Genomic DNA, 115343 nt, shown 5'->3' on the forward strand with positions numbered 1-115343 from the left:
AGTCGAATGACCAGATTGCGGTGACTGTGGAGATGACACGAACCGAAGGTTTGCGTCACGAACGACACCTGCAACAGCTTGCTATCACATACCCGATTTGCTGAAGCGCGCCGCAGGGCACGATTCGGTACCCGAATTTCTTGACGACCATAGAACATTGGAACCACCTGATCCCATCCCGAACTCAGCAGTGAAACGATGTATCGCCGATGGTAGTGTGGGGTTTCCCCATGTGAGAGTAGGTCATCGTCAAGATTAAATTCCAAAAACCCTCATCGCTTACGCGTTGAGGGTTTTTGTTTTTGTGGCGTTTGATATTTCACATCGCTTCCAGCATGACAGGACGGTCAGGTGCATGGTCGGTGGCAGTTGGGGCTACGCGGAGTTTCTCGCATCAATCACAAAGCTCAATGACCCCGAGCACCACAACATGCTCGACTGGTATGGCGATGATGTTGATTCGGCTTTCTTCGACCATACCCGCGTCAATTATCGGTTGTACGGAATGAAGGTCTGAATCACATACAAAAAAAGGCCGCATTCTCATGCGGCCTTCCGGTTACAACTGACAGTCTTTATGACGCTACTTCTGGAACCGCTGGCTTCACTTCATCGCGACGCTGAATGTACTTCCAGTCCGCCTCGTCGATGTAGATGCCATTAGGTCCGCTGCCGCCTTCCAGGTCGATAGCCACATGGGCCGATACCTGAGGCTTCACGCTCGCCAGAATCGGAACGAAGCCCAGCTGCAGGCTTGTTTCCAGCAGTGCAGCCTGATTCTTCTCGTCGATGTCGGCTGCCTCGTCCAGGTAGTAAGGCAGGCGAACCCGCCCAGCCTGATCACGATCCATCAAGTGCAGTAACAGATACATATTGGTCAGCGCCTTGATGGTCATGGTCGTGCCGTTGGAGGCCGCGCCGTCGATGTCGGTGTGGATAACCGGCTGGCCATTGACCTTGGTGATCTCGAACGCCAGCTCAAAAAGGTCCTTCAAGCCCAACTGGTTATGGTTGGCAGCCACCAGTCGTGCCAGGTACTCCTTGGCTTCTTCGTTCTTGTTATCCTGCTCGACGCTCTGGCTCAGGTCGAAGACCGACAGTGTTTCGCCTTCTTCGTACTGCCCGGCGCTGTGGATAATCTGGTCGATGTGCTTGAGCGCTTCCTTGTTCGGGGCGAGCACGATGCGGAAGCTTGCCAGGTTCGACACCTGACGCTTGTTGATCTCCCGGTTGAACAGCGCCAGTTGATGCTCAAGGCTGTCGTAGTCGCTGCGGATGTTGCGCAGCGTACGGGCGATGTCGGTCACCGCAGCGCGGCGAGCCTTGCCCAGTGTCAGCGCTTCCTCGGTGCGGTGGGCATAGGCGTTGATCAGCAGTTGCAGACGACGCTCCATGTCATCCTCGCTGTCGAACTTCGCTACGCCCTTGAGGCGAACCTGAGCATAAAGCGCCTCGATCTGCCCATCGCTACGCAGCAGGCCTTGCCAGCTGTCCTGATAATCGTTGAGCAACGGCAGCAGGTTATCCATCGAATCGTCAATCGGGTCCATGAATGGCGTACCGAACGGCAGGTCCGCTGGCAACAGCTGTCGGCGACGCAGTGCGTCATCCAGTGTGCGTTGCTTGGATTCCATATCGCCGATCTGACGCGCGATCAGTTGCAGCTTGGCCGACAACTGCTGGACGCGCTCGGTGAAGGCGTCGCTGGAGCGTTTCAGTTCGTCCTGAGCCGCCTCCATCTGCGCCAGCTCTTCCAGCTTGGCGGACTCTTCGGCACTCAGGGTCTGGCAGCGACGGAAGTCTTCCAGTGCTTTCTGGGCATCTAGCACCTGTTGATACAGCGCTTCGGTCTGCACCTTGCTCGCCGAGCGGTCGGCAGCCACAGCCTGCTGGGTTTTAAGCTGCTTGAGTTCTTTTTCCAGGCGTTCTTTCTGATCGCGCAGTGCCGCGCGATCAGCCAGCGCTTGCAGAGCGGGTGGCTCAATGCTCGACAGATTGATTGTCAGGCCCGGCACTGCAAACTGGTCGCCCTTGAAGCCATCCAGAATGGTTTCCAGCGATTTGACCCACGCATCGCCATCGTCCAGCGCGATGCCTTGTTCACCCAGTGGCAGGCTGAACAGGGCGCTGTTGAACAGGCGCATCAAGCGCTCTACATCCGGCTGAGAGAACTCTTCGCGCAGTCGGGCATAGCTGTTGTTGTCGGCGTGATCGAGCTGCTGCTTCACCGACTTGAGGCGTTTTTCCAGGTCTCGCAGGCGCTCGTCCAGGTCTTCGGCGCTGAACTGCCGAGACTGGGCCAGTGCACCGGCCAGTTCATCGTGTGCGTCTTTGGCCGCCAGCAGCTGTTGCTCCAGCACCTTGGCATTATCGACGAGTGCGAAACGATTCTTGAGCACTGACAGCTCGCCCACCCAGCGCTGAATACCGCTGATCTCACGCTCCAGGCGCATCAGCTCCTGCGTGCTGCTGCGCTGGTCGTTCTGCATTTCATCCTGCTGCGCGCGATAGTGCTCGGCCTGGATGACCAGTTCTTCCTTGCGCGCACCCGAGTAATCCGACCAGGTGCCCAGCAGCGAATCGAGCACCGGTGACAGACGATGCAGCTTGCCACGCAACAGGTCGCGTTGCTTGACACCGGCAGCCAGCGCCTCGACCAGCGGGCCAGCCAGCACCAGCGAGTTGTAATCCTGCTCCATGCGTCGCACGTCGCGGAAAGCTTCTTCGCAGGCCGCGATGTAGTCGACGCTGCCCGAGCGCAGGCTGTGCTCGAAAGCATCCAGAAACAGCTGTTTGAGTTTGGCCGCTGTGATTTCGCGCATGTGCAGCAGGTTGATGAACAGTGCGCGAAAGGTCTTCAGGCTCTGTTCGCTGGTGGAGCGCAGCGGGATCAGTGTCAGGTCCAGCGGAATGGAGGTATGACCGCCGACCAGCAAGCGGCGCAGCTCATCGGGCTTGAGTTCGTAGGCTTTGAGGCCCTGACTTTCCAGATTGCTGAACAGCTCTTTCTGACGCAGGCACGTGTCGTTCTTCTGGTAATGACCCAGATCCAGCTCACCGGCATAAGCGAAGAACTGATGGCCGAAACCGCCACCCGGACCGCGACCCACAACGCCAATCACATGCGGGCCGTGGGGCAGGGAAACTTCCACCAGGATGTAGCTGGTGTCGGAGGCAAAGTAGAAGCGTCGCGATTGCTCCAGGCTGTACTTACCGAAGCTCATGTCCGACATGCGCGCCAGAATCGGGAACTGCAGGGCGTTGATCGAGGCGCTTTTGCCCAGGTTGTTCGCGCCATACACCGACAGCGGGTTTTCCAGCGGGAACAGGCCGAGGCTGTAACCTGCGGTATTCAGCAGAGCAAAACGGCGGATGCCATAACGTTCCTGGCTCATGTGTCCATCTCCTGTCGTTGCTCATCGGCGATTGCCCGGGCCAGCGCGTCTTCCTCGGTTTCTTCAGCGAATTCAGCAAGGTCCAGCGGGTCATCGGTTTCCAGCAGTTTCTCGTCGCTGTCGTCATCGATGAGCACCGGCGTCGGCAGTGGCAGCGCGCTGTGCAGGCTGGCTGCCAGGTCGCGGTCCTGTTGCACCGACAGGCAGACGTCGAGAAAACGGTGCATGGGCGGCAGGAAACGGTAGATGCCGACTTCTTCGCTGGCAAAGCCCAGTTGCGTCATGCGGCGCATGATCTTCTCTTCCAGCTCTTCCTGGGTCTGCACCTCGGCCTGGAGAAACAGGTCGCGGTACTTTTCCAGCATCGAAGGCAGCTCGTCGCGGCCCAGGCTGCCGCCGTCCAGCACGGCCATCGGGTCGCGGCCCTGATCAGCCAAGTGCTCGACGAGGATGAAGGTGAACAGCGCCAGGCGCTGAGCGGTCTTGTTGACCTGGGCTGCAGCCAGTTCCGGCACGAAGTAATAGAAGCCGCGAGTGTCGCAGACCAGCTCGTAGCCCAGTGCCTTGAACAGCGTGCGGTATTGATCCTGGCAATTGGACAACTGGGCGTACAGCTCCGGGTCGCGGCGGCTGATGTGATAGCCCTTGAACAGCTCGCGAAAGATCGGCGCGAGCTGGGACATTTCGGATAGATCAAGATGCATGAACAGGGCTCTCGGAATTCTCTGGCTGCTCGTCTTGCGCAGCGAGCAGGGCAAAGGAGCGCAGGCTGACGCGGTGCTCCCGGGTAAAATATTCGCGGCGCTCGAGGCGTTCGCGGGCGAAGCGCTTGTCACGCGACAACCGCGAGAACCAGTACAACAGCTCGTCGGTTTCGCCGGTGGGCTCCTGTTCCAGCAACCAGACCATCAGGTCGGGCATTGGCAGGGCGTCTTCGCAGCGCTCGAGCATCTCTTTGACCGTGCGCGGTGCACGGGGCGCGTCGCCCTTGCGGGTGCCGCTGGCCTTGGGGAATTTCGCCGGTTTGGGTTCAAAGCGCGCCAAAGCATAGACATAAGCTTCAACCTGGCTCGCGCTGCCCAGAAAGGTACTTTGCGGACGGGTGAACATCGGCATGGCCGCTTGCGGCACCGCGTCCAGACCTTTGCGCCGGATAGCTGACAAAGCCAGCGCCGCGCCTCGGGTCACGGCATTATGACGGCGAGCCTCTTCGCGCAACGGCAACAGCAGCTCGCGCGCATGACGCAAAGTCAGCTGGGCACTGGTCTGCATTTCGAGGATGCGCGCATGGGTGCGCAGCAGCATGTCGTCGTCGACCAAGTGGCCAAGCCGCTGCTGCTCGCTCAGTAGGCGCAACAGAACGACTTCGACCTTGCGCACGCCCTGTTCGAAGGCGCCATCGGCGTTGACCAGTTGAATCATCGGCTCGACGTATTCATCCCACGTGGCCAGCACTTCTGCATAGCGCTGACGCAACGGGATCTGCCGGTCGCTGGTCTTGGCTCGATCAGCCACCGCGACCAGCGCCTGTTCGTCGTTGGCCAGCTTTTTGAGGACGTCGCGCACCCGCATGTCCAGCAGCCGCAGCTGTCTGGCCAGATCGTTGGCATCGCGAACATCGAAGGCGTCCTGAATGTAACCGGCCAGTCGCTCAAGGTGACGCAGATAAGCTTCGATCTCCAGGCACAGGCCCAGCCGGTGTTCGCGGCGCAGGTAGGACAGAAAGTCGTGGATCTGCGCATTGAGTTCAAAGCGGTTCGGGCTTTTCGCGACGGGGACCAGAATGTCCAGGCGGATCCACACGTCCAGCAGGTTGGTGATGTCCTGCGGGGTACTGTCCTGTTGCTGGGCCGCCAGTTGCAGGCGCAGCTCGCTCAGGCTCAAAGTACCCTGGTCGAAATGTTCGCATAAAGGCTCAAGTAACGCCCATTGCTCGGCAAGGGCGCGCAGGACGCGCTTGGGTTCGATCATCGTTAGGCCGGCTTGTTGGCAAGTGAAAAGCGGCAATTGTACTGCATCAGTCGCCTGATATTTCACCTCAAGGCGATATGCTGCAGCGCGAAAAGGCGAACAACGCTAGAATTGCGCGCTCAACTTATCCACAGGTGGCTGACCCTTGCTCAACGAGTCCCGTCGCCGCGCTTATTTGACCGCCATGCAGGTGGTCAACTGGCTGCCGCGCACAGAACTGCCATTCGCCGCACCGTCGCGTCCGGAGCTGCTTGCGCCGTTGCCACCGCCGGTCGAGGTGCAGAGCATTGCGCCTGCCTCAGCGCCGTCCGCACACGATGCACCTGCGCAAGCGGCGAACGTTGTGCCGATTGCACGCCAGCCCGAGCGACCGAAAATCGAAGTGCCGCGCCCGTCGCTGGCCAGCACGCGTACCGTTGCACCTGTAGAAGAAGCCGCGCCTGCGCCCCCCAAGGCCCCGGTCGTGCCGCCGCCACGCTTCGCTCTGCAACTGCTGCGCGCCGGGCGCTGCATGCTGTTGGTAGAGCTGACCACCGGCCAGCCGTTTCAGAGTCGCGACCCTTCTTACCTCTTGCTCAAGGACATGCTGCGCGCTGCCGGCCTGCCTGACAGCCCGCAGATTATCGGTGAGCCGGTGCGCTGGCCGTTGCTGGTGCGTGGCCAGATGGACCAGGGGCCAGAAGCGGCGCGGGATTTCGTGCAGGGTTTTGTCGGCGCACGGCTTGAGGACGAGCCCTGCACCTGCCTGTGGCTGATCGGCCTGCCGTCAGTCAAGTTCGCCGGCGAAGCGGATGCCCAATCCTACAACCGTGAACTTCAGGTCGAAGGCCTGGGCGCTGCCTGGGCGCTGCCAGGTCTTGAATTATTGATGGACGAGCCTGAGCGCAAGGCGGATGTCTGGAAAGCCATGCGTCGGCTGATGACGCGCTGGAAATCGATCGATGAGTGATGCCGTAACCTTCCGCCGCATGACCGAAGCCGACATGGACGCGGTGCTTAAAATCGAATACGCAGCGTTCACTCATCCGTGGACGCGCGGGATCTTTCTCGACGGGCTCAAATCCTACGAAATCTGGCTGATGTTCGAGGGCGCGCAGCAGGTCGGGCACGGCGTGATTCAGGTCATCATCGATGAAGCGCATCTGCTCAACATCACCGTCAAACCCGAGAATCAGGGGCGTGGTCTTGGCCTGTTGCTGCTGGAGCACCTGATGAAGCGTGCCTGGCAGCTCAACGGCCGGGAATGCTTTCTGGAGCTGCGCGACAGTAACCGGCCGGCTTATCGTCTGTATGAAAACTACGGTTTCAACGAGATAGGCCGGCGTCGTGATTACTATCCGGCACCCGACGGCGGCCGTGAAGACGCAGTGGTCATGGCCTGCACGCTGTTCGACTGACGCTGGCGGTCAGCGCTGAGTATTGCCGTCCAGCGGATCAACAACCGCCAGTTCCTCCTCGTCGAGCCCGTTGCCTGCGCCAATATCATCTTCATCGACTACGGTCAGGTCCAGGTCGGCAGGGTCGTCCTCGCCTTGTTCGGAGGCGGAGCGGGCACCGTCTTCGCGAATCAGGATTTCCGGAGACAGGTCGTCATCGGTCGAATGGTGGTCGTCCGTCGACGCGCCGGTCAGGCCCGCCTCACGCACACGCTGATCCGGAATTTCATGTTGCAGTTGGTCTTCAGGGATAAGATCGCCGATGCGGGCAGGATCTTCCTCATCGAAATCGAGTGTTTCCATAGAGCCCATGCGGTCTTCGTTGTCATCGATGGGTTCTGGCTCGGTGGCACCGAATGGACGGCGTGAATCGTTCATGACAAATCCTCATTTCAGGTGGTCGTAAAAAGTTGACCGGCCATGACTTTGAAGATTCCTTTTTGTTTAAGGGCAGTTGTTTGCGGGCAGTCGTCTACGGACAGTCGTCTGCCAGGCGTACGTTGCACGTAGTGGCACAACGACGTGACTTGAAGCGCTGGACACCAGTCCAAGTTTGGCATCAAGGCGTGACGTGAAGGATCGGACTACCAGTCCAGGGCTGGGCATCACTATCGAGGCGTCAAAGCATGAACGAGCTACAAGACCTGATTGATAACAATGCACGCTGGGCCGACGCGATCAATCAGGAAGATCCTGAATTCTTCGCCAAACTGGCCCGCCAGCAAACACCTGAGTTTCTGTGGATCGGCTGTTCGGACGCGCGCGTGCCGGCCAACGAGATCGTCGGCATGTTGCCTGGTGACCTGTTCGTGCACCGCAACGTGGCCAACGTCGTGCTGCACACGGATCTGAACTGCCTGTCAGTGATCCAGTACGCCGTGGACGTGTTGAAGGTCAAACACATCCTGGTGACCGGCCACTACGGCTGCGGCGGCGTACGCGCTTCCATGCAGGACCGTCAGTTCGGCCTGATCGACGGCTGGCTGCGCACGATTCGTGATCTGTACTACGAAAACCGCGATGTGCTGGCCAAGCTGCCGACCGAAGAAGAGCGTGTCGACCGTCTGTGCGAGCTGAACGTGATTCAGCAAGTGGCCAACGTTGGCCACACCAGCATTGTGCAGAACGCCTGGCATCGCGGGCAGAGCCTGTCCGTGCATGGTTGCATCTACGGCATCAAGGATGGCCGCTGGAAAAGCCTCGACGTGACCATCAGCGGTTTCGAGCAACTGCCGCCGCAGTACCGTTTGCGTCCGCAGGACTGACCGACCCGCGCATCAAAGCACAAACCGCTGAACCATCAGGTTCAGGTCCGTCGCCAGCATCGACAGTGCGTTGCTCGCGACGGTGGTTTGCTGTGCGCCTGAAGCCGTCTGACTGGAAAGATCGCGAATGCTGCTCAGGTTACGGTCCACTTCGCCCGCAACTTGCGCCTGCTGCTCGGCGGCGCTGGCGATCAACAGGTTGCGATCATTGATCGTGGCAGTCGCATTGATGATCACTGTCAACGCTGCGCCGGTCGATGCAGCCTGTTCGAGCGTCAGGTTTGCCTGGGTTGCCGTGTGGCGCAGTGAACTGGCAGTTTGCTGGGTACTTTGTTGCACGCCGCTGATCAACCCTTCGATTTCTGCGGTAGACGCACTGGTGCGTTGCGCCAGCGAGCGTACTTCATCGGCCACCACGGCAAACCCGCGCCCGGCTTCGCCTGCACGTGCGGCTTCAATCGCGGCATTCAGGGCGAGCAGATTGGTCTGGTTGGCAATCGCGCGAATCACATCGAGGATGCTGCTGATGCTTTGCGTGCGTTCGGCCAGCCCTTCGGCTTGATGCGAAGAGTCCAGCACGTTTTCGGTCAGCTCCTTGATCGAACTGATGGTTGCCGAGAGCTTGTTCTGACCCTGCGCCGCGGCCTGGGTCGAGGCCTCGGATTCAGTCACAGTATTGCTGGCATTGCCCGCCACCTCGACGGCCGCCTGGCTCATCTGGTTGACGGCGACCGCAGCCTGTTCGATTTCGGTGTTCTGTAATTGCAGATTGAGCGCGCTGACCTCGGCGATGGTGCCCATCTCCTGCACCGACTGCGACAACTGGGTGGCCGCCGCATAAATTTGTTCGATCGTACCGTGCAGGTTGGTCCGCATGCGCCCGAGGGTGATCAGTAATTGCGCGGTTTCGTCCTTGCCGTCGGCAATCTGGTGTTCAGTCAGGTCGCCATCGGCGATGGTGCTGGCGATGTGCAACGCCTGGCGCACTGGATGAATGATGCTGACGCTCAGGCGCCACGCCAGCAGCAGGGTTAGCGTCAATACGACGGCGATGGCGCTCAGGGCGATAATTCGCGCTTGTGCGTAACTGGCTCCGGCCGCGTCTACAGCGCTGGCGGCACTCTGCTTGTTCAGCTCTCGCAGCAACTGCACCTGCATATCCATCAGGTCGCCCTGCAGCGTGAGCATGGTGTTGGCCAGCATTCTGGCCTCATCCAGTTTGTTCTGTTCAATCAGCGCAATCTCCTCCTGCAAGCCCGGCATAAAGGCTTTATAAGCGTCCTGTAGCGCGATGATCGAATCATGTTCGGTGCCTGATTGCACACGTGCGAGGTATTCCGAGAAACCTTTCTCGACCTCGTTTCTGAGCTGTTCGACGTTTATCTTGCTGTTGATGACCGACCCCGGATCATCGGCGTTGGCGATCAGGCGGGTGGTTTCGCTGCGCAGTTTGACCAGGCCGATGGCGATGGCGTCGGCCATAGCAATACTCGGCAGCGCACCGCTTTCGACCGTTTCGCTCTGATTGCGGATTTCCTGCATCTGCAGCAGGCAAAATGCGCCCAGTGCGACCGTCAGCAGAGAGGTGATTCCAAAGCAGATCACCAGGCGCGGGGTGATCTTGAAGCGGCGCAACACGGTTGTTGTCGTTCGCCGACGTAGAAAACGAGGCAGAAACTTCTTCACGGCACACAACCCCTATAAACACACGGACCTTCTCGAAGAGCCGTTTATAGGGCAGTTATGTGATGTCTTTATGACATCCTGCGTTTAAGGTGAAAACCAGCAACCGCTCAGGGCCGGGACGCGTCGATTTCTTCCATCAATTCATCCAGAAAGCGTTTTAACCGGTCGTGCCTGACCTTCGCCATCTGCGTGCCTGTGCGGGTCTGAAAGCCGTCGGCAAGGTGCAGCAGCTTGGTATGAAAGTGATCGACGGCAAAGCGCTTGTCGTCATACGGGCGCTGGCTGGCATGCGGATCATTGGGCTCGTACAGGTATTTGCCCATCCGGCCGGAGACATAAAAGGTTCGCGCCACACCAATCATGCCCAGTGAATCCAGCCTGTCGGCGTCTTGCAGTATTTTTGCTTCCAGCGATACCGGGGTTATCGCCGCCGAGAAACTGTGCGCCTCGACAGCGTGGGCAACCGAGGCGATGCTTTCCTCATCCCAGCCCATGTCGCCCAGCAGTTCGCGGGCCCTTGCCGCCGCCAGTCGCGAGGCACCGGCGCGAAACGGCGAGTCTTTTTCGACCGATACGCAATCGTGCAGCAGCGTGGCGGCCATCAGCACACGTGCATCGCCGCCTTCACGGTCACGTATGGCGCAGACGTTCTTCCACACCCGCAGCAAATGTGAGACGTCGTGCGAGCCGTCGATCTTCTCGGCATGCGTGTAAGGGATCAGCAGGTTGGCGAGATCCTGAAACGGGGCGAAGCTTGCGGCAGCCATGCGGTTGTCCTTGAACAGTGCGCTGGCGCAAGCATTGCAGAAAACGCTTTGAAACACACCGTCTGTCGCCTCCTGTCACTGCGCAACAATTTGGCTGATCTGACCGGCAAGCAGCCCGGCGCCTTTGGCGTTGAGGTGGTTGAAGTCCTTGTAGTACGAGTTCATGTCGCCTATCAGGCACTGGCTGTCCTTGCAGAACGCTGCATCCGGTGTGATCAGCCCGATCTGCTTCGACTCGCTGGCCTGCCCGAACACTTCGCGCGTGAAGCGCTGCAAATGTTCATGCGTTGCGACCGGCACTGACAATTCGCTGATCCGCTGCAACTTCTGCGTCTGGCTGTCCGATGTGTCGCGAGCCAGCCGGTAATAAAGGTTTTCCGGGTTGATCAACTGCTGCGGCACCTGCGCAATGATGACCACTTCGCTGCCGATGTCGCGGTACGCCCGAACGGTGGCTTCGAGCGCCTGCTTGAACACGGCGCGTGAGGCTGCACGGCTTCTTTCCTGACTGTCGGCGGAAATCAGGAAATACTTGCTCATCGGTTTTTTACCGTAATCGCCGTCGGTATAAAGCGTCCAGCGCGCGACCAGCACCACTTTTGCAATGCGGTGCTTTTTCACGTACTCAAACTCGCGGCTGGCCAGCGCCTCGCAGACGCCGGGGCCGTAATTGCCGCTGGCGACGTCCACGCCCAACAACGGCAGACAGCCCCCCAGCCCAATATGAACAATGGTTTTGCCCTGATGGCGGGCGACGCTATCGAAGGTTGATAACAGGGCTTCCGAGTGGCTATCGCCAAATACCGACAAGGCCGGTGTGGCGTCTGGTCTGGCTGCGCCGAACAGGCAAAAGTCGACGGTGGTCTGAGTGCATTTGTCACGAATCTGCGGGTCGGCAAATTCCTCATAAATGGCCGGATCGACGTTGAAGCGTTGGCTGAAGCCGTTGTTGAGGTAACCGGTCAGCCCCAGCGCGATAAACAGCGCCGACGCGAAGCCTGCCGAGGTGAACACCTGTTGGCGATTGAATGCGCCCTGTTTGCGAAAAGGCTGCTCGACATAGCGCCAACTCAGCCAGGCCACTATCAGCGACAGCAGGGTCAGGCTCAGCATCAACGGCAGGCCGGGCTCATTGAGGCTGCGCTGACGAGCAAAGGCGAAAAGTGGCTGGTGCCACAGGTACGCGCTGTAGCTGATCATGCCGATGAGCACCAGCGCCGGTGAACTCAGCGCTCGACCAACCCAGGTCTTGCCGTGCGCAAAGACGATGATCAGCGCTGCACCGAGCACCGGCACCAGCGCATTGAGGCCAGGGAACGGCGTGCTGCCGTCGAACTGCACGACGGCGTAGCCAATCAATAACACGCCCAGCGCCGCAGCCGCCTGATCGAGAAGGCTGACGCTGGGCGCGTGGCGCGGTCGCCAGACACAGTAGAACGCGATAAACGAGCCGGTCAGTAATTCCCATGCGCGTGCGTGCAGCAGGTAAAAACTGCTGCTGGCGTCGTTACGTGCACCCAGTTGCGAAAGCGTCAGGCTGCCCAGCGCGATAAGGGTCAGCAATATCACCAGTCTAGTGCGGCCCATGCGCCAGCCGAGCATCAGCAGCAGCGGAAAGAACAGGTAGTACTGTTCCTCCACCGCAAGCGTCCAAGTGTGCAGCAGTGGTTTGAGTTCAGCCGTCGCATCGAAATAGCCGCTTTCGAGCCAGAACAGCACGTTTGACGAAAACATCGGCACGGCCACCAGGCTCTTGGCGAAGTACTTGAGGTCTGGTGGGTCAAGCGTCAACCAGGCGACCGGCACGCACACCAGCATGACCACGAACAGCGCTGGCAGGATGCGCCTTGCACGTCGCTCATAGAAATTGATCAGCGAGAACTTCCCGTTGATCTTTTCCACGAGAATGATTGAGGTGATCAGATAGCCCGAAATCACAAAAAAGATATCGACCCCGACGAATCCACCGCTGAACAGCGGCAGGCCGGCATGAAACAGAATGACGGGAACCACCGCCAACGCGCGCAGGCCGTCGATCTCGGGGCGATAGCCGAGCGCAGGGTTATGAGGAATGCCCATGAGGTGTGGTCTCTGGATACAAGAGGCAAATAAAGGCGGGGACTGCAATGGCTACCGCCAACGCGAGGCGCAGGGCGTGGTTATTCGAAGGGGGAAGAGATCAGCAGGATGCCTGTATTTTCTAGCTCAGGTATTGGCATCTGTCCAATCGTCGAGGCCGGCAGGGAGGGGTAAAAAACCGGTCTTTAACCTTAAACAGGAAAAGCCCTTTATAATTCATGGTTTTTACCCCCCTTGATGTGAGAACCATTGTGAGCTTACCGTCCTGCCCGAAATGCAATTCCGAATACACTTACGAAGACGGCAGCCTGCTGATCTGCCCGGAATGCGCCCACGAATGGTCCGCTGACGCCGGCAGCGCCGATGCTTCCGACGACGTGAAGGTCATCAAGGACTCCACGGGCAACGTGCTACAGGACGGCGATACCATCACTGTGATCAAGGACCTGAAAGTCAAAGGCTCATCGCTGGTGGTCAAGGTCGGCACCAAGGTCAAGAATATCCGTCTGGTCGATGGCGACCACGATATCGATTGCAAGATTGATGGCATCGGCGCCATGAAACTGAAGTCCGAGTTCGTCCGCAAAGTCTGATTCAGACGGGCGATCTCTTCAGCCCGCACGCCGCGCCGGTCACTCGACCGGCGCGGCGTTCGCGTTTTAAGGCAACGGCCTACCGGCGGTCACTTGTAAAGTCTCAGACGTATGGACGGGTTGTGATCCACTTGAGCGGTCCGTAGAATTCACATTCTGGCTGTATCCCCCATATTCACAATAATCCACTTTGCACACTGCGCTCGATCATGACTGTCGAGCGGAGCGTTTTCGCGTTGGTTTTTCGGTGGGGCGAGCCGTGGTTTTCGGTACAGGTGCCATGCGTGCTTTCAAGGCGTGGCGGTCGGCCATCAGGTCGGAACATTTTTAGAGAGCTGTAGATTCTTGATCACTTCACCTCCCAATGAACAAACCGGTGAGCACACCGGCAGCTGGCTGGGCGTTTTCGCGCTGGCCCTGGCGGCCTTCATTTTCAACACCACCGAATTTGTGCCGATCGGCTTGCTGAGCAACATCGGCCAGAGCTTCGACATGACGCCGGCACAAGTCGGTTTGATGCTGACGATCTACGCCTGGGTCGTCTCGCTGATGTCGCTGCCCATGATGCTGGCGACGCGCAACATTGAGCGCCGCAAACTGTTGATGTTTGTGTTCGGCCTGTTTGTGGTCAGCCACGTCATCTCTGCGATGGCGTCCAGCTTCGCGATTCTGCTGGTGAGCCGTGTCGGCATTGCGTTTGCGCATGCGGTGTTCTGGTCGGTCACGGCCTCCCTTGCCGTGCGCATCGCACCGCCGGGCAAGCAGGTTCAAGCCCTTGGTTTACTGGCGACCGGCACTTCGCTGGCGATGGTTCTGGGTATTCCGCTGGGACGTGTGCTGGGTGAAGCCCTGGGTTGGCGCACCACATTCCTCGGTATCGCCGGGGTCGCTGCGCTGGTGGTCTTTCTGCTGGCGCGCGCGCTGCCGTTGCTGCCGAGCCAGAACTCCGGCTCGCTGCGCAGCCTGCCTATCCTGTTCAAACGCCCGCGCCTGATGGCCATCTACCTGTTGACTGCCATCGTGGTGACTGCGCACTTCACCGCCTACAGCTACATCGAGCCGTTCACGCAAACTGTATCGCGCCTCAGCGGTGAAATGACCACCATCTTGCTGCTGGTCTTCGGCGGTGCCGGAATCATGGGCTCGATTGTGTTCAGCCTGTTCAGCGACCGGTTTCCAAACGGTCTGTTGATCACTGCCATTGGCACCCTGGCGGTCTGCCTGCTGATGCTGTTGCCACTGTCTGGCGACGCAACAATGCTCGGCACGCTGACCGTGGTCTGGGGGATGGCGATCATGTGCTTCGGGCTGTTGCTGCAGGCGCGCGTGCTGTCGCTGGCACCGGATGCGACCGACGTGGCGATGGCGCTGTTTTCCGGGATATTCAACATCGGCATTGGCGGCGGTGCCCTGCTGGGCAGCGTCGTCAGCAGCCACCTGGGCGTGGCGAATGTCGGCATTGTAGGCGGCCTGTTGGCCCTTGGCGGGTTGGGGCTGATTTGCTATACGACGTTTCTATTCGGCAAGACGCAGCCCCATGCAGAGATGCAGGCTGACGCTAAACACTGATCCGTACAACACTCGCTGACTGCGCAAGGCAGTCAGCGAGCAAGCAGGTCAAGGCTTTTGGTTCAGGCCTTGAGCCGGCCCAGCCATTCCAGCGACGTTCTCCAGATACAAATCCCCAGAAAATACGCCGACATCGCCAGCCACAAGCCCATGACGAGCGGGCCATTGTGCGGATGGTTGATGATCAGCAGCGCGCTGGCCAGCAGCCATACAGTGGTGACTGCGATGTTGAGCGGCATGAAACGACGCACGCGGAACGGGTGAAGAAACTTCATGCGGGTCATGGTCAGCAACGCCAGGGCGATGATGGTAATTAACGTCAGCCACGGTGCGGGTGACAGAATATAAAGGCACAGCGCAACGACGTTCCAGGCGGCGGGGAAGCCCTGAAAGTAGTTGTCCTTGCTCTTCATATCGACATTGCAGAAGCAAAACAGCGACGAAACCAGAATGACCGACACGCTCAACAGCAACGTGTAGTCCGGCACCGGAATGTAGCGGTAGATGAACAGGGCCGGGATGAACACGTAGGTCAGGTAGTCGATGACCAGGTCCAGTACCGAGCCATCAAAGTGCGGCAGTACCGAGGTCGTGTTGACCTTGCGAGCCAGCGAGCCGTCCACTCCGTCGACAATCAGAGCGGCACCGAGCCACAGCAGGCAGGCTTTGGGTTCATTATTGAACAGGGCAATAGTTGCCAGAAACGCAAGGACGACGCCGGTGGCGGTGAAGCCATGCGCGCCCCAGGCGTTGAGTCTGGCTATGCGTTGATTGGTAATCACGGGGGCGCTCTCCAGGAAATAATACTGCCAGGGCGTGCCGCAACCCTGACTGGTAGCAACTATCGACCCGGCAATCGCCGATAAGTTTAGCGGTGACTATCCCTTGTTTCCCGGTTGTTTTCCAGAAAACCGCGATCGTTACCGGACCGTTCGTCTCTGTATTCCTCCGGTTCGACGAAACGAGTGGGCGAGTCACCATTGGCATTGAGCTGGTTGATCCGTGTCGGCTGGCCTTGGTCATTGAAAAATACCTGACCGATACCTGCCGAATTCCATAAGCGTTCACCGGCCTTGCTGTGCTCGGGCGTGCGCGGGATGACCTTCATCAGGCGTCGCTTGGTGAACCAGTTCAATGGTGAGCGGGGTGAGTATAACCAGCGATTCAGCCGATCAAAAGTATCCAGCAAGCGTCGGGGGAATTCATTTTTGATACCGCTGCTGGTGATCTGCCAGATATGCGGGCTGCCGCTGCGGTGGCGAATCAGAATTTCGTAGACGAACGAGTAGTGCACATCGCCTGACAGAATCACGTAATTGCCCGGTGTTCTGGAGTGGCGAAAGATGTTCAGAATGACATTGGCTGCGCCGCGGTGGGCCATCCAGTTTTCTGCGTCCACCAGCAACGGGTAGCCACACCAGCTGAAAACCCGCTGAATCGCCTCGATCAGCTTGACGCCAAACACCGGGGCAGGCGACACGATAATCGCTGATTCATGATCGATCAGTTCCTGTTGCAGTTCGCAGAGTGCTTCCCAGTCCAGCAGGCCTGAGGGATGGTTGAAGTTCGATTCGCTGCGCCAGCGTCGGGTCCGGGTGTCCAGTACCACCAGCGCCGGGTGGGTCGGCAGCACGTAGTGCCACTGCTGAAATTTCAGCAACTGATCGATCAGGGTGTTCTGGGAAGTGCTGTCCAGCCAGTGATTGTTGCGCACAGCCTGGCCACTGAGGTCCTGCGCCCGCCCGACGAGCTCATTGAGCGCGTCAGGGTTGTTGCCCCAGCCCTGACAGAGCAAGTAGGCAAGCAAGGCGTTGCCGATGATGCGCTTCGAAAACGGGTGGCCGTAGGCCGTTTCTTCCCAGTTCGCCGAGAGGTTCCAGTCATCGGTGATGTCATGGTCATCGAAGATCATCATGCACGGCACATGCGCCATCGCCCGCGCCACGCCGCCCAGCCCGGCAACGAAACCATCGATCAGTTGCTGTTCGTTGGCGTAACGCTCCAGCTCCTCGGCGTCGAGTTGCGGCATGTCCGGCTCGATTAACGTCCAGGGCGTAGGCGACCAGACCAGCAGGTACATCGCCATGACTTCTGCCAGGGTCACCAAGTGATTGTCGGCGGTGCTGCTGGTGAACACCGGCTTGCTTGCGCCACCGAAGAAACGCTCGCGTAGCGTGTCGTTGCTTTTCAGCGCAGGCAGCAGGTCGGCACGCTGGTAATAACTGGCCGGATGCTGATAAAGGCTGGCGCTGTCATCGACCACCGCACCGTCGAGGTGCTCATCGAACAGCCCCAACCGTTCGATCAGCGCATGAATGGCGCGCAGCATCGGGCCTGCCACATCATCGGCGTAGATCTGGTCGCCGCTCATCATCAACAGGGCAGGGCGTTGCAGCGGGTCTTGGGTGTCGGCCAGCAAGCGGTCCACACAAAGCAGGCCCTCTGCGGCGCAATGGTGTGGCTTGCGGCAAGAGCCATGCAGCAGATGGTCGATGCTGCTGCGCACGACAAAGTCCGGATAAACGGCACCTTCGTACAGCAAGTGCGGCGCCCATTCTGCGATACCGCCCGGTTCGCCCTCGACCCGCAGGTCGTAATCGACCCATGCGTCCAGGGGCAGGTCGGCCTCCAGTTGCAGGTCGATCAGGTGAATGAACGCATGGCGTCCCACAGCAACGACCTGACATTGCTGGCCGGTAAGCGGGTAATCGATAAAGCCGCTTGATGCAGCATCAGCAGCGCCATGACGCAGACTCAACGTCAGGTTCAGTGGGCGCGAACCCACCAGCCACAGCACCAGACGGCCAGCTTCCTGACGGCGTAACAGTGGGCCTGCAAGGATGGACGGCAGTGACGCGCAGTGTTCGGCGGACGAAGAGGACATCCTGATTCAAGGCTCTGATGGACCGTAGGCACGGAATAGTAACGCAGCAGGCGTGGAAAGTTCTTGTTACACAGCTGGCTCGCCAGGCTCAGCCTGTTTCAAGGCATTGCAGCGAGGAAATATGAGCCGCGATCACTTAACCGGATGAAACGCATGGCTATGCGGCTTCAGTGATGCGTAGCGTTGCCGATAGACACTTTTACACAACGTTCGAAAATTGCCGGTATCCCCTGCAAGACCGCGCAGTCTCCGCCAATGCTAACGCGAGAATTCCGATTATGAACTGGTTTTACAACGCCAAGCTGTCTACCAAGCTGTTCATCTCATTCGCATTATGTGCGCTGATTACCCTCGGTGTGGGGATGGTTGCCAGTCGAGGTATTGCCGAACTGGCGAGCAATCTCAAACTCGTGTTCTCCAACAACCTGGTATCAGTGTCCAAAACCAACGAGACGATGACCAATGTGGTCGAACAGAATCGTGACCTGTACCGCCTCATCACGGTCGTGGCTGCCAATGCGTCGCAAGGTGCAAAGGATGATGTCATCGCCAGCCTGCAAAAAAACCGCGCCGAAGCAGAAAAGGCGTACTCGACCTATCGTGCTACCCCACTCGAAGATGACGAGCGCGCTGCGGGCGATCAGATGGACAAGGACTGGCCTGTGTATCAGGCGCTGGTCGATCGGGCGCTGGGCATCATAAGTTCCGGTGATATTGGGGCGGCAAGGGCGCTGGTCGATGGCGAGGTCCGCACGGCCTACCTCAAGGTCATGGACGAGCTGAGCATCATGGTGGGCTCCAACAATCGTCAGATCGGCGAAGGCGCTATCGCTGCCGGGAAGACAGAGTCGACAGCCAACCTCAATCTGTACATCGGTATCGGCGTGGCCTTCGTGGCCGCCTTTGTTCTGGCACTGTTTATCAGCCGCGTGATCAGTTCGCCCATCGCCTCCGCACTGTTCAGTGCGCAGCGTATTGCCGGTGGCGATCTGACTCAGCCGATTGTCAGCACTCACCGCGATGAAGCGGGCTTGATGCTCACAGCCCTTGGCGACATGCAGACCAGCCTCAAGAACACCATCGGGCAGATATCCAGTGCCGCCGACCAATTGGCCTCGGCTGCAGAAGAACTTAACGCCGTGACCGAAGAAAGCAGTCGTGGCCTGACGCGCCAGAATGATGAAATCCAGCAGGCCGCTACCGCCGTCAACGAGATGACCGCAGCGGTTGAAGAAGTGGCGCGCAACGCCATGTCCACCTCCGACGCGTCGAAGCAGACCAGCACTGAAGCGGCCACTGGCCGTGATCAGGCCCGTGATGCGGTAAATGCGATCAACACGGTCAGCGACGAGATCAGCAGTTCGACCACGATGGTTGAAGAACTCGCCGGACGTGTTCGCGAGATCGGCAAGGTGCTGGATGTGATTCGCGGTATTGCCGAGCAGACTAACCTGTTGGCGCTCAACGCGGCCATCGAGGCTGCCCGTGCGGGCGAGCAAGGGCGTGGTTTTGCCGTGGTAGCAGACGAAGTACGCGCCTTGGCGGCCCGCACTCAGGCGTCCACTGGCGAAATCGAAACCATGATTGGCAGCGTCCAGGCCAGCGCTGATCAGGCCGTACGCGCTATGGGCAACAGCCGCACGCTGGCGAGCAACACCCAGTCGCTGGCCCAGGCCACCGGCCAGTCGCTGGAGCGCATCGCCAAGAGCATTGCCGAGATCAACGATCGCAACATGCTGATTGCGACCGCATCCGAAGAACAATCCCATGTCGCTCGCGAGGTGGACCGCAATCTGGTCAACATCCAGGACCTCTCCACCCAGACCGCGGCTGGCGCTCACCAGACCAGCGCTTCAAGTCAGGAGTTGTCTCGCCTGGCAATTTCCTTCAACGACCTGGTAGGCCGATTCAAGGTCTGACGCAGTCCTCAGGACTGTTCGCCCTGCAGGCGCTTCTGGAAAAAGAAGCGCTTGCTGCCGGGCGGATAGTCATCGATCTGGCCGAACTCGGTGTAACCGTGACGGCGGTAGAAATCCGGTGCCTGGAAGTCGAAGGTGTCCAGCCAGATCCCGACACAGCCCTTCTCGACGGCCAGATCCTCGGCCATCTGCATCAGGCGTGAGCCCATGCCCTGGCCCCGGGTTTGTTGCGGCACGACCAGCAACTCGATAAACAACCACTGATAAAAAATGCGCGCGTGCAGGCCACCGAGAACTTCCCGGGTCTGATCATCGCGAATAAACATCGCCACCTTCTCTGACTTCCCGTCACCCGCCTGCTCGGCATTGAAACGCTTCAACGGCTCCAGAATCGCCAGACGATCTTCTTCCGTGGGGTTTGTATTGATGTCGATGTGCACGCTCATGCGGTGGCTCCCAGCCAAATGATTGCGCGTCGAGATTAAGGCCGGAGGAGGGCGGGGTAAAGGTGCCAGAAGGCATTATGGCTGGCAAAACACACAGTTGCGCCCGGCGTGCTTGGCGGCGTACAGCGCGTTATCGGCAGCGCTGATCAGCGTATCGTAAGTGATCAGCGGGGCAATCCCCGATGCAACGCCAAGACTGATTGTGACATGCGCGTCTTCGCCCAGCGCCGGGTGCGGCAGCTTGAGGGCGGCCACCGTGGCTTTCAGGGTCTCGGCCATCTTCGTGGCCTGGTCGGCATCGGCATTCATCAATACCAGTACCTCTTCACCACCGAACCGGAAGGCCACTGCACCGCCGTCATTTGCGCTTTGCTGGATTGCCTTGCAGAGCAACTTAAGGCAGACATCACCCTGTGGATGGCCGTAGTTGTCGTTGTAGGATTTGAAGTGGTCGATGTCCAGCAAAATGATCGCCACGTTTGCCTGCTTTTTACGGGCACGTTCCCAGACCGACGTCAGCACTTCATCCTGATAACGTCGATTGAACAGACGCGTCAGTGCATCGGTGCGTGCAAACTCCAGCAACTGCACTTGCAGCAAGCGTCCGCGCAGTGCAAACAGATAACTCAGACGGCTTGCCCGCTCCAGAAAATAGGAAGCCATCAACAGCAGCATGACCGTCGAGACGAACAGCAGGGCATTGGCCTGCCAGATGACGAAATCCGCGAAGTCTGCAATGTAGGTTGTCACCAGTTGAATGATCAGCATGCAGGACAACGCGGCGGCGGCATGGCGCAGCGGCAACTGCTGGATCATGGTGCAATAGACCATGATCAGCAGCATGCCCAACTGATAAAAGATCTGATACGGGCTCTCGCTGTAAGTCATCACCACCATTGGCATGAGCGAGCACAGCACCGTGGCGACCGCAGCAGTGGTCTCCATCGCCCGACGAGAAGCAAGGCGCCGAGCCAGGATCAGCATGATGATGAACATCGGCGTGATCAGGCACAGACGGCCTATCGCCACGTAGACAAAAACATCGCGCAGAATCAACCAGTCGGTGATCAGAAACAGGTTATAGATCAGGCTGCCGCCGATACCCATCGCAGTCAGAAACTCACGCCGTTGCAGTCGGGTTTCCGTTTGATAACGTCGCTCAAGGCCACGGCTGAAGCACAGCGCTCCGACCCCTGAAGTAATGGTTCGCTCGACCTCGGCAAGGGTTTGCGAATCTTCAGGGCTGGGACGATCAAGTGTTGAAGCGAGCATGTTGCACCGGGACTTTGACATCGAGAGACTTGGGACAGTACGCATGATGTCTTAGTGCCATCAAACTGCAGCATGCTAATTTCAAATAGCGACCGGCGGTCTGTGGGGGATTGGCTGAAAGAATTCAGGTGCGCGGCCGGGCCCGGATTTCTGATCGCCGCCGTCCAGTCTCAAGCGCAGGTTATTTGAAATTGACCGCTTGCACTTCAAGTTCCGGATCTATAGTGATCAGGTGCTTCGACTCAAGCTCTGTGGGTGCCTTCGAAGCGAGCGTGCTGCAATTCGTGATTGTATCGCGGCACAATTAACGTTAGCCGAGCCAGCCCCAGAACGGAATCCTATTATGAGTGCACCGCAAGAATCGGTAATTATCACTGGTATCACGGGCCAGGATGGCGCGTACCTTACTCAGTTGCTGCTGGAAAAGGGCTACAAGGTTTACGGGACGTTCCGTCGTACCAGCTCGGTCAACTTCTGGCGTCTTGAAGAACTCGGCGTCGCCAGACACCCGAATTTGCATCTGGTTGAGCATGATCTGACGGATTTGAGCGCCAGCATTCGCTTGTTGCAGAAAGCCGAACCCACTCAGATTTACAACCTGGCCGCATTGAGCTTTGTCGGTGTTTCCTTCGATCAGCCCATAACAACTGCTGAAATCACAGGGCTGGGCGCCGTCAACCTGCTTGAAGCGATACGGATCGTGAATCCGAAAATACGCTTTTATCAGGCCTCCACCTCTGAAATGTTCGGCAAGGTGCAGGAGGTTCCTCAGGTTGAAACGACTTCGTTCTATCCGCGTAGCCCATACGGTGTCGCCAAGTTGTATGCGCACTGGATGACCATCAATTATCGGGAGTCCTACGGTATTTTTGGCGCCAGCGGCATTCTGTTCAATCACGAGTCGCCTCTGCGCGGTAAAGAGTTTGTCACCCGCAAGATCACCGACGCAGCTGCTCGAATCTCACTGGGCCTGCCGCACGTTCTGGAGTTGGGTAATCTGGACGCACGGCGTGACTGGGGGTTTGCCAAAGAGTATGTCGAAGGTATGTGGCGCATGCTGCAAGCCGAAGAGCCCGACTCCTTCGTTCTGGCAACCAACCGATCCGAAACGGTTCGTGACTTTGTATCCATGGCTTTCAAGGCTGTCGACATTAACCTTGAGTGGGTGGGCAGCGCGGAAAATGAGCGGGGCATTGACGTGAGTACAGGCAAGTCCCTTGTGCAGATCAATCCGAAGTTCTATCGCCCCTCTGAAGTCGAGTTGCTGATCGGCAATCCTGAAAAAGCCAGAAACGTGCTCGGGTGGGAGGCCAAAACCGGCCTTGAGGAGCTTTGTCGATTGATGGTTGAGGCTGACCTGAGGCGCAACAAGAACGGCACCTCGTTCTGATTGGCGGTCGGCCTTCAACCTGAGGGGGTCGTCAGGGCGTCATCGATTATGACGCCCTCATTGAAAGCCCTGACTGATCAAACCGCCGAAATCACCTCGTGACGCCAGTAGTTCAACAACGCTTCGAGTGTATCGTCCAGCTTCGTCTTGGGCTTCCAGCCGGTGGCACAGCGCATGGCGGAGTTATTGCCGAAAGCGCTGGGTATGTCTGAAGGACGCATCCGGTCCGGATCGATTGTCACCTCGATGACGCTTGAACTCAGTGCCATCAGCTGCGTGAGTAGCGTCTGCAGGCTTGTCGGCTCACCGCGGCAGATGTTCAGGCACCCTGGGTAACGCTCCTGCTCGTCGGCGAGCTGCAACAGCGCGACGTAGGCATCGCACACATCGTGCACGTCGAGAAAGTCCCGCGCCGCCTGTAGATTGCCAACCTTCAACTGAGGGGCCTGTTTCCCGGCTTCAATCAAGGCGATCTGCCGGGCAAATGAAGCCGTCGCGAAGTCAGGTGATTGCCTGGCGCCGATATGATTGAAAGGGCGAACGACGATACCTTTCCGGCCCTGGCGGAAATACTCATTGAACGCTGCCTCGGCGGCAAGCTTGCTGGCTGCATAGGGATTCATGGGTTTGCAGGCACTGTCTTCGCCCAGCGCAGTACCTTGCTTGAAGGTCTCGCCGTACACCTCCGACGAACTCACAAACAGCACAAATGCCTCCGGGGCGCTTCGCTGCAGTGCTTGAAGCAGGTTTACGCTGCCCATGACGTTGGTTTGCCAGGTCAGGACAGGGTTGTTGAAGCTGGTGGGCACATGAGTTATCGCGGCCAGATGCACGACATGAGTGGGCGCGGCCCGACACAGTGCTTGCTCCAGGCCACTGGCATCGCGGATGTCACAACGCACTGATTCGTCAGCATGCGATGACAGAGCTGACTCGGCACCGACCAGCGCGATGACATGATGACCCGCCTGGCGCAGCATGCTGCACAGGATCTGACCCACAAAACCGTTTGCACCAGTGATCAGAATGCGTCGCATCGTCGGGCCTCTCATTGACTGTGTCAGGTAATGGAGCTTAACAGACGTGGCTGATCAGGCAGGCGGTGTGCGCTGTTTGTAAATCACGCTGGATCAGGCCGGGGTTTTCAGTTTGCAAGCCACACTCGTCAAGAAAAAATCCTCATGGAATTTTTCATGGTCAGACGAAATGCCTTAATCCGGTCTACGCTTGTGCCGATATCATCGTACAACCTCACAAACGGTGCAGCCATGTTCAATACTCGCTTGAAAAAGGAATTACAGGCACAACAGGCCGAGTTATCCATGTACCGGCAGATGCAGCAAGGAATGGACGCGCGAATGGTGTCGTTGAGTCTGGACGCCAGCAATCGTATTGCCCACGCCAATGACAACTTCCTCAGAGCGCTTGGCTACACAGCCGAGCAGTTGCTGGGGAGGGAGCTTGATCAGATGGTGCCGACCTACGTCAAACAGCTCGATTGCTACCGCAACCTCAAACTGGCGGTGCAGAAGGGCGAGTCGGTGATCGACAACTACCGTTTTCTGCATGCCGACGGCAGCCTGGTGTGGGTTCGCGCCATGTGGCAGCCGGTTCTGGATGAACAGGGCAAGCTGGTGACGCTGCAGTGTTACGGGTCGGACATCACCCAGACCGTCGAGACCGCCGCCGAGAACTCTGCCTTCATCCAGGCCTTGCTGCGCTCTACCGCCGTGATCGAGTTCGACCTTAGCGGCCACGTGTTGACGGCCAATGACCAGTTTCTGCGGGGCATGGGTTACAACCTGGCGCAGATCAAGGGCAAGCACCACAGCCTGTTCTGTGATCCGGCAGAAACCTCACTGGCACCGTACCGCGAGTTCTGGGCGATGCTCAACCGGGGCGAGTTCGTTGCCGGGCGCTTCAAGCGTATCGACAGCAGCGGGCGCGAGGTCTGGCTGGAGGCCACCTATAACCCGGTCCACGACGCTCAGGGCAAGCTCTACAAGATCGTCAAGTTCGCCACGCTGGTAACCGATCAGGTGGCTCGCGAAGACGAAGTCAGTCAGGCGGCCAGCGTGGCGTTCGAAATCTCCCAGCAGACCGACGTCAGTGCCCAGCGTGGTGCGGACGTGGTGCAGAACACCGTGCAGACCATGCGCAAGATCTCCGAAGAGATGCAGTCAGCGTCCTCAGGCATTGAAGCGCTGGGCAAGCAATCGTTGTTGATCAGCTCCATCGTGCAGACCATCGGTGGCATTGCCCAGCAGACCAACCTGCTGGCCCTCAACGCCGCCATCGAAGCCGCTCGTGCCGGTGAGCAGGGCAGAGGCTTTGCTGTGGTGGCTGACGAAGTTCGGCAACTGGCCGGTCGCACCAGCGCGGCAACCGAAGAAATCGTCAACGTTGTGCAGCAGAACAGGGCACTGGCCGACGAAGCCGTACGCGGCATGGCCAACAGCCGCACCCAGGCGGAACAGGGTCTGGCACTGGCCAACGAAGCCGGCGCGGTGATCGTCGAGATTCAGGAAGGCGCCAAACAGGTGGTCGGTGCGGTCGGGCGGTTTGCCAATCAACTGAAGTAGTGTTCTCTGCTTTCCGAGGTTTTGCTTTAGATATTGCGTATTGAATAGACGAAAAAGGCTTTTTCGCGATTAAGCGGAAAAGCCTTTTTTCGTTCAAAGTCGCGAATTTTCCTACAGTTATTTCGTTCAAAATGGCGCGCGTTTGTCTGAGAGGATGAACTCATGGCTTACAAAGCCAGACTGCTGGATGAGCCCAGGCTGACCAAAGCCACCACGTTGCCGGATCGCTTGTGATGTTACCTGCCCATGATCATTATCGCTCCAACGCTCCGCGTCACACCTCTGCGCGGTGTCGCGCAATCAAAAGCGGACGCAGAGCGTCAAGAACTGCATGCCCACGCGGAGCATGGGCACGATAGTGTTCTCCCGGACACCTATTGTTCCTCACGTGTGTCATCTGCTCACAATCATTATCGTTCCAACGCTCCGCGTCACACCTCTGCGCCGTGTCGCGCAATCAAAATCGGACGCAGAGCGTCAAGAACTGCATTCCTACGCTGGAGCGTTAGGAACGATAATCTCAACTGTCGTGCCGTGGATTCGACATGGCACATCCACCTCGAATCCCATTTAGCAACAGCCTCTACCGAGCGGTCAGTGCCGAATAGCTGTTCATCAGGTTGCGGTAGTTCGGGATGCGCTCGGAAAGCAGGTTACCCAAACCTTCGATGTCGTTGCGCCAGTCACCCTGCAGCTCACAGGCCACCGAGAACCAGTTCATCAGTTGTGCACCCGCCTGGGTCATGCGCGACCACGCGGCTTGTTGAACCGTGGTGTTGAAGGTGCCGGATGCATCGGTGACCACGAACACTTCAAACCCTTCAGCCAGTGCCGACAGGGTCGGAAAGGTCACGCACACATCGGTCACTACCCCGGCAATGATCAGTTGCTTGCGGCCGGTCGCCTTGATCGCCTTTACAAAGTCTTCGTTATCCCAGGCATTGATCTGACCCGGACGCGCAATGTACGGCGCATCGGGAAACATGGCCTTGAGTTCCGGAACCAGCGGGCCGTTGGGGCCTTGTTCGAAACTGGTGGTGAGGATGGTCGGCAGTTTGAAAAACCGCGCCAGGTCAGCCAGCGCCAGAACATTGTTCTTGAACTCGTTCGGCGAGAAGTCCTGCACCAGCGAGATCAGGCCTGTCTGGTGGTCGATCAGCAGAACGATCGCGTCATCTTTGTTCAGGCGGCTGTAGGGGGTGTTGGTCATGGTCAAGTCCTTTCGGTTGGGTAGGTGAGGTCTGGCGTGCAACATGGGCTCAGATTAGTAGTTCACCGGAAAGGGAAAAAGCGCCTGAGGCGGGTTTTACTGTCCCCCCACAGTGGACAATACTGTCCCAAGTCCTACCTATCCAAAGAATCACCTACACAGGAACGGCCCCGGTTTTGCCAGCCTCCACCGCAAATCGCTTGAGCGTCGACACGCTGGCAGCGGGGTCGAGCACATCCGACACCACCTGAAAGCGGGTCAGCATCTGTTGCTCGCTGAGGTCCACCGCCACATAGCCACGCTGGCGGCTGTCAAAAAACTTCACATGGGGGTTTAGACCGAGAATGCTGTTGAAGGCCTCGAATGGCGGTCCGCCGGATGTCACTGAGGTGCCGACGAATTCAGTGGCGACGACGGCTGAATCCGGATTGCCCGCATCGGCGTGCAGGTCGGTGGTCCAGAACGAATGGATGTCGCCACCCCAGAACACCGGGTTGCGGGTCTGGTGGCGTTGCAGGGATGCCAGCATGCGCTCGCGGGTCGCCGCGTAGCCGTCCCAGCCGTCGGTCCAGTGGCCCAGCGCCTGCGTTTTGAGATTGCGCTGTTCCAGCGGAGCGACCAGCAAGTCTTGGGCAATGACATTCCATTGTCCAGGTGACTCAGCGAAGCTGCGGTCCAGCCAGGCTTCCTGTTCCCAGCCCAGCATGGTGCGTTTCTGGTCACTCAGATCCGTGCAATCGCTGGGCGCTACGTAGCCTCGACGGCTACCGTTGGCCTGGATGCACGCCTGTTCGGAACGATACTGCCGACCGTCCAGCACATGAAAGCGTGCCAGGCGGCCATAGTCCAGGTTCCGGTAAATACGCATGTCGGGACCTTTGGGCAAACTGCTGGCGCGCAACGGCATGTGCTCGTAAAACGCCTGATAAGCGGCGGCTCTGCGACGCAGAAAGCTCTCTACCGGAACGCCCGGATCCTGGGACCACTGCGCGGCATAGTCATTCTGCACTTCGTGATCGTCCCAGGTGACAACGCTTGGCGCGCAGGCATGCAGGGCTTGTAGGTCCGGGTCGGTCTTGTATTGCGCGTATCGGTTGCGATAGCCAGCCAGATCCATCGGGTCTGATGTGGCGTGGCGGCGTGGGAACTGTGTATTCGCGGGAGAAACATTTGCTTCATAGATATAGTCACCGAGAAAGAACACCAGATCCGGTCGCTCCGCAGCCAGGTGCCGATAGGCGCTGAAATACCCGGCTTCCCAATGCGAGCACGATACAAAGCCGAACCTCGCCGCAGCCATGGCCGTCGCGGGCGGGGCCGTGCAGGCCTGCCCCACCGGGCTTTGTGCGCCCAGGCTTTCGAACTGATACCAATAGGGCCGCCCCGGTTGCAAGCCGCTCACTTCAACGTGCACCGAATGCGCAAAGCGTGACTGGGCGGTGGCTTGGCCCGCCCGCACGATGCGCGTCATGGCGGCGTCGCTGGCGATTTTCCAGCGCACCTCGACGGGTTTGCTCAAGCCGCCGTCGCCTGTCGGGGTGATTACCTGGGAGGCAAGACGTGTCCAGATCACGAAGCCGTCCGGCAACGGATCGCCTGACGACACGCCCAGTGTGAACGGATAATCGACACCTGCACTGCGGGCAAACGGGCTGAGGATCGACAGCAGTGTGGCCCCGGCCACGCCGGTAATGATGCGGCGGCGGTCCGGATTGAAATCGCTCATGACAGGGCCTCCGACGCTTCGTACTGCGCGCGCAACAGCCCGAACAGCGACATGTCCTTAAAGACGCCGTTTTTCAGAAATACCCCTTTCATGCAGCCCTCGTACAACAACCCGCACCTCTCCAGCACCCTGGCGCTGGCCAGGTTGTCGCTGAAGCACTGACCTGCGATGCGGTTGAAGTTCATGTGCGTGAAGCCATACGTCATCAATCCCCGCACCGCCTCACGGGTGTAGCCGTTGTTTCGGTAGTCAACACCCATCCAGTAGCCCAGGTTTGCGCGCTGATGCAATGTCGAAAAGCGGAACGAGACGACCCCGGCCAACTCCCCGGTTTCTGTGACGTGAACCCCAAGGCCCAGTGTCTGACCCGTAGCGAATTGCTCGTGGGCCTGGGCGATGAATGCCTGCGCATGCTCAAGCGTGTAGGGGCTGGGGAGCGCAGAGGTCATGGCCGCAATCGTGGGCTCGTCAGCCAGCCGCGACAAGGTTGATGCCTGTTCCGGCTGCAAGGCGGCAAGCAGAAGGCGTGAGGTTCGGATACGGGGCAGCTCGAGGCACATCGGTGTTTTCCGTCGAGATAAATGCTCAAACGCTGCCGCGTTGCGATGGCGTTTGCGTGACAGGTGCAAGAAACATTTAAGTGCCACGCAATATGCGAATAAAGGCCATGTAACAGTCATGTATCGTTCTTGTAAAACTAACCGATCAGTCATGTTCGGTTGCTAGATTCTCGGCCTCTAACAAGAGGGAGAAGCCGGCATGAGAACGTGGGATGAACCCAAGAAGCGTAAGGCGCACATCGAACTGATCCCGATGATCGACGTGATGATGTTCCTGTTGGTGTTTTTCGTGCTGGTCAGCCTGAACGTGATTCCGGCGCTGGGCATGAAGACCCAGTTACCCAGTGCCAGCAGTTCTCAGCAACTGAAGCCGCAGAACAAATCGATCCTGACCCTCGGGCTCAACGGCGAATTGCAGCTTGATGGCAAGGCAACCACCGTTGATGCGCTGGTGCCTGCCTTGAAGGCGCTGGAAAAACCTGACACCAAAACGACCATCATCGTGAACAGCGACAAGGGCGTTGAAGTTGCACGGCTGGTCGAGATCATGGACACGTTGCGTCTGGGTGGTTTCACGTCCGTTTCCATCGCAACGCGTAAATCCTGATGTATGCCCTGTTTCGGATGCGTCAGTGGCTGGGCGGCTTGCCTGCGCTGGTGGCGCTCATTGCAATTGTGATCGGCGTGCAAACCCGGCCTCTGAAAATGGAGCCGGTCTACGATGAGTCTGCCGTGGAATTGGCACTGGTCGAGCCCGAATCGCCTGCGCCACAGCCTTTGGCACAGCCCGAGCCGCCTCCGGTACAGCCCGAAGAGCCGCCGCCTGCGCCGCCCGTCATCGACAGCGAAGAGGCCGAGCCTGCGCCGCCGCCACCGCCTCCAAAGCCTGTTTCCAAGCCAGAACCCAAGCATGCGCCCAAACCAGAACCGCGCCCCAAACCGTTGCCCAAGCCGGCAGTGGCCAAACCCGTCGAACCGGTTCAGGCCGCCAGCAAGCCGATAGCCAGCGCCCCGGTTTCACCGCCGTCACCGCCGTCACCGCCTGCGCCGCCCGCGCCGCCGAAAGTGGACACTCAAGGTATCGAGGGCGGCTACCTCAAAGGGCTGCGCAACGATCTGGACGGTTACAAACAGTATCCCACCGGACGTCAGGCATCACTGGAGCGCCCGAGTGGCGAAGTGGTGGTGTGGTTGTTGGTCGATCGGCAGGGTCGCGTGCTGGATTCCGGCATTCAGACTCAGGCCTCCAGCATGCTGCTCAATCGGGCCGCGACCAACAGCCTGCGACGCATCAAGCAAGTCAAACCGTTTCCCGAGCAAGCCTTCGGCGGGCGCAACGAACAGCGCTTTACCGCCACCTTCAACTACAGCGTGCAATAGCACTGACAAGGAACAAAGTGATGAAGTTTTCCAGGATTCACCTTGCGTTGGTCGCCGCTGGCATGAGCCACGGCATGGTCATGGCTGACCAGAGTGTGAGTGATGTCGGCACCATTGGCGTGCAGGGCAAAGCGACTGTCGGTGGCGGTTACATGGTTCAGGAGGAAAGCATCAAGGCGCGTTCCACCGTGACCAAGGAGGCGCTCGACAAACAGGCTGCCACCGGTAACGCGATCGACAAGCTCAAGTACACCCCGGGCCTGAATATCTCCAGTGAAGACGCCACCGGTCTTTCGGGCTTCCGTTTTACCATGCGCGGGCTCAACTCCGATCAGGTCGGCATGTCGGTAGACGGCATGCCGATCAATGACTCCGGCAACTACGCGCTGTATTCCAACTTGTTGGGTGACCCGGAGAACATCGATCAGATATTCGTCACCCAAGGCTCTGCCGAAAGCGATGGCCCGCATATCGGTTCCAGCGGCGGCAACATCGGCATTGTGACCATTCGGCCCACCAAGGAAACCGGCGCGTTCGTCAAGCAGGTGGCGGGCAGCAACGGCACTTACAAGACCTTTGCACGGCTCAACACCGGCGAAATCAACGGGCTGAGCAACTGGCTGTCGATGTCCCACACCGAAGGCCAGAAATGGCGCGGTGATGGGGCGGTGCGCGCTGACAAGGTGGAATGGAACAGCTTTTTCGACATGGGTTCGGGCAATACGGCCAACCTGATTCTCAAGTATCACGAACAGGACAACAACAGTTACAGCCAGCTCACCAAGAGCCAGTTCCAGCAGGGCGGGCGCAAGTTTGACCCTTATCCTTCGACGCCTGCGCTGGGTAGCAACGGCAAGCTGTCCAGTTATTATGAGCTGGCACAGAATCCGTTCCAGACCTTTACCGGGGTGCTCAATACCCAATTCAAACTGGCCGACAATCTGGCCCTTTCCGTCGTCCCTTATTACTTCTGGGGTAACGGCAGCGGTGTCAACAGCTCTTCTTACGCGCTCAACCGTGGCTCGAATCAGAACGGCGTATTCGACCTGAGCAACCTGCCGACGGCCGCGGCCTACAACGCTGACGGTTCATCGACCACTGGCGTTTACTATCGGCCTTCCCGTACCCAGACTTGGCGTCCGGGCATCACCACCAAACTGAACTGGGATGTCAACGACGAGCACAGCGTGCAAGTCGGCTACTGGTATGAGCGTGCGCGCCAGTTGCAGACCCAGCCGTTCATCCGTCTGAAGAGCAACGGCAAGCCGCAAAGCATCTGGCCAGATTCCGATTACATGGTCGATGCCAACGGCAATGAGATCCAGGGTCGGGACCGCTATACCGTAACGCCCGCACAGAAAGTCTGGGCTCAGGACACCTGGTATTTCGCCCCGGACTGGACGTTGATTGGCGGCCTGGCTTACATGAATGTGAAGCGCGAAGGCACCAACCACGGCAGCCTGACCGAGCGCCCGGAAGAGCGTGACCAGACGTATAACAAGTTGCTGCCCAATGTAGGTCTGAAATACCAACTGGATGAACGTGATCAACTGTTCTACAGCCTGTCGCGCAACATGCGCGTGCCACAGAACTACGTACTGTATGACCAGGGTGCCGGTTCTATCAACAGCAAACCGGAAACCAGCTGGAACCACGAGCTGGGCTGGCGCTTTACCGACCAGGACACGACGCTGGCGGCCACCCTGTTCTATATGCAGTTCAAGGATCGCCAGGTCTCATCCCGCGATATCAACGGTGACTTTGCCGACATCAACGCCGGTGCAGTGGACAACAGCGGCCTGGAACTGGAGTGGAGCGGCCTGTTGCCCCACCATTTCAACTACTACACCTCGTACACCTACACCCGCGCCAAACAGAAAGATGACCTGACCGTCTTCAACAACGGCGCTGCCATCGAATTGCCGACCAGCGGCAAGCAGTTCGCCAACGTACCCAAGAACATGCTGGCGGCCAATATCGGTTACGACGACGGCAGTTATTACGGCACGTTTGGCGGCAAGGTCACCAGCAAGCTCTACGGCGACCTGACCAACGACGAAAGCATTCCGGGGCGCACCATTTTCAATCTGGGCGCGGGTATCTATTTGCCTGTGGACAAGAAAATCGTCAAGGACGCCACTTTGCGCCTGAACGTCGACAACCTGTTCGACAAGGACTACCTGGACGGCGTTTACACCACCAAGACCAACGCCGCCAGTTACAGCGGTTTCCGCGATGGCGACCCGGCCTACATCGTCGGCGTCGAGCGTACCGTCACGGTTTCCCTGGAAGCCAATTTCTAACCCTTCATTGACCAGAGGTCTGCGCCATGGACATGAATCAGCTCCACGACATCACCTTCTATGTGATGTACGCCGCCATCGCGATTGCGATCTTCGTCGCGATTGAACGCGGCATCTACTTTGCCTACGTGCGTCGCCAGTCGCGGGCACTGCAAACGGCACTCAGCGCGTCAGTGCACAGTGAAAAAGACCTGCCGGAGACGCTGACCCGCCGCACCAGCCTGCCGCTGGAAATGGTGTTGCCGGTACTGGCGCAGAAAAACGCTCACGGTTCACGCCGGGACCTGGATGACGTCATTGAAACCCAGTACCTGAGCACTCGCGCGCCGCTGTCCCGCAGCCTCTGGCTGATCGAAACCATCACCACCGCAGCGCCCTTGCTGGGGTTGCTGGGGACGATTCTGGGCATCATCGATACCTTCAAAGCCCTGGCCAGCGCCGGGGTGTCCGACCCCGGGCAGATTTCTGCCGGTATCGGTACGGCGTTGTTCGCGACAGGTCTGGGTATTGCGATTGCGTTGTTCTGCGTGGTCTTTCACAACTACTTTCAGGACAGCCTCGAGCGCATCAACAATCAACTCAAGATCCTCCTGATCCGTGCCGCCAGCGGCGCGCGGGTGCAGGGTGAAATGCCGCATCCGGTCGCCATTCCCCAGCCCGGTTTCCGGACGGCATGATCAACACATCGGCGCAGGTCTCTGACGTGTGCCGCTTTCGCCTGTTCTGGCCATGAGACTGCCATGCACTTCTCTATCTGGTTTCGCTCGACGTCCATACGCTACCGCAGCCTGATTGCCGCATTGCTGCTCAGCAGTCCGGTTGCCTATGCAGATTTCGCCATTCCCGGTTTCGAACTGGTGCACACCGTGCCCGTCGGGACCGACCTGCAAACCCCGGACCTGCGAGCGCCTGGCGATGTCTGGCGCGAGCTGTTCGATGGGGCTCGCGAGCGTATCGATATCGAACAGTTTTATGTGGCAGATCAGCCAGGCTCGGTGATGGGCAAGGTGCTTGAAAGCCTGACCGCAGCGGGGCAGCGCGGGGTAAACATCCGTTTTCTGCTGGAAGAGAAAGGCTTGAAGCTTTCCGATCCAGAAACCCTTGCACGGTTGCGGGCGATCCCCAACCTCACCTTGCGGGTGCTGCCTTACGCCAGGCTGACCGGCAGTGGCATCATCCACGCCAAGTTTTTCGTGGTGGATGGCAAGCAGGCATTTATCGGCAGTCAGAACTTCGATTGGCGTTCACTGGAACACATTCACGAAACCGGTTTGCGTATTGACGAGCCCACGGTCGTGCGCCAGACGCAGGCTGTGTTCGATCAGGACTGGCTTGCCCAGGCGGCCATTGCCGACGGCAAACCTGTGCCGCTTCCTGTTTCTGGTGCGCCGCCTGCCAGTGGCGCATCGCCCGGTGGCAATTATCTGGTCGCCAGCCCACAGCGCTATAACCCGTCGGGCGTGCGCGACTCCGAGACCGAACTGCCGCGTTTGCTGGCGCAAGCCAAAAGCGAGGTTCGTGTCCAGTTGCTGGACTACGCGCCGCTGTCCTATGGGCCTGATAAAACCCGGCCGTATTACGCGGTCATCGACAACGCCCTGCGCAGCGCCGCCGCCCGTGGCGTGTCGGTCAAACTCATGGTTTCAGACTGGAACACCGGCATGCCCGGGGTTGCCTATCTGAAAAGTCTGGCCCTTGTGCCCAACGTACAGGTGCGCATCGTGACGCTGCCAATGGCCGCTCAGGGCTTCATCCCCTATGCACGGGTGATCCACAGCAAAACCATGGCGATTGATGACCAGGTCGCCTGGGTCGGCACCAGCAACTGGCTCGGCGGCTACCTCGACAACTCGCGCAACCTGGAAGTGGTGATGCACGACAGCACGATGGCCAGGCGCATCGGCCAGTTGCATGCACAGCTCTGGGAGGGGCCGTATGCCAAGCCCATCGACATCAATCGCGACTACCCGCAACCGCATCCGGGAAGTTTGAATGCAGCTCCCCACTAGGCCCCCACGCCTCATTCCGCCACAATGACGCCCTTTACCCACCAGCCTGCTGCAGGCTGTAAACGGATTGGTGCTGTTGATGATGTTCTCCCTCAAACCGTGGTCGCGGGGCCTGGCGCTGGCTTTGCCATTGGCCGTTTTGCTGGCGGCGTGTGACAAGTCCGATAAACCGGTAACGCCACCGGCTGCGCCGCACACCACGTACACTCAGGCCTCTTGGGAAGCGCTGCCAGCGGTTTCCGATGCCGATTTGCAAGCCGGTTTCGCCGCATGGCGCAGCGCGTGTGTTCGTTTGAAGGCCGATGCGGTCTGGGGGCCGACGTGTGCGGCAGCGGCGAGCGTTGCGGCGGCGCCGGATGCGACGCAGATTCGTACGTTTTTGCAGGGCCAGTTGCAGATTTACAGCTTGCGTGCCGACGGTGGCAGTGCGGATGGCCTGATTACCGGCTATTACGAGCCTGTTTACCCTGGCAGCCTGACCCGGACAGAGACGGCCAATGTGCCGGTATATGGCATTCCCGATGACCTGATCGTGGTCAATCTGGACAGCATTTACCCTGAGCTTAAAGGCAAGCGTCTGCGCGGCCGGCTTGAGGGGCGGGTGCTCAAGCCTTACGACGATGCCGCGACCATCAACGCGCAAGGTTTGAATGCGCCGGTGATCGCCTGGCTGACCGATCCGATGGACGTGCAGTTCCTGCAGATTCAGGGCTCCGGGCGGGTCAGTCTGGAAGACGGCTCACAGTTGCGTCTGGGCTACGCCGATCAGAACGGTCGTCCTTATCGCGCCATCGGCCGTTGGCTGGTGGAGCAGGGCGAGTTGAAGAAGGAAGACGTGACGATGGGCAGCATCGCTGCCTGGGCCAAGGCGCATCCGGAGCGTATCAGCGAGTTGCTGGCCAGTAACCCCAGCTACGTGTTTTTCGGCCGTAACCCGGACAGCAACGAAGGCCCGCGTGGCTCGCTCAACGTGCCACTGACGCCGGGTTACAGCGTAGCCATCGACCGCAAGGTGATTCCGCTGGGCAGCCTGCTCTGGTTGTCTACCACGCGACCGGATGGCAGCAGCGTGGTGCGCCCGGTTGCTGCGCAGGACACTGGCGGTGCGATTGCGGGTGAAGTCCGCGCTGATCTGTTCTGGGGCACTGGCGATGAGGCCGAGAAGCTGGCAGGTGAAATGAAACAGAAAGGCAATATCTGGTTGCTGTGGCCCAAGGGTATGGCATTGCCGCAGACTGTCGATGCAGCACCTGCGCCCGCCAGCCACTGATTTAATTCAATCCTCCCCTTGAGCGGCTATATATCCGATCCATAGGATATATAGCCGCAAGTGCGTAAAACCCTCGAATCAGCCCCGTTTGCCCCCGATTATCTCCAGATCTACAATTTTGTAACGCCAATAAAATGTCGAAAAACGAGTAATTTACCGCTCATCGGTAAATTGTGGACGCCATATATCGGTTTCTTGACACTATCACAATGACATTACACATTAGTATTAATGCTTTTCCACTGGGGTTGTGCCTGGTGGCCCCAATTGAGGTCTTACAGAATGAGTCGTGCTGACGATGTGGCCAATCTGTTTCAACGTTTTGGCGCGAGCTCGGACGTTTATCTGGAGACGGACAACAGCCTGGATTATCAGGAATCTTCCGTTTCCAGCACCCCGTCTGTTGCACTGCAACGCGCGACCTCTCAGCCGTCTATCGAGCAACCATGCGCAGAGCAATCGGCGCAAAACAACGCGCCGGCACCTGATTCGATAACGCCCGATAAAACCAGGCGCATAGCCGCTGACACATTGGCGAAACTGCTCGCCGAGGCTGTTCAGGCGCGGCAGGCCGAGGCGCAGGCGCGTAACAACGAAGCATTGGCTCAGTCGATGGGCAAAGAGCAACTTTCCAGAACCCCGGCACACGTCATTGCGGTGGTGTCAGCCAAAGGCGGGGTGGGTAAAAGCACCTTGAGCGCGGCGCTGACCAGCCTGGTCAAAGTGCCTGGCGGGCAGACGCTGGCCATCGACCTCGACCCGCAGGACGCCTTGCAGCACCATCTCAACGCCAGCCCGGATGTGGCAGGCCTGGGGGGGGCCAGCCTCAGCGGCGAGAACTGGCGTGCCCTGTTGTTGAACGGGTCTGCCGACACGCAGTTGTTGGCGTATGGCTCGCTGCAGCTTGATGAGCGTCGTTCTCTGGAGCGTTTTCAGGAAAGTGACGCGCACTGGCTGGTCCGGCAGATTGCGCGAATGCAATTGAGTGCGCGCGACGTGGTGATTCTCGACGTGCCGTGCGGTGATTTACTCATGCTGGAACAGGCACTCAATGCCGCCAGCCAAGTGCTGGTCGTGCTCACCGCCGATGCGGCGTGCTACCTGACGCTGGACCAGATGCAGGGCTGGCTTGAGCCCGTGCTGGCCGGTCCGCAGCCGCCGGTCTGTCATTACGTCATCAATCAGTTCGATGCATCGCGCACGTTCAGTCGCGACATGCGCGATGTCATGGCAAAGCGTCTTGGCGGGCGTTTGCTGGGCATCGTGCACAAGGATAACGCGCTCGCAGAAGCGCTGGCTTACGGACACAACGCAGTAGAGGTTCCGAGCGCCTCCCCAGGCACTCAGGACCTGCGCGTGCTGAGTCACTTGCTGATCACCAAACTGCTGACTCAGGACGTAGAAGAGACCCGATTGTCATGACTAACCTGTCGCTCGACGCGTCCCCATCCCGGACGCGCTCATCGCTGTGGCTGAATGCTTTGTCGGAAAGGTTCGGCCAGCAGTCCAGAACCCTGCGCCGCGCACTGAAAACCGTGGCCATTGTTGTAGGCCTGCTGCTGATGGCACTGGTCGTCACGGTGCCTCTGGATCTCTACGCGCAGTGCTTTTTTGCCTTGGCATGTTTTGCCGCGATGCTGGTGATTCGCAAGATACCAGGGCGCATTTCGGTGCTGGCGCTGGTGACGCTGTCGTTGCTGGCGTCGTTGCGGTACATGTACTGGCGGCTGACCTCGACTCTGGATTTCGATAATTGGCTGGACAGCCTGCTGGGCTACGGGCTGATCGTCGCCGAGTTCTACACGCTGATCGTCATCGTGCTGGGTTACGTGCAGACGGCCTGGCCGCTGCACCGCAAGCCTGTGATCATGCCGAGCGATTCCAGCCAGTGGCCGACTGTGGATGTCTTTATCCCTTCGTACAACGAAGCGCTGAGTATCGTCAAACTGACCATTTTTGCTGCGCAGTCCATCGATTGGCCGCGAGACAAACTGCGTGTTTACGTGCTCGATGACGGCCGCCGGGAAGACTTTCGCGAGTTCTGCGAGCAGGTCGGTGTTGGCTACCTGACCCGTGAAAACAATTATCACGCCAAGGCCGGTAACCTGAACGAAGCGCTCAAGTCCACCGATGGCGAATACATTGCCATGTTCGATGCCGATCACGTGCCGACCCGCTCGTTTCTGCAGGTCGCCATGGGCTGGTTCCTCAAGGACTCAAAGCTTGCGATGTTGCAGACGCCGCACTTTTTTTTCTCGCCAGACCCGTTCGAAAAGAACCTCGACACCTTCCGCAGTGTGCCCAACGAAGGCGAGCTGTTTTACGGCCTGTTGCAGGACGGCAACGACCTGTGGAACGCAACCTTCTTCTGTGGCTCGTGTGCGGTGCTGCGGCGTTCGTCGCTGCTGGAAATCGGCGGCGTGGCCACCGAGACCGTGACCGAAGATGCGCACACCGCGCTGAAGCTCAACCGCGCCGGTTACAACACGGCGTACCTGGCGATTCCGCAAGCGGCGGGGCTGGCGACTGAAAGCCTGTCGCGTCATGTGGCCCAGCGCATTCGCTGGGCGCGTGGCATGGCGCAGATCTTTCGCACCGACAATCCGTTGCTGGGCAAGGGCCTGTCGATCGGCCAGCGGCTGTGCTACGCCAACTCCATGCTGCACTTCTTCTATGGCTTGCCGCGTCTGGTATTTCTCACTGCGCCACTGGCCTACCTGCTGTTCGGTGCCGAGGTCATGCACGCCTCGGCGCTGATGATCACCGCTTACGTATTGCCGCACCTGGCGCACGCCAGCCTGACCAACTCCAGGATTCAGGGGCGTTTCCGCCATTCGTTCTGGAACGAGGTCTACGAGGCCGTGCTGGCCTGGTACATCATGGGCCCGGTATTGATGGCCCTGATCAACCCGAAATTCGGGGGCTTCAACGTCACCGACAAAGGCGGCGTGGTCGAGGAGAAGTTCTTTGACTGGACGCTGGCGCGGCCCTATATCGTGCTGCTGACGCTCAATGCCGTGGTTTTCGCGCTCGGTATCTACAGCCTGTATCAACTGGGCTGGAACAACGATGCGATCACCCTGACCATCATCATCAATATGGCCTGGACGATCTACAACATCATCATCACCAGCGCCGCGATTGCGGTGGCCAGCGAGATCCGCCAGGTGCGCACTGAACCGCGGGTGCAGGCCAGACTGCCGATTCGCGTCACCCGCGCCGATGGCGTGGTGTTCAACGCTGTGACGCAGGACTTTTCGCAGACCGGCCTGGGGCTTGTCCTGCCTGCCGATGCCGGTATCGACAGTGGCGACAGCATCACGGTGTCACTGTATCGCGGCGCGCAGACCAGCCATTTTCCCGCCACGGTGATGTTCTGCCGTGATGGCTATCTGGGCACCCGTTTCGATGATCTGTCACTGCGCCAGCAGAGTGAACTGGTACGCCTGACGTTTGGGCGGGCCGACACCTGGGCATCGACCTGGGGGCATGGCAAACCGGATACACCGCTGGCCGCGCTGCGCGAAGTCAGCCATGTCGGCGTTCGTGGCGTTGTCGAGCTGCTCAAGGCCACCCGCAAGGATTTCGGCCGCCTGTTACCCACACGTAAAAAAACCTCCCCACCTCCCGCAAACTGATGGATTGAGTAGTCATGACTAAACGGTATTTTATCGGTGCCGAACGGTTCGCCGTTCGCCGCTCATGGGCTTTGTTGGCCTGTGCGTTGTCCGTGCTCTCTACGGGGGGTGTCGCAACTGCGGCCGAAACAGCCGCTGCAGACCAGGGTTACAGCGTGACGCTGAAACAGTTGGGGCGTAATTACCCCATGAGCCTGCGCGGCGTGGACGCCACAGACAGCGTCAACTTCAACGTGCGTGCCGATCAGGTGGTCACTGGCGCGAGCCTGACCTTGAGTTACAGCTACTCACCGGCTTTGCTGGCCGATCTGTCGCAGATCAACGTCATGATCAACGACGAAGTCGCAGCGACCCTGCCGTTGCCCAAAGAGGGCGCTGGCAAGCCGCAGGTTCAGGTAATCGAAATTCCGCCGCAGATGATCACCGAGTTCAACCGCCTGAACCTGCAGTTTATCGGCCACTACACAATGAGCTGCGAAGACCCCAAGCATTCCAGCCTGTGGGCGCGGATCAACAACGACACGCGTCTGGACATCCGCGTGACGCCGTTTGCGCTGCCCAACGATCTGGCCATTTTGCCGCTGCCGTTCTTCGACCGTCGCGATGACCGTGACGTAAACCTGCCGGTGGTGATGGGCGCGGCACCCGACAACGCCACGCTGGAAGCCGCCGGTGCGCTGGCGTCGTGGATCGGTGCGGCCAAGACCCGCTCGCGAATGGCCAGCTTCCCGGCGCACTTCAGCGAGCTGCCAGCCAAGGGCAACGCGCTGGTGTTGCTCAAGGGCGAAGGTCCGCTGCAACTGGGCGCTTTGACCATGCCTGCGCCAAAAGGCCCGACCCTGACGATGGTGACGCACCCCAACGACCCGAACGGCAAGTTGCTGGTGATCACGGGACGTAATTCCGCCGAGCTGAAAAAAGCGGTCAACGCGCTGGTGGTCGGCGGGCAGAGCCTGGTCGGCAGCAGTGCGCTGATCGAACGGGTCGACATGCTTGCGCCGCGTAAGCCGTATGACGCGCCGAACTGGCTGCCGAGTGATCGGCCGATCAAGCTTGGCGAGCTGATGCCTGCCAACAAACTGAATGTGTCCGGTTACGATCCGGGTGACATCACTGTGCCGCTGAACCTGCCGCCAGACCTGTTCAGCTGGCGCGAAGACGGTGTGCCGCTGAACCTCAAATACCGCTACACGCCGCAGGAGCGCTCCAACAATTCGTCGATCATGGTCAGCCTCAACGACACCCTGATCAAGGCCGAGCCACTGCCTTCGATCGATAACCTGAGCAATTCGATCCTGGCCCGGTTGACCGGCGGCAACGACACAGTCAGCCGTGAAGCGCACGTGTACCTGCCGCTCAATTCGGTGGCGCTGCAATCGCGTCTGCAACTGCGTTACATGTTCGATTACCTCAAGCAGGGCGAATGTGGCGACATCATCATCGACAACATGCGCGGCAGCATCGACCCGGAATCGACGCTGGATTTCAGCGGTTACGACCACTTTATGGCAATGCCCAACCTGGGCGTGTTCAAGGACTCGGGTTTCCCGTTCACGCGTCTGGCTGACCTGTCGCAAACGGCGGTGGTGCTGGCTGACAAGCCGAATACCGAAGACGTCAGCGCGTACCTGAACGTGCTGGGCCGTTTTGGTGAGTCCACCGGTTACCCGGCGACCGGCGTCACAGTGATGCAGGCCGCACAGATCGCCAGCGCCGCCGATAAAGACATTCTGGTCATGTCTTCGGGGCCCGATCAGCCGTTGCTCAACCTGTGGGCCAACCGCCTGCCGACCTCCGGCAACGGTCAGCAGCAGGGCTTCGAGCTTTCCGATCTGGCGTTCCGCCTGCGTGACTGGATGAGCCCGGACCCGGATGAAAACCTGCGTCGGGCGCGGGTGGCGATGGCGTTCTCCAGCGATGCGCGCAGCACCTTTCTGACCGGCTTCGAATCGCCGCTGCACAAAGGCCGCAGCGTGGTGCTGATCTCCAGTGGCCAACCCGGCGGCATGAGCGACGTGGCTCGTGCGCTGAGCAACAGCGACAAGGTGCAGGGCAGTCTGGTGGTGGTGCGCGGCGATTCCGTCGAAGCACTGGTTGCCGAACAGAATTACTACGTCGGTGATCTTGGGCCGATCAAATACGTGCAGTGGCTGATGTCGCGCAACGTGCTGTGGCTGTTGCTGGTGGTCGTCGTGGGTGTGGTGCTGGTCACCGGGGTGGCTTACCTGACCCTGCGTTCGCTTGCCAAACGCCGACTGGAGCATGAATAAGTCATGCCGACCATGGTAATCAATTTGCGCCGCGCTGTTGGCTGGATGACCGGTGTGCTGGCGTCGGCGACGCTGACCCCGGTTCTTGCGGCCAGCACCTGCGACGGCCCGGCCTGGCCGTTCTGGCAGGACTACGCCACACGCTACGTGCAGGCCGACGGGCGCATGCTCGAATCCAGCCTGAAAGCCAACCACAGCACCTCCGAAGGCCAGTCCTACGGCATGCTCTTCGCCTTGGTGGCCAATGATCGCGCGCGCTTCGACACGCTGTGGACGTGGACTGCCGAAAACATGACCGGCGCCGACCCCAGGACACGCCTGCCCGGCTGGTTGTGGGGGCAGGGCGAAGATGGCAGCTGGAAACTGCAGGACGCCAACTCTGCGTCCGACGCCGACCTGTGGATCATCTATGCGCTGCTGGAAGCCGCCCGCATCTGGCAGCACCCGGCGTATCGAAACGATGCGCTGGCACTGCTCAAGACCGTTGAAGCGCGGCTGGTGGTCAACCTGCCGGGGCTGGGCAAGATGCTCCTGCCCGGCCCGGAAGGTTTCGTGCAGCCCGACCACTTATGGCGTTTGAACGCCAGTTACCTGCCGGTGCCGCTGTTACGGCGTCTGGCCAGGGAAGAGCCGGCTGGGCCATGGAAGGAAATCGCCGACAACACGGCAAAACTGATCGACGCATCCAGCCCGAAAGGCTTTATCGCCGACTGGGTGGGTTATCGCGGCACATCACCGAAAACCGGGCTGTTCGTGGTCGATCCGGTCTCCGGCGAGCTGGGCAGCTATGACGCGATTCGCGTCTACCTCTGGGCGGGCATGACGCCTGCGTCCGACCCGTTGGCCGCACGCTTGCTGGCGCGTCTCGACGGCATGGCGGTCAGCACGGCCTCCAGCGGCATGCCCCCGGAAAAAGTCCAGGTGATGAGTGGCGCGAGCCAGGGCCAGGCGCCGTTTGGTTATTCGGCGGCGTTGCTGCCGTACTTCCGGGCCAAGGGCCAGACGTGGCTGGCTGAACAGCAGCAGCGCAGGGTCGAAGCCGGTGTCAGCACGGCGCTGGCCCGCGACCCGACAGACCGTACCGAACCTGCCTATTACAACCTCATGCTCAGCCTGTTTGCCTTGGGCTGGGTCGAAAAACGCTATCAGTTCCGTGAAGACGGGACCCTCAAGTTGTCATGGGAGACGTCATGCCCGCGCGCCGCCACACGTTAGTCATCGGGTTGGTTGCCGCGATTGCAGCCAGCGTTTCTCATGCCCAGGGCGCCACAGTGGAGGCGCAACTGATCGAGCAGGGCCAGTATTGGCAGGCGCGCTCGAACGCAGTGCGCGCTGCCGAAATCTGGCAGAAAGTCCTGTTGATCGACGCCAATCAGGTGCAAGCGCTGTATGGCATGGGCCTGATCGGCGTCAAACAGAACAAACCGCAACAGGCGCAGACCTACCTGACGCGCCTGCAAGCGCTGTCACCAGTGCCCTGGCAGGCGGTGCAGCTGGAGCAGGACATTGCCCTCGGCCAGCCGCAAAATCAGGCGCTGCTGGATGATGCCCGACGCCTGGCCGACGCCGGTGAGCGTGACAAGGCGACCGGGGTGTTTCGCCAGTTGTTCAACGGCCGTTTGCCTCAAGGCACTGTCGGCCGCGAGTACTACACCAACCTGGGCTTCAACAATGCGGACTGGCCCGAGGCGCGCAAGGGTTTTGAACGCCTGATGCGGCAGAACCCGGACGACTCGATTCTGGCGCTGTTCTTTGCCAAGCACCTGGCCCGCCGCGAAGACAGCCGCGCCGAAGGCATCGCCGCTCTGGCGCGCCTGAGCACTCATCCGGACATCGCCGGCGATGCCGATCAGAGCTGGCGCATGGCGCTGGTCTGGATCGGCCCGCCTGCGACTGCGCAAGTGCCACTGTTCGACGCGTTTCTCAAGGTTCATCCCGACGATCAGGAAATCCGCGACCAGTTGAACAAGGGGCGCCAGCAGCATGCCAGCGGTACTGCCTCAGGCTGGCAGCAAGACCCGCTGGTGGCGCGCGGCTTGAAGGCGCTGGAAAAAAATGATCATGCGGCGGCCGAAGAAGCCTTTGCCGCCCGCCTGAAAATCAAGGCGGACGATGCCGACGCGCTGGGCGGCTTGGGCGTGGTGCGTCAGCAGCAGAACCGGTTGCCTGAAGCCGAACAATTGCTGACCCGCGCCACGCGCCAGCCGGGCGGTGCGCGCTGGAAAAACGCGCTGGAAAACGTACAGCTCTGGACCTCGCTGCAAGAGGCCCGTGACCTGCAGGCCAAAGGGCAGACCAGCCAGGCTCAAGCGTTGCTGGCGCAGGCGCAGCGGCAAAACCCTGACAATATCGACGTGCGTTTGACCTTGGCCGACGTGCAGGTGCAGGCCGGGCAACTGGACGCCGCGCAAGCGGGCTATCGTCAGGTACTGGCGACCCAGCGCGGCAATCCGCAGGCAATACGCGGGCTGATCAACGTGCTGGCCCAGCGTGGTCAGGCTGATGAAGCGTTGCGCCTGCTCGACACATTGTCGCCAGGCGAACAGTCCAAACTGGGCGACAGCGGTCGCTTCAAGGCGCTGCGCTCCACCCAGGTGGCGCGGCTGGCCGAGCAGCGTGGCGATGTTCGCGCTGCCCAGGCGGCCTTGAAAGACGCGGTGAAGAACGACCCGGACAATGTCTGGACGCGTTTTGACCTGGCGCGCCTGTACCTCAAGACCGACGAAGCGCCCAAGGCCCGCGCGCTGATCGACGAGCTGCTCAAGGCTCAGCCCAACAATATCGATGCGCTCTACACCAGCGCGCTGCTGTCAGTGGAAATGGGCCAGTGGCAGGACGCGCAGACCACGTTTACGCGCATCCCGGTTGATCAGCGCACGCCGGACATGAAAGCGCTTGCTGACGAAGTCACCATGACGGTGCAGATCAATCTGGCCATCGGCATCGCCCGGCGCGGTCAGCGCCAGGAAGCGTTGGCGCTGCTCGATCGCTTGCAACCGGTCGCCAGCGGCAGCCCGGAGCGTCAACTCACGCTGGCCAGCGCTTACATCGATGCGGGCGAGCCCGCGCGCGGTCGGGAAATGGCCCGTGCGGCCATCGCTCAGGCCCCTTTGCCGTCGGCCGACCTGATGCTGCAATACGCCGGTCTGCTGCTCGCAGCGGGCGATGACGTGCAGGTCAATGCGATTTTGCGCAACGTGCAGGGTCAGCCGATGAGCGTGCAGACCCGCAAACGTTTTGATGACCTTTTGTACCGCTACCGCATTCGCCAGGCCGATCTGCTGCGTGAAGGCGGTGATCTGGCGGGCGCGTACGACACGCTGGCACCTGCTTTGGCGCAGCGCCCGGACGACATTCAGGCGGTGTCGGCCTTCGCCCGCATGTACACCGCCAATGGCGACAGCGCCCGAGCGTTCGAGCTGTACAAGCCTTTGTTGCAGCGTCAGCCCAATGACCCGCAAGTGTTGCTGGGCGCAGCCGATGCGGCGGTCAAAGCGCATGATTATGGCTTTGCCGAAAAAGCCCTGAGCCAGTTCCGCAAACTGGAGCGTAACGACCCGCAGACCCTGACGGAGGCCGCACGTATCTACCAAAGCATGGGGCAGACCGGCGCGGCCACCGAGTTGCTGCGCAAGGCCGTGGCCATCGAACAGAGTGAAAAGCAGCGCGCGATGGCTGTGCAGGCTGCGCCGACCAGCACCACATCGTCCAACCCGTTTGCGGCGGGCGGCTCACGTAGCCTGGCGGCTGCTTCGGCTATTCCGGCTCCGGCTCAGGTGTCGCTCAGCGGTGGGAGAGCACTTGAAGCAAACAGTGCGCCTGAAATATCTGCCCCGCGTGACACCGCTTACCCTGGCCAGATCGCCGCACCACAACCGCTGTCTGCCGCACGTACGCAAAGTGTGCGCGGCAATCCTTTCATGGCAGCCACCGACCGCGATCAGGCCAGCAGCGCACAGCAGGCGCTCAATCGCATTCTTGAGCAGCGCAGTGGCTTCGTCAGTCAGGGCCTGACCGTGCGCAGCAATAACAGCGAGTCGGGTCTGAGCAAACTGACCGTGGTCGAGACCCCGCTAGAGGTCAACTTGCCTGCCGGTGATAACCGGCTGGCCGTGCGCGTCACGCCGGTGTCGCTGAATGCTGGCAGCGTGAAGTCCGATGCAGGTGCCCGTTTTGGCGCTGGCACCAGCGGTGCTGCCGGTTCGCAGAGCGACAAGGGTGTCGGTCTGGCGGTGGCGTTCGAGCGCCCCGAAGAAGGCCTCAAGGCCGATATCGGCACCACGCCGATGGGTTTCAAATACACCACGGTTGCCGGCGGCGCGAGTGTCGACCGGCCGTTGGGTGACAACCCGGACCTGCGCTACGGCCTCAACGTGTCACGGCGTCCGGTGACGGACAGCGTGACTTCGTTTGCCGGTTCCACCGACGAGCGCAGCGGCCTGTCCTGGGGCGGCGTCACGGCCAACGGCGGGCGCGGTCAGCTCAGCTATGACGACCAGACCATCGGCGGTTATGGCTACGGCTCGTGGCACAAACTGGTTGGCAACAACGTGAAATCCAACACCCGAGGCGAAGTGGGTGGCGGCGTTTACTGGTACCTGCGCAATGCCGAGGACAGCAAACTGACCGCAGGCCTGAGCCTGATGGGCATGAGCTATGACAATGACCAGAGCTACTTCACGTATGGCCACGGTGGCTATTTCAGCCCGCAGAGCTTCTATGCCATCGGCGTGCCGGTGATGTGGGCACAGCGCACCGAGCGTTTCAGCTATCAGGTCAAGAGCTCGGTCGGGGTCCAGCACTTCAAGCAGGACGGCGCCGAATTCTTCCCCGACGACAGCACGCTACAGGCCGCTTCCGCCCAGCGCTACACAGGGCAAAGCAAAACCGGAATTGGCTACAACCTGAGCGCGGCAGGCGAGTACAAGCTCGATTCCAGCCTGTTCATGGGGGCCAGTCTGGGCCTGGACAATGCCCGGGACTATCGCCAGTTCAGCGGCGCGCTTTACCTGCGTTACATGTTCGAGGACATGACCGGCCCGATGGCACTGCCGGTCAGCCCTTACCGTTCACCTTATTCCAACTGATTTCTGGAGAATTCGATGCCTTCCGTTCTTGCCGGTATGACCCTTCTGGTCCTGGGAGAAAGCCACATGAGTCTGGCCGATCATCTGATGGAACCGCTGCATGACAACCTGACCAGACAGGGCGCTATCGTGCATTCGATCGGTGCCTGTGGCGCGAGTGCCGGTGACTGGCTGATCACTAAAAAGGTCGATTGCGGGGCCGAGCAAAAAGGCAACGGCAAGATCGTCATCAAGGGACGTGACGCCACGACCACGCCTATCGGCGAGCTGATCGCGGCCGACAAGCCTGATCTGGTGGTGATCGTGATCGGCGACACCATGGCTTCCTATGACAAGCCTTCGTTTCCCAAGGCCTGGGCATGGCAGAGCGTCACCGGCCTGACCAAGGCGATTGCGGCCACGGGCACCAAGTGCGCCTGGGTCGGGCCTGCGTGGGGCAAGGTGGGCGGCATGTACCAGAAGAACGACGCGCGCACTCAGTTGATGTCGCAATTTCTGGCCAGCAACGTGGCGCCCTGCACGTACATCGACTCGCTGAGCTTCTCCAAACCGGGACAATGGATCACCACCGACGGCCAGCATTTTACCGTCGCCGGTTATAAATCCTGGGGCACCGCGATTGGCGGTGCCTTGGGCAAACTCCCGGTCACCAGCGTCAGCGCAGCCGGAGCGAAGCAATGATCGCCCTGCGCCTGATGGCCGGTAGTGTCGCGGCCCTGTTGGTCGGTGTTCAAGCGCAGGCGGCCGACATCGCCCTGTACCCGACAGGCCCTGCGCAGGATTCGGCGTTCATCCGCTTCATTAATGCCACTGCCGCGCCGCTGCAAGTGGTTGCCCAGGAAGGCCAGGCACCGTTGCAACTGGACGCGGCAAAACCGGTGTCGCTGTTTTTTCCGGTGCAGGCCAGCAGCTCGATAAAAGGCACATTGATCAGCGGCGAGAAAAAGCTGCCGATGGACGTCAGCATCGAGCCGGGCGAGTTCGCCACCGTCGTACTGACCACCCAGCCCGATGGCAGCCTTGTGCCGGTGACGGTGCGTGAGCAGCCTGATGATTTCAACGGTTTGAAGGCTTCGCTGGCGTTTTTCAGTCTGGATGCCGGTTGTGCGCAGGCAAGCCTGCGTCCGGCCGGTCGCACGGCTGATGTGTTCAAGGCGATCCCGACCGGTACGTTGCAGCGCCGTTCGATCAATCCAGTGAGCCTTTCGGTGCAGTTGGTCTGCGCCAACGCCACTGTCGGCGCGCCGCTGAATCTGGGTGACCTCAAGGCCGGTGAACGCTACAGCGTCTTGCTGGTGCCGTCCGCCACAGGCCCGCGCCTGTTGTCGGCCACGGACACACTGTCCAACTGATCGGGTTCTGTCGTCGTTATGGTATTCGCCTCGCTCGAGTTTCTGATGGTGTTCCTGCCGGCTTTTTTGCTGGCCTATGCCGCAAGCCCGGCGGCGTGGCGCAACGTCGTTCTGTTGATCGGCAGTTGGCTGTTCTACGGCTGGCTGAGCCCGCTGTTTCTGAGCCTGCACATCGTGCTGACGATCGTGGCCTGGGTCGGCGGTTTGCTGGTCGATCGGTCGCGGCAAGGCTCAACAGGGCGAGTGCGTCTGCTGGTGGCACTGATCGTGTTCAACACCGCCGTGCTGTGCTGGTACAAATACGCCAACATCGTCGCCGGTAGCTGGAATCAGTTGATCACGTACTACGGAGCGATGCCGCTGCAATGGCAGCGCGTGGCGTTACCGGCCGGGCTGTCGTTCATTGTGCTGCAGGCGATTTCCTATCTGGTGGATGTGCATAGGCACACCGTGCCGGTCGAGCGCAGTTTCATCAATTACGCGACCTACATCTCGATGTTCGGCCACTCGATTGCCGGGCCGATCATTCGCTATGACTGGGTGCGCCGCGAGCTGGTGCAGCGCCATTTCAACCGCCAGAATTTCGCCCTGGGCGCACGCCGTTTCATGATTGGTATGAGCATGAAAGTGCTGGTGGCCGACACGTTGTCACCGTTGGTCGATGTGGCGTTTCACTTGCCGGAGCCGTCGCTGGCCGATGCCTGGATCGGCTGCCTGGCGTACTCGCTGCAACTGTTCTTCGACTTTGCCGGTTACAGCGCCATGGCCATCGGTCTTGGGCTGATGCTGGGCTTTCACTTTCCCGAAAACTTCAACCGGCCGTACCTGGCCAGCAGCATTCAGGACTTCTGGCGGCGCTGGCACCTGTCGCTGTCCAGTTGGTTGCGCGACTACCTGTACATTGCCTTGGGCGGCAACCGGCATGGCGTCTGGAACACCTACCGCAACCTGTTTCTGACCATGGCCATCGCCGGTCTGTGGCATGGCGGCGACAGCTGGAACTACCTGTTGTGGGGCGCTGCGCATGGGGTGGCGCTGTGCGTGGATCGCGCCTGGTCGCGCTCCAGCCTGCCCGCGATTCCCAAACCACTGGCGCACGTGTTGACGCTGCTGTTTGTGTGCCTGGCCTGGACGCTGTTCCGTGCCCCGGATTTTGCCACTGCGCTGACCCTGTATGCCGGACAGTTCGGTCTGCATGGCCTGGGGCTGGGCGATGCACTTGCCGTGACCCTGCGCCCGGCGCATGGCATGGCGGCGCTGCTGGGCGTGGCCTGTGTGCTCGCGCCGTTGTTGCAGGTTCGCGTTGAGCAGCGCTTCGCCAGCCGCCCCCTGTTCATAGCGGGCGCCGCACTGTGGCCGATAGCCGGCTTTCTGCTGTCGTTCGCGCTGATTGCCAGCCGCGAGACGGTTCCTTTTCTTTACTTCCAGTTCTGAGGTCGGTGGCCATGACTGCTCCGTCTGCTGTACCGCCTCCACCCAGCGAACTGGCCGTGCGCACCTGTGGCGTGGCGGGCATCACGCTGGCGGTTTTCATCGGCGTCGGCTTGCTGGCCTCGTGCATGCTGCTGGCCAGCGGCAAGGTCGAGTTGCTGCCCAAACCCCTGACCCTCGACGCAGCGCTGCATGGCGAGGTGACTCACAAACTGGCCAGGCAACTGTCAGGGACTTTTCTGGCGCAGCGCGCAGCGGATATCGAGCGTGGCGCAAGCTGGTTGCTGTTTCACGACACCGGCCCGCGGGTCCGTCAGGGGTGTCCGGGCTGGCTGTTCCTGACCGATGAATTCAGGCTCAATCGCGACCCGCTGGCCAATGCGCAACACAAGGCGCAGGCGGTCATCGATGTGCAACGCAGCCTGAAAAAGCGCGGTATCGACCTGCTGGTCGCCGTGGTGCCAGACAAAAGCCGCATTGCTGCAGCCCAGCTGTGCGGGCTGTATCGCCCCGACGTGCAGCAGGCCCGAGTTGCGCAATGGACCAACAGCCTGAAAGCCGCCGGTGTCGATGCGCTGGACCTGACCGCTACCCTACAACCGCTGGGTGAAACGGCATACCTGCGCACCGACACGCACTGGAGCGAATGCGGTGCCAACGCGGCCGCCAGAGCGCTGGCACTGCACCTGCGCAAAGCCGGCTTTCAGGCCACTCCGCAACGGCAGTTTCAAACCAGCATCGCCCCGATTGCCGAGCGCCCCGGCGATCTGGTGCGTTTAGCGGGTCTCGACTGGCTACCGCTGTCGTTGCAGCCTGCCGCACAGAGCGTAGCCGCCACGCAAATCACCGAGCTTGCCAGCGACGCGGCGGCAGGCGGCGACAACCTCGACGACCTGTTCGGCGACAGCAACCTGCCCAACGTCGCCTTGATCGGCACATCGTTCTCGCGCAATTCGGGTTTTGTCGGGTTTCTACAGCGCGAACTCGGCGCACCGATCGGCAACTTCGCCAAGGACGGCGGTGAGTTCTCGGGCGCTGCCAACGTCTATTTCGACAACCCGGCCTTTCGCCAGACCCCGCCGAAGCTGCTGATCTGGGAAATCCCGGAGCGGGATCTGCAGACGGTTTATGTGAGGATTGAAAATATCGAGCATGTGCCTGGCAGCGTTGCGGGCAATAAGAAGCCATAACACTGCGTGACGCCTGGTGGATATAGCCAAGAAGTGATGTGCATGCTTTTTAGAGTGGAGTAGGATTAAATCCTATCCAGTCCGGGAGAATTATCATGCGCAGTACTCAACAATTCAGTATCACTCTGCCTAACCAAATGGCCGACTTAGTGAAAGCCAAAGTGGCTGCGGGTGAATATGCCACCGAAAGTGAAGTGATTCGTGACGGATTGCGGGCCCTTCAGGCCCGTGACCGAGCCTTGGAAAGCTGGCTCACAGGTCAGGTCGGCCCTGCCTACGATGCCCTGAAAGCAGACGGCTCGCGTGCCCTGAGTGTAGATCAGGTGCGAGCTCGGTTGTCGGCAGAACACGAGAGTGCTACTGGCAAATCATGATGGCTTATTCCGTGGAGTTCGCCCCTGAAGCTATGGAACAACTGGCTGCCCCGTATCAAGCTCATTTCAAACGCGCATCAACCACAAACTCCAGTTCCCGGGCCTTTGCCACAACAGCCTGAAATTCCGGGTGCCGGACGTTGAGCAGGTAGTTGGACTCGCGCGGGATGATCACGCTGGGCACGGCCAGTGCCAGGCTTTGACCGGAGGCCAGCCAGACGTCGCCGAATGAGGCGGTGGCTTGTGGCGCGGGTTCTTCGCGCCAGTCGGGGGGCAGGGTGTCGGGGCGGGCGTTGAGGATATGTGCTTCGGCTATCTGCAGTTCCAGCATGGCGTAATGCCGGGCCACGCCGCTGTTGTTCAGGTGAACCAGTATTTCCAGCAACGCCAGTGACTCGCTGCCCGCGCAATACACGCAGGCATTGCCCTTGCTGTTCCAGCGCCCGCCATAGAGCTTTGCGCCTTCGCCGTCGAACGCCTGAGCCAGCCATTTGCGTTTGACCAGGCGATACACTGCGATCACGCCACGACTCCGTGTTCCAGCCGGCCGATCAGGTCCAGCACGGCCTGGGCTTCGGCTGAGGTGGCGAGCATTTCCAGCGGTCTGCGATTGCCCAGCCCATAGACCGGATTGGCCAGCCACAGACGGGTGGCTTCGGTGTCGTCTTCAAACAGGTCCAGTGCCGCCTTGTAGACGGCTGCCAGACGAAACAAACGGTCACTTTCCTCGGCATTGAAGCGGCGCACCTTGAGGCGCCGCTGCAAGGTCGCCGGGGCGATACCCAGATGTTCAGCCAGCGTCGAGCGGTTCAGGTCGGTGTAGTGCGCCAGGCGCTCGAACACTTCATAGGGCAAGCCGCTGTGCAGCGCTGTGTACAAGCGGGTGCCACGCGCCGGAATACCGAGGTGCTGCCAGAAATCGTCCTGCCGGGGCAGGGCGGGATGGTAATCGCTGATGGGCAGAGACATGACACACCTCGTGACTGAGCTATCGAGTGATTGCTATTAAATCTATCACTTGATGGTAAGCCCGTTTAGCGGGTCGCGGTAGTGATTTGCAGCAACAAAAAGTGACTTAAATTACAGAAACGCCAAACATCGCCGACTTAAGGCTATAGGTTTAGTTTGAATGTTGCTGAGCGAGCGTTATAGGCTCAATGTCAGATTGATCTCGATAGTGCCCAATCTCGATAGTGCCGTCGAACGTGTACGTGCTGTCCCCGTCGCCAGCCTGATTTTTTTGCAGTGAGAACTACACGATGTCCACGCTTGCACTGTTGATATGCGATGACTCAAACATGGCGCGCAAGCAGCTGCTGCGTGCGCTGCCTGCCGATTGGGATGTGGCGGTCACGCTGGCCACCCAGGGCGAGGAAGGTCTGGAAGCCATTCGTAAGGGGCAGGGCCAGGTCGTCCTGCTCGACCTGACCATGCCGGTGATGGACGGCTACCAGACGCTGGCAGCGATTCGTGCCGAAAATCTGGACGCCAAAGTCATCGTGGTGTCAGGCGACGTGCAGGACGAAGCGGTGCGTCGGGTCATGGAACTCGGCGCGCTGGCGTTTCTGAAAAAGCCTGCCGACCCGGACGAACTGAAAAGCACACTGGAACGCCTCGGCCTGCTGGGCAAACCGCCGGCTATTCCCGTTGCGCTGCCGGCCCTGAACAGCGCGGGCGGGGTGATCAGCTTTCAGGATGCCTTCCGCGAAACCATCAACGTTGCGATGGGCCGCGCCGCGGCGCTGCTGGCCAAGGTGCTGGGTGTGTTCGTGCAATTGCCGGTGCCCAACGTCAACATGCTGGAAGTCGGCGAATTGCACATGGCGCTGGCCGATGCCCACGCGGATCAGCACCTGACGGCGGTGTGTCAGGGCTACATCGGTGGCGGTATTGCCGGCGAAGCGCTGCTGATCTTCCACGACTCGGAAATCTCCGGCGTATCGAAGTTGATGGGCGACGATAATTCCGACAGCTCGAACATGGAGATGCTGCTGGACCTTTCCACCATCCTCATCGGTGCCTGCCTGAGCGGAATTGCCGAGCAGATCGACATCGCGTTCTCACAAGGCCACCCTCAGTTACTGGGCGCGCAGGGCGGCATCGACGAGTTGATTCGTATCAATCAGCAGCGCTGGAAAAAGACCCTGGCGGTCGAAATCAGTTACAGCGTGGAAGGCCACAACATTCACTTCGATCTGCTGATGCTGTTTACCGAAGATTCGGTCGACCTGCTCAGCAAAAAACTCGCCTACATGATGAGCTGACCCATGAGCAACGCTATCGAAATCAACGAGCTTCATTGGTTGCTGGCCGTCACGCAGAACATTGACGTGGGCATTGTGGTGCTGGACCTGAACTACCGGGTGACGGTCTGGAACACCTTCATGGAAAACCGCTCCGGCGTGGTGCCCTATGTGGCCATCGACAAGACCTTTTTCGAGCTGTTTCCAGAGGTGAACCGGCAATGGCTGAGCAAGAAAATCGATAACGTCGTTACCCTCGGCACACCGGCATTTACGATTTGGGAGCAGCGGCCATACCTGGTGCGCTTTAAGAATTACCAGCCGATTACCGGTCACGAAGAGTTCATGTACCAGAACACCACGCTATTCCCGCTGCGCTCGACGACCGGCGCGATCAGCCATGTGTGCCTGGTGATCTACGACGTCACCGACGTGGCTGCCAACCGCAACCAATTGCAGGCAGCCAATGACAAGCTGCAGCAATTGTCCGGCGCCGAGCAAAAGTAATCGGCCATCAGGCTCGCAGGGTGAGTAAAACCGCCCTGTGGGCTTGATCCCGCTCGTGCTAGGATCGCGATTTTCCGCTGACGCTCAGGGACATCATGCGACCTCAAGCCACTCTCACTGTTATGCCTGTCGAGCGCCCGCTGGTCGGGCGCGTCAGCCCGCCGGGCTCCAAGTCGATCACCAACCGCGCACTGCTGCTGGCGGGGCTTGCCAAAGGCACCAGCCGCCTGACCGGCGCGCTGAAGAGTGACGATACCCGCGTGATGTCCGAAGCACTGCGCCTGATGGGCGTGCAGGTCGACGAGCCGGATGACAGCACCTTTGTAGTCACCAGCAGCGGCCACTGGCAAGCGCCGCAGCAAGCGCTGTTTCTCGGCAACGCCGGGACCGCGACGCGCTTTCTGACCGCTGCGCTGGCCAACTTTGAAGGCAACTTCGTGGTGGATGGCGACGAGTACATGCGTAAACGCCCGATCGGCCCGCTGGTCGATGCCTTGCAGCGCATGGGCGTGGAAATCAGCGCGCCCAGCGGTTGCCCGCCCGTGGCGATCAAGGGCAAGGGCGGTCTGCAAGCCGGGCGTATTGAAATCGACGGCAACCTGTCCAGCCAGTACGTATCGGCTCTGCTGATGGCCGGAGCGTGTGGCAAAGGCCCGCTTGAAGTCGCCCTGACCGGTAGCGAGATCGGCGCACGCGGCTATGTCGACCTGACCCTGGCGGCGATGCAGGCCTTCGGCGCTGAAGTTCAGGCCATCGGCGACGCTGCCTGGAAAGTCTCGGCCACCGGCTACCACGCTACGGATTTCCACATCGAGCCGGATGCATCGGCAGCCACCTACCTCTGGGCCGCACAAGCCCTGACCGAAGGCAACATCGACCTGGGCGTGGCCAGTGATGCATTCACTCAGCCTGACGCGCTGGCCAGCCAGATCATCGACAGCTTCCCGAACATGCCGGCGGTGATCGACGGTTCGCAAATGCAGGACGCCATTCCGACCCTCGCAGTGCTCGCGGCCTTCAATCGTCAGCCGGTACGCTTCGTCGGCATCGCCAACCTGCGGGTCAAGGAGTGTGATCGTATTTCAGCGCTGTGTAACGGCCTGTGCGCCATCGCACCGGGCCTTGCGGTTGAAGAGGGCGACGACCTGATCGTGCACGCCAACCCGGCGCTGGCAGGGACCACAGTCAACGCACTGATCGACACACATTCCGACCATCGCATCGCCATGTGCTTTGCCCTGGCTGGTTTGAAGATCAAAGGCATCCATATTCAGGATCCCGATTGCGTCGCCAAGACCTACCCGGGTTACTGGGATGCGCTGGCTTCGCTGGGGGTGAGTGTTCAGCGCTGATAGCTGCTGTAGCAGCCGCTTTTTAAATCCCGAAAAACGGCTGCATCATCCGCGCCATCCAGCCGTGGAAGCGCAGCTTTGACTCTGCCGCCAATACACAGATGCATTCCCGATCAGGGTAGGCGATGGGCTGGTGCTGGATGTGGCTGTCCAGATCGGCCACATCGTTGAGTCCGAATTCACCCTGCACGTCGTGATAAGCGCCCTTGAGCACCATGGTCATTTCGCCGCTTTCATGGCTGTGGACCGGCATGCTGACGCCGGGGGCGATTTTCAGCAGCATGAGGTTGCCCTGTTCGATCCCCTGAGCGCTGACGCGCTGAACACCGGGGATCAGGGTTTTCCACTTCAATGTGCTCAGGTGCCGGCCGAAATGCGCGTGCATGCAGTGGGGCAGCAAGTCAGGGTCATGATTGGCCGCTGGCATGGCGTGCATGACCGAATCGACGCTGGTTTCCTGCTCGTCCAGGCGCGCCAGCATGGCCATCCGGCTTTTGAGCGGCACCACATGGCTGATGGACTGCTGCATCAAAACGCCGCCGATCTGTTCGGCCTGCCGCAGCCGTGCCCGGCATTCGGCGCAGCGCTCCAGGTGAGCAGCGGTGACTACCGCGATGACCTGCGACAACGCCCCTGCGGCGTAGCTGATCAGGGTTGCGTCATCCGGATGATGTAGTGGGCCCATCATGACTCCTCGATCCGCGAGCGCAATTTTTGAAAGGCCAGGCGCAGGCACGACTTCACCGTGCCCAGTGGCATATCAAGACGTTCAGAAATTTCCCGATGGCTGAGCGCTTCGAAATAAGACATTCGCAACACTTTGGCCTGATCAGTGGGAAGGTTCTGAATGGCACTATTGAGTTGTTGCTCCTGGCGCTGGCTGTAATCGAGCGTTCTGTCTACAGGGGCCTCCAGACGCTCAAGTTGTTCCAGTGAATTTTGCACCTGCACCCAGCCGCGGTCCTTGCGCACGCTGTCGATGTACAGATTGCGCGCGATACGAAACAGCCAGGTGCCCAGGCTGGCCTTGCTCGGGTCGAAGGATTCCGCCTTGTGCCACAGCTTGAGCAGCACCTCCTGCACCAACTCTTCCGCCTGCCCCTCGGGCACATTCAACCCCGTCAGGTAACGCAATAAACGCGGGGCGAAGTGATCGTAGATGCGCATGAAGCTATCGCGGTCCCTCTGGCGGGCCACGGCGGTGACTTCATCAATCCAAAGTCGGCTTGTTGTCGAGTCGCTGTGAGGGGTGGACAAGTGACAGAAGGTCCTGAGACTGGCAGTAATGCGCATAATCCACCTTCTGATCACCATTGTCTGGTTTTGGTTCGCGATGCAGAGGTGTTACGTAGCGGGATGAAGAGTGGATCACAGGATGTGACGAGCGGTGTGGAGGCATTTTACAGGTGCGGCCATGACAATGACCACGGGCCGGTCATGCAGGCCGTCGCTGTCATTTCTGACAGTAGCTCAGTGAGCGCTGGCTGTTTAATGTTTGATCTGGATGTTATCAAGGTCAGGGAGACCATTATGGACACTCGCGTTGCACGTGCTTCATCTACGCTGGCCAGGCTGGCCGGTGTACTGCTGGTCATCGTTTGTATGGGGTTTTTTGCGCCTCAGCGAGCTCAAGCCGAGGCTTTAAATCTGGTTACCTGTACAGGAACCCATAGTACAAACTGGTCGCCAGGATTGACCAACACCAGTCAGACGATTGTTGTATCGACGACGAGCAACTGGAGCCCGTGTGTTTCGCTCTCATTCCCTCTGGTTACCAGCGCTTCGTCCAGCGAAAGCTTCCAGTCGACTTTTTCCTGCCAGTCGTTGCTGCTGCCAACCTCCAGCAGGACATGGGTCATTAGCTGGAGCGATGGCGTCACCAGCACTTACACGTTCAACGCGACGATCAATAACATTGGTACTTTAAACACGACCATTGTCGGTGTTGGGACAATTGTGGACGGCCGCTATAAAGGCGCCAATGCCACCAGTACATTTTTACTGGGCAATCTTCAGTCAACGTTGAACGACAGCTGCGACACCGCCACTGGCGTTACTAGCGTCAGCGGTCTTTCAACACTGGTGATTACCCCGTGAGAAGTAGTCAGTCAGCGCGTGGATAAGGCCTGTTACGGTTTTTTGTACTGCAGGCTGAATTCCAACCTCATCGACTCCCCTTGCCGCAACAGCTTCAACCCCGGATGCCCTGGCAAGTGATGGGCATTGACCGGGTGGCTGACCGGCTCAAAACCAAGAGGCGTTGCAGTTATAGCGTTGAGGTCATTGGCTTACCCAGTCTTCTACCCTCAGCCCCTCGACGCGCTGAAATTCACGCTGGTTGTTGGTGATGACCACGAGGCCAAGAGAGCGGGCATGTCCTGCAATCATTTGATCGTACGGGCCAATCGGTGTACCCGCTCTGGCCAGCTCGGCTCTGATCATGCCGGTGTGAGCCGCGGCGTCGCTATCATAGGGAAGCAATTCAAGACGCGCTGCAAAACCTTCTACAACAGCAAGATTTCTTTCGGGGCTGGAAGACTTTTCTGCGCCGTAGACAAGCTCCATCAACGTGATCGCGCTGATACACAGCTGCCCGTGATGAAGGTTGAAGGCCTCACGTACCGACACCGGCTTGTTCTTGATAGTGAAGATGCAGATATTGGTGTCGAGCATGTATTTGAGCATCAGAGTGATTCGCGCAGTTGTTCAACTGGCTGCTCGCGCTCTGCCATGAAGTCATCACTGACACTTTCACCATCGAACCAACTGTTCCACATTTCACCAGCAGGGGAAATGATGCGTGTCCTGCCCACTGCTACGACGTCTACCCGTTTCACGTCGTCGGGCAATGCCACCGCTTTTGGAAGTCGAACAGCCTGACTTCGATTGCTTTTGAAGACTGTGGATTGTTCCATGAGTCATTCCTCCTGGCGGGTCTGTCTGATAGGCAAGAGTAGGTTTTTTTAGGGATATGTCAATGGGATATCCCGGCTTGCCTTGTAACCTGAAATGAGCGCCAAGGATGTATTCATAACGTCCGCGCCACTACGTTGTAGTGAATACTGACACCCAACCTCATCGACTCCCCTTGCCGCAACAGCTTCAACCCCGGATGCCCTGGCAAATGATGGGCATTGACCGGGTGGCTGACCGGCTCGAAACAGAAGAAATCCAGCCCCGGTGGGCAGAACATCAGAAAGTACTCGCTGCCGGTGGCGTGGCAGTGCAGCTCATAGCCCAGGTCTGGCTGGCTGATCAGGCTGTGGCCATCCCAGCCGGTGAAGCCGTTGTCCAGCCGTGCATCGGGCAGTGTGTTGCTGTGGTGGAAGTTCCATTCGGCGGGCAGATCCTGCAACTCGCTCGGCAAACCTGCCTCATCGCACAGCCAGACCTGCGCCGCCCTGGCCTGCAGGCGTGTGTGGGGCGTGCGTGGCAGGTAAGGGTGCAAGCCCAGGCCGTGCCACATGGCGCGGCTGTCCAGATGAGTGGTGGTCAGTTCGATACTCAGTTTGCCATCGTGCAGGGTGTAGCGCAGGTGCGCGCGGTAGGCGAATGGCTTCTGGCTGTCGAGTTGCAGACAGACCCGCCGAGGCGTCTGCTCGATGACCGACCATGGCTGCTGCCACGCACTGCCATGAATCGGCAGCGGGTCGTTGGCGCTGTTCGGTGTTAACGCCAGCCAGCCGTCCGGCGTGTCGAAGCCGCCGCTGCCGATCCGGTTCGACCAGGGCGCCAGCGGGTAGCAGGCCAGCCGCCTCGCAGTGCCGGCAGCCAGTGCTGCCTCGTCACTGTGGCGCAGCAGAGGTTGTCCGCTGGCCAGTACGGTCCAGTTGACAATACTGCCGCCGATGTCGGGAGCGACCCTCAGGCGGGTAATGCCGTCTTCAAGGGTCAGAACGTTCACGGGCATGATGCAGGGCCTTTTCGGGTGGTTGGGGGGCTTGCGGAATGGCGCGGCGCCAGGTCAGCAGCACGATGCCGCTGACCACGATCAGCCCGCCGAGGATCTGGCCGCTGCTGAGCAACTGATCGAGAATCAGCCAGCCGAACAGCAGGCTCGCCACCGGCTCGATGTTCATCACCGGAGCATTGCGGCTGATGTCCAGACGCGCCATACAGATGAACAGCAGCGAGAAACCCAGCCCGTAGAGCAGCACCAGACTCGCCAGTGCGGTCCAGCCGATTCGGCTGGAGGGGAGATCCACGCCGCCGGGCAATACGCCACTGCTGCCTGCAACGGCTGCTACCACAAACACCACGGCCATGGTCAGCATGCTGCGAACGCTGCCGCGCATGCCCGCCAGTTTGTTATCGGTTATCCACAGTGCGAACGCGAATACCACCGCGGCGGTGCCCGCATAGGCGATGCCCTCCAGCCACTGCGGCTCGCTGCTGCCCGGGTTCGACAACCGCTGCGGCACGTCCAGCGCCAGTGTCAGGCCAAACAGAATCAGCGCCATCAGGCCTGCCGCATGGCGTGTCGGCCTGGCACCGCCTAGCGCCCAGGTCAGCAACGCCAGCAGGATCGGCGAGACATTGACCACCAGTAACGCCAGCGCGACCGGAATGCGCGCCACTGCCGAATAGATGCAAAAGCTTTGGGTCGCGATCAGCAGCCCGAGCAACAACTGCCAGCGCCAAGTGCTGGCCGGCAGACTGAGTGTTTCACGTTGCCACAGCACCAGGCTGGTGAGCACCAGCAAGGTCACGCCAGAGCGACAAAGGATGGCCAGCAGCAGACCGGTGTCGTGATCGAAGGCAATACGTGCGGCAATGTGATTGCCGGCAAACGAGCAGGCCAGCAGCGCGAGGATCAGCACGGCAATGTGACGGGGGAACAGGGCAGGGGCGGACATACGCAACCAGCCTCCTTGGCTGGATAACAGAGAGTGCGCACCGGCGCTCTTTGCAGAGCCCGGTGGCGTTGCAGCGACAGACCTTAGAGCACGACGCTCGGCAGCCACAGCGAGATGGCAGGAATGTAGGTGACCAGCATCAGCACCAGAAACAGCGCGACGTAGAACGGCAGCAAGGCTTTCACGGTGGCTTCGATGGTGACTTTGCCCACCGCCGCGCCGACGAACAGCACTGCGCCCACCGGCGGTGTGATCAGCCCGATCCCCAGATTGACCAGCATGATCATGCCGAAGTGCACCGGGTCCACGCCGACGCCGACGATGACCGGCAACAGAATCGGGGTGAGGATCAGGATCAGCGGGGCCATGTCCATGACAGTGCCCAGCAGCAGCAACATGACGTTGATGCACATCAGGATCACGTAGCGGTTGTCTGACAGGGTCAGGAACGCCGTGGTGATCTTCATCGGGATTTCCATCAGCGTCAGGATGTAACCGAAGCTGGCGGCAAAACCGATCAGGATCATCACGATGGAGATGGTCCGCGCGGCCCGGTGCATCAGCTTGGGCAGATCGCGCCATTTGTAGTCGCGGTAAATGAACATGGTGACGAAGAACGCCCAGAGCACGGCAATGGCAGCCGACTCGGTGGCGGTGAAGATCCCCGACAGAATGCCACCGAGAATGATGACCATGGCCATCATGCCCCAGAGTGCTTCACCGGCAATTTTCAGCGCTTTGCGCAGCGGAATCACTTCACCCTTGGGGTAATTGCGTCGGCGCGCAAAAATCATGCACAGGCCCATCATCACCGCGCTGAGCAATAGCCCTGGCATGATCCCGGCCATGAACAGCGAGGCGATCGATACCGTGCCGCCAGCGGCCAGTGAATAAAGCACCGAGTTGTGGCTGGGAGGCGTAAGCAGAGCCTGAACCGAGCCGCTGACGGTCACGGCGGTCGAGAAGTCCCGAGGGTAGCCGTTGCGTTCCATTTCCGGTATCAGCACCGAGCCTACCGACGCGGTATCGGCCACGGAAGAACCCGAGATAGCGCCGAAGAAGGTCGATGCCACGATGTTGACCAGCGACAGGCCGCCGCGCACAAAGCCCACCAGTACTGCGGCGAACGCGACCAGCCGTCGTGACATCCCGCCTTCGGCCATGATTGCCCCGGCCAGCACGAAGAACGGGATCGCCAGCAGCGAGAACTTGTTCACCCCGCCTGCGATCTGGATCATCAAGGCGTCGGCCGGAATGTCGATCCACCAGGCACCGATCAGGGCTGACAGGCCCAGCGCGTAGGCAACCGGCATGCCGAGAAGAATCAGTGCGATGAAGCTGCCCAACAGTATAAAAGCGTCCATTTATGCGGCACCTTCGCTTTCTTCAATGACGTCGAAGCGCATCACTGCGCGATGACTCTGGTCACCCAGAAACAGCCTTTCCAGCACGAAAACCAGGGTCACGATGCCGCCGATGGGGATCGGCAGGTAAGAGATCCCGACGCGCAGAAAGGGCAGTTCGCCGACAAACTGATTCCAGGTGGTGGCGCACAGCTTGAAGCCCTTGAAGATCATGAACAGGGCCACTGTCGCCATCAGGATCTGCACCAGCACAGAGGCGATGCGGCGTACCTGCTGCGGCATGCGGTCTACCGCCATCGAAACCGCCATGTGCGCCCCGGCGCGGTAGCTGGCGGCGGCACCGAAGAAGGTAAACACCACCATCAGCAGAATGGCGGTAGGTTCCGGCCAACTGGAGCCGCTGCCCAGGATGTAGCGGGCGAAGATGCCCCAGGGAATGATCAGGGTCATGATCAGCACCGACAGACCGGCGATACCGATGCAGGCCCGATAGAGCGTGTCGTTGATGCGCAAAAGCGTATTTTTCATGGAGGCTCACCACTGCGGCGGCGAACGAGCTTGCGCTCGTCCCCGCAGCTTAATCGGACAGGCTTATTGGGCCGCTTGGGAACTGGCCGCAGCCAGCGCCGGATTGGTCTGGACCGCTTCGATGCGGCTGATCAAGTCCTTGTAGGGCGCGCCGAATTTGTCACGTACCGGTTGGGTAGCGTCGTAGAACGCTTTCTTCTGCTCCGGTGTCAGCGTGATGAATTCCACGCCTGCGGCCTTGAGCTTGACTTCGGCATCGGCTGACGACTTGTCCCACAACACGCGCTCTTCCATCTGCGCTTCACGCGCGAGCTTTTTCACCAGCGCCTGTTGCTCGGGCTTGAGCTTTTCCCAGGTGGCTTTCGACATCACGATCGGCTCAGGCAGGATCAAGTGCTCGGTCATCGTGAAGAATTTGGCGTTCTGGTAGTGGTTGTGCTGGAAGTAGGTGGGCGGGTTGTTTTCAGCGCCATCGATGACGCCGGTCTGCAGGGCGCTGAAGATCTCGCCGGTAGCCATGGCGATGCCGTTGCCGCCCATGTCGTTGATGGTTTCGATGAACACCGGGTTGCCTTGAACGCGGATTTTCATGCCTTTGAGGTCAGCAATCTGCCGTACCGGTTTTTTGGTGTACAGGTTGCGGGTGCCGCCATCCATCCAGGCCAGCGCGACCATGTTGAATTGCGAGTTGGTGATCTTGTCGAGAATTTCCTGGCCGATCTCACCGTCGATAATCGTGCGCATATGTGCCTGATCGCGGAACACGAACGGCAGGTTGAAGACGTTGACGTCCGGCACTACCGGGCCGACGATGCCGAGGCTGACGCGGGTCATCTGCACGGCACCGCTCTGCACTTGCTCGACCACTTCCTTCTCGGAGCCAAGCACGCCGCCGGCGTACATCTTGAAGCTGATCTCGCCCTTGGATTGCTCCTCGAGCTTCTTGCCCATGTTCTGTTCGGCCACAACCGGCGCATAGCCTGCGGGATGAACCTCGGCGAACTTGATTTTGACGTCTGCCTGGGCCAGGCCCGACATGCAGAAGGCCAGCGGGAGTGCCGCGATGAGAAGCTTGCGTTTGAAATCCATGGATATCTCCAATGTTGTTATTTTTGGTCGAGCTAAGGATTGTTCGGTAGGCGCAATCAGCCCTGAAAAACGGGTTCCTCCAGGCCTTTGACGCCAGGTCGCAAAGCGAACACACCACCGGCGAGCGGCTGGTCGCTGAGATCGCCACCTGGGCGAATGGAGGTCACGAACAGGGTGTCCAGGTTCGGGCCACCAAACGCACACATGGCAGGTTTTTTCACGGGCACGACCAGCGAGCGGTCGAGTTTGCCGTTGGGGGTAAAGCGATGGACCAGACCCGCATCGTTGCCGCAGATCCAGTAACAGCCGTCTGCGTCGATTGCAGCGCCGTCCGGGCGGCCCAGATAGTTGTTCATGTCCACGAACAGTCGGCGGTCATGTGGCGTGCCGCTGTCAGTGTCGTAATCGAAAGCCCAGATCTTTTGTACAGCAGGGTGTGAATCGGACAGGTACATGGTTTTGCCGTCCGGGCTGAACGCCAGGCCGTTGGGGACGATCAGGTCTTTAAGTTGCGCCTCCAGTGTCTTTTGCCCGGCGCTGTATCGATACAGTGCACCAACCACTGCGCCCGCTGCCATGTCCATCAGCATGGTGCCCGCCCAGAAGCGCCCTTGGCGATCACAACGGCCATCATTGAAGCGCATGCCCGTTTGAGCATGTTCAACGCTCGCCAGCAGGGTACTGATCAGGCTGCCGTCGTCGCAGGGCTGCAGGTGATAGAGGCCGTTCTCCATCCCGGCAATCCAGCCGCCACGGCTGTCGGCAGCGATACAGGCCAGCATTTGCGGTGCTTTCCAACTGCGCGTGTGGTCTTGACTGGAATCCCAGCGATGCAGCTCGCCGTTGGGAATATCCACCCAGTACAACGCTTGTTCACGCACGCTCCAGACCGGGCTTTCGCCTGTTGCATTCTGTGCATCGACTATCAGTTCGGCATCCATGACGGTTCGTATCTCCAGAGTTGTGCAACCAGAGTTCTGCGCCAGGAGAGCGCCGCTTATTTATCGCCGAACGGTCCGGACGCTACAAACGCACCGCCCTGGTAAACCATTGCCGGGTCGTCGTCCGCCGGCATTGGCTGGGCGTCGACCTTGGCGCGGAAGACCTCCGAGCTGTCTTTAGGGGCATAGTCCAGTTTGCTGGCAAAGCGGTTGTCCCACCACACGGTCTTGTTGTCCGACACGCCATACACCACGGTGTGGCCGACGTCCGGCGTGTACAGGGCGCGCTCGAGCAACCGGGTCAGGTCATCGAAGCTCAGCCAGGTGCTCATCATTCTGCGGTTCTGTGGTTCAGGGAACGATGAGCCGATGCGGATGCTGACGGTTTCGATGCCGTAACGATCAAAGTAGAAGCTGGCCATGTCTTCGCCGTAGGACTTGGACAAACCATAGTAGCTGTCCGGGCGGCGCGGGGAGTGCGCGTCGATGGTTTCGTTCTGCTTGTAGAAACCGATCACATGGTTGGAGCTGGCGAAGATCACACGTTTCACGCCATGCCGGCGGGCAGCTTCGTAGATATGGAACACGCCGCAGATATTAGCGCCGAGGATTTCCTCGAAAGGCCGTTCGACCGACACGCCGCCAAAATGCAGAATGGCGTCCACGCCTTCGACCAGACGGTGTACGGCGTCTTTGTCCGCCAGATCGCAGACCTGCACTTCTTCACGGTCGTCGACCGCGGGTGCCATCTCGGCGATATCAGAGAGTCGCAGAATGTGTGAGTAAGGGCGCAGTGTCTCGCGCAATACCTTGCCCAGGCCGCCTGCAGCACCGGTCAGCAGGAGGCGATTGAAGGGAGTTTGAGTGGTATGAGCCGATGCCATGAGAAAAGTCCCGATTGTTATTTTTTGTCATCTGTTGTCGTATGACTTGCCGGATTATCGGCACCGCCTACGTGAATTGTCAACGCGGCCAAGGTATAAAAAAGTCCCTGTGCGAACTGCAGCACAGACACCTGCGACAAGGCAAAGCCGGTCTCGGAAGGCAGGCTTTGCCTCACGGTCAGAGCAGCGAAATCGGGTAGCTGATGAACACCCGGTTTTCGTCGAATTCATTGGCACTGAAGTCGCGGCGGATACTTGCGTTGCGCCATTTGACGTTGAGGTTTTTCAGTGCGCCGCTTTGTACGGTGTACGCCAGTTCCGACTCGCGCCCCCATTCCTTGCCGTCAGTGATGGTGCCGGTGTGCACATTATCGCCGCTGATATAGCGGTTCATCATGGTCAGGCCGGGTACACCGAGCACTGCGAAGTTGTAGTCGTGGCGCAACTGCCAGGATTTCTCTTTGGCGTTATCGTAGCTGGAGTTGTAACTGTCGTTGGCCAGCGTGCCGCCGCTGGTGCCGTTGACGCGCATCCACGCCGTATCGCCGGTGAGTTTCTGCAGGCCGACATAAAATGTGCTGCCGCCGTAGCGGGCTGAAAGCAGCGCGTAGGTGGTCTTGTTGTCCAGATCGCCCGCGAGCTTGTTGCCGTCTTCCTTGCCGGTGAAGAAACCCAGGTTGGCCCCCAGGGTCCAGTCGCCGATGGGCTGGCTGTGCAACAGGTTGAAGTACTGCTGCTGGTAGATGTCCTGCAGTTCCGAGTACCAGACACCGACCTGAGTGCGCTTGTCGTTGAAGACGTACTCACCGCCGCCGAAGTTGAAGCGATCAGAAGTAAACGCGCCTCGTCCGTTCATCGACATGTCTTCCATACTGGCGTCGTTACGCGGGCTGTTGCCCCGGAACTGGCCGCCATACAACGTCAGCCCGTCGATTTCCCTGGACGTCACCTGTCCGCCCTGAAAGGTTTGCGGCAACGAGCGGCCGTCATCGGAACGCAGGATTGGCAGCACCGGCATCCATTCGCCCACTTTCAGTTCGGTCTTGGAAACCCGAGCCTTGCCCGCCACACCCAGACGCCCGAAATCATCCGCCGGGCGGCCGTCACTGTGGATCGGCAACAACTGAGTGCCTCCCGTGCCTTTGCCGCCATCAAGCTTGAGCGAATACAGGCCCAGCACATCAACCCCGAAACCGACCACGCCCTGGGTAAAGCCCGACTTGGCATCGAGGATGAAGTTTTGTGTCCATTCTTCAGCTTTGTTCTGCGGCGCTGCGCTGTTGGGAAATGCGGGGTTGGTGAAGTTACGATTGAAATACGCATTACGCAGGGTCAGCGTGGCTTTGGTGTCGTCCACGAAACCTTCGGCCATGCTCAGCATCGGGAAAATCAGCGTCATGCCGCCAACACCCAGCAGGATGCGCGAGCGGGAAGTGTGAGATGTCATTATTGTTTTGCTCCCTTGTTTATCAAAACCGTCCCCTTTTCTGGTCACGCGCAGCGGCGACCGACACCTTCGAGGATTACGTGATGCCTGTTGCCAGGCATGGCCTCGACCGACAGACGGCCGAGTACCGTTCGCGGTGTATCAGCGAATACTGTGAATCTGAAAAGGTGTCAGGCACTGCAACGCAGCCAGAGCAGGTAAGGCTTCAATAATCGGTGGGGCGGACGTGTAGACGAGAGTTTTCATGATTGGCCCAGTCTTGTTTTTATTTTTGGCGTTATAGGTTGTCGTACAACCAAGGCGATATTTACAGCGTGGCCTCTGTTTGTCAACGCGCTGTTAGTCGAGGTTTACCGATTCACCTGATTTTTAACCGGTCATAAAGCGCTGGCTGAATGGGACTGAACGCTACGCAAGACTGCGCAGTCCACCTCATAACCCATTCTCTCTTTTGGAGCTGCCGCATGAATCGATTCACCCAGAAAGTCGTTGTTGTCACCGGAGCCGGTTCTGGAATCGGCGAAGCGACCGCCAAGCGTTTCGCACATGAAGGCGCGAGCGTCGTGCTGGTCGGTCGCAATCAGGAGAAGCTTGCCAAAGTAGCCGCGCAACTGAAAGGTGCAGAGCATCTGATCAGGGCTACCGATGTGGCGGATCTGACGGATGTAGAGGCGCTGTTCAAGGAAGTGGCTGAACGCTTCGGTCGCTTGGATGTACTGGTCAACAACGCAGGTGTCGTCAAGTCGGGCAAGGTGACGGAGCTGGGCGTGGAAGACTGGAAAGCAGTGATGTCAGTGGATCTGGATGGTGTTTTTTATTGCACCCGTACCGCCATGCCTGCGTTGATCGCCAGCAAAGGCAACATCATCAACGTATCGTCGGTGTCCGGCCTGGGCGGCGACTGGGGCATGAGCTTCTACAATGCTGCCAAAGGCGCGATTACCAATTTCACCCGCGCGCTGGCCCTGGACCATGGCGCAGATGGCGTACGAATCAATGCCGTTTGCCCATCACTGACTCGCAGCGAACTGACTGAAGACATGCTGGGTGATGAAGCATTAATGGCAAAGTTCATGGAACGCATCCCGCTGGGGCGTCCGGGCGAAGCTGAAGATGTCGGCGATGTCATCGCTTTTCTGGCCAGTGAAGACGCGCGCTTCGTGACTGGCGTCAACCTCCCGGTGGATGGCGGATTGTCAGCGTCCAACGGCCAGCCGCCGCAGGCTTGATGTTGCTAGCTGCGCCTTTGCCACCTCGCCACGTGGTCGATTGTGATCATTTTAAAGTGCTTCAGCGCAGAAGAGTGCAGGCGTCACGATTCGCGTACGCCCACTGTGCCCGCGCTGCAAAAGGCCGGCGCGGCGATCGCCAGTGACTAAATAGTCCGCATCGCCTGCAAGCGCCATAGCCAGCAAAAATGAATCATTTGGATCATCGGCCTCTTCTTCAATTGTCAGGAGCTCTAGCACTAGAGCTCGCTGCAGGTTATTGATCATGGTGCCAACTTTGGAGGGCTGCAGGATAGCCTGCAACTTGGGGTAGCGGCTGGCCCGACGAATTTCATCCAGCTGCATCTGTGAGGTCAATATCTCGAAGCGGGCGGTGCGCCAGGCACGATAAATGGTGTCGGGTGCACCATGTGGCGAGATCAGGGCGCTGAACAGGATGTTGGTATCCAATACGACCCGCATCAGGGTTTGCGTGCCCAGTCGAGAGCTTCATCAATCGTGTTGGTCAGCTGTGCCTCACTTAAATGCGCATTGGAAGCTTTTGCCTGCTCAGCGCTCAATTCCAGAATATGTGCCCGCACTGCTTCTTCGATGAAGCGAGAGAGGTCGCCTTTGCGACCACCGCCTTGGCTGGCCAGAAACATGCGCAGCGATTGGTCAGTGTCTACAGAAACGGCTATGTTCCAGCGAGTTGTATTCATACCTTTTCCTCGATAGGTGTTTATGTGTTTATACGCCTGTCTTTTGTCTTGTGGAACAGTCGAAAAGCTTTGCAGCAGCGCTGTCTGTAGGCTTGAGTGCCTTTTTGTGGAGGACAGAAACAAACAAGCCCGGAAAACCGGGCTTGAGGGTTGCTGCGGATGATCAGATCCGGAAGTGGCTGACCATCGTCTGCAATTGTCCGCCCAGGCGCGCCAGCTCGACGCTGGAGGCAGCGGTTTCCTCGCTGGCCGAGGCGGTCTGCTCGGACACATCGCGCACGTTGACGATGCTGCGGCTGATTTCCTCGGCTACGGCGCTCTGCTCCTCGGCAGCGGCGGCGATTTGCTGGTTCATGGCCTGAATGTTGGAGACTGTCTGGGTGATACTGCCCAGCGACGTACCGGCCTGACGGCTCAGCTGTACGCTGCTGACGGTCAGTTCGCGGCTGCTCAGCATGATGCTGGACACTTGGCGCGTGCCGCTTTGCAGGGCGGCAACCAGCGTCTCGATCTCGACGGTGGATTGCTGCGTACGCTGCGCCAGGCCACGAACTTCGTCGGCAACCACGGCAAAACCGCGCCCGGCTTCCCCGGCACGCGCGGCCTCGATGGCGGCGTTGAGGGCCAGCAGGTTGGTTTGTTCGGCCACCGCCTTGATCACATCCATGACCTTGCCGATCTTGTCGCTTTCCTGCTCCAGCAGACCCATGGCGTCGGCAGAGCGACCCACTTCGTTGGCCAGACGCTCGATCTGGGCAATCGCTTCGCCCACCACCTTGTCGCCATCGCGTGCTTCGCGGTCGGCGTTGGACGCTGCCTGCGAGGCCTGCTCGGCGTTACGTGCCACTTCTGCAACCGTGGCCGACATCTCGTGCATGGCCGTGGCCACCTGATCGGTTTCGACTTTCTGGCTGTTGACGCCGGCGCTGGTCTGTTCGGTAACGGCCGACAGCTCTTCGGCGGCACTGGCGATCTGTACGACACTGTCGCGAATCCCGCCAATCAGCTCACGCAGCGTGCTGCCCATGCGCTGAATACCTTGCTGCAACACACCCAGCTCGTCACGACGAGTGGCCGCCAGGGTCTGGGTCAGGTCGCCGGAAGCAATGCGATCGACCACTGCCAGGGTTTCCTGCAATGGACGGGTAATCTGCCGGGTGATGATCACGGCTGCGATCATGCCCAAAATGATGGCCAGCAGCGTGCAAGTGATCTGCGTGGTGCGGGCCTGCGCGCTTTCCTGATCGCGGCGATTCAGTTGCAACTGATACATGGCTTCGCTGATTTTGACGATGTCCTGGCCCTGTACCGTCATTTCCTGGCGAGCCAGAGCGATGTTAGCAGTCGCGGCCTTGAAGTTCTGCAGCGTGGTGCGGTAGGCCATCAGCGAGGTTTCCAGTTGCCTGAGCTGATCGGCCTGGGTGCTGCTGAACGTTGTTTTCAGCGTGTCCAGATCCTTGATGGCCAGATCCAGTTTTGCCACGGCTGCCTGCTCGGTTTCGGGCGTGGCATTGGTGGTGTAGCCACGCACTTCATAACGCGCGAGCCTCAGGTTTTCCTTTGCATCAGTGACGATCCGGTATTGCTCAAACCGATTGGCATCGGCAGGGTCCATTTTTTTTACTTCATCCTGAAGCAGCTCAAACACATCGATACTTTTGCCGGCATGCATGGTCAGTTCATCACGCGCCGCAGTGCTGGCCTTGTACCCGCTGCGCATATTATTCAGCGATTTCTGATAGTCAGCGATCACCGCAGACAATTGTTCGAGCATTTTCACGTTCTCGGGGCTCTTGAACGTGGCCAGCAGCTTCTGCTGATAATTCTTGAAGCCATCCAGCGAGACCTGAACGGCCTCTGCGACTTTCTCGTCGCCGTCAGCCACCATGTACTGCAGGCGGGCAACCCGCAGTTTGGTCAGTTGTGAATTAAGTGACGTAATGTCGCTCATCCAGTTGCTGCGATTGATCAGACTGGTCATGCTGGTCCAGCCGGTCAGGGCAAGAATGGCAGTAAAAACAAGTACAAGACCAAACCCGAGGGCCAGCTTCATATTGACGCTGATGTTTGCGAACCAGCTATTCATCGAATTCTCCGAGCGTGGTCATTTTAAAGGTGAAGCGGTTGGCGGAAGTTGTGACTGTGCGACCGCCAAGGCATTTCATACAGACACTATCGGCCAGCGTTCGCCAAGCTAAAATAAAAAATGCGCGAATAGTAAAAGATACCGGCGGGCTTTCAATCACGGCATGTCACGGTTATAAATGCTCGCCGAGCACATTGAAACAGAGCATTGTCGTCATTAAAAAGACGTCAAAATGCTGTCCCTGTTCGTGCAATGAACACCTTCTTTTTGTGGGCTTATTGCTTACAGGGAATGACATTCTTGTAAGCAAGTTGCTCAGGCAGCCGAACCCCTCTGTCCCTGTTGAGATGCCTCGTAATGACTTTAAAGTTTCGTCATAAAATCCTGCTGGCTGCGTCCGGCGTTGTGGTATTGGCGTTCGCGCTGTTCACGCTGTACAACGATTACCTGCAACGCACCACCATCAACCAGAACCTGGAGTCCTCGGTGGGGCAGGCAGGGCAACTGACCGCCAGCAGTGTGCAGAACTGGCTGAGCGGACGCATTCTGGTGCTGGAAAACCTCGCCCAGAACGTCGCGTTTCAGGGCGTGAATTCCGACCTGAGCGGGCTGGTATCGCAGTCTTCACTGGTGTCGACCTTTCAGTTCACCTACGTTGGTGACAGCAAAGGCATGTTCACTCAGCGGCCCAATGTCGATATGCCAGCGGGTTACGACCCACGCCAGCGGCCTTGGTACAAGTCCACGGTCGACGCCGGCAAAACCATTCTCAGTGCGCCGTATCTGGCTTCTGTCGGCGGTCTGGTGGTAACCATCGCCAGCCCGGTCAGGACCGCAGGTCAGGTGAGCGGTGTGGCGGGCGGTGACTTGAGCCTGGACACGCTGGTCAAGATCATCAATTCGGTCGAATTCGGCGGTATCGGTTACGCCTTTCTGGTCAGTGGCGACGGGCAGATCATCGTCAGCCCGGACAAAGACCAGGTCATGAAAAACCTGAAGGATATCTACCCCGGCCAGACCCTCAGCCTGGACGCGCGCTTGCGTGAGGTCACCCTCAATGGCCAGCAAAGGCTGTTGTCGTTCACCCCGATCACCGGCCTGCCCTCGGCTGACTGGTACATCGGCTTGTCGATCGACAAAGACAAGGCCTACGCGCCGTTGAGCCAGTTCCGCAGCTCGGCGATGGTCGCTGTGTTGATTGCCGTGACAGTGATTGCGTTGCTGTTGAGCCTGCTGATTCGCGCACTGATGCGCCCACTGACCGACATGGGCCGGGCAATGCAGGACATCGCCCAGGGCGAGGGTGACTTGACCCGACGCCTGAGTATTCAGGGCAAGGATGAGTTCGCCGAACTGGGCGGCTCGTTCAACCAGTTCGTAGAGCGCGTGCATGCCTCCATTGCCGAGGTATCCTCTGCCACGCTGCAGGTGCATGACCTGTCGCAACGAGTGGTCAACTCTTCCAACTCGTCAATCGTCGGCTTTGACGAGCAGAGCGCCCGCACCAACAGTGTGGCCGCTGCCATCAACGAGCTGGGTGCTGCGACCCAGGAAATTGCCCGTAACGCATCGGACGCCTCGATTCAGGCCAGTGAAGCCCGAACTCAGGCTGAAGACGGTCAGGTGGTGGTCGAAAAGACCATCAACGCCATGAGCGAGTTGTCCGCCAAGATCAGCGATTCCTGCACGCAGATCGAGCAGCTCAATGCCAGCACCGACAACATCGGCCATATCCTCGATGTCATCAAAGGCATCTCGCAACAAACCAACCTGCTGGCCCTCAACGCCGCCATCGAAGCTGCGCGTGCGGGTGAAGCGGGCCGTGGTTTTGCGGTAGTCGCCGATGAAGTGCGTAACCTGGCTCATCGCACTCAGACATCCGCAGACGAAATTCACAAGATGATCGGTGGTTTGCAGACCGGCTCACAGCACGCTGTGCTCAACATGAACGAAAGTCAGGTGTCGAGTCAGGAAAGTGTCGAAGTTGCCAATCAGGCGGGAAGTCGACTGCGCGATGTAACGCGTCGTATTGGCGAAATCGATGGCATGAACCAGTCTGTCGCAGCCGCCACAGAAGAGCAGACCGCTGTTGTTGAAACACTCAACATTGATATCAACCAGATCAACACACTGAATCAGCAAGGCGTCGCCAACCTTAATGAAACCCTCAAGGATTGCGCTGCGCTTTCACAGCAAGCCGGACGTTTGAAACAATTGGTCGACAGCTTCAAGATCTGACCGTATATCCAGTAACAGAGGCCGGATCACATGAGTGTGGTCCGGTTCCTGAACAGGGTGTCCTGTCATCGTTTCAACTTTCAGAACTGCGCAGAATGAAAAAGGCCTGCACGGTGGCAGGCCTTCTGTCAGAGATCCTTTTTGACCTCTTTATCGATGTGCTTGTCAGCCTTGTGACGTTCCTTATCGTCATGCTTGGCACCTTTGTCGATCTCACCCGCGTCGTGCTTTACGCCTTTGTCCACTTCTTTGGCGTCATGATCAACGCCTTTATCCAGCTCGCGGTTGTCGTGTCTAACGCCCTTTTCCAGCTCGCTCTCTGCGAAAGCTGCTGGTGCTGCGGCACCTGCCAGGAAGAGTGCGGCAGTCATGGAGAGTACGAGTTTGCGCATGCGTTGCTCCTTCATAAGAAATGCTGGCCCTTCGTAAGCCATCCTTGTTGAGCATAGCTCATGCCTGAGAGCTGGGTTTGGGAGGGGGCTGAGCAAAAAGCACGGCATTGGGTGAGGCTTTCTGCATTCATGAGCGCTGGGCTCAGGTTCAGAGCGGTAGCAACTAGCAATAGGGTGCTGCGCCAGTGGCTACTGGAGGCTGTGAGCAGCCACCAGAAACAAGAAAGCCCGTACGAGGCGAGCTTCTTGTTTGGTTTAAAAGCTTCAGAGAAGCTTTTAAACTGGTAGTTGGTGGTACACAGACGTTTGAGCTGGATCTATAAGTCTCTGTATTTTTTAGATTTTTATGCTGTGAGATTTTAAAGGGATACACATAGGGATAAAAATAGCTGTCTGCTAGGGTGCTTTCAGCCGGTTTTGCGCGGGCTAAAAAAACCGTCGAATTCGGTTGCTCCAGTCCAGACCAACGGTAGGCCAATCTTGATCAGGCGTCGCCGGTTAAGTTAAACAGTGTGCTCGTCACGACCATGCTACACATGTGCTGCGATAATTCTGGCACGATGTGTTATCTCCACTACTGTGCGGCGTTCTTGGTAGTTCCTCGCTCGAGCATAACCTCGGATCAGGGAGTGGTCATTCATGGGCAGTTGTTGGTTGACACCCTGTACCATGCGAACTCACGGATGGCCGGTGCCTTGAGTGGGCAAGCCCCACCAAATCTACCGATGCCGGTATTCCGGCATCGCTTTTAAATCAATGGGTTATGCTAGCTTTTCGAGTAGGGCCGGCAGGTATTTCAGCGCCACCGGATCTTTTTCCTGAAAGTATGTCCGGCATCGTTGTGGAATCCAAGTACCGTAGAAGTACAGTCGGAAATCACTCAAAAGCGCTATAGGATAAAGTCGAGCGTCGACAATCCGCCCATCCAGATACTGATGTTGGTAGCTTGGAAAGTCTTTTGGCTCAATGCCTTTTTCTTTGCGCAGCCAACCAGAAAACATTCGCCCGCTAGATATGTCAGGGATCATATTTTCCGGCAGAACATAACCATCAGCCTCTAACGGCGCGATAAGAGCCAGAACAATTTCATTGAGCATTGAGAAATGTGTGTGTGGGATCTTTGCTCTGTTTGCGATATACCGCTGGAGATGCACAGGGATGCGCGCTGCATTTTTTGGAGATACTCCGCCAGCCATCCATTCAGCAATCCAAGCAGTAACCTGGACAGCAAAGTCTGCTGATAGCCACTGAGCAAGGTGGAGAGCCACTTGAGGATGTACCCAGGTACCTTGGTAATTTCCGCCTTTTACTGACTGTACCAGTACCGCAATCGGTAGCTTGAGCGATTTAGACAAAGCCTCAAGAAAGTCGCTATTCGTCTTTGTCGTATGGTAGTGGCTAAATTTTTTATCAGCAGCCTGGCACATAGCGGTGGCGTTGATGTACCCATCCACGGCGCGCTGATGAATAAGGTTGCCTTCCATTTCGTGTGGAATAACAGGCAAATCCATTTGAACCATTTTGTTCCCCTCGGGCGATAAGGTGACCTCCCTGCCCCCAGATGCTCTGGAGTACTAGGTTAGCTGAGGTCTTCGGCGTCACATTGAGCCCTTATACCGGGTCTGGTTGCACTCGGCTATTGCCATTTAGGATGGGTTCCTTGCTTCGGTGGGAGGTTGTCTATTTCAAACCTCATGGCGACCTCTAGATGTCACCAGCAGGATGTGAGCAAATTACCTGGCATTCGGGTAGTCAGCCAAGCTGACCAGTTTCCGCGTCAGGGTGAACGGCTCGTTTTAAACCCTGCCCCGACCTGCCTTCAGGTCGTTGGAAGCTCAGCAAATACTTGAAGAGCACCGAGCTACACCGCTCAGCTAAGAGTAGGTGTCGCGCCCGATAGCAGGGAGTCTAGGAGCGCTTTGAGCGATACGTGCTGAAGGCACAGACCCTCATCGTCTCCGTACTTGGCTATCGCCCACATCACACCCTGACCCATGTCAAAGACAACGGTGCGCCGGGGCATCAGCCACCCCTCGCGAGGATTTCTCCACGACCACGCGTGTTGGCCCCGGTACGACTCAGCCACAATTCCATCGAACGCTTTGCCGTGGTGCAATTCAAAAATCGCCCCCTGCGACTTGTCAGCAGCAATATCACTCCTGCGAAAATAGCCATAACCGCTGCCGTCATGACTCGGTTGCCTAAAGTGGTTCAACCATTTCGTATAGGTAGGCATTCCCAGCTTGAAATCGCGCAGCCGCTTGTGATTAGGGTCAGGTAGCGATTCGCCTATCCGGATGTGCTCCTTGAATTTCTCGCCGTTCACGATCCAGATCATTCGCTCTCCATAGAAGGTCTCTCGGCTTTCCATTTCCTCGATACTCATAGGAGAGTTCTGAAGCTCAATGACCGTGCCGTCAGGCCGCTTCACATCTGCGATGTGCCTCTCGCCAGAGTGGTCAAACGCGACGACCTCCTGCCACTCCAATGGAAACAGTGCTTTCCAGGCGCGATGCCAAGGCCCCTCGTTCTCCATCCACGGATCGCAGTGTCGACGGCCGGCGTGTGCCCAGTGCCAGCGGATGATAGGCCCGCATTTCGCCTGTGCGGGCTTCCCACACAATGGACATTCGCCTTTCAGACCCGGCGCTGGAGCTGCGCGTTCTCCGTTTACAAGCGCTACTTCCATAGATGGCATGGCCGCCTCCTGTTGATTATGCGAATTAGCGTAGCTGAATAGGCCAGGCCGCATTTACTCATGAGGTGAGGGATCGCATGCGTCGTTGACCTTGGGATGGTCAATACTGTTGGTCATCAAGATTGGTCACTGGCTCGTGCGTGGCTCAATGCCGTCTTGCAGTCAATACTGCGCGCATTAACTTTCGCAAGCGAATGGGTGGATACCAGCGTGGATACCTAGATTGGGCGAGCGTACCCGGGTGGCTTGATCAAGCACGAGCATCAGAGCGCTACCGATTTTCTCGGTACTGCTCCTGAGTGGTTGAAATGCAACAGCGTGTTGATTTTTAAAAGGTGCGGCACCTTGTTCAGGTTTGTCTATGCTGCCCTGAGCGCTGGATGTCAGTCCCACGCCTCAATCAGGTAACCATAAATACAAGGGCACAGATCAATGTCTATGAAAGGTGATTTAAGCGGCCTCAAAAAGCTGGCTGATAACGCGCGCGCTCTTGGCAAAACCACGCAGGTCAAGCTGCTCGATCTGATGAATCCCGGATTCATTTCAAAGCACACCCAAAGCCCCGATTTTCTATCGCTCTGTGAGGCTGCAGGTTACAAAGTCGAGACAGATGAAGACTTCCTTGCAATTCCAGATGAGCCTTGGGATTTGTTTATTGCAGAAAACACTCCGTTCGCTGACTGGGCGGATATGCAGGCTAGGGCGGGGGAAGAGTACGCACACGCGATATTGTTTAAGGGCATTAAGCATTAACACCGATCAGGGCCGCCGTAATGTCGTTACCAGCGCGGCCCGAATCAGACAACACCCATCACCCGTGCCAGCCGATCCTCGTAAGGTTCTTCGTGGCTCGATTCATCAATGCCGTATGCTTGGCGCTGCAGAGCAATCAGCGTCTTCATGATCTCCGACAGCTCCATGGACTTCATGCGGCGCGGGAAGCTGGACATCCTGCTGGCTAGTTCCAGCGCATCCGCCGAGTCGTCGGCCTGCTCCTTCAACTGTCTGATCAGATCGGCAATGTCGCCTCGCATATCGGTCGACGAACTCAGTTCCTCCAGCAGCGTACTGGCGAGCTCAAGGCAGCGACCGATGTTCCTTCGCTCGCTGAGCTTGATGTCGGCCAGAGCCGTTGCAGCCGGCAACAGAGCGGTCGGCGTAAGCCAAACAAAAGTCCGATCAGTGGCGGGTCATGGCAGACAACCTCGCTCTGATACAATCGATAAACTCAAATTATGGAGCTGGACATGAAACGGATGATCGCCCTAGCGACGGCTACCCTTGCTTTAGGTGGATGCGCAGGTTCGGTATGGAAGGCCACTGGCAGCATCGACGAATTCACGGACAAGACCACCATGATGGTGACGACTGGGGATTTCTCTGCGGGTAATAGCATCATTACGAGCACGCTGAAGTTTTACCCAGTCGTGCGGAAGGAGGGCGGCCAGGTCTATGTAGGTGTGATGTCTGGCGGCCGTTTTAAGATCCCTGTGGGCACCGTGCAACTGCGAATTGATCAGAACGAAGCCTGGACTATCACGCCGCAGGAGACGCCAGTTAGCTTAATGCCTGCTGCGCCGCAGTACGTTCTGAACCTGCCATCCGAGCAGGCGACTATTGTCAAAAATGCACAAGAGCAGGCAATGATTAACGCCACACAGATGATGAGCCCATATACCATCGCGGGCGGCGATAAGGCCAAGAAGATTCTCAAGCAGATGCTTGCGGGAAAAGTTCTCAAATACCGCACCGTAGGAATTAATCAGGCGGCCTCGTCAACTGGCGAGGTTGCGCTCGATCCATCTCTGGCCGAATCCCTAAGGCTGGCTGGTATAGACGCAGCGTCGCTATAGTTATCAAAAAGGCCGCTCAGTGGTGGGCCGGATCAAATCGGAAAGAGTGGGTCTGGAACGAAAAAGCCCGGCGGTAGGCCGGGCTTATTTATTTCTGCTGGGGCTGTGCATGGGTACTGGGTGGTGGTTGCTCAGCGTTTTTCTGATAAACCTGCTCGCTTCGGCCCATCTGAAACGATGCAACCATGTTCGATGTAAGCATGGCGTTGAATCCCGCTACGCCGATCACTATAGCCAAGACGGTAGATACAGCAGTGACAATCATGGTGGTCTTCATCGAGCCGATGCTCGATTTAATAGATCCATGATTGCTGGAAATTTGCTCGAGTGTAGCCTCCATCCGTTTGTCGCGCTCAGTTTGGATCGCAACGAAAGAGTCAATTTTTGATGAAACCTCTGCCACGCGAGCGTCCATCTTGGTCTCGATGGTTTCTAGCTTGGCATTGAATTCTTCGCGAGTGATTTCATTCATGGATTCAGTATCCGCCGAGGGGGTCGGTTTGTCATCATTTCCATGGTCAGCAGGAGGAGGGGTCATGTCCATTGAGTAGGGATCTGTAACCCCAAGCTTGGCGGCCTCGTAAATGGCAACCAAGTCTGGCGCAAAGTGGAGCTTCGGTCGCCCCTCCAGCGCTGCGCTCATGAAGGATTCAAACTCTGGATCATCCTTGCCGATCGGCTCAGGAACGTATTCGGGCCCAAATTTAGTGCGGCTCACACTAATGGATCTCGCGATGCGCGATCTTTAGAATGCTTAACCACTTTCAAAAGTGCGATTGCCAAGTCTTCCGCTACGTCTATAGGAATTGTTAGCCCTGCCACATCATGCCTATACGCGACAGTACTTCCGCCAGTGAGCACCGCTTTCCTGGCATCATTCTCATCTGGCACAATTTGTTCGCTTACAACCTCAAGGGAGTCTCGGCCGAGAGTCACATGCAGCCTTTCTTCACCATTCCAACTGATCGCCATTACCGTGTACTTGTCGACAAATTCATCAACAAATGCAATGGACCTGCGATGCTTGAATTCGCTGCTCATAACTTCTCCCTGTCAATTTACAAATCCCCGCCAGTCAGATGACCCGGCCTCCCATTCTGGTATGGCAGGTGGCTACTTTGTCACGCGCTACGAAATGCGAGCAAGCCATTTCGTGGCGCGGATGTTGCTGTCCACCCTCAATCCGAGGATGAATGCCTAGTGAGAGAGCTACGCCGATGGTGGCTTTCAACTCTCCTCACTGGGGGACGTTGGGAAAATCCCGCATTCAACTGAGGAACCCGCTCATAGAAAGATGTCCTCAGATTTCAGGACATCTCCGACAGGACCAGCACCTGGTCTCCCGTTTCGGTATGGCAGGTGCAGGATGTGGTTTCCGCGCCACGAAATTACACCAAGTCGAATTGTGGCGCGCATGAACGAATCAATGAGCCGTCCCTCACTGGCGGTCATTCAAGAGCATTCAGGCGGTATTGAATCAATGCAGCGTGAGGTGATGGGGTGGCCTTGGAGCGAGTGGTGCGCCAAGCTCAAATAGATCGGGTAGTTGGTCCTCTGGGCATTCCCGAATGAATTGGATCATTGCTGCGTGGCAGGCGCGGTAATCTGCCCGCCAGCGCCCCAGTCGTCGCCGTAGCCTGATGAGCTGTCTTCCAGCTGTGACAGGTACGCTATGCCTTGCAGGCTGGTGTCACCGTCATCAATGGCTTGATGCCGGTGAACGGGATTCACGTTTAGCAGATCGCACATCCGCTCAAAGCCCAGCCCTTGCGCTCGACCGGAATGGTCCACAGCTTCTTTTCCAGATCGAACTCCGACCATTGGGCCTCGCGCAGCTCGCTGGGACGTACCGCCAGCAGGGCGAGCAGGCGCAGGCCCAGCTGCACGTCTTTGGCATGCGGGTATGACTGAATTGCATGAAGAAGGGCGGGCAGCTCTTCGGCGGAGACGTGGGCGTAGTTTTCGACTTTGCCGCTGGAAAGGAATTTGTGAACCCCCCCAGCGAGTTGTTCACGGCGCGGCCGGTCACGCGAGCCAGATCGTAGACATCCTTGCAATAAGCGCGCACTCGGCTCATCTGCTCAAGAATGCCCTGTTGCTCCAACCCCCGAAGCAGCTCCATCCACTCCATTGACTGGATTCCGGTGTACCGGCGCTGGCCGAAGGTGGGAAACACATGGCGTTCAAGTGCACCCATGATCCGTTTGGTCGTGCCTGCGTCCCAGCCGCCGATACGGGAGGCATGCCATTCACGGGCCAGTGTCTCAAACGTATCGTTTGTTGCCTGGGCTTCTGCTGCCTCGCGCGCCTGCTTGGTCACCATAGGATTTCGGCCTTATCGGCGCGGATATCTGCGGCTTTTGCTCTGGCCGCTGCGCCGCTGACCTCGGGGTATCCGCCCAGTCCCAGCCAAGACCACTTGCCGTCTGCTTTTTTATAACGCAGCTGCCAGGACTTTTGTCCGTCAGGCTTCACGCGGAAGTACAGGCCGTTGGCGTCAAGCTCGCGGTACTCCCTTAGATCCGGTTCAAGACCCGCAAGTAGTTATGTTGGAGAGCGGCCGGCGCTTGATTTCAGGCCGTTTCACGGTTTGTATCCCTTCGGTTCAATTATTTCGCAAGGATACACAGGGACACACGGCGGGAAGCTATAAGGTGATGCAAGATGAGATAGCCAGAAACAAGAAAGCCCGCACGAGGCGGGCTTCTTGTTTAGTTTAAAAGCTTAAGAAAAGCCTCTAAACCGGTACTTGGTGGCTACACAGGGACTTGAACCCCGGACCCCAGCATTATGAATGCTATGCTCTAACCAACTGAGCTATGTAGCCAAGTGGCGCGCATTATTCGCGCTAAGCGGATATGTGTCAAGCGTTGCTGTGAAAAATAATTGCTTGTGATCAATCGCTTAGGCAGACGCCACCGCAATGGCGGCGTTTTCCGGGGGTTATCGGAACAAGGTGTCGAGCATTTCCAGGTCATCGAACTCTTCCGCCATCTCCAGCATGTCGGCCATCTCCCGCTGATCCCTGAGCCAGGCCTTGAGGCTCCTTGGTTCAGTGAGTGCCTGCAGTTCATTTTGCGCTTGATCAAGGTGTCCACGGATGATTTTGATCTGCTTCGCACATTTGCCGTTGACGGTCTTGGGTTTGATGTCCTCGTAGGGGTCCATCAGGAATTGTTCCCTGATCGTCATCTTGCGATCATGGATCTCGTCTTCCAGCTCTCTGAGTTGTTCGCTCAGGATGCGGTTGAAGTGCTTCAGGCGTTTGTCGGAGATGCTGTCGATGTGGGTCTGATCGATCTGCTCGATCTCCATTTGCATCTGCAGCAGCGCCAGCAGGTTGTCATTTTCGTAGGCTTCGTTCACTCGCTGCATGAGCGCCGTTTTTCGCTCGCGCTCATCGGCGTCCTGCTCGCGGTCCGGGTGCAGTGCGCTGGCCAGTTTGCGGTAGATTTCGCGTAACGACTGGCTGCCTTCTGCCTGTTCCTGCTCGCGGCGTATTTCGCTGGCAGTGGGCTTTTTCGGCTTCTGTGAGTGTTGTTCCTGTTCGGCCCGTTCTCTCAGTTGCTCTTCAATGTGCCGGGTCACGTCGTCAATGGATTGCAGGTCGACATCGTCTCCCAGTTCCACGCCCAACTCGTCCTCCAGCGACGTCTTGAACAGCTCGTCTTCCAATCGCCGCTCTTCGTCGAAATCGTTACCTGTGTATTTGAGATACAACTGCTTGAGCTCTTCGTCGTGCCCTGCGCCCATGAGCGAAATCGTCATGGCGCAGATGATCTCCAACAGCGTGGCGCGGTCTTTCTTGCTCAGGCGGAATTGATCAAAGGCCTGGTCAAGCAGGCGCAGCTTGCTTATGTCGTTCTCGGCTTGCTCTTTGAACATCGGGACCAGCTCTTTGACCCACAGCTGCTCACAGGTCGTCGAAGCCGATAACCATTGCTGGAGAAGCTTGCGTCTGGTTTCAAGCTTCTCCATCAGCGTGTTGAATTTTTTCTGGCCGGCGCTCAATTGAGGCTTGGAGGGTTGCGCAACGATACGCGGCGACGCGGGCGGGGTGGTCATGAGGAGACCTCCTGTGAGGGCGAGATCGCGGTGACTTATAGGGTGGTTTCTACCAAGCTTACTTTTTTCGGCGTGCTCTCAGGGTGAATAATTTGCTGCTGTAAGAAAGCCTTTTCCGATTGATGATGGCGGTCCGGTTCTTGCTTGAATGTAGTTGAAGCGTCAATTGCCGCACTACTTGCTACGAAAGCGATCCTGCCACAGCGTTTTTCGTACCAATGTGAGGCAACACGTATCGCCATTGAAACAAGAACATGGCATTTTGCTGTCAGTGTTTTTTCTGAAAAAATGCATCGCCTCTGTTTGTTCAGATCCGGCCGGTGTTCACGGGGAGTTGCAGGACATGAACAGTCTTTTGTCACCGGGCATGCGCCTGATGGGGCATTTTGGTTTTGCTCGCAAGTTTCAGGTCTTGTTCCTGCTGTTCATGTTGCCGTTGGCGGGCAGTGTGTGGGTAATCACCAAGGACTATCGCAACAAGCTCGATGTCATCTCGGGAGAGCAGTCAGGCGTGCGCCAATTGCTGGCGCTCGACGAACTCAACGTTGAATTGTCCGCTCAGCGCGATCACGCGGCCCGCTGGAAAGCCTCCGACATCCTGCGCGAGCCAACCCCTGCTGCCAAAGAAGCGATGGCCAATGTCGATGCTGGCATCCCGCGCATCACCAAAGCGCTCGAGGGCGTCAATGCAGCGTTGATCCGTGAAAGCGCACCTGCCGACACAATGAATCGTTTCAAGACGCTGCAGGCGGCAGTCACCGGTCTGGACACCGCATCGCTGCGTACCGTTGGCTGGTGGCCGGATGGCTACGAGCGCTTCACGACGGTGTTGAATCTGGTCCAGGCACTGCGCGAACAGATCGCCATGGACAGCGGGCTGATTCTCGACCCCTGGCTTGAAACCTACATGCTCATGCAGCTTTCCACCCAGCAAGTGCCAGACCTGATCGAGCGTATCGGTCGCTTGTCCAGTGTCGGGCAGACGTCAGTGGCGTCGGGCCAGTTCAGCCTGCAGAGCCGTCTGCAAATGCGCGATCTGCGTGGCCGTATCGACGACTCCAAAGAGCAAATGAACAAGGCGGCAAGCCTGCTGCTCTCCAAGCTTCCCGAACAGTTGCAACCGTGGGCGGACAAATACGCTGCCGCAAAACAAGTGCTGGAGGCCGAGCTCAAGGTGATTGATGACGGCGTTTTCGGCGGGAGCATCAAGCTCAAGCCGGAAGAGTTTGAAAAGAGTATCGATACCCTGACCGGCAGTACGTCGGACCTGCGCAAGCAGTCGCTTGACGCACTTAACGGGCGCCTCGATTACTACCATGAAACCTCCAACATGGAGTTCATCCCGCTGGCGGTGATCTTCGGCATTCTGGTGGCCATGGCGATTTATCTGTTCGCGTGCCTGCAATCGTCCATTCGCAACAGCGCCAGTGGCATTACCACCCTTGCCGAGTCGCTGCGTGACGGCAACCTGTGTGTCGAAGTGGCGGTGCAGGGGCGCGACGAGCTTGCCGCCATCAGCAGGGCACTGAACGTTGCGGTTGTGCAACTGCGCACCAGCCTGCTGGGCGTCAATCAGGAGACGGTGCGGGTCGGCGATGCCGTGTTGACCCTCAATGCTCAATCAAGCGGGACGCTGACCGAGGTCGAAGACCAGCAGCACCAGATCAGTCAGATCGCAGCGGCGGCAACCGAGTTGGCGGCGACGTCTCAGGGCGTAGCCAGAAGCTGTGAGCAGGCATCGGAGAGCGCGCGCCATACCCGTCGAATAGCCGAGCAAAGCAGCCAGGACAGCCTGCGCACCACCGACAGCATCCAGCAGCTCAACCAGCGCCTGACCGAAACCGCCGCGGCCCTCGGTCGGGTGAGTGAGCAGGGGCAACAGATTCAATCGGTGGTGGACGCCATTCGCGGCATCGCCGAACAAACCAACCTGCTGGCGCTCAATGCGGCCATCGAAGCGGCGCGGGCAGGTGAGCAAGGCCGTGGGTTCGCGGTGGTTGCTGACGAAGTACGCAGCCTGTCACAACGAACACAGGCCTCCACCGCACAGATTGCCGGCACCGTAGACAGCCTGCGTTCCACCGTGACCCAGGCGGTCACCCTGATGGAAGCCGCCTGCGGCCAGGCCGTCAATGACGCGCAATCGGTGACCGGGCTGGGTATCCGTCTCGGCGAAATCGCCACAGCGGTGCAGGGCGTCACCGATACGCTGGCGCAGATCTCCACCGCCGTCGAAGAGCAGGCCTCGACCGCCGATGAAGTCAGCAGCAATATCCAGCAGGTCGATCAGGCTGCCGGTCGCTTGCTGGAAGGCGCGCGGGCGGTCAATCAGGCAGCGGACACGTTGAGTCAGGGCAGCCGGGCACTTAATGACAATACGGCGCGGTTCAGGTTGGGCTGAGGGAGCTAATGGCCGAGCGGGACTCAAAAAATGGTGTTATTGAGTCCCGCAGGTTGTTCAGTTCTGCGCTCTTGACGTGAGGAAGTTGGATCGATGGATGCGTTTTCAATCATTTGATGACTGACGGAAGTCGAGACAAAGCGTAAAATGCTCGGCTTTTGCAGGTGAAAGGTTTCTTGAGAACACAGCTTACCGAAAAACACAGAGCGGGCGATGCCAGCCCGCTGCGAGGCTGTGGGCCATCGGAGGCTGACGATCTCCCCTCAGGTCGCCCGCACGTTGCCATTTTGATGTGCACCTACAACGGGGCGGCTTACCTTCGTGAGCAGCTTGAATCGTTTGCCGCCCAGACCTTTTCCGACTGGGTTCTCTATGTTTCCGACGATGCGTCTACTGATGACACGCTACGGATCTTGTCTGACTATCAGGTTCTTTGGGGTAACCAGCGACTGGTCATTTTCAATGGCCCCTGCAAAGGTTTCGCGGAAAACTTCATTTCTCTGGTTCAGCGTCCTGAAATAGAAGCCGATTATTTTGCTTTCAGCGATCAGGATGACGTGTGGTTCAGCGACAAGCTGCAGCGCAGCGTCAATCGCCTGGAGCACCTGGACAGCAGCAAGCCTGCGCTCTATTGCTCCAGAACCCGACTGGTCGATGCAGACTTGAAGGTGATTGGGGTATCGCCACTATTCAGCAAACCGCCGTCCTTCAAAAACGCGTTGGTTCAAAGCTTGGCGGGCGCCAATACCATGTTGATCAATCAGACGGCTCGTGGATTATTGGTCCGGTTGCCTGAGCACTCTCCGCTGATCGCCCATGACTGGTTGACTTATCTGTTGGTGACCGGGTGTGGTGGTGAGGTGTGCTATGACGCCCAGCCCTGTCTCGATTACCGTCAGCACAGCGGCAACCTGATTGGTGCCAATGCCAGCACTCGCGACAGGCTGGTAAGGTTTCGCAAAATGCTTTCGGGGCGATTCATCGAGTGGAATGATGCGAACGTGGCGATTCTGAAGGGCATGGAGCGTGTGCTTACTGTGGAAAATCGGGCTGTGTTGACGGATTTTGATAACGGCCGTCGGCAAACAGGCTTTAAGAGACTGTCTACTCTCCGAAAGGCCGGTATTTACAGGCAAACACTGCAAGGCAATTTAAGCCTTATGTTGGCCGTTTGTCTGGGGCGGGTCTGAGCACGGGGCAACGAGCCTGAGCTCAAACTTCCTTGGGATCCTGGCCGTACACTGTACGGCCTTTTTCTGAGCACGAGTTTGTCTTTACCGATCAGGGGCTTTATATATCTGATAGGCAGGGTTTGGAGAGGTTGGGACTGCCTCGAAATGGGAACGAATGTATTCGTCAACCCATTGATGCGAGTTTGAGAACCTTAGCTCTTCTCGTCCGTCCATCGCCATGTTGAAGACCAACGCAAAACCTGGGTCAGCTTTCTTTATCCGCTCTATTTCTGCTCGCTGAAAGTCTTCTGTACGAGGCGACAGTGCGTAGATCTCCCAGAGTGGCGCGTGCCTGTCCAATAATGGATAGGCTCCGGGCCAGAAAGGCAGTACAAGTACCGTTCTGCCCGCTGGAGCGTAGCGGTCTGTCAGGTCCCTCAGCAGATTTACCGCTTCGGCAGTGCTGGGGTCCATAGAAAGCGTGGAGCCGGATACATTGACCGGCACCCAACCGTCCTGAGTCCGAGCCAGTATTCCTGGTTGCCAGGCTGAAAGAATGAACAGGCTGATGAGGCTGGTAAGTGTTGCCAATGCCCATTTTGAGAACCGGGATGTGCAGGAGGCCAAGAGCACGAAAATACCCAACAGCATGGGGTATATTCCTTGAGCGAGATGACCTACATCTGCTCGGGCAAAAGCGTAGTGAGCGTAAGGAAGTGTTGCGCATGCGACCGCCACAAGTTCGGGACGTACTGCGTTACCCCGGAATCGCTCTTTGAACACCCACCCAAGTGAGCCTGCGCCGAAAGCTATAAGCCCCATAAAACAGATGCCTATCAGAAACCACCTTGTTTCGATGATAAAGCCGGCAGTACCAAAACCAACCGTCCACGGCCAAGGTATGGGGAGCGGTAGATTCGTATTGCCCTGTTCAAGCATGAAAATAATCGTGTCGATGAATGCAGAAAAATACCCGGGTATGAGTAGACACATCCCCAATACAGGAAGATACCCAACCACCACCCCTGCTGCCCAGACCGCGATACCCTTCAAACGATAGTTTACCTCCGGCGCTTTAATCGTCAGCCAGCCCATGGCGAGTAAACTGGCCACCGCGCCGTAAACACCATGATTTCGGCCAAACACTGCCGCAAGGCCGACGACGATGCCGAGAAGAAAGTATCGTTTAATAGAGGGATTCAGCAAAAGGTAAGTCAGGCCAGCAACGATGATCATCGAAGTGGACATGTCGATGATCTTGTGGCGCGGATACATCCAGGCCATAAGTGTGACCGCTGTGAGGCACAGATAAGCGAATCTTGCGGTGTGCTGCCTCAGTGCGACGGAGATTGTCCACAGGCCTGCATAAAGGCCTACTAGTTGAAACGCAGCCACTGCCGCGCGCAGGGCGATGATTCCCGTATCCCCCACAAGATAAAAGAAACCGGCGGACCAATAGTATCGGCCAGGGTCGTAGGCCATGAAATCTCGAACTGGAATTTCACCTTTGATTATCTGTTGGGCGCCATACCACAGATAACCTTCATCCCACAGGTTAAATCCATCGTGGCCTTGCCACAAAAAATTACCGGTTACGAAGATAGCCGCTATCGCCAAGAGTATGAGGTTGTTTACCATTCGCTCATTTGTAGCATGATTCATGGTTGGTTCCGCGTGACACAACGATGGAGCCTACTGTTGCTTCTCAACGAGTTTGAGAGTAGGTGCATCAATGATCCAATAGAGGGGCGCACAGTGGTGGTGCAGGTGTGATGATCAATCCCGCACCAAGTCGACCGTCAGGTCACAGTGTTGTAGGTTTCGCCGAGAAAGCAAATTTCGAAAGAATAAACGTGACCGGTAGCGTCAGGAATATCGCAGCCAGCGGAGCCAATCGTTCGTCTAACTGCAGCTTCTCGACCCAGCACCAGAGGATGACAAGGCTCAGGCCATACTGGATTGCGTAGATCAACGGCAAAAGCACAACCGAGCGCAAGCCCTGATGGCTCTTGAATACAAAGAACCGATTCAGAACATAAGCCAATAGAATTCCGGTCGCATAAGATATCGTGTAGCTTATTTTATAAGACAGAAACATCAATAAGACCAGGTAGATGCCGTAAGTCAAGGCGGTATTGAAACCGCCTGACATCAGGAATCTGGCGAAGTCTTGCTTCAAGAATTTTGAGACAGCCTGATTCATCATTAAGCCGTTATTCAGCGTTCGCGATCAGGGACTTAAACTCTTCGTAATTACGAATGTAGTCCCCGGCATCATAGTAGTGCGAAGCGAACACCAGCAGTACGGCATCCTGAGAGTACCGATACTGAATGCCCCAGGTCATCGGCGGCAGGTGTATGCCCTGATTCGGTTTGTCGAGAATAAACTCTTCACGATTAACGCCGTCGTCCGCTACAACGTGAACCGAGCCCTTTACCGCTACCAGAAACTGGTGACAGATGCGGTGAGCATGCTCGCCTCGGGTCTCGGCAGTCGGAACGTCATAAACGAGGAAGTAACGCTCGGACTTGAAGGGCACTGAGCGCTCGAATTCGCCCGCCGACAAACTGCCGCGAATGTCAGCCACTTCATTCATGGTGTGCAGCGTAACGTTCTTGACGGAGGTAGCGGTTACGCCAGGCGCTTTCTGTTCTGCTCGCGTTTCACTGTTGGCGTTGACAGGCTTGGCGTCCACATAACCAATGATCTTGGCCGGGTTGCCGACAACTATCGCGTTAGGCGGCACTGAGCGTGTCACCACAGCCCCTGCGCCCACCATTGCGTTGATCCCGATTGTAATACCCGGCAGGATCGTGCAGTTGGCGCCCAGAGATGCGCCTTTTCGGATGATGGTGCGAGCAAAGGTTTGCGGATAGACCTTGCTGCGCGGGAACAGGTCATTGGTAAAGGTGGCGTTGGGGCCGATGAATACATCGTCCTCAATGGTAATGCCATCCCAGACCTGTATGCCGCACTTCAGTGTCACTCGATCGCCAATGATAACGTCGTTCTCGATGAATACGTTGTCGCAGACGTTGCATTCGCTACCCAGACGGGCGCCAGGCAAGATATGAGCGAACGCCCATACTCGCGAATCCTTACCGATATTCTCGGACTCGCACAGGGCGTGGCTGTGAACGAAAAAATCCTTACCGCTGCTCATCAGTTTCTCCAAATCCCTCGATCCGCATAGGGATGGCCAAGGGTCTATTCTTTGTGTTTTCGTAAGTGCGCCACGCATAGGAACCGACGATACCCAATCCCAGCAAGTTCAGGCAGCCGAGAAAGGTGATGGCCAGCATGATCATCGCGTAGCCAGGCACTTCAATTCTGCCTTCCAGTTTGGCAATCAGTGTAAACACACCAAACAGCGCAGCAAGCGCCGAGCCGAACGCGCCGACTCTGGTCAATATCCGTATGGGCATGTCCGTAAAGGAGAACACGCTGTCCATCAGGTAATTGATTTTTTTACGCAGGGTCCACGCAGATGTACCGTGAACGCGCTCCTGCCGGGTGTAGGTGACTACTTCGCGGCGGTATCCCATCCAGAATATCTGTGCGATGAGAGAGCTGTGACGCTCTTCAAGGGTCAGCAGAGTATCCCGAAAAGCTTTGTTGCAGGCGAACATGTCTACGCCGCCTGGCGGTATTTCAGGGATGACATAACGGCGGTAAAAGCCCCAGAAAATCTTTGAAGCAGTGCGTGTCGCCCACGGATCCTGACGGCCTTCACGCACACCGACCACAACATCGATATCGCCGCGCATCAGGACCGTGTTCATTTCCAGAACCAGTTCTGGTGGTTCCTGAAGGTCCGCTGCCATTACCGCGAAACGCTCGCCCGTTCCATGCTGCAGACCCGTGCGAATAGCCATGAAGGAGCCGAAGTTTCTGGACAGCAGAATCAGCTTGGACTTGAACGATTGCGACGGCAGTTGTTCCCTGAGTATTTCGTAACAGCGATCGGGACTGCCGTCCACAACGAACACGACCTCAAGCTCGTGTCCGAGTTGCTTGTCCAGCGCCGTTACGGCAACGAGCAAATCCGGAAGATTGCTCTCATTGCGATAAACGGGAATGACCAACGTCAGCAAAATCATATCTCCTTGGAAAAATGCGCGGTCACGGCCTCGATGACACGATCAACTTCGTCGTCGCTCAAGCCGGGGAAGCAGGGCAGGGAGATGACGGTATCGCATGTACGCTCGGTAACGTCCAGAGCTACAGACGGCGCGGCTGCATAGGCTGGCTGTTTGTGGTCGGCAATCGGGTAATGGATATCAGTGCTGACTGACTTCTCTTTGAGCGCAGCAGCCAGAGCTGCCCGATCTTTAACGCGAATCACATACAGGTGTGCAACGTAGTCGTCCGACACCGAGGAAGGCAGTTGGATATCCAGCCCGGCAAACGCTTCATTGTAGCGTTTGGCGATCGAGCGACGCTGCTCGTTCCAGGTGTCCAGATGCGGCAACTTGATGCGCAGGATTGCGGCTTGCATCTCGTCGAGCCGGCTGTTACGACCGCCCGGGATGGCAATGCGGTACTTCTGGTCCCAGCCGTACTGGCGAAGCTGCCGAATGCGTGCTGCCAGAGCGTCATCACCGGTAACCACTGCGCCGCCGTCACCGAGAGCACCCAGGTTTTTAGTCGGGTAGAAGCTAAAGCAAGCGATGGTGCCAAAGCTGCCTGCTTGCTTGCCGTTGCGTCGAGCACCGTGGGATTGCGCGCAATCTTCAAGAACCGGAATGCCAGCGGCGGAAGCGATCTTAACGATCTCTTCGATGTTAGCCAGTTGGCCGTACAGGTGCGTAACAATGATGGCTGCCGGTTTTTCCTTGGCAATCACTGCTTCCAGAGAGTTTTTGCACAGTGTCAACGTTGCTGGGTCGACATCCGCATACACAGGAGTCGCGCCCACCGCGTGAATAGCAGTGCTGCCGTAGAAACCTGCGTTTGCCACGGCGACCACACGATCACCCACCACAACGCCCAGACCTTTAAGGGCAAGTTCCAGTGCGTCGGAACCGTTCGCCACGCTGATGCAATGTTGTACGCCTACATAGGCAGCAAACTCTTCTTCAAACAGCTTTACTTCGTTACCTAAAACGTACCAGTGGCTGTCCAGCACGGCCTTCAGCGGCGTGGCGAAATCAAGTCCAGCGTTAGCTTTGATGGCCGAGAAAAGCGGAATATTTTCCATTGGGATTTCCATGATCAGTGAGACAAACGGCTGATGAATTCGCAGACATCAGGCATTGTAAAAATTTTGAAGGTCGAGGTGACAGTATAAAGTTTCAGGGCGCATTTGTCGGGAGGCGAGACGGCGGGAATAATGCCTTCATAGCCGCTGCGAAGGACAGTCTTGTCAGACAGCGCGCTGGCGACGTCTGGCCGCTTGATCTCTATCCTGATTGCACCGACGACCTTTCCCGCCTCTACAGCGATGACGTATTCCGGCGATCCGTCAGTTGCTGGTGGCACGCTCCAACCTCTCAGCAGCCAACCGTCAGACGTTTTTCTAACTTCGTCGATGGTGCCCGCCGCGGCAGATTGTCCGAACGGAGTCTTGATGAAAAACTCGCCGTTGGTAATGGACAAGCGTTCCGTCAACTGCGCGGCACTCAGGGCACCAGTACTTGAGCTGCTACCTGCACCGCTTGCCAGAACTGCGTCTGTGACTGTTTTGCCGATGGCGGATTTCTGAATATTTTTCGAACTTAGCGTGTTTTCATTCCAGGCAACCATGTTCGTCCACGCCATCCATGCCACCACTACGACCAGCCATTTCAGGTGAAAACGGCTTGACCTGACATCTCTTGCAGACGACGCAGAGTTTTTGGCGCGAGCGTGGCTCATTGTGGCAAATGCTATTAGCAAGGTCAGAAACGGAATCGTGACGAACAGATACCGACCCTGCGGTTGAGGCAAAGAATTCTGCGATGCAACCAGGCTGAGCAGGATAATCGAAGGGAACAGGCCCAATATCATGACCAGTGGCAGCAAATAATTCAGTAGAAATATCCGCCTGTTATCACGTGAATATACGCGCGCCGTCTGGATCATGGCTGCTGTCACGAGCAAAATGAATAATAGCGCCGCGCCCATATAATAGGTCGACGGTAGAAATATGCTCATCCAGCCGGTAGTTGAGAAATAGCTCGTCAGCGTCAGGCTGAGCCACGGAAGGACATTTTCCATATTGAAAAGATGCCCGGAGCACCCGATGTAACAGGTTCCGAAACCCGCAGCAGGGTTATTCTTGTGCAAGGCAACGAAGTCAATCTGACCGGATATCCCTGATATCTCACCATACTTCATGAAGGTGATAAGCAGCATGGGCACGGAAACGATAGCCGCAACGATTACCATCGTCGGGAGGTGGCGTCTCAGGCTTTTGCCACCCCAAAGGTGATGTGCGACAAGCATGACCACGACGAAGACCAAAGCGGGCAGCAAGTACAGTTTTGCCAGCAACATCAGGCCGATTGCACCGCCCAGGCACAGCGCGGCCAGCTTGCTGGGTGCTTTCAAAAAGCCTAGAAGCGCACTGATCAGCAGCGCCACACTCATCAGCCCGAATGCGTCACTGTTGAAATATGAAAAGACAAAAGAGACTTGTGGAATAAGGGCTATTACAAGCGCAGCAAGGGCTGCAGCTTTTTTTGGCATCCCCGCGCGATGTGCAATACGAAACAAGGCGCAAATAAACACTGCGCCCAGTATCCAGTTAAAACATCTTGCAGCCAGGTAGCCCAGTTCGCCAGGTAACATCCAGCCCAAGCCGTAAGACGTAGCCAGTGCGCCTATGACATGGGGGAAGGGCAGGCCGTGGTACCAGAACTCGCCACGTTGCCAGGTATATCCCGAGATGGTTCCAGTGAACGCTTGAGCCGGCTCTGTGGCGCCCGGCAGCGAGTGGAACGTTTTCAGGTATTCCAGGAAAAAGAAATGCGTTGACTCATCAGGGGCTCCGTTAAATGCAATCCCTGCTGACCAGACGGCCAGCAGAAGAAAGTAGGTAGCGGCCAGCACCCGTTGGTAACGGGTGATGGACCAGCCTGACAGGTGGTCCGTGTGGTTGGATTCAAACACAAGCAGCCCTCGAGACAACAAATGCTCGCGCTATGCCAAGCGCACGCTTATGAAGTGCGAGGATCAATTTTTAATCCTCGGAGGCCAGGCCAGACTGAAGTCTTCGTGATCCAGCGTCAGGTTAGGACTGTAGGCGTAGTCCACCAGAATGTTCGGCCAGCGATTTTTGATGTAGCGGATCTCTTGCCCGAATCGCTCCTGCTTTTGAGGCGTGTCTTCGAGGCCGCGCGTCGCTGATTCGTGGTGGTACAGTTCGGAGAACGGCGTCCACACGTTCAGATAGCCTGCCTCCTGAACTCTCAGGCAGAAATCCACGTCGTTGAAAGCAATCTTCAGGTCCGCCTCGTTCAGGCCTCCGACTTCGTCAAAAATCGACTTTTTGATGATCAGGCATGCAGCGGTTACTGCCGAAAACTCCTGAATCAACTCCGCTCTGCAGAAATAGCCGTGAGCGCCTTTTGGAAGGTACTTGTGCGCGTGGCCTGCAACACCACCGATCCCTACCACTACGCCGCCATGTTGCAGCCTGTTATCGGGATACCAGAGTCTTGCGCCTACCGCCCCGACTCTGGGCTGCAATGCAATCGAGACCATCTCACCAAGCCATTCCGGCGTGATAACTTCAATGTCGTTATTGATGAGGCCGATCAGCTCGCCATTAGCGATACGTACCGCGCCATTGTTGAGCGCAGAGTAGTTAAACGGACCATCGTCGCGCAGCACGCGAATATTTTCTTCCTGATCTATCTTCGCGAAATACTCCAGCGATTCAGGATCATCCGAACCGTTGTCTATCAGAATAATTTCATAGTTCTTGTAGGTAGTCAGGTTCTGGATGCTGTCAATGCACTGTTTTACTAATGCGTGAGCATTCCGGGTCGGGATGACAAGCGTAACCAGTGGCAGTGTTGCCGGCAGGTTGTAGTGCACACGATACTGACCTGTAGGTAACAGCTCTGTCGTACCAACGTTGCCTTTACGCTGCAGGTGTTCATCAAGTGCTTTGACTCCCGCCAACGCAGCATAAGGTTTCTCATCACCTGCCATGGCGGTGCTGCCAGCGTGTATGCGCCAGTGGTAAAGCACACGTGGAATGTGGACGATCTGATCACTTCTGAGCTTTTCTACGCATCGCAAAGCCAGGTCGTAATCCTGAGCACCCTCGAATCCTACCCGGAATTGCCCAACCTCATTGACCAGGTCACGGCGATAGGCGCCAAGGTGACAGACCATATTTTGTGAGCGAAACAGAAACTCGTTCCAGTCTGACTTGAAATAAGGTGAACTACGGTTCCCGTCGGTATCGATCTTGTCCTCATCGGAGTAGATCAAGCCCACATCCGGGTTTTCACGGATTGTACGAGCAACCCAGTAAAGCGCGTGAGCGGGTAGCAGATCGTCGTTGTCCATCAGGGCAACGAACACGCCTTTGGCTACCGCCAGCGCAGAGTTGCTGGCCTGGGATATATGACCATTGCTGCCGCGGAAGACAACTTTGATGCGCTTGTCCTGCGCCTTGAGAGATTTCAGGTACTCGATGACGGCAGGATTTGTCGATGCATCGTCAGCGAGACACAGTTCCCAGTTGGTGTAGAGCTGCGCACGTACGCTGTCCACGGCTTCACGCAAAAGATCCAGTGGCGGATTATAGACCGGCATGATGATGGAAATGAGCGGGTATTCAATCCAGCGATTCATGTGCTCATTGATACGACTGATCTCTGCTTCGCCCAGAGTGTCGTAGTACTGTACCCAGCGAGAGTAATCGTGGCGATCCGGAACTTCGCGAAGCTCGCTTCCAACGAAAGCATGTTGTGCTTCGCCTCTTACCCAGCGGGCCTGTGCAATAACGCCAGCCAGTCCCCTGAGGCGCCAGACCTGATAAGCTTTTTTGGCGGTGCTGGAAAGACCACCTCCGCGTCGAATGATCAATGGCAGCGAAGAGGCGACACGCTTGGCTCGGAAAAATGATCGGGTTATTTTTCTCAGTGGTGCCGTTACTTTCCAGCTGTGCGATGACTCCATTGCAATAATGTGCAGGTTCAGATTGTGAACATGCGTATCTTTGTCGACCAATGCCAAGCGGTGACTTTCCTGTGCTGCCAGGATGGCAATCTCAAGCTCTGCCAGTTTGGCACGATGCTTTTCTTGCGCATCTAGTGTGGCGGCATCAATATCTGCTAATACCCGAAGGTGATCGGCCTGTACCCGAAGGTTTTCAGCCTTGAGACTCTCCGTAGCAGTTCGGTGACTTTCTTGAATGGCCAGATTTGCGGCTTCACGCTCTTGCAGAGCAAGTCGATGGCTTTCTTGAGCCGCCAGGTTTGCTGCTTCACGTTCTTCCAGGGCGAGTCGATAGCTTTCCTGAGAAGCGAGGTGTACCGCCTCAAACTGTTCTAGAACAGATCGGTGGTTTTCCTGAGAGGCCAAGTGTTCGGCTTCCAGCTTTTCAAGGGCCTGTCGGTGTTTGTCCTGCACGGCCAGATTTTCAGCTTCAAGCTCTTCCAACGCCAGGCGATGACTTTCCTCTACGGCGAGATTAGCCACTTCAACAGCCTCTAAAGCTGAGCGATCTTTAAGATTCAAATCCGATATAGACTCAAGCGCTAGCTTGAGCTCCTCTTCCTGTTGAAGGAGTCGTTCAGCGACTTGGCCTTCCGTGAATAAAGTAAACGTGACCTGTATTTTGAACGACTTCCTCGCTAATAGCGAATTGAGATCAACCGGAAGTACGATGTGGGGATCATCATTCAGCGCCATGAACATAGTGCTGTCATTGACATCATTAACAAACGCAGTGGTGCCAGCGGCTTTTAAAGGTGCCTCTGCGCTGTCGCGCCAGGACCACACCCTCACATTCGCTTCAAAAATGGTGATGGCGTCAATCGAAAATGACTGACGAATGTTCGTGGGGTCAAATCGCAACGCTGCACATTGGTACGTCGCAGGGACCGTGAACACAAGCGTCTGGCGCCCGTCGTGCACAAACTGACTTATCGTCCGCTCTTCTTTGAAATTCCCTTCTGAATCGCCGATGTAAAGTGTTGCCAGTTTAGGCGTCTTGTCTTTCAGGGACCCCATTTTCTGAAGGGTTGCTTCCGGTGACCAGTTCAGAAAGCTTGCAGCGTCACGACCGGTTACCCTTTCTTGAAACATGGCTTCCAGCACTGCATAGCGATTCAGCTCTTCCTCAGTGACCTCAAGGCCTGTACTGCCGATCAACTGGATAATGAAGTCGCGTCGGCTGATCATGGTGGTGCTTGGGTAAAAAGGAATAGTGGAGGCGATCAGCAGCAAGAGACCGCGCATCAGCAGGTGCCCAAGCTCGACGCCTTCCTTCATCTCCCATTCGATATCTATGAGGTGCGGTTTACCTTCGGTGTCGATGATGATGTTCTGTGCAACCGCGTCGATGTAATGACCTGGCAGGCAGACATCGACATTATCAAGCGTGCAAGCATGTCCTTCGGTAGCCAAAAGGTAGCTGAGGCTATCCAGATAGGTCGTCAAGAATGGGGTAAAGGTCTCAACCGTCCAGTTTTGCGTGGTTGAGGCATCGAGGAACTGCAAGCTGAGCAGGTCGCCTTTTGCGTAGCCGTGAGCAGCAGGAAGTATGAACCTGAATGGATCTCCCGGATTTTCCTCTGATTCTGTGCCAGCAAGGCGCTGATACTGAACTTCTATCCCTTCTGGCGTCTCTACGAAAACCGACGCCTTACAGTACTCGGAATTGCGACCTGTGCTGTAGTGATAGGCCAGAACGTCGGCAGGAACTGCCTCATACTGCTGGCACGAAGCAACAACCAGAAAAGAGTTGGCAAGGTCCATGCCCAGGTGATTTTCGATGACAACCGGCCAGGCTTTTTCAAGGTTAAATGTAGTATTTGACGGCAGCTGTGGATCTTTTCGAGTGTTCTGGCACGCCAATGCGGCCGCGTCGAAATTATTGGATCTGAAACCGTTCTCAGTGATTAGCGAGTTGGGAATCTTGTAGTCAGGATAAGGCGACAGAAAGCTTGATGATGCAAAACCTGCACGAGCTATCAATACTTCCAGCCCTTTACGGCCGAATGTTTTTGGCTGGCGGTCTGCATACCGACCTTCGATACCATACATCGCGACGCCGACGTGATCTTCTGGAGCGCCTGCAAAATACTTGAGGCCAAGCTGGTTTTCGATGGCAATGAACAGGTGGCCGTCAGGTTTGAGCAGCTTTCGAACACGCATCAGCATTCCAAATGCCGGATCTTCGTCATTGCTGAACATGCTGGCGTATTCGAGTACGCCGATGAGCGTAACGACATCGAATTGCTGATCAACTTTCAGGTCGTCGAATCGCTCGGCCAGCACCGTGACGTTGTCCAGGTCACGGGTTCTGCTCGCTGCGATAGCGGCGCGGCGAGGGCTACCTTCCAGCGACAACACGTCAGCTCCGGCCTCGCCCAGGTATCGGCTGATCGCGCCGCACCCAGCACCGATTTCGAGGACTGATTTGCCTTCCAGAAGATGCTCGAACGGGCGGAAGATGTTTCCGCGGGTTGAACTCAGGTGATAGAGCTTGGGCCAGTCCGTACAGTGGTGCGTAAGCTCGCTTGACAGCACAGAGACGTCGTTGGCTTCACGGACAATCTTTGCCAGTTCGTTTTCAGAGTTGTCGCCATCGCTGTAGGCAATGCCCTGATAGTCGGAGCGCACCCAAACCCCTGTGCCCGTATCAAGGTTGTAGCCGTATCTATCAAGTTCAAACATCGACAATTACCGGTTCAATTTCCATGGAGGCGCCCAGGTCTATCAAGCCCAGAAGCTTCGGAGTAGGTTCTACGATGAAATGTATGGAATCATAGCGTCTGTCGTGGGGCACGATTTCTTCGCCTTGCCGGGAGGCAATGCCGATGGAAATGAAGTAATCACCGGTTGCCAGTGCATTTCTGAATTTCACACGTGCTTTTGCCTGATTGCCAGCGTTGCCTATCAGGCCTGTGCCTTCGCAATCCTGCATGTACGAGTTAGTACCGTAAACGGTGACGCCCTCTTTGGTCTTGATCGTAAAACCGATGATCGGGTTGACCACCGTGCTGTTGAACTGCAACGCCAGGTCAAGAACGATTTCCTCTCCAGACTCGACACTGTTGGGAAACTCACGTCCCGAAGCACTCATATGGAAGTCCAGTAGCGTTGCGGCCCCGTCTCCCCAGCGGTATTCATGGGGGTTATAGCCAGGCCTGCTGGCGTACACGTCTTCGTCGAAGCGCAGCGCAATCTTGTCGGTTTCGACGGGAGCTGCCTCTACGCGTTCGGCTTCGGCAAGGTCCAGGCTCTTATCGGTGATAGGGCTCTTGTCGCGTCCGAACAGCAGGTCGGTGTAACGGTTGATGACCGGGCGCGATTCGCCAATCATTTCGATTCTGCTCTTTTCCAGCAGAATGGCGCGATTGCAGTGGGTGACGACCTGCTCGCTGGAGTGTGTGACCAGCAGGATACTGGTACCGTTTTCTTTCAGCTGTCGCAGGCGCTCGAAACACTTGGCCTGGAATCGCGCGTCGCCTACTGACAGCGCTTCATCAACAACGAGAATTTCAGGATCAACTTGCGCCTGAACGGCAAACGCCAGGCGCACGGCCATGCCGCTCGAGTATGACTTGACGGGTTGATCAAGGAACTCGCCGATGTCGGCAAACCCGGCAATCGCGTCAAAGCGTTCGTCCACTTCGTCGCGCGTCAGCCCCAGTACTGCTGCGTTCAGGTAAACGTTTTCACGCCCGGTGAACTCGGGGTTGAAGCCTGAGCCCAGCTCGAGCAATGCCGCTACCCGGCCGCGGGTCTGAATCTCACCGATAGTGGGGCTCAACGTGCCGCAAATAATCTGCAGCAACGTAGATTTACCGGAGCCGTTGCGACCGACGATACCGACTGTTTCGCCCTTGCCGACATCAAAGCTGATGTCGCGCAGCGCCCAGAATTCTTTGCCATAGGTAGTGGTCGGCTGACCCGACCAGCGCTGGAGTCTTGGCACCAGTGCCTGTTTCAGACGGTCGTGGGGTTTGTCGTAGGTGTAAAAACACTTCGAGACGTTTTGTACGCTGATAACCGGTTGATCAGATGACATCAGCGAATCCTTTACGTGTCTTTTGGAAGAACCAGAACCCCATGGCGGCAATCACCGCGCCAATGGCAATGGCGATACCCAGACTGTCCCAGTGGGGGAGGTTGCCGAACAGCAGTACGCTGCGGCTCTCTTCGATAATGTAGGTCAGCGGATTCATCTGCAGCCACGGGCGGTACACTTCTGGAAGTGCGGCCACGGGGTAAAGAACCGGCGAGAGGAACAGCAGAACGGTTGTCAGCACGGTGATCACGTGGCCGACATCGCGCAAGTACACACCCAGCGATGCGAGAAACCAGCTGATACCGAGTGTGCCTAAAATGAGCGGCACCAGAATCAGCGGGAACAGCAGCGCGGTCCAGAACAGTGTGTGTGTGATCAGCAATTGTGCAATTACCAGCACGACCAGGCTGATGCAGCTGTGGAACAGCGCCGAGCCCAAGGTGATGACCGGGAGGATCTCCAGCGGAAAAACCACTTTCTTGACGTAGTTGCTGTTGCTCATCACCAGCGATGGCGCCCTGTTGGCGCACTCTGCAAACAGGCCATGCACGATCATTCCGACGAACAGCAGAATCGCGAACCCGCCTTTGCCGGTGTCCACGCCGACCCAGCGTGCGCTGAAAATCTCGGAAAAGACGAAGGTATAAACCGCCAGCATCAGGACCGGGTTGAAGAATGACCAGGCCAGGCCCATCACCGAGCCACGATAACGGCCGATGACTTCCCGTTTGGTCATTTGCGAGATCAATGACCGGTTGGTCCAAAGGCTGGCAACCAGGCGAATAGGCCCCGCCGAGGGGGTTCTGTGAGGGTTCATTAAGCGAACACCTCTGCGTCTTCGAATGCGACGGCCTTTTGGTCTTTGGCGGACAGGGACGGCGTTTCGCTGAACGGCCATTCAATGCCTACGGTGGCGTCATTCCAGGCAAGGCTGCGCTCGTGTTCCGGCGCCCAGTAGTCTGTCGTCTTGTAGAGAAACTCTGCGCTTTCGGACAAAACGATGAAGCCGTGAGCAAAGCCTTCCGGTATCCAGAGCTGTTTCTTGTTTTCGGCGGTGAGATGCAGACCCACCCACTTGCCGAAGGTCGGTGAGCTTTTACGCAAGTCGACTGCGACGTCGAACACCTCGCCCACAGTCACCCGGACAAGCTTGCCCTGTGGTTGTTGAATTTGGTAATGCAAGCCGCGCAGCACCCCTTTCACCGAGCGAGAGTGGTTGTCCTGAACAAATTTCACCGGCCGGCCAACGACCTCCTCGAACGCCTTCTGGTTGAAGCTTTCAAAGAAAAAGCCACGATCGTCGCCGAAGGTTTTGGGCTCGAATACGATGACGTCTGGAATGGCGAGGCGTGTTGCATTCATATGTAACGTATCTCCGAAATGCTCACCAGGACCCGCTCATGGGGGCCTGGCTGGAGTAGGCGTCTTTTGGAGGACGCCTGCGCCATGGAATTTGATAGCGCCGGTGAAAGGCGTTTTACGGTACCGCAGCTCATTGGCGTCGGTCGCGCCATAGACCAGCCACCTGGGCGGAAAGTCTCTGCGCTGGATAAGAAGGTGGGTCTGTTGTTACTGCGGGGCGCGGGGCATGCATCGTGTATTTATAGTTTTTCCGACGTAGGTTCCGACGATGAGTAACACGAGGTTTTCATTGCTGGACAAATTTACAAAATAAAGGCGCATCCGGTATTTGAGCTCGTTGCCACGGGGCGCCTCAGGTGCTGTCGTCCTTGGCTGGGCGGTATAAGTGACCCCGCTTTTGGACGCTGGTTCCGCGCATGCCGGTTGCCTGCTTCCTTGAGCTTCTGATCCCGAAAACAAAGGTCTGCACATTAACATATGCCGATGCAGTAGAACATTCGGTCACAGGTGAAATTGAGCGAACGCAGCGTGCTGCCCGATATCCGGCGATACATGAGCAGGCTGACTCCCCTGCTTGACAGCGCGGAGATGAAAGTCTCTGTTTTCAGGGGCTTGTGGCTTTTTGTTAGCGGCAGGCGAGAAGGTGACTTTTAATGGGCTGCATATACAGCTAGCGATTATTTCGCTGCTCAGGTGTGTTCAGCATGGCTGCCAGGCAAGCGATGATGAAGAAAATCTTGTCCCGGGGCCTTCTTCTGCAATGCCCTGCCATGAACGCGAGACGAAAAAACATCCATCGCGTACTGGTTGTCTTTCCTGCAAATAGCGCTTCGCTGCCGCCTGTCAAACGGCCAATCAGCAGCACTTGCCCGGCCCACCAGCCATCGGCAATCTTTTTCAGGCGCGTGATGAGTGAGGCGAGTCCGGTATTTGCACCGACCTGATTATTGGCGTGTTGGCGATAATCCATGCCGGGGGCTGGGTCGATAAACCAGCGGAAGCCGTGGCTGCGCGCAAACGCATAGCAATACCAGTCGTGCAGGCTGACGTTTTGAGCCACGTCCCACTGTGCTATCAGCGATGACTTGAATGCATCGGCGAGCGGGCGGTTCATTACGTAGGTGCAGCCTGGGCCTGCAGCTTCAAACAAGTGGTCCCACTGGACCTGCGGTTGGGCCTTGTCCAGCAAGATTCGTTGCCCATCGGGCCAGAAGGCGACGACATTGCTTGAGTAGGCATCATGGTTGCCCGACATCAGCGTCGATAAGGCGCGTTCAAGCTTGTCCTGATACCAGATATCGTCCTGATCGGAGAACGCTACGTAATCAAACGAAGAGAAGTCGACATCTTGAATCAGACGAAAGAAGTTGCGTGACGCTCCGCCAAATTGGCCGGCGGGCGGCAGCAGGGTGATGTTCACGTGGTGCTGCGCATAGTCAGCACACCACGCTTCAGTGCCGTCCGAGGAGGTATCGACACTGATGAATACACTGACGCAGACGTTTGTCTGCTTCAGGATGGAGTCAAGTTGCGCCTCTATCCATGCCATACCGTTGTAGGCTGCCAGCAGCACGGCCACCTTTGGGAAAACAGAAGACATACTGTCTGCAGCCTTGCGGTATGGGATAGAGGTTTACAGTCTTAGAACGAGCCTAGATCAAGCAGCTTCTGCAGATACTGCCCGTAGCCGGTTTTCTTCAGTTTCTGAGCTTGTTCACCCAGTTGCGCGGCAGTGATCCAGCCGTTGGTGTAGGCGATCTCTTCCAGGCAAGCTACTTTCCAGCCCTGACGCTGCTCAATGGTGTGCACAAAATGGCTCGCTTCCAGCAGCGACTCATGAGTACCTGTGTCGAGCCATGCAAAGCCGCGACCGAGAATTTCTACGGTCAGACTCTTCTGCTCGAGGTACGCACGGTTCACGTCGGTGATTTCCAGTTCGCCACGCTCAGAGGGTTTGATGCTCTTCGCGATTTCGACCACCTGATTGTCGTAGAAGTACAGCCCGGTTACCGCGTAGCTCGATTTCGGTGCGGCAGGCTTTTCTTCGATGCTCAAGGCGCGGCCGGTTTCGTCGAACTCGACAACACCAAAGCGCTCCGGATCGGAGACGTGGTAGCCAAAAACCGTGGCGCCTTCAGTCTGCTGACTGGCGGAGCGCAGGTTGTCGGAGAAGTGCTGACCGTAAAAGATGTTGTCGCCCAGAATCAGGCAGCAAGGGTCTTCGCCGATGAACTCTTCGCCAATGATGAACGCTTGTGCCAGGCCATCGGGCGTAGGCTGTTCGGCATAAGTGAGCTCAATACCGTACTGACTGCCGTCGCCCAGCAGCTTGCGAAAGCTTGGCAGGTCTTCTGGCGTAGAGATGATCAGGACTTCACGCATGCCCGCCAGCATCAGCACCGACAGAGGGTAGAAAATCATCGGCTTGTCGTAGATAGGCAGCATCTGCTTGGATACGCCAAGGGTAAGCGGGTGCAGGCGAGTGCCCGATCCGCCGGCCAGGATGATGCCTTTACGATTAATGGTGGTCATTTATTCAGAGCTTCCGTGAGCATTCGGGCTACACCACTTTGCCAGTCAGGCAGGTGCAGAGAAAAATTGTGGCGCAGCTTTTCTGTGTTCAGACGCGAATTCAGAGGGCGTTGCGCGGGTGTCGGGTATTCAATCGTGCCGATTGGATTGATCGTTTCCACCGCCAGGGGTTCCCCGTGGGCGCGGGCGAAATCAATGACGTATTGCGCATAAGCATGCCATGACACTTCGCCAGCAGGTGCGAGGTGGTAGATACCGCACAGCTCTGGCCTTGCAAGCGTCTGCTGCAGCGCCGCTGTCGCTATATCGGCCAGCAGCTCTGCACCTGTAGGCGCGCCAATCTGATCGGCGATCACATTCAGCGCCGGACGATCTTTTGCAAGGCGCAGCATGGTCTTGGCAAAGTTGTTACCGCGTGCCGCATACACCCAGCTGGTGCGGAAAATCAGATGTTTGCAGCCTGACGCCACAATGAGCTGTTCACCCTCAAGCTTGGTTGCACCGTAGTAGTTGACCGGCGACACCGCATCGCTTTCTTTCCATGCGCTGGTTCCGGTGCCGTCGAACACGTAGTCGGTCGAGTAATGAACGAGCAGGGCATCGAGCTGACGCGCTTCTTCTGCCAGAACCTGGCTGGCCAGAGCGTTGACCGTGTGTGCAAGCTCTTGCTCGGTCTCTGCTTTGTCGACGGCGGTATAGGCCGCGGCGTTGACGATAACCTGAGGTTTAACGCAGCGAATCGTGTTGCGCAACCCGTCCAGACTGGACAGATCGCCAGAAAGGTCGCCGTAGGCCGTCGAGGCGGTATGACGATCGAGCGCTACGACTTCGCCCAATACCGCGAGCGAGCGTTGCAGCTCCCAGCCGACCTGGCCGTTTTTTCCCAGCAGAAGAATTTTCATTATTTATCGGCGCGTGCTGTGTAGTTCTTGTCAATCCACTGCTGGTAGCTTCCGCTCTTCACGTGAGCAACCCATTCAGGATTGTCGAGGTACCACTGCACTGTCTTGCGAATGCCGGACTCGAAACTTTCCTCAGGCACCCAGCCCAGCTCGCGCTGGATTTTGCTGGCATCGATCGCGTAGCGCAGGTCGTGGCCTGGGCGGTCCTGAACGTATGTGATCAGGTTGGCATGCGGGCGATGGGCCGAATCAGGGCGCAGTTGGTCGAGCAGGGCGCAAACAGTGTTGACCACTTCGAGGTTCTGCTTCTCGTTGTGACCGCCGATGTTGTAAGTCTCGCCGATCTCGCCTTCGGTCACGACTTTGTACAGTGCACGGGCGTGGTCTTCGACATAAAGCCAGTCACGAACCTGATCGCCTTTACCGTAGATAGGCAGTGGTTTGCCTTCCAGCGCATTGAGGATGATCAGCGGGATCAGTTTCTCCGGGAAGTGGCACGGGCCGTAGTTGTTGGAGCAATTGGTTACCAGGGTAGGCAGGCCGTATGTGCGGCTCCAGGCGCGTACCAGATGGTCGGAGCTGGCCTTGCTGGCCGAGTAGGGCGAGCTTGGCTGGTAAGGCGTTGTTTCGGTAAAGAGGTCTTCCGGGCCTTCCAGGTCGCCATACACTTCATCGGTCGAAATGTGATGGAAGCGAAAGCTGGCTTTTCGTGCTTCGTCCAGCTGGTTCCAGTAGCTGCGTGCAGCCTCAAGCAGCACATAGGTGCCGATGATGTTGGTCTGGATGAATTCCGACGGGCCGGTGATAGAGCGATCCACGTGGGATTCGGCTGCCAGGTGCATAACGGCGTCCGGCTGATGCTCTTTGAAAACCCGATCCAGGTCTTCACGGTTGCAGATGTCGACGTGCTCGAAAGCATAACGCTCGCTTTGATCTGCTGACTGAAGTGATTCAAGGTTGCCTGCATAGGTCAGCTTGTCGACGTTGACGACCGAGTCAGTTGTATTGGCAATGATGTGCCGAATGACTGCCGAACCGATGAAACCAGCACCGCCTGTTACTAAGATCTTCAAAGGAGTATCTACCTTGGGTTGTGACAAGGCTCTGCCCGGTCCGTGGAAACAATCGCTGATCAGTCGCCGTCTTTGAGACATCTGCTTGGGTTAAACATGAATGTTTAAATGACGTGGATGAGCGGCGCTTAAAAACGACATTTTACATAGAAAAATAGACAGCCCCATCAAATAATTCGAGGGTGCCTGCAATCGTGCGGCAAGTGTGAAGCTGCCAATCCATAAAAACGCGAAAGCCCCGGATAATGGGGCTTTCGTGATAGAGGGATATTCGCTTGCTGCGATCCCGCTGGGGGCTGCCTGTGGTTTACACGTTAAACCTGAAATGCATCACATCACCGTCCTTGACGATGTATTCCTTGCCTTCCAGGCGCCACTTACCCGCTTCCTTGGCACCGGCCTCACCCTTGAACTGGATGAAATCGTCATAGGCCACGACTTCGGCGCGAATAAAGCCTTTTTCAAAGTCGGTGTGGATGACGCCCGCGGCCTGTGGTGCGGTGGCACCGACGCGGACGGTCCAGGCGCGGACTTCTTCGACGCCTGCGGTGAAGTAGGTCTGCAGGTGGAGCATTTCGTAGCCGGCGCGTATCACGCGGTTCAGGCCGGGTTCTTCGAGGCCCAGGGCTTCAAGGAACATGTCTTTCTCTTCGCCGTCATCGAGCTCGGCGATTTCTGCTTCGATCTTGTTGCAGACCGGCACCAGCATTGCGCCTTCTTCTTCGGCGATGGCGCGGACTACGTCCAGCAGCGGGTTGTTCTCGAAGCCGTCTTCGGCGACGTTGGCAATGTACATGACCGGCTTGGTGGTCAGCAGGTGGAAACCTCGGATGACGGCTTTGTCGTCATTGCTCATGCTTTTCATCAGGCTGCGGGCCGGCTTGCCTTCGCTGAAGTGTGCAATCAGTTGCTCGAGCAGGCCTTTCTGGACCACTGCGTCCTTGTCGCCGCCCTTGGCGTTGCGCGTGACCTTTTGCAGTTGTTTTTCGCAGCTGTCGAGGTCGGCGAAGATCAGTTCCAGGTCGATGATCTCGATGTCGCGTTTTGGGTCGACGCTGTTGGAAACGTGAATCACGTTCTCGTCTTCGAAGCAGCGCACTACGTGGGCGATGGCATCGGTCTCGCGGATGTTGGCGAGAAACTTGTTGCCCAGACCTTCGCCTTTCGAGGCACCTGCCACGAGGCCGGCGATGTCGACGAACTCCATGGTGGTTGGCAGGATGCGTTTCGGGTTGACGATGGCCGCCAGGGCCGCCAGACGCGGGTCAGGCATCGGCACGATGCCGGTGTTCGGCTCGATGGTGCAGAAGGGGAAGTTCTCGGCTGCAATACCGGATTTGGTCAGGGCGTTGAACAGGGTGGACTTGCCGACGTTAGGCAGGCCGACGATGCCGCAATTGAATCCCATGGTGTTTCCCCTCGAGTGATGTCAGGCCTTCTGGCTGTGCAGGTTTTTCATCGCCCGGTTCCATTCACCGGCGAAGATATCCGGCAGCACGCCGAGGGCAAAGTCGATACTGGCGTCCAGTTTTTCCTGTTCGGCGCGTGGCGCTCGACCCAGGACAAAGCCGGATACCTTGCTGGCATCGCCCGGGTGGCCAATGCCAAGCCGCAAGCGATGAAATGTGTTCTGGTTGCCGAGCTGCGCGATGATGTCGCGCAGGCCGTTGTGACCGCCATGACCGCCGCCCACTTTGAGTTTGGCAACGCCCGGAGGCAGGTCCAGTTCGTCGTGCGCCACCAGAATCGACTCGACCGGGATACGGTAGAAGCCCGCAAGCGCCGCGACAGCCTGGCCGCTGCGGTTCATGTAGGTGGTGGGGATCAGCAGACGAACATCCTGACCCTGATGCGTAAAGCGTCCGGTCAGGCCAAAGAATTTGCGCTCGGGAACGAGATTGACTCGTTGCGCCGCAGCAATACGCTCAACGAAAAAAGCCCCTGCGTTATGCCGGGTCTGTTCGTATTCAGCGCCTGGATTTCCCAGGCCCACGATCAGTTGTATGGCGGTCACGACAGGGGCTCTTCCTTTGGAGTTGTGGGTTAAACCGCTGACGACAGCGGCAATGTGGACAAAAACTGCTCATTTACCATGATGTAAACTCCGCGATCTCGCCCGCTATGCCTGCTATCGCTCGCGATGTTTCCTGAGCAACTCCCGCGTTACCAAGTAATGAATTACTCGGCAGCGCCTTCTGCAGCTTCTTCGTCTTCATCTTTGACGATGCGCGGTGCGTGGACGTTGGCGATGGCCAGGTCGTTGCCGTGCGCCAGTGCTACGAACTCAACGCCTTTTGGTGCTTTGACGTCGGACAGGTGAACGATCGAGCCGATTTCCAGAGCAGACACGTCTACTTCGATGAACTCAGGCAGATCTTTCGGCAGGCAGGAAACTTCCAGCTCGGAAGTTACGTGCGAAACTTCGCCGCCTTTCTTGATCGGAGCTTCTTCGCCGATGAAGTGTACAGGCACGATAGCGGTCAGTTTCTGACCGGCTACAACGCGTACGAAGTCAGCGTGCAGCACGTGGCCTTTGGCCGGGTGACGTTGCAGCGCCTTGATGATGACGTTTTGCTTGGTGCCACCAACGTTCAGCTCGATGATGTGGCTGTAAGAAGCCTCGTTCTCGAGCAGTTTGGCAACTTCTTTGGCCAGCATGCTGATGGACTCGGGGGCTTTGTCGCCACCGTAGACTACAGCTGGAACCAGGCTAGCGAGACGACGCAGGCGGCGGCTCGCACCTTTCCCCAGGTCGGAACGCAGTTCGGCATTCAGGGTAAAATCGTTCATGTTGTATCTCCAAATTAACCACATCCACCGTTGCGTTTGCGACCAGCGCTCGGGCGGTATGGGCAAAAAAGCCCCGCCCTGACCGGATGTCAGGGCGGGGCGCTTTTCGTCGGCTTGATATCTGCTAAGGGAAGCCCTTAACGGAACATCGCGCTGATCGATTCTTCGTTGCTGATACGGCGAACCGCCTCAGCGACTACCGGCGCAATATCCAGTTGGCGGATACGGCTGCAAGCTTGTGCGGCGGCGGACAACGGGATGGTGTTGGTGACCACCAGTTCGTCCAGCACGGAATTTTCAATGTTTTCGATCGCCCGACCCGACAGCACAGGGTGTGTGCAATAGGCAAAGACCTTGGCAGCGCCATGCTCTTTCAGGGCCTTGGCCGCATGGCACAGCGTGCCGGCGGTATCGACCATGTCATCAACCAGAATGCAGGTACGCCCTTCGACATCACCGATGATATGCATCACTTCAGAGTGATTGGCTTTCTCACGGCGTTTGTCGATGATTCCGAGATCGACGCCCAGGGATTTGGCAACAGCACGTGCACGCACGACACCGCCGATATCCGGGGAAACGATCATCAGGTTTTCAAAGCGCTGGTCTTCGATGTCATCCACCAGAACAGGGGAGCCGTAGATGTTATCTACCGGAATATCGAAGAAACCCTGTATTTGGTCAGCATGAAGATCAACCGTGAGAACACGGTCGATTCCCACCACGGTGAGCATATCGGCAACGACTTTCGCGCTGATAGCAACACGTGCGGAGCGCGGACGGCGATCCTGGCGGGCATAACCAAAGTAAGGAATCACAGCAGTGATTCGGGACGCTGAGGAGCGGCGGAAGGCATCAGCCATCACGACGAGTTCCATCAGGTTATCGTTCGTCGGGGCGCAAGTCGGCTGAATGATGAAGACGTCTTTACCGCGAACGTTTTCATTGATCTCAGTGCTGATTTCACCGTCGGAAAATTTTCCGACAGAGACATCACCCAGTGGGATATGCAGCTGACGTACTACACGCCGAGCGAGATCGGGGTTGGCATTCCCCGTAAAGACCATCATCTTGGACACGCGCAGTACCTAGAGGCTGAGGGTAACCTGGATGAGTATAGAAAATGGCAGGGGCGGCTGGATTCGAACCAACGCATGGCAGGATCAAAACCTGCTGCCTTACCGCTTGGCGACGCCCCTGTAATTGAATCAATCGAGTGTTTTGCACTCAATTCCTGCTACAGAATTTGCAGCTTGCGATGCAACATCGAAATGTTGCTTCCTTTCGCTACGAACCCCGTAAGGGTCTCTGTAAGAAGGGCCGAGACTTTATCAGCTTCAGCTTTGTTTGGGAAGGCCCCAAACACACAACTTCCAGTTCCGGTTAATTTTGCCTCGGTAAATTTACCTAGCAAATTCAAAGCGTTACGTACTTCTGGGTAACGCCTCTCTACAACCGCCTTACAGTCATTTCGACTGTTTCCCTTGGGAACGGGGCGCACTTTAATGGGCGCAGTGTCGCGTGTCAACAACGGATCTGAAAAAATTTCTGCTGTACTTACAGCGACTTGCGGCACGAGCACCAAATACCACGGTTCTTCCGGGTCTACGGGGGTCAGAATTTCCCCGACACCCTCAGCAAAAGCGGCGTGTCCACGGACAAAAACCGGTACATCGGCACCCAGTGTGAGGCCCAGTTGTGCGAGGCGATCTTCATCCCAGCCCAACTGCCACAAATGATTGAGGCCCAGCAATGTGGTTGCCGCATCCGAGCTGCCACCGCCGATACCGCCACCCATGGGCAGGCGTTTTTCCAGCCAGATGTCCATGCCCAGGGTGCAGCCGGACTGTTTTTGCAGGGCGCGGGCGGCTTTGACGATCAGGTTGCTGTCATGCGCAACGCCGGGGACGTCGGTCTGCAGGCGAATAACACCGTCTTGGCGAAGCGCAAAGCCGAGCTCGTCGCCGTAATCGAGAAATTGAAACAGGGTTTGCAGTTCATGGTAGCCGTCAGGACGGCGACCCAGAATGTGCAGCATCAGGTTAAGTTTTGCCGGGGCGGGCAGCACCAGTTGTGCTTCAACCATTGTCATTGCCCCAGTTTGCGAGGCTGCCAGTCCTTGATGACCAGCGTGACATCAAGGTCCTGACCGTGCAGCTTGACGCGTTCCGGCAGCCAATAGCCGTTCTGTTCGACGTAACTGAGGTATTCGACCTGCCAGCCATCCTGCTCAAGGCTGGCCAGACGGCTGTCGCCATCGAGTGTCACGCCGCTTTTGCTGTCAGGCGCCGGCAAGCCGCGCACCCACCACACCAGGTGAGAGACCGGCAGTTTCCAGCCTAATTGATCCTGCAGAAGCGTTTCCGGGGTCGTGGCTTCGTAGCGGCCCTGATTGGCAACCTCAAGCGCCACAGCGCCAGGCCTGCCGGTCAGTCGCGCAGCACCACGGCCCAGCGGGCCGGACAAGCGAATGTCGTAGTAATCCTGACGCTGCAGCCAGAACAACGTGCCGCTGCCGGAATCCTTCGGTGCACGGATGCCGACCTTGCCGTTGATCTGCCAGCCATCAAGGCTGCTCAGTTGCTGTTTGTGTTCGCGCCATTGCGCGGGGTCGCCCTTGCCCTGAACCGCTTCGCGGGAGGTGAGGCCGGCGCAGCCGGCGAGCAGGGCGATGAAGCTGAATACGATTACGTGGCGCAAAAACATAACGTCAAAGGTTCTCTGAACCGGTCAGGCGTCGCAGAGTGCTACGCAGGACGGTGCTGTCGGGTTGTTGTTCGAGGGCCTTGGCCCAGACTTGTCGAGCTTCGCGCTGATCGCCTTTGGCCCACAGCACTTCGCCCAGATGCGCGGCCACTTCGTGATCCGGGAAGCGCTCAAGCGCCTGACGCAGGTAGCGTTCGGCGGCGTCCAGATTGCCCAGGCGGTAGTTCACCCAGCCAAGGCTGTCGAGAACGGCCGGGTCATCGGGGCTGATCTGATGCGCTTTTTCGATCAGTTCACGGGCCTCGGTGTAGCGCGTGGTGCGATCGGAAAGGGTGTAGCCCAGCGCATTCAGCGCCATGGCGTTTTCCGGTTCGCGCTTGATGATGGTCCGCAGGTCTTTCTCCATCTGGGCCAGATCATTGCGTTTTTCAGCCAGCATGGCGCGGGTATAGAGCAGATTGGCGTCATCCGGGTATTGCTTGAGCGCCTGATTCAATACCTGCCAGCCGCGGTCCAGCTGATCATTGCTGGTCAGGGTCTCGGCTTCGATCAGGTAGAGCTGAATGGCGTAATCCGGCTCTTCGGCGCGGGCTTCGGAAAGGCGCTTGGCCGCTTCGGCACCATTGCCATTGCTGACCAGAATGTCCGCCTGGCGCAATTGAGCTGCCAGAAAGTCCGGGCCCGGTCCGACCTGAGCGTATTCATTGAGCGCGCTTTGCGGGTCTTCGCGTTCTTCGTGGATGCGGCCCAGGTTCAAATGCGCTGAATCCACGTGCGCGCCACGGGCGATCAATTCTTCCAGATAACCCGCCGCTTCCTCCCAGGCCTTGGCTTCAAGACAGACCAGTGCCAGCGAGAAACGCAGTTCGTCGTCATCAGGGTACTGCTGCAAAAGTGCGGCAAACTGCACTTTGGCGTCTTCCATGCGGTTCTGTTCGACCAGCATGCGCGCATAGGTCAGGCGCAGGCGCTTGTCGTCCGGGTATTTTTTGATGCTTTTTTCCAGCAGCGGGACGGCTTCCTTGCCGCGGTTCATGCTTTGCAGCAGCCGGGCGTGAAGCAGGATAGGCGCGATTTCGCCTTCTTTCGGCGGGTTGTCTTCGAGCAGTTTGAGCGACTGCTCGGAGTCGCCATTCTGCTGAAGCAGCAGCGCCTTGCCGAAAATCAGCTGGCCGTTTTTCGGGTACTTGCCCAGCAGTCGGTCGAAGCTTTTGAGCAGACCGTTACGCGTGTCCGGGTCGGTCTCGGCTGCAGACAGGGCGAGAAAGTCGAAGTGGGTGTCGCCCTGACCCTGCAGGACTCTTTCCATGTACACCAGAGAGTCGTCGTAGCGGCCGGCCCGCGCCAGTTGAATGGCTGCGGCGCGTTGTGCTTCCAGGTCGCTCGGCGCGTTTCTTGCCCAGATCAGCGCGGTTTCGAGCGCGGACTGGTCAGCGCCCATGTACTCGGCGATCTGATAAGCGCGCTCGGAAACGCCCGGGTCCTGAGTCTTGACCGCTTGGGTCACGTAGTTATCCAGGGCGATGTCAAAGCGGTTGCGCTGGCCTGCCAGCTCCGCGCTCAACAGGCTGACCAGAGTGTCCTGGGTGAACGAGCCATAGACCTGTGGCTTCGCTTCAGGCGCCGGCGGCGCGTCTTTCTGAGCGGGCACGGGCTGCGACGAGACGGGGGTCATGGACTGACAGCCGCCTAGAAAGGCAAGAGCAAGGAACAACGCGGAGGATCTATTCATATATAAGAAGGGCGGCTTACCTGCGGTGGGAGCATCATGACACAAGGCTGTCGGCAAAACCCACAGCCGTCGGAAAAACTGATGCAATGCGTGTGTTTGCAGTGTTGCGGGCCTGAAAACGCAGCCAGCAACGAGCGATTGTAGTGGGACAATAATATGCGGTGGTTGTTCTGAGCTTATCGAAGTAGGACAATTACCGGCTTCACGTCACCACCTGCGACCCTGAATGGCCTTCCTTGCACTCGGTATCAACCATAAGACCGCCTCGGTCGACGTTCGCGAGCGCGTGGCATTTACCCCGGAGCAGCTGGTTGATGCGCTGCAGCAGCTTTGCCATCTGACCGAAAGTCGTGAGGCCGCGATTCTGTCGACGTGCAATCGCAGCGAGTTGTACATCGAACACGAGCACCTCGGCGCGGACAGCATTCTGGCCTGGCTTGCCAATTATCATCACCTTAGCCTCGAAGAGTTGCGCGCCAGCGCCTATGTTCACGAGGACGATGCGGCCGTGCGACACATGATGCGTGTGGCCTCGGGGCTCGACTCGCTGGTGCTGGGCGAGCCGCAGATTCTTGGTCAGATGAAGTCCGCGTACGCCGTAGCCCGCGAAGCCGGAACGGTCGGGCCTTTGCTGGGGCGTCTGTTTCAGGCCACGTTCAGCGCCGCCAAGCAGGTACGCACCGACACCGCCATCGGCGAAAACCCGGTCTCCGTAGCCTTTGCCGCCGTCAGCCTGGCAAAACAGATTTTCAGCGACCTGCAACGCAGCCAGGCCCTGTTGATCGGTGCCGGCGAGACCATTACTCTGGTCGCCCGCCACCTGCACGATCTGGGCGTCAAGCGTATCGTGGTTGCCAACCGTACGCTGGAGCGCGCGAGTATCCTCGCTGCCGAGTTCGGTGCCCACGCCGTGTTGTTGTCGGATATCCCGGCCGAGCTGGTCAACAGCGACATCGTGATCAGCTCCACCGCCAGCCAGTTGCCGATTCTGGGCAAGGGCGCGGTGGAAAGCGCGCTGAAGCTGCGCAAACACAAACCGATTTTCATGGTCGATATCGCTGTACCGCGCGATATCGAGCCTGAAGTCGGCGAGCTGGACGACGTTTATCTGTACAGCGTCGATGATCTGCATGAAGTGGTGGCAGAGAACCTCAAGAGTCGCCAGGGCGCTGCGCTGGCTGCTGAACAACTGGTCAGCGTCGGTGCCGAAGACTTCATGTCGCGGCTGCGCGAGTTGGCGGCGGTGGATGTACTGCGCGCCTATCGTCAGCAAAGCGAACGGCTGCGTGACGAAGAATTGAGCAAGGCGCAGCGCATGCTGGCCAACGGCAGTAATGCCGAAGACGTACTGATCCAGCTGGCGCGTGGCCTGACCAACAAATTGCTGCATGCGCCCAGCGTGCAGCTCAAGAAGCTGTCTGCCGAAGGTCGCGTCGATGCGCTGGCCATGGCCCAGGAACTATTTGCCCTCGGTGAGGGCTCGACGGATAAAACCCCGCAATGAAAGCTTCACTGCTCAATAAGCTGGATGTTCTCAGCGACCGTTTCGAGGAACTGACCGCACTGCTTGGCGATGCCGAAGTCATCAGCGATCAGACTCGCTTTCGCGCCTATTCCCGGGAGTACGCCGAAGTGGAGCCGGTCGTTGCGCTCTACAAGCAGCTGGCCAGGGTGCAAAGCGATCTTGAGGGTGCGCAGGCTTTGTTGAAAGACAGCGACCCCGACATGCGCGAAATGGCAGTCGAGGAAGTCCGCGAAACCAAGCAGCAACTGGTCGAGCTTGAGGCGCAACTGCAACGCATGCTGCTGCCCAAGGACCCGAACGACGGTCGCAACGTGTTTCTGGAAATCCGCGCCGGCACCGGCGGTGATGAAGCCGCGATCTTCTCCGGCGACCTGTTCCGCATGTACTCGCGCTACGCCGAGCGACGTGGCTGGCGGGTGGAGATTCTGTCCGAGAACGAAGGCGAGCATGGCGGTTACAAGGAAGTCATTGCGCGGGTCGAAGGCGACAGCGTCTATGGCAAGCTGAAATTCGAGTCCGGCGCGCACCGTGTACAGCGTGTGCCCGAGACCGAATCCCAGGGCCGCATTCACACCTCGGCCTGCACGGTTGCGGTGCTGCCCGAGCCTGATGAGCAACAGGCGATCGAGATCAACCCGGCCGACCTGCGCGTCGACACCTATCGTTCTTCGGGTGCCGGTGGTCAGCACGTCAACAAAACCGACTCGGCCATCCGCATTACCCACTTGCCATCGGGTATTGTCGTCGAGTGTCAGGAAGAGCGTTCGCAACACAAGAACAGAGCCCGGGCGATGTCCTGGCTGTCTGCCAAACTGAATGATCAGCAGACCAGCGCTGCGGCCAATGCCATCGCCAGCGAGCGCAAGCTGCTCGTAGGTTCGGGTGATCGTTCGGAGCGCATACGTACTTACAATTTCCCTCAAGGGCGAGTGACGGATCACCGCGTGAACCTGACTCTGTATTCGCTGGATGAAGTTCTGGCCGGCGGAGTCGATGCAGTGATAGAGCCGCTACTCGCTGAATATCAGGCTGATCAACTTGCGGCACTGGGTGAGTAAATGACCATCATCGCAAGCTTGTTAAGAAGCGCCGAGCTTCCCGATTCACCGACCGCGCGGCTCGACATCGAGCTGTTGCTCGCGGCTGCCCTGGGTAAACCGCGCAGTTTTCTGCACACCTGGCCCGAGCGCATTGTCAGCACCGAAGCCGCCGTGGCCTTTGCGGGTTACTTGCAGCGGCGACGCACGGGCGAGCCGGTGGCTTACATTCTCGGTCAGCAAGGTTTCTGGAAGCTCGATCTGGAAGTTGCGCCGCACACCTTGATCCCGCGTCCAGAGACCGAAATGCTGGTCGAGGCGGCACTGGAACTGGTGCCGGCCTTTGCCCCGGCTCAGGTTCTGGACCTGGGCACCGGCACCGGAGCGATCGCCCTGGCGCTGGCCAACGACCGGCAGCAATGGAAAGTGACAGCGGTGGACCGCGTGCCCGAAGCGGTCGCTCTGGCCGAACGCAACCGGCAGCGTCTGCAACTGGATAACGCCCAGGTGCTCAACAGCCACTGGTTCAGTGCGCTGGAAGGGCGGCAGTTTGATCTGATCATCAGTAACCCGCCGTACATCGCCGACGCTGATCCGCATCTGTCGGCCGGTGACGTGCGTTTCGAGCCGAGCAGTGCGTTGACGGCCGGTGCCGACGGGCTGGACGATTTGCGCACGATCATTGCCGACGCGCAGGCGCACCTCAACGCCGATGGCTGGCTGCTGCTGGAGCACGGCTACGATCAAGGCCCGGCGGTGCGCGAACTGTTGACTCGTCATGGTTTCGAGCGCATCCAGACCCGCCGTGATCTGGGCGAACACGAGCGCATCACGTTCGGATGCAAGCCGTGCTGAGTGACCAGGAACTGCTGCGCTACAGCCGGCAGATTCTGCTGCAACACGTTGATATCGACGGTCAGTTGCGACTCAAACAAAGCCGTGCGCTGGTCGTAGGTATGGGCGGCCTCGGTTCGCCGGTAGCCTTGTATCTGGCGGCTGCGGGGGTCGGAGAACTGCATCTGGCCGACTTCGACCACGTCGATCTGAGCAACCTGCAACGCCAGATCATTCATGACACGCAGAGCATCGGGCAGGCCAAGGTCGATTCAGCCATGGCCCGGCTCGCGGCGATCAACCCGCAAATAAAGCTGATTGCCCATCGTGCGGCGCTTGATGCCGATTCATTGAGTGCAGCGGTGCAGGCCGTCGATCTGGTGCTCGACTGTTCGGATAACTTTGCCACCCGTGAAGCGGTCAATGCCGCGTGTGTCGCCGCAGGCAAGCCGCTGGTCAGCGGCGCCGCCATTCGCCTGGAAGGGCAGTTGTCGGTGTTCGACCCGCGCCGTGCCGAGAGCCCTTGTTACCACTGCCTGTACGGTCACGGC

At 58.0% G+C, this 115343-nt stretch carries 98 protein-coding genes, 2 tRNA genes, 1 rRNA gene and 8 pseudogenes (1 of these 109 running past the window's edge); 42 read left to right on the plus strand and 67 right to left on the minus strand.

Annotated features, from left to right (window positions below; genetic code table 11):
* The first annotated feature begins 139 nt into the window (after positions 1–139).
* Positions 140–255, plus strand: a 5S ribosomal RNA gene (gene rrf / locus QRN38_RS08530).
* Between the two features lie 103 nt (positions 256–358).
* Positions 359–517 (plus strand): annotated as a pseudogene (locus QRN38_RS08535) (IS1096 element passenger TnpR family protein); the annotation flags it as partial.
* 58 nt (positions 518–575) lie between these two features.
* On the opposite strand, the gene mksF reads toward QRN38_RS08535, so the two are convergent.
* Genes mksF through mksB form a run of 3 tightly spaced genes read right to left on the minus strand, consistent with a single transcriptional unit; the run spans position 576 to position 5366 of the window.
* Positions 576–3395: an Mks condensin complex protein MksF gene (mksF, locus tag QRN38_RS08540; protein WP_007244196.1), complete on the minus strand. Its 2820-nt coding sequence runs from the start codon at positions 3393–3395 to the stop codon at positions 576–578.
* Positions 3392–4099 carry an Mks condensin complex protein MksE gene (mksE, locus tag QRN38_RS08545; protein ID WP_005771512.1) on the minus strand — a complete coding sequence of 236 codons (708 nt, stop codon included), beginning with the start codon at positions 4097–4099 and terminating at the stop codon, positions 3392–3394. Before mksE ends, mksF begins: the two co-directional genes overlap by 4 nt.
* Complete coding sequence (gene mksB / locus QRN38_RS08550) at positions 4089–5366, minus strand: Mks condensin complex protein MksB (protein WP_057418792.1); 1278 nt, start codon at positions 5364–5366, stop codon at positions 4089–4091. Before mksB ends, mksE begins: the two co-directional genes overlap by 11 nt.
* A 145-nt stretch (positions 5367–5511) precedes the next feature.
* Between mksB and QRN38_RS08555 the strand changes: the two genes are divergently transcribed.
* Both QRN38_RS08555 and rimI read left to right on the plus strand, forming a co-directional pair.
* Positions 5512–6315, plus strand: coding sequence for a hypothetical protein (locus QRN38_RS08555; protein ID WP_057418791.1), 804 nt, complete (start codon positions 5512–5514; stop codon positions 6313–6315).
* Positions 6308–6763 carry a ribosomal protein S18-alanine N-acetyltransferase gene (rimI, locus tag QRN38_RS08560; protein WP_057418790.1) on the plus strand — a complete coding sequence of 152 codons (456 nt, stop codon included), beginning with the start codon at positions 6308–6310 and terminating at the stop codon, positions 6761–6763. The genes QRN38_RS08555 and rimI overlap by 8 nt, the downstream gene beginning before the upstream one ends.
* A gap of 9 nt (positions 6764–6772) precedes the next feature.
* Here the strand turns inward: rimI and QRN38_RS08565 are convergent, their stop codons facing one another.
* Entirely contained in the window at positions 6773–7180 is a 408-nt protein-coding gene (locus QRN38_RS08565) for a hypothetical protein (RefSeq protein ID WP_005771507.1), read from the minus strand.
* 248 nt (positions 7181–7428) lie between these two features.
* Here QRN38_RS08565 and can point away from each other — a divergent pair, with 248 nt between their 5' ends.
* Complete coding sequence (gene can, locus QRN38_RS08570) at positions 7429–8067, plus strand: carbonate dehydratase (protein WP_003380298.1); 639 nt, start codon at positions 7429–7431, stop codon at positions 8065–8067.
* Positions 8068–8079: 12 nt separating this feature from the next.
* On the opposite strand, the gene QRN38_RS28210 is transcribed toward can, so the two are convergent.
* The 4 genes and pseudogenes from QRN38_RS28210 to QRN38_RS08585 all read right to left on the minus strand — a co-directional run bounded on the left by QRN38_RS28210 (position 8080) and on the right by QRN38_RS08585 (position 12599).
* On the minus strand, positions 8080–8943 hold the full coding sequence (locus QRN38_RS28210) for a methyl-accepting chemotaxis protein (protein WP_371245707.1): 864 nt from the start codon (positions 8941–8943) through the stop codon (positions 8080–8082).
* A 219-nt stretch (positions 8944–9162) separates the two neighbouring features.
* Positions 9163–9753: pseudogene (locus tag QRN38_RS28215) on the minus strand (MCP four helix bundle domain-containing protein); the annotation flags it as partial.
* Positions 9754–9860: 107 nt separating this feature from the next.
* Positions 9861–10520: an HD domain-containing protein gene (locus QRN38_RS08580; protein WP_011103380.1), complete on the minus strand. Its 660-nt coding sequence runs from the start codon at positions 10518–10520 to the stop codon at positions 9861–9863.
* Positions 10521–10595: 75 nt separating this feature from the next.
* Positions 10596–12599, minus strand: coding sequence for an acyltransferase family protein (locus tag QRN38_RS08585; RefSeq protein ID WP_057418789.1), 2004 nt, complete (start codon positions 12597–12599; stop codon positions 10596–10598).
* 248 nt (positions 12600–12847) lie between these two features.
* Here QRN38_RS08585 and QRN38_RS08590 point away from each other — a divergent pair, with 248 nt between their 5' ends.
* Positions 12848–13192 carry a zinc ribbon domain-containing protein YjdM gene (locus QRN38_RS08590; protein ID WP_032606961.1) on the plus strand — a complete coding sequence of 115 codons (345 nt, stop codon included), beginning with the start codon at positions 12848–12850 and terminating at the stop codon, positions 13190–13192.
* 345 nt (positions 13193–13537) lie between these two features.
* On the plus strand, positions 13538–14761 hold the full coding sequence (locus QRN38_RS08595) for a sugar transporter (protein WP_005771500.1): 1224 nt from the start codon (positions 13538–13540) through the stop codon (positions 14759–14761).
* Positions 14762–14823: 62 nt separating this feature from the next.
* Here QRN38_RS08595 and pcsA read toward each other — a convergent pair whose 3' ends face one another.
* Entirely contained in the window at positions 14824–15543 is a 720-nt protein-coding gene (gene pcsA, locus QRN38_RS08600) for a phosphatidylcholine synthase (RefSeq protein ID WP_057418788.1), read from the minus strand.
* 86 nt (positions 15544–15629) lie between these two features.
* Positions 15630–17645 (minus strand): alkaline phosphatase D family protein, encoded by a 2016-nt coding sequence (locus tag QRN38_RS08605; protein ID WP_057418787.1) that lies wholly within the window; start codon positions 17643–17645, stop codon positions 15630–15632.
* Positions 17646–17923: 278 nt separating this feature from the next.
* Here QRN38_RS08605 and QRN38_RS08610 point away from each other — a divergent pair, with 278 nt between their 5' ends.
* Positions 17924–19564: a methyl-accepting chemotaxis protein gene (locus tag QRN38_RS08610; RefSeq protein ID WP_057418786.1), complete on the plus strand. Its 1641-nt coding sequence runs from the start codon at positions 17924–17926 to the stop codon at positions 19562–19564.
* Between the two features lie 8 nt (positions 19565–19572).
* Here QRN38_RS08610 and QRN38_RS08615 read toward each other — a convergent pair whose 3' ends face one another.
* Positions 19573–20010 carry a GNAT family N-acetyltransferase gene (locus tag QRN38_RS08615; protein ID WP_057418785.1) on the minus strand — a complete coding sequence of 146 codons (438 nt, stop codon included), beginning with the start codon at positions 20008–20010 and terminating at the stop codon, positions 19573–19575.
* 75 nt (positions 20011–20085) lie between these two features.
* Positions 20086–21282 carry a GGDEF domain-containing protein gene (locus QRN38_RS08620; RefSeq protein WP_010204046.1) on the minus strand — a complete coding sequence of 399 codons (1197 nt, stop codon included), beginning with the start codon at positions 21280–21282 and terminating at the stop codon, positions 20086–20088.
* Positions 21283–21625: 343 nt separating this feature from the next.
* On the opposite strand from QRN38_RS08620, the gene gmd reads away from it, so the two are divergent.
* On the plus strand, positions 21626–22672 hold the full coding sequence (gene gmd, locus QRN38_RS08625; RefSeq protein WP_007244186.1) for a GDP-mannose 4,6-dehydratase: 1047 nt from the start codon (positions 21626–21628) through the stop codon (positions 22670–22672).
* 77 nt (positions 22673–22749) lie between these two features.
* Here the strand turns inward: gmd and QRN38_RS08630 are convergent, their stop codons facing one another.
* On the minus strand, positions 22750–23709 hold the full coding sequence (locus QRN38_RS08630) for a GDP-mannose 4,6-dehydratase (protein WP_005771489.1): 960 nt from the start codon (positions 23707–23709) through the stop codon (positions 22750–22752).
* A 321-nt stretch (positions 23710–24030) separates the two neighbouring features.
* On the opposite strand from QRN38_RS08630, the pseudogene QRN38_RS28220 reads away from it, so the two are divergent.
* Together QRN38_RS28220 and QRN38_RS28225 are read left to right on the plus strand one after the other, a co-directional pair.
* A pseudogene (locus QRN38_RS28220) lies at positions 24031–24654 on the plus strand (PAS domain-containing protein); the annotation flags it as partial.
* A 165-nt stretch (positions 24655–24819) separates the two neighbouring features.
* Positions 24820–25254, plus strand: a pseudogene (locus tag QRN38_RS28225) (methyl-accepting chemotaxis protein); the annotation flags it as partial.
* Between the two features lie 583 nt (positions 25255–25837).
* Here the strand turns inward: QRN38_RS28225 and ycaC are convergent.
* The 3 genes from ycaC to QRN38_RS08650 all read right to left on the minus strand — a co-directional run bounded on the left by ycaC (position 25838) and on the right by QRN38_RS08650 (position 28750).
* Complete coding sequence (gene ycaC / locus QRN38_RS08640; protein ID WP_007244184.1) at positions 25838–26464, minus strand: isochorismate family cysteine hydrolase YcaC; 627 nt, start codon at positions 26462–26464, stop codon at positions 25838–25840.
* 154 nt (positions 26465–26618) lie between these two features.
* A complete protein-coding gene (locus QRN38_RS08645; protein ID WP_057418784.1) occupies positions 26619–28190 on the minus strand; it encodes an alkaline phosphatase D family protein in 1572 nt (523 codons plus the stop codon).
* Positions 28187–28750, minus strand: coding sequence for a GNAT family N-acetyltransferase (locus tag QRN38_RS08650; protein ID WP_057418783.1), 564 nt, complete (start codon positions 28748–28750; stop codon positions 28187–28189). Before QRN38_RS08650 ends, QRN38_RS08645 begins: the two co-directional genes overlap by 4 nt.
* Before the next feature lie 199 nt (positions 28751–28949).
* On the opposite strand from QRN38_RS08650, the gene QRN38_RS08655 reads away from it, so the two are divergent.
* The 16 genes from QRN38_RS08655 (at position 28950) to QRN38_RS08730 (ending at position 51054) form a co-directional block, all read left to right on the plus strand.
* Complete coding sequence (locus QRN38_RS08655; protein ID WP_003380333.1) at positions 28950–29357, plus strand: ExbD/TolR family protein; 408 nt, start codon at positions 28950–28952, stop codon at positions 29355–29357.
* Positions 29357–30130 carry an energy transducer TonB family protein gene (locus tag QRN38_RS08660; protein ID WP_057418782.1) on the plus strand — a complete coding sequence of 258 codons (774 nt, stop codon included), beginning with the start codon at positions 29357–29359 and terminating at the stop codon, positions 30128–30130. The genes QRN38_RS08655 and QRN38_RS08660 overlap by 1 nt, the downstream gene beginning before the upstream one ends.
* 20 nt (positions 30131–30150) lie before the next feature.
* Entirely contained in the window at positions 30151–32433 is a 2283-nt protein-coding gene (locus QRN38_RS08665) for a TonB-dependent receptor (RefSeq protein ID WP_057418781.1), read from the plus strand.
* Between the two features lie 26 nt (positions 32434–32459).
* Positions 32460–33110 (plus strand): MotA/TolQ/ExbB proton channel family protein, encoded by a 651-nt coding sequence (locus QRN38_RS08670; RefSeq protein ID WP_057418780.1) that lies wholly within the window; start codon positions 32460–32462, stop codon positions 33108–33110.
* Positions 33111–33173: 63 nt separating this feature from the next.
* Positions 33174–34442: a phospholipase D-like domain-containing protein gene (locus QRN38_RS08675; RefSeq protein ID WP_057418779.1), complete on the plus strand. Its 1269-nt coding sequence runs from the start codon at positions 33174–33176 to the stop codon at positions 34440–34442.
* A 79-nt stretch (positions 34443–34521) separates the two neighbouring features.
* On the plus strand, positions 34522–35712 hold the full coding sequence (gene mltA / locus QRN38_RS08680; RefSeq protein ID WP_057418793.1) for an MltA domain-containing protein: 1191 nt from the start codon (positions 34522–34524) through the stop codon (positions 35710–35712).
* Between the two features lie 282 nt (positions 35713–35994).
* Positions 35995–37134: a cellulose biosynthesis protein BcsQ gene (gene bcsQ, locus QRN38_RS08685; RefSeq protein WP_044393037.1), complete on the plus strand. Its 1140-nt coding sequence runs from the start codon at positions 35995–35997 to the stop codon at positions 37132–37134.
* Positions 37131–39350, plus strand: a complete 2220-nt coding sequence (bcsA, locus tag QRN38_RS08690; RefSeq protein WP_007244174.1) for a UDP-forming cellulose synthase catalytic subunit — start codon at positions 37131–37133, stop codon at positions 39348–39350. The genes bcsQ and bcsA overlap by 4 nt, the downstream gene beginning before the upstream one ends.
* Before the next feature lie 14 nt (positions 39351–39364).
* Positions 39365–41620: a cellulose biosynthesis cyclic di-GMP-binding regulatory protein BcsB gene (gene bcsB, locus QRN38_RS08695; protein ID WP_007244173.1), complete on the plus strand. Its 2256-nt coding sequence runs from the start codon at positions 39365–39367 to the stop codon at positions 41618–41620.
* Between the two features lie 3 nt (positions 41621–41623).
* Positions 41624–42835, plus strand: coding sequence for a cellulose synthase complex periplasmic endoglucanase BcsZ (gene bcsZ, locus QRN38_RS08700; protein ID WP_007244172.1), 1212 nt, complete (start codon positions 41624–41626; stop codon positions 42833–42835).
* Complete coding sequence (locus QRN38_RS08705) at positions 42811–46707, plus strand: cellulose biosynthesis protein BcsC (protein WP_010204258.1); 3897 nt, start codon at positions 42811–42813, stop codon at positions 46705–46707. Before bcsZ ends, QRN38_RS08705 begins: the two co-directional genes overlap by 25 nt.
* A gap of 15 nt (positions 46708–46722) precedes the next feature.
* Positions 46723–47388 (plus strand): SGNH/GDSL hydrolase family protein, encoded by a 666-nt coding sequence (locus QRN38_RS08710; protein WP_007244170.1) that lies wholly within the window; start codon positions 46723–46725, stop codon positions 47386–47388.
* Complete coding sequence (locus tag QRN38_RS08715) at positions 47385–48059, plus strand: alginate O-acetyltransferase AlgF (protein WP_007244169.1); 675 nt, start codon at positions 47385–47387, stop codon at positions 48057–48059. The genes QRN38_RS08710 and QRN38_RS08715 overlap by 4 nt, the downstream gene beginning before the upstream one ends.
* Positions 48060–48077: 18 nt before the next feature.
* Entirely contained in the window at positions 48078–49493 is a 1416-nt protein-coding gene (locus tag QRN38_RS08720) for an MBOAT family O-acyltransferase (RefSeq protein WP_007244168.1), read from the plus strand.
* A gap of 11 nt (positions 49494–49504) precedes the next feature.
* A complete protein-coding gene (locus QRN38_RS08725; RefSeq protein ID WP_057418778.1) occupies positions 49505–50680 on the plus strand; it encodes an alginate O-acetyltransferase AlgX-related protein in 1176 nt (391 codons plus the stop codon).
* Positions 50681–50775: 95 nt separating this feature from the next.
* Positions 50776–51054, plus strand: a complete 279-nt coding sequence (locus tag QRN38_RS08730) for a ribbon-helix-helix domain-containing protein (protein WP_044421758.1) — start codon at positions 50776–50778, stop codon at positions 51052–51054.
* A 61-nt stretch (positions 51055–51115) separates the two neighbouring features.
* Here QRN38_RS08730 and QRN38_RS08735 read toward each other — a convergent pair whose 3' ends face one another.
* Both QRN38_RS08735 and QRN38_RS08740 read right to left on the minus strand, forming a co-directional pair.
* Entirely contained in the window at positions 51116–51577 is a 462-nt protein-coding gene (locus QRN38_RS08735) for an RES family NAD+ phosphorylase (protein ID WP_122222910.1), read from the minus strand.
* A complete protein-coding gene (locus tag QRN38_RS08740; RefSeq protein ID WP_003380356.1) occupies positions 51574–52023 on the minus strand; it encodes a DUF2384 domain-containing protein in 450 nt (149 codons plus the stop codon). The genes QRN38_RS08735 and QRN38_RS08740 overlap by 4 nt, the downstream gene beginning before the upstream one ends.
* A 290-nt stretch (positions 52024–52313) precedes the next feature.
* On the opposite strand from QRN38_RS08740, the gene QRN38_RS08745 reads away from it, so the two are divergent.
* The 3 genes from QRN38_RS08745 to aroA all read left to right on the plus strand — a co-directional run bounded on the left by QRN38_RS08745 (position 52314) and on the right by aroA (position 55156).
* Positions 52314–53318, plus strand: coding sequence for a response regulator (locus QRN38_RS08745; RefSeq protein ID WP_005770940.1), 1005 nt, complete (start codon positions 52314–52316; stop codon positions 53316–53318).
* A 3-nt stretch (positions 53319–53321) separates the two neighbouring features.
* Positions 53322–53804, plus strand: coding sequence for a PAS domain-containing protein (locus QRN38_RS08750; RefSeq protein ID WP_002556144.1), 483 nt, complete (start codon positions 53322–53324; stop codon positions 53802–53804).
* 95 nt (positions 53805–53899) lie between these two features.
* Positions 53900–55156, plus strand: a complete 1257-nt coding sequence (gene aroA / locus QRN38_RS08755; RefSeq protein ID WP_007244165.1) for a 3-phosphoshikimate 1-carboxyvinyltransferase — start codon at positions 53900–53902, stop codon at positions 55154–55156.
* A gap of 22 nt (positions 55157–55178) precedes the next feature.
* Here the strand turns inward: aroA and QRN38_RS08760 are convergent, their stop codons facing one another.
* Positions 55179–55841: a ChrR family anti-sigma-E factor gene (locus QRN38_RS08760; protein ID WP_054090834.1), complete on the minus strand. Its 663-nt coding sequence runs from the start codon at positions 55839–55841 to the stop codon at positions 55179–55181.
* Entirely contained in the window at positions 55841–56353 is a 513-nt protein-coding gene (locus tag QRN38_RS08765; RefSeq protein WP_005615033.1) for a sigma-70 family RNA polymerase sigma factor, read from the minus strand. Before QRN38_RS08765 ends, QRN38_RS08760 begins: the two co-directional genes overlap by 1 nt.
* A gap of 60 nt (positions 56354–56413) precedes the next feature.
* Here QRN38_RS08765 and QRN38_RS08770 point away from each other — a divergent pair, with 60 nt between their 5' ends.
* Positions 56414–57253, plus strand: a complete 840-nt coding sequence (locus tag QRN38_RS08770; RefSeq protein ID WP_162236207.1) for a hypothetical protein — start codon at positions 56414–56416, stop codon at positions 57251–57253.
* 32 nt (positions 57254–57285) lie between these two features.
* Here QRN38_RS08770 and QRN38_RS08775 read toward each other — a convergent pair.
* From QRN38_RS08775 to QRN38_RS08825, 11 genes and pseudogenes are all read right to left on the minus strand, one after another.
* Positions 57286–57405 (minus strand): annotated as a pseudogene (locus QRN38_RS08775) (aldose 1-epimerase); the annotation flags it as partial.
* A gap of 31 nt (positions 57406–57436) precedes the next feature.
* The gene (gene vapC / locus QRN38_RS08780; protein ID WP_005770950.1) at positions 57437–57841 is read right to left on the minus strand and encodes a type II toxin-antitoxin system tRNA(fMet)-specific endonuclease VapC; all 405 of its coding nucleotides are present in this window, start codon (positions 57839–57841) and stop codon (positions 57437–57439) included.
* Complete coding sequence (gene vapB, locus QRN38_RS08785) at positions 57841–58071, minus strand: type II toxin-antitoxin system VapB family antitoxin (protein WP_003380366.1); 231 nt, start codon at positions 58069–58071, stop codon at positions 57841–57843. Before vapB ends, vapC begins: the two co-directional genes overlap by 1 nt.
* A gap of 113 nt (positions 58072–58184) precedes the next feature.
* Positions 58185–59066: an aldose 1-epimerase gene (locus tag QRN38_RS08790; protein ID WP_057418857.1), complete on the minus strand. Its 882-nt coding sequence runs from the start codon at positions 59064–59066 to the stop codon at positions 58185–58187.
* On the minus strand, positions 59041–60012 hold the full coding sequence (locus QRN38_RS08795; RefSeq protein ID WP_057418858.1) for an EamA family transporter: 972 nt from the start codon (positions 60010–60012) through the stop codon (positions 59041–59043). Before QRN38_RS08795 ends, QRN38_RS08790 begins: the two co-directional genes overlap by 26 nt.
* A gap of 83 nt (positions 60013–60095) precedes the next feature.
* A complete protein-coding gene (locus tag QRN38_RS08800) occupies positions 60096–61376 on the minus strand; it encodes a TRAP transporter large permease (protein ID WP_024665964.1) in 1281 nt (426 codons plus the stop codon).
* Entirely contained in the window at positions 61377–61904 is a 528-nt protein-coding gene (locus tag QRN38_RS08805; protein WP_005770954.1) for a TRAP transporter small permease, read from the minus strand.
* Between the two features lie 63 nt (positions 61905–61967).
* Positions 61968–62993 (minus strand): TRAP transporter substrate-binding protein, encoded by a 1026-nt coding sequence (locus tag QRN38_RS08810; RefSeq protein WP_005770956.1) that lies wholly within the window; start codon positions 62991–62993, stop codon positions 61968–61970.
* 56 nt (positions 62994–63049) lie between these two features.
* Positions 63050–63934 (minus strand): glucurono-1,5-lactonase, encoded by an 885-nt coding sequence (locus tag QRN38_RS08815; protein WP_007244160.1) that lies wholly within the window; start codon positions 63932–63934, stop codon positions 63050–63052.
* Between the two features lie 56 nt (positions 63935–63990).
* Positions 63991–64818, minus strand: a complete 828-nt coding sequence (locus QRN38_RS08820; RefSeq protein ID WP_057418859.1) for an NAD-dependent epimerase/dehydratase family protein — start codon at positions 64816–64818, stop codon at positions 63991–63993.
* Between the two features lie 178 nt (positions 64819–64996).
* Positions 64997–66265, minus strand: a complete 1269-nt coding sequence (locus tag QRN38_RS08825; protein ID WP_057418860.1) for an OprD family porin — start codon at positions 66263–66265, stop codon at positions 64997–64999.
* Between the two features lie 464 nt (positions 66266–66729).
* Between QRN38_RS08825 and budC the strand changes: the two genes are divergently transcribed.
* Positions 66730–67494, plus strand: coding sequence for a meso-2,3-butanediol dehydrogenase (gene budC / locus QRN38_RS08830; protein ID WP_005770966.1), 765 nt, complete (start codon positions 66730–66732; stop codon positions 67492–67494).
* Between the two features lie 51 nt (positions 67495–67545).
* On the opposite strand, the gene QRN38_RS08835 is transcribed toward budC, so the two are convergent.
* The 4 genes and pseudogenes from QRN38_RS08835 to QRN38_RS28235 form a co-directional block, all read right to left on the minus strand.
* Positions 67546–67956: a putative toxin-antitoxin system toxin component, PIN family gene (locus QRN38_RS08835; protein WP_057418861.1), complete on the minus strand. Its 411-nt coding sequence runs from the start codon at positions 67954–67956 to the stop codon at positions 67546–67548.
* A complete protein-coding gene (locus QRN38_RS08840; RefSeq protein ID WP_005770970.1) occupies positions 67956–68195 on the minus strand; it encodes a ribbon-helix-helix domain-containing protein in 240 nt (79 codons plus the stop codon). The genes QRN38_RS08835 and QRN38_RS08840 overlap by 1 nt, the downstream gene beginning before the upstream one ends.
* A gap of 163 nt (positions 68196–68358) precedes the next feature.
* Positions 68359–69222: a methyl-accepting chemotaxis protein gene (locus QRN38_RS28230; RefSeq protein WP_370445648.1), complete on the minus strand. Its 864-nt coding sequence runs from the start codon at positions 69220–69222 to the stop codon at positions 68359–68361.
* 39 nt (positions 69223–69261) lie between these two features.
* Positions 69262–70176, minus strand: a pseudogene (locus QRN38_RS28235) (methyl-accepting chemotaxis protein); the annotation flags it as partial.
* 462 nt (positions 70177–70638) lie between these two features.
* Between QRN38_RS28235 and QRN38_RS28240 the strand changes: the two are divergent.
* Positions 70639–71613, plus strand: a pseudogene (locus tag QRN38_RS28240) (cache domain-containing protein); the annotation flags it as partial.
* A gap of 180 nt (positions 71614–71793) precedes the next feature.
* Positions 71794–72519 carry a methyl-accepting chemotaxis protein gene (locus QRN38_RS28245; protein WP_371245708.1) on the plus strand — a complete coding sequence of 242 codons (726 nt, stop codon included), beginning with the start codon at positions 71794–71796 and terminating at the stop codon, positions 72517–72519.
* Between the two features lie 128 nt (positions 72520–72647).
* Here QRN38_RS28245 and QRN38_RS08855 read toward each other — a convergent pair whose 3' ends face one another.
* The 3 genes from QRN38_RS08855 to QRN38_RS08865 form a co-directional block, all read right to left on the minus strand.
* Positions 72648–72911: a hypothetical protein gene (locus QRN38_RS08855; protein ID WP_057418863.1), complete on the minus strand. Its 264-nt coding sequence runs from the start codon at positions 72909–72911 to the stop codon at positions 72648–72650.
* A gap of 761 nt (positions 72912–73672) precedes the next feature.
* A complete protein-coding gene (locus QRN38_RS08860; protein ID WP_057418865.1) occupies positions 73673–74431 on the minus strand; it encodes a KilA-N domain-containing protein in 759 nt (252 codons plus the stop codon).
* Positions 74432–74781: 350 nt separating this feature from the next.
* On the minus strand, positions 74782–75609 hold the full coding sequence (locus QRN38_RS08865; RefSeq protein ID WP_235814754.1) for a competence protein CoiA: 828 nt from the start codon (positions 75607–75609) through the stop codon (positions 74782–74784).
* A gap of 432 nt (positions 75610–76041) precedes the next feature.
* Between QRN38_RS08865 and QRN38_RS08870 the strand changes: the two genes are divergently transcribed.
* On the plus strand, positions 76042–76362 hold the full coding sequence (locus QRN38_RS08870; protein WP_057418867.1) for a hypothetical protein: 321 nt from the start codon (positions 76042–76044) through the stop codon (positions 76360–76362).
* Positions 76363–76406: 44 nt separating this feature from the next.
* Here QRN38_RS08870 and QRN38_RS08875 read toward each other — a convergent pair whose 3' ends face one another.
* Positions 76407–76754 carry a hypothetical protein gene (locus tag QRN38_RS08875; protein WP_235814755.1) on the minus strand — a complete coding sequence of 116 codons (348 nt, stop codon included), beginning with the start codon at positions 76752–76754 and terminating at the stop codon, positions 76407–76409.
* Between the two features lie 102 nt (positions 76755–76856).
* Here QRN38_RS08875 and QRN38_RS08880 point away from each other — a divergent pair, with 102 nt between their 5' ends.
* Complete coding sequence (locus QRN38_RS08880) at positions 76857–77462, plus strand: hypothetical protein (RefSeq protein WP_057418868.1); 606 nt, start codon at positions 76857–76859, stop codon at positions 77460–77462.
* An 88-nt stretch (positions 77463–77550) separates the two neighbouring features.
* Here the strand turns inward: QRN38_RS08880 and QRN38_RS08885 are convergent, their stop codons facing one another.
* From QRN38_RS08885 to QRN38_RS08910, 6 genes and pseudogenes are all read right to left on the minus strand, one after another.
* The gene (locus tag QRN38_RS08885) at positions 77551–78180 is read right to left on the minus strand and encodes a hypothetical protein (RefSeq protein WP_057418869.1); all 630 of its coding nucleotides are present in this window, start codon (positions 78178–78180) and stop codon (positions 77551–77553) included.
* Positions 78177–78503 carry a hypothetical protein gene (locus tag QRN38_RS08890; RefSeq protein WP_057418870.1) on the minus strand — a complete coding sequence of 109 codons (327 nt, stop codon included), beginning with the start codon at positions 78501–78503 and terminating at the stop codon, positions 78177–78179. The genes QRN38_RS08885 and QRN38_RS08890 overlap by 4 nt, the downstream gene beginning before the upstream one ends.
* 537 nt (positions 78504–79040) lie before the next feature.
* Positions 79041–79193 carry a hypothetical protein gene (locus QRN38_RS08895; protein ID WP_230857763.1) on the minus strand — a complete coding sequence of 51 codons (153 nt, stop codon included), beginning with the start codon at positions 79191–79193 and terminating at the stop codon, positions 79041–79043.
* A 32-nt stretch (positions 79194–79225) separates the two neighbouring features.
* A pseudogene (locus tag QRN38_RS08900) lies at positions 79226–80049 on the minus strand (tyrosine-type recombinase/integrase); the annotation flags it as partial.
* A 163-nt stretch (positions 80050–80212) separates the two neighbouring features.
* Positions 80213–80289: transfer RNA gene (locus tag QRN38_RS08905), tRNA-Met, on the minus strand.
* A 116-nt stretch (positions 80290–80405) separates the two neighbouring features.
* Positions 80406–81527: a J domain-containing protein gene (locus QRN38_RS08910; protein WP_057418871.1), complete on the minus strand. Its 1122-nt coding sequence runs from the start codon at positions 81525–81527 to the stop codon at positions 80406–80408.
* A 1375-nt stretch (positions 81528–82902) separates the two neighbouring features.
* Between QRN38_RS08910 and QRN38_RS28250 the strand changes: the two genes are divergently transcribed.
* Together QRN38_RS28250 and QRN38_RS08920 are read left to right on the plus strand one after the other, a co-directional pair.
* Positions 82903–83928, plus strand: a complete 1026-nt coding sequence (locus QRN38_RS28250; RefSeq protein ID WP_371245709.1) for a methyl-accepting chemotaxis protein — start codon at positions 82903–82905, stop codon at positions 83926–83928.
* Positions 83929–84218: 290 nt separating this feature from the next.
* Positions 84219–85118 (plus strand): glycosyltransferase family 2 protein, encoded by a 900-nt coding sequence (locus QRN38_RS08920; protein WP_057417437.1) that lies wholly within the window; start codon positions 84219–84221, stop codon positions 85116–85118.
* A gap of 84 nt (positions 85119–85202) precedes the next feature.
* Here QRN38_RS08920 and QRN38_RS08925 read toward each other — a convergent pair whose 3' ends face one another.
* The 22 genes from QRN38_RS08925 to QRN38_RS09030 all read right to left on the minus strand — a co-directional run bounded on the left by QRN38_RS08925 (position 85203) and on the right by QRN38_RS09030 (position 111396).
* Positions 85203–86762, minus strand: a complete 1560-nt coding sequence (locus tag QRN38_RS08925) for a hypothetical protein (protein ID WP_054090842.1) — start codon at positions 86760–86762, stop codon at positions 85203–85205.
* 142 nt (positions 86763–86904) lie between these two features.
* Positions 86905–87306 carry a GtrA family protein gene (locus QRN38_RS08930; protein WP_005771389.1) on the minus strand — a complete coding sequence of 134 codons (402 nt, stop codon included), beginning with the start codon at positions 87304–87306 and terminating at the stop codon, positions 86905–86907.
* Between the two features lie 7 nt (positions 87307–87313).
* Positions 87314–88264 (minus strand): WxcM-like domain-containing protein, encoded by a 951-nt coding sequence (locus QRN38_RS08935; RefSeq protein WP_057418872.1) that lies wholly within the window; start codon positions 88262–88264, stop codon positions 87314–87316.
* Complete coding sequence (locus QRN38_RS08940) at positions 88251–89201, minus strand: glycosyltransferase family 2 protein (protein ID WP_005771391.1); 951 nt, start codon at positions 89199–89201, stop codon at positions 88251–88253. The genes QRN38_RS08935 and QRN38_RS08940 overlap by 14 nt, the downstream gene beginning before the upstream one ends.
* Positions 89198–90301, minus strand: a complete 1104-nt coding sequence (locus tag QRN38_RS08945) for a DegT/DnrJ/EryC1/StrS family aminotransferase (RefSeq protein ID WP_052507205.1) — start codon at positions 90299–90301, stop codon at positions 89198–89200. The genes QRN38_RS08940 and QRN38_RS08945 overlap by 4 nt, the downstream gene beginning before the upstream one ends.
* A 14-nt stretch (positions 90302–90315) precedes the next feature.
* On the minus strand, positions 90316–92193 hold the full coding sequence (locus QRN38_RS08950; RefSeq protein ID WP_057417427.1) for a glycosyltransferase family 39 protein: 1878 nt from the start codon (positions 92191–92193) through the stop codon (positions 90316–90318).
* A 63-nt stretch (positions 92194–92256) separates the two neighbouring features.
* The gene (locus QRN38_RS08955; RefSeq protein ID WP_057418873.1) at positions 92257–96942 is read right to left on the minus strand and encodes a glycosyltransferase; all 4686 of its coding nucleotides are present in this window, start codon (positions 96940–96942) and stop codon (positions 92257–92259) included.
* Positions 96935–98299 carry an ABC transporter ATP-binding protein gene (locus QRN38_RS08960; RefSeq protein WP_054090846.1) on the minus strand — a complete coding sequence of 455 codons (1365 nt, stop codon included), beginning with the start codon at positions 98297–98299 and terminating at the stop codon, positions 96935–96937. Before QRN38_RS08960 ends, QRN38_RS08955 begins: the two co-directional genes overlap by 8 nt.
* The gene (locus QRN38_RS08965; RefSeq protein WP_007244130.1) at positions 98289–99116 is read right to left on the minus strand and encodes an ABC transporter permease; all 828 of its coding nucleotides are present in this window, start codon (positions 99114–99116) and stop codon (positions 98289–98291) included. The genes QRN38_RS08960 and QRN38_RS08965 overlap by 11 nt, the downstream gene beginning before the upstream one ends.
* Complete coding sequence (rfbC, locus tag QRN38_RS08970) at positions 99116–99661, minus strand: dTDP-4-dehydrorhamnose 3,5-epimerase (RefSeq protein WP_007244129.1); 546 nt, start codon at positions 99659–99661, stop codon at positions 99116–99118. The genes QRN38_RS08965 and rfbC overlap by 1 nt, the downstream gene beginning before the upstream one ends.
* A 670-nt stretch (positions 99662–100331) precedes the next feature.
* Positions 100332–101261: a glycosyltransferase family 2 protein gene (locus QRN38_RS08975; RefSeq protein WP_057418874.1), complete on the minus strand. Its 930-nt coding sequence runs from the start codon at positions 101259–101261 to the stop codon at positions 100332–100334.
* Positions 101262–101302: 41 nt separating this feature from the next.
* Complete coding sequence (gene rfbA, locus QRN38_RS08980; RefSeq protein ID WP_005771400.1) at positions 101303–102193, minus strand: glucose-1-phosphate thymidylyltransferase RfbA; 891 nt, start codon at positions 102191–102193, stop codon at positions 101303–101305.
* Entirely contained in the window at positions 102190–103095 is a 906-nt protein-coding gene (gene rfbD / locus QRN38_RS08985) for a dTDP-4-dehydrorhamnose reductase (protein WP_057418875.1), read from the minus strand. The genes rfbA and rfbD overlap by 4 nt, the downstream gene beginning before the upstream one ends.
* Positions 103095–104168 carry a dTDP-glucose 4,6-dehydratase gene (gene rfbB, locus QRN38_RS08990; RefSeq protein ID WP_010202667.1) on the minus strand — a complete coding sequence of 358 codons (1074 nt, stop codon included), beginning with the start codon at positions 104166–104168 and terminating at the stop codon, positions 103095–103097. Before rfbB ends, rfbD begins: the two co-directional genes overlap by 1 nt.
* A gap of 307 nt (positions 104169–104475) precedes the next feature.
* A complete protein-coding gene (gene ychF, locus QRN38_RS08995) occupies positions 104476–105576 on the minus strand; it encodes a redox-regulated ATPase YchF (protein ID WP_005768873.1) in 1101 nt (366 codons plus the stop codon).
* Positions 105577–105597: 21 nt separating this feature from the next.
* Positions 105598–106182, minus strand: coding sequence for an aminoacyl-tRNA hydrolase (gene pth, locus QRN38_RS09000; protein WP_003317127.1), 585 nt, complete (start codon positions 106180–106182; stop codon positions 105598–105600).
* A gap of 164 nt (positions 106183–106346) precedes the next feature.
* A complete protein-coding gene (locus QRN38_RS09005; RefSeq protein WP_024665945.1) occupies positions 106347–106958 on the minus strand; it encodes a 50S ribosomal protein L25/general stress protein Ctc in 612 nt (203 codons plus the stop codon).
* A gap of 137 nt (positions 106959–107095) precedes the next feature.
* On the minus strand, positions 107096–108037 hold the full coding sequence (locus tag QRN38_RS09010; protein WP_002552145.1) for a ribose-phosphate pyrophosphokinase: 942 nt from the start codon (positions 108035–108037) through the stop codon (positions 107096–107098).
* A 45-nt stretch (positions 108038–108082) separates the two neighbouring features.
* Positions 108083–108157: transfer RNA gene (locus QRN38_RS09015), tRNA-Gln, on the minus strand.
* Between the two features lie 38 nt (positions 108158–108195).
* Positions 108196–109044: a 4-(cytidine 5'-diphospho)-2-C-methyl-D-erythritol kinase gene (ispE, locus tag QRN38_RS09020; RefSeq protein WP_024665944.1), complete on the minus strand. Its 849-nt coding sequence runs from the start codon at positions 109042–109044 to the stop codon at positions 108196–108198.
* Positions 109045–109046: 2 nt separating this feature from the next.
* Entirely contained in the window at positions 109047–109664 is a 618-nt protein-coding gene (gene lolB, locus QRN38_RS09025; RefSeq protein ID WP_122222908.1) for a lipoprotein insertase outer membrane protein LolB, read from the minus strand.
* A gap of 4 nt (positions 109665–109668) precedes the next feature.
* Positions 109669–111396, minus strand: a complete 1728-nt coding sequence (locus QRN38_RS09030) for a tetratricopeptide repeat protein (protein WP_007244122.1) — start codon at positions 111394–111396, stop codon at positions 109669–109671.
* A gap of 226 nt (positions 111397–111622) precedes the next feature.
* On the opposite strand from QRN38_RS09030, the gene hemA reads away from it, so the two are divergent.
* The 4 genes in view from hemA to QRN38_RS09050 are tightly spaced (each overlapping or abutting the next) and all read left to right on the plus strand, a layout consistent with a single transcriptional unit that may run on beyond the window.
* Complete coding sequence (gene hemA / locus QRN38_RS09035) at positions 111623–112900, plus strand: glutamyl-tRNA reductase (protein ID WP_005615192.1); 1278 nt, start codon at positions 111623–111625, stop codon at positions 112898–112900.
* Positions 112897–113979, plus strand: coding sequence for a peptide chain release factor 1 (gene prfA / locus QRN38_RS09040; RefSeq protein WP_122222906.1), 1083 nt, complete (start codon positions 112897–112899; stop codon positions 113977–113979). The genes hemA and prfA overlap by 4 nt, the downstream gene beginning before the upstream one ends.
* The gene (gene prmC / locus QRN38_RS09045; protein WP_005768859.1) at positions 113980–114813 is read left to right on the plus strand and encodes a peptide chain release factor N(5)-glutamine methyltransferase; all 834 of its coding nucleotides are present in this window, start codon (positions 113980–113982) and stop codon (positions 114811–114813) included.
* Positions 114807–115343, plus strand: the 5' portion of a protein-coding gene (locus tag QRN38_RS09050) for a molybdopterin-synthase adenylyltransferase MoeB (RefSeq protein ID WP_183140586.1). Its footprint extends 234 nt past the window's final position; only the first 537 of its 771 coding nucleotides appear in the window; it begins with the start codon at positions 114807–114809; the stop codon falls past the right edge of the window. The genes prmC and QRN38_RS09050 overlap by 7 nt, the downstream gene beginning before the upstream one ends.

This window comes from Pseudomonas sp. CFBP2511 (assembly GCF_030209255.1).
GTDB classification, from domain to species: domain Bacteria; phylum Pseudomonadota; class Gammaproteobacteria; order Pseudomonadales; family Pseudomonadaceae; genus Aquipseudomonas; species Aquipseudomonas avellanae.

What these genes read in the sequence shown, in the direction of transcription:
- mksF (WP_007244196.1), bottom strand. Translation starts at nt 3,395, where the DNA reads ATGAGCCAGGAACGTTATGGCATCCGCCGTTTTGCTCTGCTGAATACC.
- mksE (WP_005771512.1), bottom strand. Translation starts at nt 4,099, where the DNA reads ATGCATCTTGATCTATCCGAAATGTCCCAGCTCGCGCCGATCTTTCGC.
- mksB (WP_057418792.1), bottom strand. Translation starts at nt 5,366, where the DNA reads ATGATCGAACCCAAGCGCGTCCTGCGCGCCCTTGCCGAGCAATGGGCG.
- rimI (WP_057418790.1), top strand. Translation starts at nt 6,308, where the DNA reads ATGAGTGATGCCGTAACCTTCCGCCGCATGACCGAAGCCGACATGGAC.
- QRN38_RS08565 (WP_005771507.1), bottom strand. Translation starts at nt 7,180, where the DNA reads ATGAACGATTCACGCCGTCCATTCGGTGCCACCGAGCCAGAACCCATC.
- can (WP_003380298.1), top strand. Translation starts at nt 7,429, where the DNA reads ATGAACGAGCTACAAGACCTGATTGATAACAATGCACGCTGGGCCGAC.
- QRN38_RS28210 (WP_371245707.1), bottom strand. Translation starts at nt 8,943, where the DNA reads ATGCGGACCAACCTGCACGGTACGATCGAACAAATTTATGCGGCGGCC.
- QRN38_RS08580 (WP_011103380.1), bottom strand. Translation starts at nt 10,520, where the DNA reads ATGGCTGCCGCAAGCTTCGCCCCGTTTCAGGATCTCGCCAACCTGCTG.
- QRN38_RS08585 (WP_057418789.1), bottom strand. Translation starts at nt 12,599, where the DNA reads ATGGGCATTCCTCATAACCCTGCGCTCGGCTATCGCCCCGAGATCGAC.
- QRN38_RS08605 (WP_057418787.1), bottom strand. Translation starts at nt 17,645, where the DNA reads ATGTCCTCTTCGTCCGCCGAACACTGCGCGTCACTGCCGTCCATCCTT.
- QRN38_RS08610 (WP_057418786.1), top strand. Translation starts at nt 17,924, where the DNA reads ATGAACTGGTTTTACAACGCCAAGCTGTCTACCAAGCTGTTCATCTCA.
- QRN38_RS08615 (WP_057418785.1), bottom strand. Translation starts at nt 20,010, where the DNA reads ATGAGCGTGCACATCGACATCAATACAAACCCCACGGAAGAAGATCGT.
- QRN38_RS08620 (WP_010204046.1), bottom strand. Translation starts at nt 21,282, where the DNA reads ATGCTCGCTTCAACACTTGATCGTCCCAGCCCTGAAGATTCGCAAACC.
- gmd (WP_007244186.1), top strand. Translation starts at nt 21,626, where the DNA reads ATGAGTGCACCGCAAGAATCGGTAATTATCACTGGTATCACGGGCCAG.
- QRN38_RS08630 (WP_005771489.1), bottom strand. Translation starts at nt 23,709, where the DNA reads ATGCGACGCATTCTGATCACTGGTGCAAACGGTTTTGTGGGTCAGATC.
- ycaC (WP_007244184.1), bottom strand. Translation starts at nt 26,464, where the DNA reads ATGACCAACACCCCCTACAGCCGCCTGAACAAAGATGACGCGATCGTT.
- QRN38_RS08645 (WP_057418784.1), bottom strand. Translation starts at nt 28,190, where the DNA reads ATGAGCGATTTCAATCCGGACCGCCGCCGCATCATTACCGGCGTGGCC.
- QRN38_RS08650 (WP_057418783.1), bottom strand. Translation starts at nt 28,750, where the DNA reads ATGTGCCTCGAGCTGCCCCGTATCCGAACCTCACGCCTTCTGCTTGCC.
- QRN38_RS08655 (WP_003380333.1), top strand. Translation starts at nt 28,950, where the DNA reads ATGAGAACGTGGGATGAACCCAAGAAGCGTAAGGCGCACATCGAACTG.
- QRN38_RS08660 (WP_057418782.1), top strand. Translation starts at nt 29,357, where the DNA reads ATGTATGCCCTGTTTCGGATGCGTCAGTGGCTGGGCGGCTTGCCTGCG.
- QRN38_RS08665 (WP_057418781.1), top strand. Translation starts at nt 30,151, where the DNA reads ATGAAGTTTTCCAGGATTCACCTTGCGTTGGTCGCCGCTGGCATGAGC.
- QRN38_RS08670 (WP_057418780.1), top strand. Translation starts at nt 32,460, where the DNA reads ATGGACATGAATCAGCTCCACGACATCACCTTCTATGTGATGTACGCC.
- QRN38_RS08675 (WP_057418779.1), top strand. Translation starts at nt 33,174, where the DNA reads ATGCACTTCTCTATCTGGTTTCGCTCGACGTCCATACGCTACCGCAGC.
- mltA (WP_057418793.1), top strand. Translation starts at nt 34,522, where the DNA reads ATGATGTTCTCCCTCAAACCGTGGTCGCGGGGCCTGGCGCTGGCTTTG.
- bcsQ (WP_044393037.1), top strand. Translation starts at nt 35,995, where the DNA reads ATGAGTCGTGCTGACGATGTGGCCAATCTGTTTCAACGTTTTGGCGCG.
- bcsA (WP_007244174.1), top strand. Translation starts at nt 37,131, where the DNA reads ATGACTAACCTGTCGCTCGACGCGTCCCCATCCCGGACGCGCTCATCG.
- bcsB (WP_007244173.1), top strand. Translation starts at nt 39,365, where the DNA reads ATGACTAAACGGTATTTTATCGGTGCCGAACGGTTCGCCGTTCGCCGC.
- bcsZ (WP_007244172.1), top strand. Translation starts at nt 41,624, where the DNA reads ATGCCGACCATGGTAATCAATTTGCGCCGCGCTGTTGGCTGGATGACC.
- QRN38_RS08705 (WP_010204258.1), top strand. Translation starts at nt 42,811, where the DNA reads ATGCCCGCGCGCCGCCACACGTTAGTCATCGGGTTGGTTGCCGCGATT.
- QRN38_RS08710 (WP_007244170.1), top strand. Translation starts at nt 46,723, where the DNA reads ATGCCTTCCGTTCTTGCCGGTATGACCCTTCTGGTCCTGGGAGAAAGC.
- QRN38_RS08715 (WP_007244169.1), top strand. Translation starts at nt 47,385, where the DNA reads ATGATCGCCCTGCGCCTGATGGCCGGTAGTGTCGCGGCCCTGTTGGTC.
- QRN38_RS08720 (WP_007244168.1), top strand. Translation starts at nt 48,078, where the DNA reads ATGGTATTCGCCTCGCTCGAGTTTCTGATGGTGTTCCTGCCGGCTTTT.
- QRN38_RS08725 (WP_057418778.1), top strand. Translation starts at nt 49,505, where the DNA reads ATGACTGCTCCGTCTGCTGTACCGCCTCCACCCAGCGAACTGGCCGTG.
- QRN38_RS08730 (WP_044421758.1), top strand. Translation starts at nt 50,776, where the DNA reads ATGCGCAGTACTCAACAATTCAGTATCACTCTGCCTAACCAAATGGCC.
- QRN38_RS08740 (WP_003380356.1), bottom strand. Translation starts at nt 52,023, where the DNA reads ATGTCTCTGCCCATCAGCGATTACCATCCCGCCCTGCCCCGGCAGGAC.
- QRN38_RS08745 (WP_005770940.1), top strand. Translation starts at nt 52,314, where the DNA reads ATGTCCACGCTTGCACTGTTGATATGCGATGACTCAAACATGGCGCGC.
- QRN38_RS08750 (WP_002556144.1), top strand. Translation starts at nt 53,322, where the DNA reads ATGAGCAACGCTATCGAAATCAACGAGCTTCATTGGTTGCTGGCCGTC.
- aroA (WP_007244165.1), top strand. Translation starts at nt 53,900, where the DNA reads ATGCGACCTCAAGCCACTCTCACTGTTATGCCTGTCGAGCGCCCGCTG.
- QRN38_RS08760 (WP_054090834.1), bottom strand. Translation starts at nt 55,841, where the DNA reads ATGGGCCCACTACATCATCCGGATGACGCAACCCTGATCAGCTACGCC.
- vapC (WP_005770950.1), bottom strand. Translation starts at nt 57,841, where the DNA reads ATGCTCAAATACATGCTCGACACCAATATCTGCATCTTCACTATCAAG.
- vapB (WP_003380366.1), bottom strand. Translation starts at nt 58,071, where the DNA reads ATGGAACAATCCACAGTCTTCAAAAGCAATCGAAGTCAGGCTGTTCGA.
- QRN38_RS08790 (WP_057418857.1), bottom strand. Translation starts at nt 59,066, where the DNA reads ATGCCCGTGAACGTTCTGACCCTTGAAGACGGCATTACCCGCCTGAGG.
- QRN38_RS08795 (WP_057418858.1), bottom strand. Translation starts at nt 60,012, where the DNA reads ATGTCCGCCCCTGCCCTGTTCCCCCGTCACATTGCCGTGCTGATCCTC.
- QRN38_RS08800 (WP_024665964.1), bottom strand. Translation starts at nt 61,376, where the DNA reads ATGGACGCTTTTATACTGTTGGGCAGCTTCATCGCACTGATTCTTCTC.
- QRN38_RS08805 (WP_005770954.1), bottom strand. Translation starts at nt 61,904, where the DNA reads ATGAAAAATACGCTTTTGCGCATCAACGACACGCTCTATCGGGCCTGC.
- QRN38_RS08810 (WP_005770956.1), bottom strand. Translation starts at nt 62,993, where the DNA reads ATGGATTTCAAACGCAAGCTTCTCATCGCGGCACTCCCGCTGGCCTTC.
- QRN38_RS08815 (WP_007244160.1), bottom strand. Translation starts at nt 63,934, where the DNA reads ATGGATGCCGAACTGATAGTCGATGCACAGAATGCAACAGGCGAAAGC.
- QRN38_RS08820 (WP_057418859.1), bottom strand. Translation starts at nt 64,818, where the DNA reads ATGGCATCGGCTCATACCACTCAAACTCCCTTCAATCGCCTCCTGCTG.
- QRN38_RS08825 (WP_057418860.1), bottom strand. Translation starts at nt 66,265, where the DNA reads ATGACATCTCACACTTCCCGCTCGCGCATCCTGCTGGGTGTTGGCGGC.
- budC (WP_005770966.1), top strand. Translation starts at nt 66,730, where the DNA reads ATGAATCGATTCACCCAGAAAGTCGTTGTTGTCACCGGAGCCGGTTCT.
- QRN38_RS08835 (WP_057418861.1), bottom strand. Translation starts at nt 67,956, where the DNA reads ATGCGGGTCGTATTGGATACCAACATCCTGTTCAGCGCCCTGATCTCG.
- QRN38_RS08840 (WP_005770970.1), bottom strand. Translation starts at nt 68,195, where the DNA reads ATGAATACAACTCGCTGGAACATAGCCGTTTCTGTAGACACTGACCAA.
- QRN38_RS28230 (WP_370445648.1), bottom strand. Translation starts at nt 69,222, where the DNA reads ATGGGCAGCACGCTGCGTGAGCTGATTGGCGGGATTCGCGACAGTGTC.
- QRN38_RS08855 (WP_057418863.1), bottom strand. Translation starts at nt 72,911, where the DNA reads ATGCGCAAACTCGTACTCTCCATGACTGCCGCACTCTTCCTGGCAGGT.
- QRN38_RS08860 (WP_057418865.1), bottom strand. Translation starts at nt 74,431, where the DNA reads ATGGTTCAAATGGATTTGCCTGTTATTCCACACGAAATGGAAGGCAAC.
- QRN38_RS08865 (WP_235814754.1), bottom strand. Translation starts at nt 75,609, where the DNA reads ATGCCATCTATGGAAGTAGCGCTTGTAAACGGAGAACGCGCAGCTCCA.
- QRN38_RS08870 (WP_057418867.1), top strand. Translation starts at nt 76,042, where the DNA reads ATGTCTATGAAAGGTGATTTAAGCGGCCTCAAAAAGCTGGCTGATAAC.
- QRN38_RS08880 (WP_057418868.1), top strand. Translation starts at nt 76,857, where the DNA reads ATGAAACGGATGATCGCCCTAGCGACGGCTACCCTTGCTTTAGGTGGA.
- QRN38_RS08890 (WP_057418870.1), bottom strand. Translation starts at nt 78,503, where the DNA reads ATGAGCAGCGAATTCAAGCATCGCAGGTCCATTGCATTTGTTGATGAA.
- QRN38_RS08910 (WP_057418871.1), bottom strand. Translation starts at nt 81,527, where the DNA reads ATGACCACCCCGCCCGCGTCGCCGCGTATCGTTGCGCAACCCTCCAAG.
- QRN38_RS28250 (WP_371245709.1), top strand. Translation starts at nt 82,903, where the DNA reads ATGGCGATTTATCTGTTCGCGTGCCTGCAATCGTCCATTCGCAACAGC.
- QRN38_RS08920 (WP_057417437.1), top strand. Translation starts at nt 84,219, where the DNA reads ATGTGCACCTACAACGGGGCGGCTTACCTTCGTGAGCAGCTTGAATCG.
- QRN38_RS08925 (WP_054090842.1), bottom strand. Translation starts at nt 86,762, where the DNA reads ATGAATCATGCTACAAATGAGCGAATGGTAAACAACCTCATACTCTTG.
- QRN38_RS08930 (WP_005771389.1), bottom strand. Translation starts at nt 87,306, where the DNA reads ATGATGAATCAGGCTGTCTCAAAATTCTTGAAGCAAGACTTCGCCAGA.
- QRN38_RS08935 (WP_057418872.1), bottom strand. Translation starts at nt 88,264, where the DNA reads ATGAGCAGCGGTAAGGATTTTTTCGTTCACAGCCACGCCCTGTGCGAG.
- QRN38_RS08940 (WP_005771391.1), bottom strand. Translation starts at nt 89,201, where the DNA reads ATGATTTTGCTGACGTTGGTCATTCCCGTTTATCGCAATGAGAGCAAT.
- QRN38_RS08945 (WP_052507205.1), bottom strand. Translation starts at nt 90,301, where the DNA reads ATGGAAAATATTCCGCTTTTCTCGGCCATCAAAGCTAACGCTGGACTT.
- QRN38_RS08955 (WP_057418873.1), bottom strand. Translation starts at nt 96,942, where the DNA reads ATGTTTGAACTTGATAGATACGGCTACAACCTTGATACGGGCACAGGG.
- QRN38_RS08960 (WP_054090846.1), bottom strand. Translation starts at nt 98,299, where the DNA reads ATGTCATCTGATCAACCGGTTATCAGCGTACAAAACGTCTCGAAGTGT.
- QRN38_RS08965 (WP_007244130.1), bottom strand. Translation starts at nt 99,116, where the DNA reads ATGAACCCTCACAGAACCCCCTCGGCGGGGCCTATTCGCCTGGTTGCC.
- rfbC (WP_007244129.1), bottom strand. Translation starts at nt 99,661, where the DNA reads ATGAATGCAACACGCCTCGCCATTCCAGACGTCATCGTATTCGAGCCC.
- QRN38_RS08975 (WP_057418874.1), bottom strand. Translation starts at nt 101,261, where the DNA reads ATGTCTTCTGTTTTCCCAAAGGTGGCCGTGCTGCTGGCAGCCTACAAC.
- rfbA (WP_005771400.1), bottom strand. Translation starts at nt 102,193, where the DNA reads ATGACCACCATTAATCGTAAAGGCATCATCCTGGCCGGCGGATCGGGC.
- rfbD (WP_057418875.1), bottom strand. Translation starts at nt 103,095, where the DNA reads ATGAAAATTCTTCTGCTGGGAAAAAACGGCCAGGTCGGCTGGGAGCTG.
- ychF (WP_005768873.1), bottom strand. Translation starts at nt 105,576, where the DNA reads ATGGGATTCAATTGCGGCATCGTCGGCCTGCCTAACGTCGGCAAGTCC.
- QRN38_RS09005 (WP_024665945.1), bottom strand. Translation starts at nt 106,958, where the DNA reads ATGAACGATTTTACCCTGAATGCCGAACTGCGTTCCGACCTGGGGAAA.
- ispE (WP_024665944.1), bottom strand. Translation starts at nt 109,044, where the DNA reads ATGGTTGAAGCACAACTGGTGCTGCCCGCCCCGGCAAAACTTAACCTG.
- lolB (WP_122222908.1), bottom strand. Translation starts at nt 109,664, where the DNA reads ATGTTTTTGCGCCACGTAATCGTATTCAGCTTCATCGCCCTGCTCGCC.
- QRN38_RS09030 (WP_007244122.1), bottom strand. Translation starts at nt 111,396, where the DNA reads ATGAATAGATCCTCCGCGTTGTTCCTTGCTCTTGCCTTTCTAGGCGGC.
- hemA (WP_005615192.1), top strand. Translation starts at nt 111,623, where the DNA reads ATGGCCTTCCTTGCACTCGGTATCAACCATAAGACCGCCTCGGTCGAC.
- prfA (WP_122222906.1), top strand. Translation starts at nt 112,897, where the DNA reads ATGAAAGCTTCACTGCTCAATAAGCTGGATGTTCTCAGCGACCGTTTC.
- prmC (WP_005768859.1), top strand. Translation starts at nt 113,980, where the DNA reads ATGACCATCATCGCAAGCTTGTTAAGAAGCGCCGAGCTTCCCGATTCA.